The organism is Psychroserpens ponticola (genome assembly GCF_023556315.2).
In the GTDB taxonomy this organism is placed as follows: Bacteria; Bacteroidota; Bacteroidia; order Flavobacteriales; family Flavobacteriaceae; genus Psychroserpens; species Psychroserpens ponticola.
The window spans coordinates 2,622,128-2,737,470 of the sequence record NZ_CP116221.1 but is presented as its reverse complement, the minus strand read 5'-3'; the positions used below and the strand labels follow the sequence as shown (position 1 = coordinate 2,737,470).

87 protein-coding genes and 5 tRNA genes (2 of these 92 running past the window's edge) are annotated in these 115,343 nt (G+C 33.0%); 53 read left to right on the top strand and 39 right to left on the bottom strand.

Features of this window, described 5'->3' with window-relative positions:
• Positions 1-234, bottom strand: partial view of a class I SAM-dependent methyltransferase gene (locus tag MUN68_RS12175; RefSeq protein ID WP_249995813.1) — the 5' end (the start) only. Its footprint begins 465 nt before the window's first position; 234 of the gene's 699 nt are visible here — the first part of the coding sequence; its start codon is at positions 232-234; its stop codon lies off the left edge, out of view.
• A gap of 81 nt (positions 235-315) precedes the next feature.
• Here MUN68_RS12175 and MUN68_RS12170 point away from each other — a divergent pair, with 81 nt between their 5' ends.
• The 5 genes from MUN68_RS12170 (at position 316) to MUN68_RS12150 (ending at position 4,048) form a co-directional block, all read left to right on the top strand.
• The gene (locus tag MUN68_RS12170) at positions 316-810 is read left to right on the top strand and encodes a YkgJ family cysteine cluster protein (protein ID WP_249995812.1); all 495 of its coding nucleotides are present in this window, start codon (positions 316-318) and stop codon (positions 808-810) included.
• Between the two features lie 10 nt (positions 811-820).
• Positions 821-1,708 (top strand): thioredoxin domain-containing protein, encoded by an 888-nt coding sequence (locus tag MUN68_RS12165; RefSeq protein WP_249995811.1) that lies wholly within the window; start codon positions 821-823, stop codon positions 1,706-1,708.
• 5 nt (positions 1,709-1,713) lie between these two features.
• Positions 1,714-2,553 carry a sterol desaturase family protein gene (locus MUN68_RS12160; RefSeq protein ID WP_249995810.1) on the top strand — a complete coding sequence of 280 codons (840 nt, stop codon included), beginning with the start codon at positions 1,714-1,716 and terminating at the stop codon, positions 2,551-2,553.
• Between the two features lie 278 nt (positions 2,554-2,831).
• On the top strand, positions 2,832-3,509 hold the full coding sequence (locus MUN68_RS12155; RefSeq protein WP_249995809.1) for a hypothetical protein: 678 nt from the start codon (positions 2,832-2,834) through the stop codon (positions 3,507-3,509).
• Positions 3,510-3,652: 143 nt separating this feature from the next.
• Positions 3,653-4,048, top strand: a complete 396-nt coding sequence (locus MUN68_RS12150) for a hypothetical protein (protein WP_249995808.1) — start codon at positions 3,653-3,655, stop codon at positions 4,046-4,048.
• A 10-nt stretch (positions 4,049-4,058) separates the two neighbouring features.
• Here MUN68_RS12150 and MUN68_RS12145 read toward each other — a convergent pair whose 3' ends face one another.
• Positions 4,059-5,333, bottom strand: a complete 1,275-nt coding sequence (locus MUN68_RS12145; RefSeq protein ID WP_449421296.1) for an exo-beta-N-acetylmuramidase NamZ family protein — start codon at positions 5,331-5,333, stop codon at positions 4,059-4,061.
• A 9-nt stretch (positions 5,334-5,342) separates the two neighbouring features.
• On the opposite strand from MUN68_RS12145, the gene MUN68_RS12140 reads away from it, so the two are divergent.
• The 29 genes from MUN68_RS12140 to MUN68_RS12000 all read left to right on the top strand — a co-directional run bounded on the left by MUN68_RS12140 (position 5,343) and on the right by MUN68_RS12000 (position 33,406).
• Complete coding sequence (locus MUN68_RS12140; RefSeq protein WP_249995806.1) at positions 5,343-6,581, top strand: ABC transporter permease; 1,239 nt, start codon at positions 5,343-5,345, stop codon at positions 6,579-6,581.
• Between the two features lie 208 nt (positions 6,582-6,789).
• Positions 6,790-7,770: a PLP-dependent cysteine synthase family protein gene (locus MUN68_RS12135; protein WP_249995805.1), complete on the top strand. Its 981-nt coding sequence runs from the start codon at positions 6,790-6,792 to the stop codon at positions 7,768-7,770.
• 130 nt (positions 7,771-7,900) lie between these two features.
• Complete coding sequence (locus MUN68_RS12130; RefSeq protein WP_249995804.1) at positions 7,901-8,713, top strand: AraC family transcriptional regulator; 813 nt, start codon at positions 7,901-7,903, stop codon at positions 8,711-8,713.
• 76 nt (positions 8,714-8,789) lie between these two features.
• On the top strand, positions 8,790-10,097 hold the full coding sequence (locus MUN68_RS12125) for a YCF48-related protein (protein ID WP_249995803.1): 1,308 nt from the start codon (positions 8,790-8,792) through the stop codon (positions 10,095-10,097).
• 73 nt (positions 10,098-10,170) lie between these two features.
• Positions 10,171-11,439 carry a DUF2851 family protein gene (locus MUN68_RS12120; protein ID WP_249995802.1) on the top strand — a complete coding sequence of 423 codons (1,269 nt, stop codon included), beginning with the start codon at positions 10,171-10,173 and terminating at the stop codon, positions 11,437-11,439.
• 167 nt (positions 11,440-11,606) lie between these two features.
• Positions 11,607-11,834, top strand: coding sequence for a PspC domain-containing protein (locus MUN68_RS12115; RefSeq protein ID WP_249995801.1), 228 nt, complete (start codon positions 11,607-11,609; stop codon positions 11,832-11,834).
• A gap of 3 nt (positions 11,835-11,837) precedes the next feature.
• On the top strand, positions 11,838-12,857 hold the full coding sequence (locus MUN68_RS12110; protein WP_249995800.1) for a potassium channel family protein: 1,020 nt from the start codon (positions 11,838-11,840) through the stop codon (positions 12,855-12,857).
• A gap of 97 nt (positions 12,858-12,954) precedes the next feature.
• Positions 12,955-14,559 (top strand): alanine/glycine:cation symporter family protein, encoded by a 1,605-nt coding sequence (locus MUN68_RS12105; protein WP_249995799.1) that lies wholly within the window; start codon positions 12,955-12,957, stop codon positions 14,557-14,559.
• 9 nt (positions 14,560-14,568) lie between these two features.
• Positions 14,569-15,444: a ComEA family DNA-binding protein gene (locus MUN68_RS12100; protein WP_249995798.1), complete on the top strand. Its 876-nt coding sequence runs from the start codon at positions 14,569-14,571 to the stop codon at positions 15,442-15,444.
• Between the two features lie 20 nt (positions 15,445-15,464).
• Positions 15,465-16,631, top strand: coding sequence for an acyl-CoA dehydrogenase family protein (locus MUN68_RS12095; RefSeq protein WP_249995797.1), 1,167 nt, complete (start codon positions 15,465-15,467; stop codon positions 16,629-16,631).
• A gap of 16 nt (positions 16,632-16,647) precedes the next feature.
• Positions 16,648-18,075, top strand: a complete 1,428-nt coding sequence (locus MUN68_RS12090; protein WP_249995796.1) for a carboxypeptidase-like regulatory domain-containing protein — start codon at positions 16,648-16,650, stop codon at positions 18,073-18,075.
• A 110-nt stretch (positions 18,076-18,185) separates the two neighbouring features.
• Positions 18,186-18,380, top strand: coding sequence for a 30S ribosomal protein S21 (gene rpsU, locus MUN68_RS12085; protein ID WP_249995795.1), 195 nt, complete (start codon positions 18,186-18,188; stop codon positions 18,378-18,380).
• Between the two features lie 107 nt (positions 18,381-18,487).
• A complete protein-coding gene (locus MUN68_RS12080; RefSeq protein ID WP_249995794.1) occupies positions 18,488-19,378 on the top strand; it encodes a tyrosine-type recombinase/integrase in 891 nt (296 codons plus the stop codon).
• A 27-nt stretch (positions 19,379-19,405) separates the two neighbouring features.
• Positions 19,406-19,708, top strand: a complete 303-nt coding sequence (gene hpf / locus MUN68_RS12075; protein ID WP_249995793.1) for a ribosome hibernation-promoting factor, HPF/YfiA family — start codon at positions 19,406-19,408, stop codon at positions 19,706-19,708.
• Between the two features lie 101 nt (positions 19,709-19,809).
• A tRNA-Thr gene (locus tag MUN68_RS12070) sits at positions 19,810-19,883 on the top strand.
• Between the two features lie 52 nt (positions 19,884-19,935).
• Positions 19,936-20,017: transfer RNA gene (locus MUN68_RS12065), tRNA-Tyr, on the top strand.
• Between the two features lie 42 nt (positions 20,018-20,059).
• A tRNA-Gly gene (locus tag MUN68_RS12060) sits at positions 20,060-20,132 on the top strand.
• 82 nt (positions 20,133-20,214) lie between these two features.
• Positions 20,215-20,286, top strand: a tRNA-Thr gene (locus MUN68_RS12055).
• Between the two features lie 60 nt (positions 20,287-20,346).
• The gene (gene tuf / locus MUN68_RS12050) at positions 20,347-21,534 is read left to right on the top strand and encodes an elongation factor Tu (protein WP_249995792.1); all 1,188 of its coding nucleotides are present in this window, start codon (positions 20,347-20,349) and stop codon (positions 21,532-21,534) included.
• 64 nt (positions 21,535-21,598) lie between these two features.
• A tRNA-Trp gene (locus MUN68_RS12045) sits at positions 21,599-21,671 on the top strand.
• A 15-nt stretch (positions 21,672-21,686) separates the two neighbouring features.
• Complete coding sequence (secE, locus tag MUN68_RS12040; protein ID WP_033959310.1) at positions 21,687-21,878, top strand: preprotein translocase subunit SecE; 192 nt, start codon at positions 21,687-21,689, stop codon at positions 21,876-21,878.
• Positions 21,879-21,905: 27 nt separating this feature from the next.
• A complete protein-coding gene (gene nusG / locus MUN68_RS12035) occupies positions 21,906-22,463 on the top strand; it encodes a transcription termination/antitermination protein NusG (protein ID WP_249995791.1) in 558 nt (185 codons plus the stop codon).
• 72 nt (positions 22,464-22,535) lie between these two features.
• Positions 22,536-22,976 carry a 50S ribosomal protein L11 gene (gene rplK, locus MUN68_RS12030; RefSeq protein ID WP_249995790.1) on the top strand — a complete coding sequence of 147 codons (441 nt, stop codon included), beginning with the start codon at positions 22,536-22,538 and terminating at the stop codon, positions 22,974-22,976.
• 11 nt (positions 22,977-22,987) lie between these two features.
• Positions 22,988-23,677, top strand: coding sequence for a 50S ribosomal protein L1 (rplA, locus tag MUN68_RS12025; RefSeq protein WP_249995789.1), 690 nt, complete (start codon positions 22,988-22,990; stop codon positions 23,675-23,677).
• A 20-nt stretch (positions 23,678-23,697) separates the two neighbouring features.
• A complete protein-coding gene (gene rplJ / locus MUN68_RS12020; protein ID WP_249995788.1) occupies positions 23,698-24,219 on the top strand; it encodes a 50S ribosomal protein L10 in 522 nt (173 codons plus the stop codon).
• Positions 24,220-24,279: 60 nt separating this feature from the next.
• On the top strand, positions 24,280-24,654 hold the full coding sequence (gene rplL / locus MUN68_RS12015) for a 50S ribosomal protein L7/L12 (protein ID WP_249995787.1): 375 nt from the start codon (positions 24,280-24,282) through the stop codon (positions 24,652-24,654).
• Positions 24,655-24,778: 124 nt separating this feature from the next.
• On the top strand, positions 24,779-28,591 hold the full coding sequence (rpoB, locus tag MUN68_RS12010) for a DNA-directed RNA polymerase subunit beta (protein WP_249995786.1): 3,813 nt from the start codon (positions 24,779-24,781) through the stop codon (positions 28,589-28,591).
• A 65-nt stretch (positions 28,592-28,656) separates the two neighbouring features.
• The gene (gene rpoC / locus MUN68_RS12005; RefSeq protein WP_249995785.1) at positions 28,657-32,958 is read left to right on the top strand and encodes a DNA-directed RNA polymerase subunit beta'; all 4,302 of its coding nucleotides are present in this window, start codon (positions 28,657-28,659) and stop codon (positions 32,956-32,958) included.
• 133 nt (positions 32,959-33,091) lie between these two features.
• Entirely contained in the window at positions 33,092-33,406 is a 315-nt protein-coding gene (locus tag MUN68_RS12000) for a DUF3467 domain-containing protein (protein ID WP_249995784.1), read from the top strand.
• 375 nt (positions 33,407-33,781) lie between these two features.
• On the opposite strand, the gene MUN68_RS11995 is transcribed toward MUN68_RS12000, so the two are convergent.
• From MUN68_RS11995 to MUN68_RS11970, 6 genes are all read right to left on the bottom strand, one after another.
• Positions 33,782-34,012, bottom strand: a complete 231-nt coding sequence (locus tag MUN68_RS11995) for a (4Fe-4S)-binding protein (protein ID WP_249997457.1) — start codon at positions 34,010-34,012, stop codon at positions 33,782-33,784.
• Positions 34,013-34,179: 167 nt separating this feature from the next.
• Complete coding sequence (locus MUN68_RS11990) at positions 34,180-36,060, bottom strand: OmpA family protein (protein ID WP_249997454.1); 1,881 nt, start codon at positions 36,058-36,060, stop codon at positions 34,180-34,182.
• An 11-nt stretch (positions 36,061-36,071) separates the two neighbouring features.
• On the bottom strand, positions 36,072-37,007 hold the full coding sequence (locus MUN68_RS11985; protein ID WP_249997453.1) for a PorP/SprF family type IX secretion system membrane protein: 936 nt from the start codon (positions 37,005-37,007) through the stop codon (positions 36,072-36,074).
• Positions 37,008-43,970 carry a gliding motility-associated C-terminal domain-containing protein gene (locus MUN68_RS11980; RefSeq protein ID WP_272792371.1) on the bottom strand — a complete coding sequence of 2,321 codons (6,963 nt, stop codon included), beginning with the start codon at positions 43,968-43,970 and terminating at the stop codon, positions 37,008-37,010.
• Between the two features lie 177 nt (positions 43,971-44,147).
• Positions 44,148-45,830 (bottom strand): muramidase family protein, encoded by a 1,683-nt coding sequence (locus tag MUN68_RS11975; RefSeq protein ID WP_249997389.1) that lies wholly within the window; start codon positions 45,828-45,830, stop codon positions 44,148-44,150.
• A 280-nt stretch (positions 45,831-46,110) separates the two neighbouring features.
• Complete coding sequence (locus MUN68_RS11970) at positions 46,111-47,697, bottom strand: peptide chain release factor 3 (RefSeq protein ID WP_249997388.1); 1,587 nt, start codon at positions 47,695-47,697, stop codon at positions 46,111-46,113.
• A 442-nt stretch (positions 47,698-48,139) separates the two neighbouring features.
• On the opposite strand from MUN68_RS11970, the gene MUN68_RS11965 reads away from it, so the two are divergent.
• The 7 genes from MUN68_RS11965 to MUN68_RS11935 all read left to right on the top strand — a co-directional run bounded on the left by MUN68_RS11965 (position 48,140) and on the right by MUN68_RS11935 (position 62,237).
• Positions 48,140-56,935 carry a T9SS type B sorting domain-containing protein gene (locus tag MUN68_RS11965; protein WP_272792370.1) on the top strand — a complete coding sequence of 2,932 codons (8,796 nt, stop codon included), beginning with the start codon at positions 48,140-48,142 and terminating at the stop codon, positions 56,933-56,935.
• Positions 56,936-56,965: 30 nt separating this feature from the next.
• Positions 56,966-57,898, top strand: coding sequence for a PorP/SprF family type IX secretion system membrane protein (locus MUN68_RS11960; RefSeq protein ID WP_249996039.1), 933 nt, complete (start codon positions 56,966-56,968; stop codon positions 57,896-57,898).
• A 10-nt stretch (positions 57,899-57,908) separates the two neighbouring features.
• Positions 57,909-59,855 carry an OmpA family protein gene (locus MUN68_RS11955; RefSeq protein WP_272792369.1) on the top strand — a complete coding sequence of 649 codons (1,947 nt, stop codon included), beginning with the start codon at positions 57,909-57,911 and terminating at the stop codon, positions 59,853-59,855.
• 185 nt (positions 59,856-60,040) lie between these two features.
• On the top strand, positions 60,041-60,565 hold the full coding sequence (idi, locus tag MUN68_RS11950; RefSeq protein ID WP_249996040.1) for an isopentenyl-diphosphate Delta-isomerase: 525 nt from the start codon (positions 60,041-60,043) through the stop codon (positions 60,563-60,565).
• Positions 60,565-60,975, top strand: coding sequence for a 6-pyruvoyl trahydropterin synthase family protein (locus MUN68_RS11945; RefSeq protein WP_249996042.1), 411 nt, complete (start codon positions 60,565-60,567; stop codon positions 60,973-60,975). Before idi ends, MUN68_RS11945 begins: the two co-directional genes overlap by 1 nt.
• Positions 60,972-61,943, top strand: coding sequence for a type I phosphomannose isomerase catalytic subunit (locus tag MUN68_RS11940; protein ID WP_249996043.1), 972 nt, complete (start codon positions 60,972-60,974; stop codon positions 61,941-61,943). The genes MUN68_RS11945 and MUN68_RS11940 overlap by 4 nt, the downstream gene beginning before the upstream one ends.
• 27 nt (positions 61,944-61,970) lie before the next feature.
• Positions 61,971-62,237: a hypothetical protein gene (locus tag MUN68_RS11935; protein WP_249996044.1), complete on the top strand. Its 267-nt coding sequence runs from the start codon at positions 61,971-61,973 to the stop codon at positions 62,235-62,237.
• 87 nt (positions 62,238-62,324) lie between these two features.
• Here MUN68_RS11935 and MUN68_RS11930 read toward each other — a convergent pair whose 3' ends face one another.
• The 6 genes from MUN68_RS11930 to MUN68_RS11905 form a co-directional block, all read right to left on the bottom strand.
• Entirely contained in the window at positions 62,325-63,014 is a 690-nt protein-coding gene (locus MUN68_RS11930; RefSeq protein WP_249996045.1) for a DUF4369 domain-containing protein, read from the bottom strand.
• 50 nt (positions 63,015-63,064) lie between these two features.
• Positions 63,065-64,375: a DUF819 family protein gene (locus tag MUN68_RS11925; RefSeq protein WP_249996046.1), complete on the bottom strand. Its 1,311-nt coding sequence runs from the start codon at positions 64,373-64,375 to the stop codon at positions 63,065-63,067.
• Positions 64,376-64,439: 64 nt separating this feature from the next.
• Complete coding sequence (locus MUN68_RS11920; protein WP_249996047.1) at positions 64,440-64,619, bottom strand: Arc family DNA binding domain-containing protein; 180 nt, start codon at positions 64,617-64,619, stop codon at positions 64,440-64,442.
• 280 nt (positions 64,620-64,899) lie between these two features.
• A complete protein-coding gene (locus MUN68_RS11915) occupies positions 64,900-65,760 on the bottom strand; it encodes an SPFH domain-containing protein (RefSeq protein ID WP_249996049.1) in 861 nt (286 codons plus the stop codon).
• A gap of 252 nt (positions 65,761-66,012) precedes the next feature.
• On the bottom strand, positions 66,013-66,939 hold the full coding sequence (locus tag MUN68_RS11910) for an alpha/beta hydrolase (protein WP_249996050.1): 927 nt from the start codon (positions 66,937-66,939) through the stop codon (positions 66,013-66,015).
• Positions 66,940-67,322: 383 nt separating this feature from the next.
• On the bottom strand, positions 67,323-67,928 hold the full coding sequence (locus tag MUN68_RS11905) for an alpha-ketoglutarate-dependent dioxygenase AlkB family protein (protein ID WP_249996051.1): 606 nt from the start codon (positions 67,926-67,928) through the stop codon (positions 67,323-67,325).
• Positions 67,929-67,961: 33 nt separating this feature from the next.
• Here MUN68_RS11905 and MUN68_RS11900 point away from each other — a divergent pair, with 33 nt between their 5' ends.
• The gene (locus MUN68_RS11900; RefSeq protein ID WP_249996052.1) at positions 67,962-68,642 is read left to right on the top strand and encodes a M15 family metallopeptidase; all 681 of its coding nucleotides are present in this window, start codon (positions 67,962-67,964) and stop codon (positions 68,640-68,642) included.
• 27 nt (positions 68,643-68,669) lie between these two features.
• On the opposite strand, the gene MUN68_RS11895 is transcribed toward MUN68_RS11900, so the two are convergent.
• From MUN68_RS11895 to MUN68_RS11875, 5 genes are all read right to left on the bottom strand, one after another.
• Positions 68,670-69,509 carry an FKBP-type peptidyl-prolyl cis-trans isomerase gene (locus tag MUN68_RS11895; RefSeq protein ID WP_249996053.1) on the bottom strand — a complete coding sequence of 280 codons (840 nt, stop codon included), beginning with the start codon at positions 69,507-69,509 and terminating at the stop codon, positions 68,670-68,672.
• Positions 69,510-69,591: 82 nt separating this feature from the next.
• The gene (locus MUN68_RS11890; RefSeq protein ID WP_249996054.1) at positions 69,592-70,524 is read right to left on the bottom strand and encodes a hypothetical protein; all 933 of its coding nucleotides are present in this window, start codon (positions 70,522-70,524) and stop codon (positions 69,592-69,594) included.
• A 260-nt stretch (positions 70,525-70,784) separates the two neighbouring features.
• On the bottom strand, positions 70,785-71,771 hold the full coding sequence (locus MUN68_RS11885) for a peptidase associated/transthyretin-like domain-containing protein (protein ID WP_249996055.1): 987 nt from the start codon (positions 71,769-71,771) through the stop codon (positions 70,785-70,787).
• Positions 71,755-73,551, bottom strand: a complete 1,797-nt coding sequence (locus MUN68_RS11880) for a DUF885 domain-containing protein (protein WP_249996056.1) — start codon at positions 73,549-73,551, stop codon at positions 71,755-71,757. The genes MUN68_RS11885 and MUN68_RS11880 overlap by 17 nt, the downstream gene beginning before the upstream one ends.
• Positions 73,552-73,670: 119 nt before the next feature.
• Entirely contained in the window at positions 73,671-74,012 is a 342-nt protein-coding gene (locus tag MUN68_RS11875; RefSeq protein ID WP_249996057.1) for a DUF6249 domain-containing protein, read from the bottom strand.
• Between the two features lie 140 nt (positions 74,013-74,152).
• Between MUN68_RS11875 and MUN68_RS11870 the strand changes: the two genes are divergently transcribed.
• Both MUN68_RS11870 and MUN68_RS11865 read left to right on the top strand, forming a co-directional pair.
• Positions 74,153-74,743 carry an RNA polymerase sigma factor gene (locus tag MUN68_RS11870; RefSeq protein ID WP_394357644.1) on the top strand — a complete coding sequence of 197 codons (591 nt, stop codon included), beginning with the start codon at positions 74,153-74,155 and terminating at the stop codon, positions 74,741-74,743.
• On the top strand, positions 74,724-75,134 hold the full coding sequence (locus MUN68_RS11865) for a hypothetical protein (RefSeq protein ID WP_249996060.1): 411 nt from the start codon (positions 74,724-74,726) through the stop codon (positions 75,132-75,134). Before MUN68_RS11870 ends, MUN68_RS11865 begins: the two co-directional genes overlap by 20 nt.
• Before the next feature lie 2 nt (positions 75,135-75,136).
• Here MUN68_RS11865 and MUN68_RS11860 read toward each other — a convergent pair whose 3' ends face one another.
• Complete coding sequence (locus tag MUN68_RS11860) at positions 75,137-76,456, bottom strand: hypothetical protein (RefSeq protein ID WP_249996061.1); 1,320 nt, start codon at positions 76,454-76,456, stop codon at positions 75,137-75,139.
• 110 nt (positions 76,457-76,566) lie between these two features.
• Here MUN68_RS11860 and MUN68_RS11855 point away from each other — a divergent pair, with 110 nt between their 5' ends.
• Genes MUN68_RS11855 through MUN68_RS11845 form a run of 3 tightly spaced genes read left to right on the top strand, consistent with a single transcriptional unit; the run spans position 76,567 to position 78,758 of the window.
• On the top strand, positions 76,567-77,112 hold the full coding sequence (locus tag MUN68_RS11855) for an RNA polymerase sigma factor (protein WP_249996062.1): 546 nt from the start codon (positions 76,567-76,569) through the stop codon (positions 77,110-77,112).
• On the top strand, positions 77,096-77,614 hold the full coding sequence (locus tag MUN68_RS11850; protein ID WP_249996063.1) for a hypothetical protein: 519 nt from the start codon (positions 77,096-77,098) through the stop codon (positions 77,612-77,614). The genes MUN68_RS11855 and MUN68_RS11850 overlap by 17 nt, the downstream gene beginning before the upstream one ends.
• Entirely contained in the window at positions 77,598-78,758 is a 1,161-nt protein-coding gene (locus tag MUN68_RS11845; protein ID WP_249996064.1) for a hypothetical protein, read from the top strand. Before MUN68_RS11850 ends, MUN68_RS11845 begins: the two co-directional genes overlap by 17 nt.
• A 5-nt stretch (positions 78,759-78,763) precedes the next feature.
• Here the strand turns inward: MUN68_RS11845 and MUN68_RS11840 are convergent, their stop codons facing one another.
• The 16 genes from MUN68_RS11840 to MUN68_RS11765 all read right to left on the bottom strand — a co-directional run bounded on the left by MUN68_RS11840 (position 78,764) and on the right by MUN68_RS11765 (position 98,728).
• The gene (locus tag MUN68_RS11840; RefSeq protein WP_249996065.1) at positions 78,764-79,150 is read right to left on the bottom strand and encodes a DUF2306 domain-containing protein; all 387 of its coding nucleotides are present in this window, start codon (positions 79,148-79,150) and stop codon (positions 78,764-78,766) included.
• 42 nt (positions 79,151-79,192) lie between these two features.
• On the bottom strand, positions 79,193-80,431 hold the full coding sequence (locus MUN68_RS11835) for a DEAD/DEAH box helicase (RefSeq protein WP_249996066.1): 1,239 nt from the start codon (positions 80,429-80,431) through the stop codon (positions 79,193-79,195).
• Between the two features lie 57 nt (positions 80,432-80,488).
• Positions 80,489-82,615: a DUF349 domain-containing protein gene (locus MUN68_RS11830; protein ID WP_249996067.1), complete on the bottom strand. Its 2,127-nt coding sequence runs from the start codon at positions 82,613-82,615 to the stop codon at positions 80,489-80,491.
• Between the two features lie 79 nt (positions 82,616-82,694).
• Positions 82,695-83,435, bottom strand: a complete 741-nt coding sequence (locus tag MUN68_RS11825; protein ID WP_249996068.1) for a shikimate dehydrogenase family protein — start codon at positions 83,433-83,435, stop codon at positions 82,695-82,697.
• The gene (locus MUN68_RS11820) at positions 83,428-84,447 is read right to left on the bottom strand and encodes a DUF368 domain-containing protein (RefSeq protein ID WP_249996069.1); all 1,020 of its coding nucleotides are present in this window, start codon (positions 84,445-84,447) and stop codon (positions 83,428-83,430) included. The genes MUN68_RS11825 and MUN68_RS11820 overlap by 8 nt, the downstream gene beginning before the upstream one ends.
• Positions 84,447-85,415: a DUF368 domain-containing protein gene (locus MUN68_RS11815; protein WP_249996070.1), complete on the bottom strand. Its 969-nt coding sequence runs from the start codon at positions 85,413-85,415 to the stop codon at positions 84,447-84,449. Before MUN68_RS11815 ends, MUN68_RS11820 begins: the two co-directional genes overlap by 1 nt.
• A gap of 93 nt (positions 85,416-85,508) precedes the next feature.
• Positions 85,509-86,912: a tetratricopeptide repeat protein gene (locus tag MUN68_RS11810; RefSeq protein WP_249996071.1), complete on the bottom strand. Its 1,404-nt coding sequence runs from the start codon at positions 86,910-86,912 to the stop codon at positions 85,509-85,511.
• Between the two features lie 135 nt (positions 86,913-87,047).
• On the bottom strand, positions 87,048-88,262 hold the full coding sequence (locus MUN68_RS11805) for an aspartate aminotransferase family protein (protein ID WP_249996072.1): 1,215 nt from the start codon (positions 88,260-88,262) through the stop codon (positions 87,048-87,050).
• Entirely contained in the window at positions 88,262-90,064 is a 1,803-nt protein-coding gene (locus tag MUN68_RS11800) for an OstA-like protein (RefSeq protein ID WP_249996073.1), read from the bottom strand. Before MUN68_RS11800 ends, MUN68_RS11805 begins: the two co-directional genes overlap by 1 nt.
• Positions 90,065-90,149: 85 nt before the next feature.
• Positions 90,150-91,421: an adenylosuccinate synthase gene (locus tag MUN68_RS11795; RefSeq protein ID WP_249996074.1), complete on the bottom strand. Its 1,272-nt coding sequence runs from the start codon at positions 91,419-91,421 to the stop codon at positions 90,150-90,152.
• A gap of 8 nt (positions 91,422-91,429) precedes the next feature.
• A complete protein-coding gene (locus tag MUN68_RS11790; protein ID WP_249996075.1) occupies positions 91,430-91,885 on the bottom strand; it encodes a Fur family transcriptional regulator in 456 nt (151 codons plus the stop codon).
• 24 nt (positions 91,886-91,909) lie between these two features.
• A complete protein-coding gene (locus tag MUN68_RS11785) occupies positions 91,910-94,114 on the bottom strand; it encodes a RelA/SpoT family protein (RefSeq protein ID WP_249996076.1) in 2,205 nt (734 codons plus the stop codon).
• 80 nt (positions 94,115-94,194) lie between these two features.
• The gene (locus MUN68_RS11780; protein WP_249996077.1) at positions 94,195-95,805 is read right to left on the bottom strand and encodes an aryl-sulfate sulfotransferase; all 1,611 of its coding nucleotides are present in this window, start codon (positions 95,803-95,805) and stop codon (positions 94,195-94,197) included.
• Between the two features lie 43 nt (positions 95,806-95,848).
• Complete coding sequence (locus tag MUN68_RS11775) at positions 95,849-97,081, bottom strand: M48 family metallopeptidase (protein WP_249996078.1); 1,233 nt, start codon at positions 97,079-97,081, stop codon at positions 95,849-95,851.
• 5 nt (positions 97,082-97,086) lie between these two features.
• Positions 97,087-97,920 carry a DUF6503 family protein gene (locus MUN68_RS11770; protein WP_249996080.1) on the bottom strand — a complete coding sequence of 278 codons (834 nt, stop codon included), beginning with the start codon at positions 97,918-97,920 and terminating at the stop codon, positions 97,087-97,089.
• Between the two features lie 7 nt (positions 97,921-97,927).
• Entirely contained in the window at positions 97,928-98,728 is an 801-nt protein-coding gene (locus tag MUN68_RS11765; RefSeq protein ID WP_249996081.1) for a TrmH family RNA methyltransferase, read from the bottom strand.
• A gap of 190 nt (positions 98,729-98,918) precedes the next feature.
• Here MUN68_RS11765 and MUN68_RS11760 point away from each other — a divergent pair, with 190 nt between their 5' ends.
• From MUN68_RS11760 to MUN68_RS11735, 6 genes are all read left to right on the top strand, one after another.
• Positions 98,919-103,331, top strand: a complete 4,413-nt coding sequence (locus MUN68_RS11760; RefSeq protein ID WP_249996082.1) for a T9SS type A sorting domain-containing protein — start codon at positions 98,919-98,921, stop codon at positions 103,329-103,331.
• 318 nt (positions 103,332-103,649) lie between these two features.
• Positions 103,650-105,377, top strand: coding sequence for a sensor histidine kinase (locus MUN68_RS11755; protein WP_249996083.1), 1,728 nt, complete (start codon positions 103,650-103,652; stop codon positions 105,375-105,377).
• Entirely contained in the window at positions 105,370-106,056 is a 687-nt protein-coding gene (locus MUN68_RS11750; RefSeq protein ID WP_249996084.1) for a response regulator, read from the top strand. The genes MUN68_RS11755 and MUN68_RS11750 overlap by 8 nt, the downstream gene beginning before the upstream one ends.
• A gap of 191 nt (positions 106,057-106,247) precedes the next feature.
• A complete protein-coding gene (locus tag MUN68_RS11745) occupies positions 106,248-110,216 on the top strand; it encodes a T9SS type A sorting domain-containing protein (protein ID WP_249996085.1) in 3,969 nt (1,322 codons plus the stop codon).
• 27 nt (positions 110,217-110,243) lie between these two features.
• Positions 110,244-110,405, top strand: coding sequence for a hypothetical protein (locus MUN68_RS11740; RefSeq protein ID WP_249996087.1), 162 nt, complete (start codon positions 110,244-110,246; stop codon positions 110,403-110,405).
• A gap of 104 nt (positions 110,406-110,509) precedes the next feature.
• A complete protein-coding gene (locus MUN68_RS11735) occupies positions 110,510-111,313 on the top strand; it encodes a DUF6503 family protein (protein ID WP_249996088.1) in 804 nt (267 codons plus the stop codon).
• Positions 111,314-111,479: 166 nt separating this feature from the next.
• Here the strand turns inward: MUN68_RS11735 and MUN68_RS11730 are convergent, their stop codons facing one another.
• The 3 genes in view from MUN68_RS11730 to MUN68_RS11720 are tightly spaced (at most 12 nt apart) and all read right to left on the bottom strand, a layout consistent with a single transcriptional unit that may run on beyond the window.
• Complete coding sequence (locus MUN68_RS11730) at positions 111,480-112,496, bottom strand: metallophosphoesterase (protein ID WP_249996089.1); 1,017 nt, start codon at positions 112,494-112,496, stop codon at positions 111,480-111,482.
• Between the two features lie 12 nt (positions 112,497-112,508).
• Positions 112,509-113,816 (bottom strand): amidohydrolase family protein, encoded by a 1,308-nt coding sequence (locus tag MUN68_RS11725; RefSeq protein WP_249996090.1) that lies wholly within the window; start codon positions 113,814-113,816, stop codon positions 112,509-112,511.
• 10 nt (positions 113,817-113,826) lie between these two features.
• Positions 113,827-115,343 carry the 3' portion of an amidohydrolase family protein gene (locus MUN68_RS11720; RefSeq protein WP_249996091.1) on the bottom strand. Its footprint extends 1,459 nt past the window's final position, so 1,517 of the gene's 2,976 nt are visible here — the last part of the coding sequence; its start codon lies off the right edge, out of view; the stop codon is at positions 113,827-113,829.

Below are 115,343 nucleotides of genomic sequence, written 5' to 3'. Positions count from 1 at the left end.
ACCATTCTCTTGAAGGTGTAAACTATGACTACCAGAGCCACAACCAACATCTAAAATGTTTCCTTTAGCTAATCGTAAGGCTTTTTGCTCAAGTTTGGGCATCTCAGTAAAATCCCGAAACAAATAGGGAAGAGGAAGTTTATCTTCACCTGAGATATTCGTTGAAGTGATGAGGTCTTCGGTATAATTATTGTTGTGATAATCGCGTAAAGCGTTTCCGAATAAATCTTTCATTTCATTGTTATTCTGCACAAGATGCAGAATCTATTTAATTAATAGTATTGCCTTGAATGGCAAGTTCAGTATTTTTGTAGTATGCAAGACCTAATAAATAATCTTCCAAAGCTCGCCAAAGATAAACATAAGGAAAATAAAACCTTCTTTACAAAGCTTAAAAAAAAGCCACCAAAGCAATTAGATTATATTATGCAGGATTTGCATGAAGCTGAATTTGAGCGTACAGATTGTTTAGATTGTGCTAATTGTTGTAAAACTACAGGGCCTTTATTTACTCCAAAGGATGTTGAACGTGTTTCGAAACACTTCAAAATGAAGCAACAACAATTTATTAATACTTATCTAAAATTAGACGAAGAAAACGATTATGTATTGCAATCAGTTCCTTGTACTTTTTTAGGTGCAGATAATTATTGTTCTATATATGAGGTGAGACCTAAAGCATGTCGGGAATTTCCTCATACTGATCGAAAAAAGTTTCAGCAAATATCAAATTTAACATTAAAAAATGTAGCTATTTGTCCTGCAGCTTTTAACATCGTTGAAGCCATGAGGCAGCGCATTAAAATGTAATTTTTAACCTATGAAAAAGCATATACTCATTTGTTTATTTGTTTTCGGATCTCTTTTAGTATGCCAATCTCAAGAATGGATGACCTCTTTAGAAGCCGCTAAAAGCCTTGCTTATGTACAAGATAAATTGCTTTTTGTAGTCTGGGAAGATGTGACATTTCAAGAGTATCCTGTTTTAATGAAAAATGAACAAGGTGTTGCAGTAATAGATGATTTATTCAGTAACGAATCCATTAATGAAGTGATTTGGGAGCATTTCGTACCTGTAATAATAGGTGAACAACATTATGAAGAATTGTTCAATCAAATAAAAGGAAAACGCAGTCAGCTTTACATTGATAAATTTAATGATGACACCATAAAAATCATGGATGTTAATGGAAATATTATTAATGCAGAGATTGCAAATTATGGATATTTAGACATCGCAAAATTTATTACTAAATATGCAATTAATACATCATTCTTAAAAGCAGAAATAACCAATTATAGAGCGCAAAAAGAGTTTAATACAGCCTATCGTTTGGCATCAAAATATGTCGATTTTTCTGTTCTTGTTAATGGAAATGTAAGACCAGAAATAGTAAAACTTTCAAATTTTTATTTAAAAGAAGCTGAAAGTTATGTTACAAAAGATACTTCAGGATTACTAAAGCAAAAAATTGAGCTTCAAAAACTGAAGCAGCCTTTGGTTTTGGGTAAGGCAAAAAAAGTGTTGAGACAATTAAAAAGAATAGATGTTTCGGAATTAGATTCTAGTAATGAATCCTTAATTGCCTTTTTGTATTTTACATCTTATATACTGTTGAAAGATGAAAACAACGCAAGTGTATGGAGAAGTAAAGTTTCTTTAGTAAATTTGAAGAAAGCCAATTTAATTGTCAAGAATAACTTCTAAACCATTTGGAAACACTATTTAACTATTTCGAGAACATTACTTCGCAGCATAGAAGTTTAATTTTGGTTGGCGGATTAACTCTATTTTGGTTGCTAGAAGGTGCATTGCCTCTATTCAAATTTAAATATAAGAAATGGAAACATGCAGTGCCTAATATTTTTTTTACGTTAACAACTATTGTAATAAATTTTAGCTTGGCTTTTTTGTTAGTTGAAACTTCAGATTGGGTACAGGAAAACCAATTTGGAATTATTAATTGGATTCCAAACCTACCATTGTGGGCTTATATATTACTTGGTGTTTTACTTTTAGATTTTATTGGCGCATATCTAGCTCACTATGTCGAGCATAAAGTAAAACCACTTTGGATGGTGCATTTGGTACATCATACAGATCATCACGTAGATACGACAACTGCTAATAGGCATCATCCACTTGAAAGTGTCATTAGATTTGTATTTACACTAGCAGGTGTGTTTATTATTGGTACTCCAATAGCTATTGTGTTTATATATCAATCATTATCTCTCATAGCAACACAGTTTAGTCATGCTAACATTAAGTTGCCAAATAAAGTTGATAAAATATTGAGTTATATTCTTGTATCTCCAAACATGCATAAAGTACATCATCATTATATGTTACCATATACAGATAGTAATTATGGTAATATCTTTTCAATTTGGGATCGCCTATTCGGAACCTTTATGAAACTCGATCCTAAACTAATAGTTTATGGAGTTGATACGTTTCCTGATGAAAAAGCTAACGGAAAGATTGGAATGCTCCTAAAACAACCGTTTCATAAATACAGAAAACCTACTAGTCTAAATGCCTCAAAATAGTGTAAAATGGAATATTGTATTCGATTAAGTGCTCATTTTTAAGGTTTTACGAACTGTGATTTTTATTTGTTTTTTTTAAATATTGTGTAGTTCATCCCTTTTTTTTCTCTTTTTTTTTCATTCATCGACTCTTTTTAGGTATTCAACCAAATTCTTGTAGTTAGAGTTCATCTACTATTACATTTGAATATAATTACATGCTTCCCTCATTAATGTAAATTCCCTCATTAAAATATTAAATATTAGTTTTTTTAGTTAACCTTTAAATGACCCCAATCATGAACAAGATTACTACAATTGGTACGCCAATTCACGGCCTTATTGGTCTCGTATTATTTGCATTGTTTTTTAGTAGTAACCTCTCTGCACAAGAGACTTATACTACGATTAGAAAGAATGTTAACCCTTTAGCGTTTAATTTAAATCACGACTTATCTAGTACTCAAGATTCGTTGCTTTTAGAGAACAAATTTCTATTTAAGAGAGTTCGTTTTATTAGTGATAAAGCCGAAAAAGTATTTGATTTTAAACCAGCAGTTAAGAGTGCAAAAGTTCCTTTAGATGAATTACCTCTAGGAAAGTACACAGTCATGTTTTATCAAGCTGATAAAATCATTGTATTTCAAATTGAAAGAATCCTACCGTTCGATCCTTTACGTGGTATTGAATCTGAAGTTGTAGCTCTAAATGAACCTGAATTCTTAACAGATGATGTTAATGAGGTTACTCTAAATGATTCTGAATTGTTGTCAGATGAATTTGATGGCGTAGATTTAGAATATGACACAACTAATCTGAACATTGCGACTAATGGCAAAGATTTAGAATACGAAGCTGAAGAAATGTATTATAAGAAATCATATAACCTTTCTGATGCTGATAGAGATCATGTACAAACTAGAGCTGAGTATAGAAGAAATAATTTAAGACCAAATGGTAAGCCTTACGATGATTAATTGTAAGAAAATATCCATACTTCGGTTTTATTGACCGTTCATAGGTTTTTTTGTGTCTAAATGCAAAAGTGTCCTAGTTTTAATGTTCGGGGATTATAATTAAGCTATTAGTTCATTAATGTTGACGTTAACAGCGTTTGAATATGAGAACAGTTTATGTTATAATCTTTTTTGTTTTAATGACTTCTATTTTTAGCGAACTTCAAGCTCAAAATGATTTTGCCATTCTTGAAAAAAATGTCAACATTAGAGCAAAGAACTTGACTCAAAAATTAAATATCACAAAAGACACTCTCTTGCTTAAAAGCAATACTTTAATCAATAAAGTGTATGCTGTCAATATGAATTATAAAAGAGAAGTTAACCTTACTGTTAGAGAGAAATCTGTAAAAATTCCTCTAAAAAAACTAAGTAAAGGAAAACACGTTTTTGTTGCTGTTCAATCTCCTGTTAGAATTGTATTTGTAGTTAAAATACTTAGAGATAATTCGGTTTTATTAGCTTTAGAAGAAGATAAAATGCTGTCTAAAAACGAGTGATTTTATTGAATTATTTATAAATTAAATACTCACTTCTCATTGTTTTAAATTCAGCAAGCCCTTTAGCCCAAGAGGCTTTAATGTCTTTTTCTGAAACTCCACTTTCTATTTGATCTTGCAATTGTTTTGTTCCTGCTAACTTGATAAAATAGTCATTAAAAAATTCTTGTTTCCCTATTGAATTGCTATAAGCCTTAATAAGGTAGTCTAAATGTATTTTGCCTAATGGTTTGCTATCTCTAAGATCTTCGCCATAGCAAACTTCTCCTTTATGTTTTGGATATTTAGCGCCTTCGTTTGGTTGAGGAACAAATTTAAATGTGTAATCGTCTTTATCTAAAAACGGGCTGCCATACACTTGAAACTGACCAGAAGTACCGCGACCAGCACTTACATTTGTACCTTCAAAAAAACATAAACTTGGATACAAGTTTATAGCCACATCTGTAGGTAAATTAGGTGATGGTTTTATAGGTAAACTGTATGTTTTCTCATGAGTGTAATTTTTAATAGGAATAACAGTCAGTTCGCATTTAATTTCGTTTTCTAACCAACCTTCTCCATTTATCATTTGTGCATATTCTCCAATGGTCATTCCATGAACCACAGGAATTGGATGCATGCCTACAAAACTTTTATTCGACATTTCTAAAATTGGTCCATCAATATAATGACCATTTGGATTAGGCCTATCAAAGACTATAACAGGAATATTAGCTTCTGCACAAGCTTCCATCAAATAATGTAAACTTGAGATATAAGTGTAAAAACGAGCACCAACATCTTGAATATCAAACACAATTATATCAAGATCTTTTAATTGCGCTTTCGATGGTTTTTTATTTTTTCCGTAGATAGAAACAATAGGTAATTTGGTCTTTGAATCAATATCATCTTTTACAGTTTCACCAGCATCAGCTTTGCCACGAAAGCCATGTTCTGTTGCAAATACTTGCTTAATGTCCAAATTTAAGGCCACTAAAGAATCTACCAGGTGTGTGTAATTGTAATCGTTTGGAGCTTTTTGAGATGAGGCACTCTCTTTAAAAATCACACTTGTCTGATTAGCAACAATTCCAACACGTTTTCCTTTTAATATTGGAAGATATGCTTCAGTACTATTGGCGCCAACAATAATTTTGTTTTCGGTTTTTGTTGAGTTCTCATCCTGAACTTGACTCAGAATCTCACTATTCTGGGCAGAATCATCCTTGATTTTTGAACCACAAGAAATCAATACCAAAACAAATAATAAAACAGTATTTTTGAACATCTTAAAATGCATTTTTAAATTTTGAATTACGAGTTTTTTATAGCTAAACGCATTATTGGTAGTAAAGCGTATAAAAGTAGTGTTTCGGCTCCAATAATAAAAATTGGAATCACTGCAATTGCTATTGGTATTATTGTAATGCTGATTGCTATTGCTACAGGAATTGGGCTACAGAAAAAAGTGCGTGAAAAGGTGATTGCTTTTAATGGTCATTTGACCATCAATAACTACGATAGTAATACCTCAAACGAATCTGAATTTCCAGTTTCAACAACACAAAATTTTTATCCAAATTTTAATACAGTTGAAGGGGTTAAGCATATTCAAGCTGTTGCAACCAAATTTGGAGTTATTAGAACAGAAAGCGATTTTGAAGGCACTGTTTTAAAAGGTGTTGGTAAAGACTATGATTGGTCGTATCTCGAAGATTTTTTAGTTGAAGGCAGTTTGCCAGACTATTCAAAGGAGTTACATAATGACGTGCTTATTTCTAGTTATTTGGCTAATCGACTTAATTTCAAGGTTGGAGATTCGTTTCAAATGGTGTTCGGAAAAGAAAGCATGGATGAAATGCCTTTTATTAGGCAGTTTGAAATCGTTGGTGTGTTTAATTCTGGTTTTCAAGATATTGATAAAACCTACATGCTTGGAGATATTAGACATGTACAACGCTTAAACAAGTGGGAAAAGAATCAAATAGGAAACTTCGAAGTGTTTATTGAAGATTATAGTCAGCTTAAAGAAATGGATACTTCAATTAGAGCTGCAACGCCTTCAAACATGAACACACAAACTATTGAAGAGAAATATTATACCACTTTTGAATGGATAAAAATTTTCGATAATAATACCTATGGAATTATTACAATTATGATTATCGTAGCGGGAATTAACATGATTACAGCACTTTTAGTTTTAATTCTAGAGCGGACTCAAATGATTGGAATTCTAAAAGCTTTAGGGAGTTCTAATTGGAGCATCAGAAAAGTATTTTTATATAACGCTACCTATTTGATTTGCTTAGGTTTATTTTGGGGAAATGTTATTGGTTTGGCGTTATTATTCATTCAAAAACAGCTTAGTATTCTCAAATTTCCAGATCCTGAGCAGTATTATGTATCTATTATTCCAGTACATATTAGCTTAGATTATATAATCTTATTAAATATAGGAACTTTTGTAGCCTGTTTTTTAATGCTCATGATTCCGTCTATAATCATTACAAAAATTTCTCCAGTTAAAGCTATTCGATTTGAATGATTTGGGCGTTTCCCTCTTTCGCTAAAAAAGCTTCAAAGGGTCGCGCTCTCGCAAGTCGCTCTTTAAAAAAAGGAACTCCAACAATTGCTCCATCGCTAACGCAGATTCAACTAAATAACCAACATCCAAACTCTAAAGTGGATTAAAAAGCACTTTTAACTTTCAGCTTTCCACTTTTAACTTAAATTTGCATCGCAAAACAATAGTTATGGATTACGCAGAAAACATATTAGGAACGATTGGTAATACACCTTTAGTTAAATTAAATAAGCTCACAGCCGAATTGCCTTGTTTGGTATTGTCAAAATACGAAACGTTTAATCCAGGAAATTCGGTTAAAGATCGTATGGCTTTAACAATGATTGAAGATGCAGAAGCTGATGGTCGTTTAAAACCAGGAGGAACCATTATTGAAGGAACTTCAGGAAATACAGGCATGGGATTGGCACTTGCTGCTATAGTAAAAGGTTACAAATGTATTTTTGTAATGGCAGACAAACAGAGTAAAGAAAAAGTTGATATCATGAGAGCTGTTGGAGCAGAAGTAATTGTGTGTCCTACAGATGTTGAACCAGATGATCCTAGAAGTTATTATTCTGTATCTAAAAGACTAGGAGAGGAAACACCTAATGCTTGGTATGTGAATCAATATGACAATCCGAGTAATGCAAAAGCACATTATCAAAGTACAGGTCCAGAAATTTGGAAACAAACCGATGGTAAAATAACACACTTCATTGTTGGTGTTGGAACTGGTGGAACCATTTCTGGTGTTGGTAAATATTTAAAAGAGCAAAATCCAGATGTAAAGGTTTGGGGAATTGATACCTACGGAAGTGTATTTAAAAAATATCATGAAACTGGTGTTTTTGATGAAAAGGAAATCTATCCTTATGTGACTGAAGGTATTGGAGAAGATATTCTTCCCGAAAATGTAGATTTTTCTATCATTGACGGATTTACGAAAGTAACCGATAAAGATGCTGCTGTGTATACGCAAAGACTCGCAAAAGAAGAAGGTATGTTTTTAGGTAATTCTGCAGGAGCAGCAATTAAAGGAGTATTACAACTTAAAGAACACTTTAAAAAGGATGATGTTGTAGTTGTTTTATTTCATGACCATGGAAGTCGTTATGTAGGCAAGATGTTTAATGATGATTGGATGAAGAAAATGGGATATATTGATTAATTGATATCATTTAGATCTTTTATAAATACAAAAAGCCTTGAAAAGTATTCAAGGCTTTTTTGGTTTCAATAGCCTCTATTCATATAATACAATTTGATTTTCTTATTTTAGTGAAATACTTTATAGCTTCATGCAATTTAAAAAACACAAAGCATCTAAAGCTTTTGAACATCTTATAGCATATTTCTGGACCGTTAAATCTTCAGAATATGATTTAGATAATCCGTCGTATAAATTCGTTCCAGATGCTTATGTAGATTGGGTGTTTCATTTAGAGTCGCCATGGCAATGTGATTTTCCAGATGTCGAAAATCAATCTAAAACAGGACAGTTTCATGTATTTGGTCAAATAAAAAAACATATCAATTTAACTCTTCCTGATGGAGATTTAAATGTTTTTGCTATCAAGTTTCACCCATGGGTCGCTAAACAAATTTGGAATGTTGATATGCATCACCTCACTAATGGCTGTTTAAATTTAACTGATCTTGATCTTCCTGAAATGCATGTGTTACAAGAACGTATCTATTTAGCTAATACGATTGAAGAAAGGATTAAAATTATTGAAACCTATCTTTTGCCATATGCGAATTTTAGTGATACTAAAAGTTTAAAACATACATTTTCTAGCTTAACTGTTGAAGCCAATCAACTGAAAACACTTAATTTAGGTATTGGTCTTAGGCGTCTTGAACAACGTTTTAAAAATGAAATTGGAATTTCACCTAAACTGTTTTTAAGAACTTGTCGTATCAATGCTGTAATTGAAAAAATGAAAGAAAACACAAATCAATCATTAACTCAATTAGCTTTAGAATACAATTACTTCGATCAGTCTCATTTTATAAAAGATTTCAAACAATTTACTGGATGTAATCCATCACAGTTTTTAAAATCCATCAATCCAGATGGAGATATTCTAAATCTTCGTGTCAAGTTGTGAGTTAAAAGTTTCGCTTTTTTACTATTTCTAAATAGGAGTAACTATTATTTTGCGATTATATTAATAATCATAATTTATGAAATTGCTAAACGTTTCAAAATGCTTATGCATTTTATTTGTATCCTTTTTGTCTTTCCAATCTATTGCTCAAACCTGGCAAACACTTAACGCAAATACCTTTGGTTGGCGTTTTGAAGATATGCAGTTTGTTGATACCGAAATTGGTTGGGTTGTAGATGGTGGTGGACAAATTTTAAAGACTACCAATGGAGGTGTAAATTGGACACAACAATATTATAATTCGGATAGATATTTTAGAAGTGTTGAGTTTTATAACGAGCAAATAGGTTTTGCTGGTACACTTGCAAATGGAAACCCAACAGCAACACTTTTAAAAACGATTGATGGAGGAATAACTTGGACAAATATTTCGAGTAACTTACCAGTAGATGTTCCAGGTATTTGCGGTATGCACATGGTTAATGAAAACACTATTTTTATAACAGGTGTTTTTTATGGTTCAGCATATATAATGAAATCTACAGACCAAGGTGATACTTGGATTTATACTAATATGGGGAACTTGTGTAATGCCTTAGTTGATATACATTTTAAAGATGAAAATATTGGATATGCTGCTGGACAAAGTGCTCAAGGCACAGGCTTAAGAGGAATTATTGTTAGAACAGTTGATGGTGGACAAACATGGAACACTGTAACTTTAGGAGAAGATTCTAATGAACGCATATGGAAAATTCAAGAATTAAATGATTCTGTAATGTATGGCTCAGTTGAAGCTCATACAGATATTCTAGAATATTATAAATCTATTGATGGAGGACTAACTTGGCAACTTAATTCGATACCATCAGCTGGAATTATAGGAACTATTCAAGGCATTGGTTTCTTAAATGAAGATATAGGTTGGGTTGGTGGCTTTGGTGAGTTATTTTATGAAACTTTAGATGGAGGGCAAACTTGGGAATACAAACCAACAACAGGTACAAGTTTTAATCGATTCCAACGTGTAAACGATACATTAATGTATACCTCTGGAACTAATGTTTACAAATATTCGGACCCTTTGCTTTTAAGTATTGAAGACTTTGAAATTACGAAACCTAAAGGCCATTCTATTTCTATAAAAGATTCAAATATTATTAAAGATAATGCTGTTATTAAATTACAATTAATCAATAACACTTATTGTGAGCTTAGTATTTATAATACAATTGGGCAAAGATTAAAAACCTTAACTCAAGGAAAACGAAATGTTGGTGATTATGAAATTCCTTTTAATGTTAACTCCTTAGTAAAAGGACAGTACTTTGTTGTGCTTTATACGTATCATGGTTATGAATCTATCAAGATAGTTGTCGACTAATTTAAATCTAAAAATCAATATCTAAATTTTCCTTAAAACTTGTCACTCTTATCTATTTTATTACTTTTATATAATGAGAGAAAATTTTCTACATTATATATGGAAATTCCAAAAATTTGATATACTTCATCTTAAAACAATACAAGGTGAATCAATATCATTAGTTTCTGTAGGAATACATAACCATGATTCTGGTCCAGATTTTTTTAATGCTCAACTTAAAATTGGTGAGCAACTTTGGGCAGGAAATGTAGAAATTCATATAAAATCTAGTGATTGGTTTGCACATCATCATGAACAAGATAAAGCTTATGATAATGTTATTTTGCATGTTGTATATGAACATGATTCAGAGGTGTATAGAAAAGATAATTCTATCATTCCAACATTAGAGCTAAAACATTATATCCATAAAGGAGTATTGCAGAATTATAAAAAACTATTTTCAAATACATCGAAATGGATTAATTGTGAAAATGATTTTGCTAAAACTGAAGATTTTATATTAGACCATTGGCTAGAACGTTTATATATTGAACGTTTAGAGCGAAAATCAAAAACAATTGAAGCGTTGCTTGAGGCTTCTAATAATAATTGGGAAGCCGTTTTGTTTAAAATGCTGACAAAATATTTCGGATTGAAAGTTAATGGTGACGCCTTTTTTAGTTTAGCTAATTCTTTAGATTTTTCAATAGTTCGTAAAATACAATCTAATCAACTTTTATTAGAGGCTTTATTGTTTGGTCAAGCAGGATTATTAGAGAAAACGATTGAAGATACCTATTATCAAAATCTAAAAAGTGAATACTACTTTTTAAAACAAAAATTTCAGTTGTCTAACGAATATGTATTGCCTTTGCAGTTTTTTAGGCTTCGTCCATCTAATTTTCCAACCATACGTTTATCTCAATTAGCACGTTTATATCATAAACAGCAACGTTTGTTTTCTAAACTTTTGGTAAGTGAAACTTTAGAGGATTTTTATAAACTTTTTGAAGTAACTGCATCTCCATATTGGAATTCACATTATACGTTTCAAAAAGAATCTAAAACAAATCCTAAAATAGTTACTAAAGCTTTTGTGAACTTGCTATTGATTAATACGATAATTCCTCTTAAATTTAGTTATGCGAAACAAAATGGAAAAGCTGTTAATGAACAACTTATACAACTAATTAGAGCTATAGATTCTGAAAATAATTCAATCATAAAAAGCTTTAATAAGCTAAAGAAAATATCAAAATCGGCTTTAGATTCCCAAGCTTTAGTACAATTAAAAACCGAATATTGTAATAAACACCAATGTCTTAAATGTGCTATTGGAAATTCGCTTTTAGCCTGAATTTGAACTAAAATTCAATTTGTATAGCCTTAGAAAGATACTTGTAAATTGATTAAATAGGAAACAAAAATTAGCTTAAACACAGGTTTTTTAAACAAATAAATTTTTGATGTTTTAAACTAAAGACTAAATTGCAATACAAATGAGCATCAACAAAAATTAAATCAATGAAATTTTTCTACCAAATGCTTTACTACTTTCAAAAACGAGGGTATTACGTTTGTCAACGTATAGCAGATCGTTTAGGAATTAGAGCAAAAGTTGTACGTACTTCATTTATGTATTTAACTTTTGTGACTTTAGGATTTGGCTTTGCCTTATATCTGTTTTTTGCCTTTTGGATAAGAATAAAAGATATCGTTTATACAAAACGCTCTTCCGTATTTGATTTGTAATTTATGAATCCAGTAATTAAATTTTTTAGAACCAAGATTTACACAGCAGTATTTTTATTGTCGTTGCTTTTGGCTATTGGTGTTATTGGATTCAAAGTTATGTCTAATTATTCTTGGGTCGATTCCATTTATATGACGGTTATAACTATAACTACTGTAGGTTTTGGTGAAGTGCAGCCATTAGATGATAATGCTAAAATATTTACCATTTTTTTAATTTTAGCGAGTGTCATAATCTTGGGTTATGCCATTACTGTGATAACCGAGTATATATTAAGCAAAAATGATTTAGAAGAAATAAAACAAAAGGAAATGCAAAAGAAAATAGATAGCCTTAAAAACCATATTATAATATGTGGTTTTGGTAGAAACGGAAAGCAGGCAGCACGAAAGTTAACTGCTTACAATAAGCCTTTTGTAATTATTGAAAAGGATAAAGAAGTAATTGAAAAACATGAAGAAGATGAACTTCCTTTTATTTTTGGAAACGCTAATGAAGATGACACGTTAATAGAAGCAGGTGTTGATCGAGCTAGTACTTTAATTTCTGCATTACCTAACGATGCCGATAATTTGTTTGTTGTACTTTCTGCAAGACAAATTAATAAAAGTATGAATATCATTAGTAGAGCATCTCAAGAAACATCTTATAAAAAGTTAAAATTGGCAGGAGCTAACAATGTGATTTTACCAGATAGAATTGGAGGTGATCATATGGCGTCTTTAGTTGTAGTTCCAGATTTAGTTGAGTTTATAGATAATTTGGGTATCGTAGGAGAACGTAATATTAATATAGAAGAAGTTGTAGTTGAAAAACTATACAATACAGGTGAAGTTAAGACGATTAAAGATTTAGACCTCAGAAGAAAAACAGGTTGCACTGTTATTGGTTTTAAAAATGGAAAAGGCGAATACCTAGTTAATCCCGAAGCAGATACTAAGTTAATATCTGGTTCTAAAATTATTGTTTTAGGTCGTCATGAGCAGATTCAAAGACTAAATTCTTTATACGATATTAAATAGAATACAATTCATTTTAACAACGGATACTTTATAAAATCATTTTTTTTTAGCATCTTGTAAACATTATTATAACTAACTAATTTAAATAATTCTCAATATGAAGAAATTTCTTCTTTCATTTTTTACACTCGTATTACCAATTTTAACCTTTGCTCAAGAAGCTCAAGAAAAAGGGATTGATCAAAAAATTGATGAGGCTTTTGGTAATGCTACTGGATGGTTTGTTAGCTTTATTTTTTATCAAATAGATTTTGGTGGTGGTGTTAAGGTGTTTTGGGTTTTATTTCCATTAATTATTGGAGCGCTATATTTTACCTTTTATTTTAAGGGTATTAATTTTAGAGGTTTTTGGACTTCAATAAATATAGTAAGAGGGAAGTATGACGATTTAGAAGAAAGAGAAAACCATAAAGTCGAAGCGGCTAAATCTGCATTTACTGATGAAGATGATAATCCAGATACGATACGAGTCGAAGGACATGAAGGTGAGGTGACTCATTTTCAAGCATTAACAGCTGCTTTGTCTGCAACTGTTGGTCTAGGAAATATCGCTGGTGTGGCAATTGCTGTATCTATTGGTGGAGCTGGTGCGACATTTTGGATGATTGTGGCAGGATTTCTTGGAATGGCATCTAAGTTCGTCGAATGTACTCTTGGTGTAAAATATAGAGATATTGCTGAAGATGGTACCGTTTATGGTGGACCAATGTATTATTTAACTAAAGGTCTTAAGTCAAAAGGACTTGGTGGATTAGGAAAAATTCTTGCTGTATTATTTGCCATTTTTGTTATTGGTGGCTCTTTTGGAGGTGGAAACATGTTTCAAGTTAATCAAGCGTTTCAATTAGTTCAAAGTATTACTGGTGGAACTGAATCTGCATTATATGGTAACGGTTGGGTATTTGGATTAATAATGGCTGTATGTGTTGGAATTGTTATCATTGGTGGAATTAAAAAAATCGCTAAAGTTACTGATAAAATAGTGCCATTTATGGTCGTAATATATGTAGCTGCTTCTTTATTTGTAATCATTGCTAAATTTGATTTAATAGGTAGTGCATTTGCCGCAATATGGAATGGAGCATTTAGTCCAGAAGGTATTGCAGGTGGAATTATTGGTGTTTTAGTTCAAGGATTTAGAAGAGCAGCATTCTCTAATGAAGCTGGTGTTGGATCTGCATCTATTGCACATTCAGCTGTAAAAACTAAGTATGCAGCTAGTGAAGGTATGGTTGCCTTATTAGAACCATTTATTGATACTGTTGTGGTTTGTACTATGACAGCCTTAGTGTTAATTATTACAGGATTTGTTGATCCTTTAAATCCTCCAGCAAATGATGCACAAGCAATTTTATTAACCTCTAGTGCATTTGAATCTACCATTTCATGGTTCCCTTATGTGCTTACCATTGCTGTCGTTTTATTTGCATTTAGTACAATGATTTCTTGGTCCTATTATGGGTTTCAAGGTTGGGCTTATTTATTCGGAAGAACTAAAAAAATGGAATACGTTTATAAATTATTGTTTTGTGTATTTGTAATCATTGGCGCTGCCGCAAGTTTAGATTCAGTTATTGGATTTTCAGATGCTATGATTTTTGCCATGATGGTTCCAAATATGATTGGATTGGTAATCTTAGCGCCTAAAGTACGAGATGAATTAAATAAATATATGAAAGCTATAAAAGAGCGTTCTGAATAAAATTTAAATATGAAAAATATAAAATCCCACTTCACGTTTACAAAACAGCAACGTAGTGGGATTTTTGTGTTATTACTACTCATTCTTATTTTACAAAGTATATACTTTTTTGTTGATTTTTCTTCGGAAGAATTTCAAGTAAATGATAATGAATTGGCTGAGTTTCGTGCTGAGGTCGATTCACTTAAATTACTGAAACTTGAAGAGAATAAACCGAAAATATATCCTTTTAATCCAAATTTTATAACCGATTATAAAGGCTATACACTCGGAATGAGTAGTGAAGAAATTGACAAACTGCATGCCTTTAGAAAACAAAATAAATGGGTGAATTCTGTGAAAGATTTTCAAAAGGTCACTAAAGTTTCAGATTCATTATTAGCAGAAATTTCACCATATTTTAAATTTCCAGATTGGATAGCAAATCCTAAACCAAAAAACCAATATTCATATTCAAATAATAATAAGCCAAAAACATTTGAACAAAAACTGAATTTAAACACTGCAACAGCAGAACAACTTAAAAGAGTAAATGGCATTGGTGAAAAATTATCAGAACGTATTGTCACTTATAGAACGAAACTTGGTGGACAATTTATTGCAGATGTGCAACTTCAAGATGTGTATGGCTTATCTTCAGAAGTGATAGCGCGAGCCTTAAACGAATTTACAGTTAAAGAAGCAAAACCTATTACAAAGTTTAATTTGAATAAAGTTACAGTAGAAGAATTGGTCACTATTCAGCATATTGATTATGAAATTGCTCATTTTATTATTCAAGAACGTACACTTAGAGATGGCTTTAAATCTTTAGACGAACTCACAAAAGTAAAAGACTTTCCTGTCAAAAAAATTGAGATAATTAAGTTATATTTGACACTCTAATTTAGATATAAAATTACCGTATGGATAGTAGATATTTCACTGAAGAACATGAGTTGTTCAGACAGAGTTTAAAAGATTTTTTACAAAAAGAAGTGGTTCCTCACATTGAAAAATGGGAAAAAACAGGACACATAGAACGTTTTATTTGGGAGAAATTTGGCGAAATGGGATTCTTCGGAATTGCCTATCCTGAAGAATATGGTGGAATGAATTTGGATTTATTCTACACCGTAATTCTACTTGAAGAACTTCAAAAAGTAAATTCAGGAGGATTTGCTGCTGCAATTTGGGCACATACATACCTCGCAATGACACATGTGAATAAAGAAGGAGATCACGCGATTAAAGAAAAATATCTAACTGCTAGTATTACTGGAGAAAAAATAGGTTGCCTTTGTATTACTGAACCTTTTGGAGGAAGTGATGTTGCAGGTATGAGAACAACTGCTGTGAAAAAAGAGGATACGTATGTGATAAATGGATCAAAAACATTCATTACTAACGGTGTTTATAGTGATTACTTAGTTGTTGCAGCTAAAACAAATCCAGAACTTGGGAATAAAGGAATTAGTATCTTTATTATGGATAGAGATACACCTGGTATTTCTGCTACAAAATTAGATAAATTAGGCTGGAGAGCTTCAGATACTGGAGAAATTGCTTTTGATAATGTCGTGATTCCTGCGTCTAATTTAATGGGAGAGGAAGGTAAAGGCTTTCCATATATCATGCAACATTTTGCATTAGAGCGTTTAATTATGGGAATTAATGCACACGCAAGAGCTGAGTTTGCATTAGAATATACATTGAAGTATATGAGTGAACGCGAAGCCTTTGGAAGAACAATTGATAAATTTCAAGCATTGCGCCATAAAATAGCAGATCGATATACTGAAATGGAAATCTGTAAAGAGTTTAACTATTCAGTTGCTCGTCGATTAGATCAAGGTGAATATGTCGTGAAAGAAGCGACAATGTCTAAACTTCAGTGTACAAAAATGTCTGATGAAGTCATGTACGATTGCCTGCAATTTTTAGGCGGTTATGGTTATATGGAAGAATATCCTTTAGCAAGATTACTTCGCGATAGTAGACTTGGACCAATTGGAGGAGGAACATCTGAAATCTTAAGAGAGATTATCGCTAAAATGGTAATAGATAAGAAAGATTATAAACCAGCAACATAATTTAAAATCAACTTAAATGAGAATTCAACTAACAAAACAATTTGTTTTATTCAGTTTCTGTGTATTCAGTATGGTTTCATTTTCTCAAACCGAATTAAAAAATAAGATTGTTGATTTTACTACCTTAATGCCAATTGAGAGTGCTAGTATTTACATAAAAAACACAACTATTGGAACCGTAAGTAATCAAGATGGAAAATTTGTATTACAAGTCTCAAATGAATTATTGTCAGATACACTTATAATTTCGTCAATAGGTTATAAAAGTTTTAAAATACCTGTAAACGAATTTGATAATACCGAAGATGTTTATCTTGAAGAAGATATAGCAGCATTAGATGAAATTATTCTTATTGCTGAAAATCGTCCAAAAACCGGAAACGACATAGTATTAAAAGCGATTGAAAGATTATCTGAAAATCTTCCAGATTCAGCTTACATTCAAAAAGGCTTTCTAAGACATAAAGAACGTAATGCTAAAGAGTTTAAGTGGCTTATTGAAAGTGCGATTACTGTATATGATTCTGGTTATTCTGTGTCTTCAAAAGATCATTTAAAAGTTAATGTAGATCAGGTTCGTAAAAGTTATGACCTTCGTGATGTAGATAGTATTTTTTCATATTATTCCTATTTAAAACGTTATGAAAACAATAGAAAACTAAAGGCTAAAAACTTGAGAAGAGATACGATTAAAACGTCATCTTTGGTTAAAGCAATTAAATGGAATGATACGAGAGTTAACGGACTTGAAAACTTATTCAAAGGAAAGCTGAATTTAGTAAGAAACTCTAAAGCAGCCAAAGCACTTCTAGGTGAGAATATGCTAGAAAAACATCAGTTTAAATTGGATACTGTTTTAGTAGATAATGATCGAAGACTCTATAAAATACAAATATCAGAGAGTAAAGATTTTGTGGATTTAGAAACTGAAGGGATTTTTAATGGCGGTTATAATGCTAAGGGTTGGATTTATATTTATTGGGATAACTATGCCATTAAAAAAATAGAATACGAGCTTGTAGCAGCTTCAGATGCTCAAAAAATCAGAAGCAAAACCCTTTTCGGAACTCAGCTTAACCATAAATTAATTATGACATATATGGAATACAACGATAAAATGTATCCTAATTATATCTATTATGAAACGCCTAAACTAGTTAACGTTGGTTTAAAAACAAATGAAAAGTTAACTGAAGAAGAAAAGGCAAAGTATTATAACGAAGAACGTTTTTATTATACCATTCAAGAAATTTTATTTTCAGACATTATAGAAGACGATCAAATTATTGCAGAAGCTTTAAAAGGGGATTGGGATGCAGATATCTTTTCGCCAAAGCCTTATAATCAAACCTTCTGGAAAAACTATAATATTTTACTAGAGAGTGAAGAAGACGAACAGCTTATTAAAGACTTAAGTAAACGTGCATCTTTATTTAAACAGTAATCTCGTTGAAATTGCGATTTATTAAAAATTAAGATTTTTATTTTGATATCTTAAATTCCTTCCTATATTTGCAGCCTTAAAAAATCTAAAAGAGAGGAGGTTAAGACACTATGTTAAGAATACCAGTTAAAGAAGGAGAAAATATAGATAGAGCGTTAAAACGTTACAAGCGTAAGTTTGTAAAGACAACGGTTAAGAATCAGTTACAAGAACGTAAACAATTCACAAAACCTTCAGTTCAACGAAGAGAACAAATACAAAAAGCACAGTATGTTCAAGGTCTAAGAGATCAAGAAACAGTATAATTGTGTTTCCCTTATATTAAATCCCATTAGAAATAATGGGATTTTTTTGTTTATGACAAGATTGTAATTAAAACTTTGTATTTTAGATTTAATTCTAAAGATTTTAAATGGCATTGCAATCATTTTCAGATTATTTATTACTTGAAAAAAACTATTCTCAGTTAACACTCAAGGCCTATTTAAATGATATTCAAGTTTTTTCTGATTTTGTTTTATCTGAATATGATTCTAAATCAATTACAAATGCTAATTATCAACAAATAAGAAGTTGGATAATTCTATTAGTAGATGAAGGGATTTCAAACCGAAGTATTAATAGGAAGGTGTCCTCATTAAATACCTATTATAAATTCCTTTTGAAAATTGAAGAAATCGAAGTTAATCCGCTTACCAAACACAAAGCTCTAAAAACAAGTAAAAAAATTCAAGTCCCTTTTTCTGAAGAAGAAATTAAAACAGTTCTGCAAGAATTAAATTTTGAAACAGATTTTGAAGGTTTAAGAAATAGATTAATTATTGAATTATTTTATGCTACAGGTATAAGGCGAATAGAACTTGTTCAATTAAAACTAAATGATGTTGATTTAGCTAATAAAACGTTAAAAGTGTTAGGTAAAAGAAATAAGGAGCGATTTATTCCGTTACTACCATCGGTCGTAGATACTTTTAATTCTTATATGATAACGAGGAAAGAACTCGTGGTTCTAAAAGATGATTCCTTTTTGTTTTTAACTAAAAAAGGGGTTAAAATTTATGAAACACTTGTGTACAGAATTATAAATGATTACTTTAGTAAAGCATCTACAAAGGTAAAACGGAGTCCGCACATATTGAGGCACTCATTTGCAACTCATTTATTAAATCAAGGTGCAAATCTAAATGCTGTTAAAGAACTGTTAGGTCATTCAAGTTTAGCAGCAACACAAATCTATACGCATAATAGTATAGCAGAATTAAAAAATGTGTATGCAAAGACACATCCTAGAAGTAAAAAATAATAATATCTAACCAATAAAAGATAGAATATGAAGGTAAATACACAATCCGTGAATTTTAACGCAGATCAAAAACTAATTGACTTTATTCAAAAACGAATGGATAAGTTAGATATGTTTTATGATAAGGTTATTGATTCTGATGTCTATTTAAAAGTAGAAAACACAAGTGATAAAGAAAATAAAATATTTGAAGCTAGAGTAAATGTGCCAGGAGATAGCTTCGTTGTAAAGAAGCAGTGTAAATCATTTGAAGAGGGTACAGATATGGCAGTTTCGTCATTAGAAAGGCAATTAAAAAAGCGAAAAGAAAAATTAAGAGCACATATATGATAAAATTTTTCAAAAAATGTTTTGAATAAATAAATAAATCTTTACATTTGCAGTCCGTTAGAAATAGCGGGCTTTTTTTATAGCCAAAAAGTTATTTAAAAGCCGATGTAGCTCAGCTGGCTAGAGCAGCTGATTTGTAATCAGCAGGTCGTGGGTTCGAGTCCCTCCATCGGCTCTAAAAAGTCTAAAATAGCAGCGGTTAATTTTAGCAAAAGTTCTTTAAAATTGGGGAGATACTCAAGCGGCCAACGAGGGCAGACTGTAAATCTGCTGACTACGTCTTCGCAGGTTCGAATCCTGCTCTCCCCACAAATATTGAAACCTTCAACTTGTAAGATAGTTGTAAATAATGCGAGAGTAGCTCAGTTGGTAGAGCGTCAGCCTTCCAAGCTGAATGTCGCCGGTTCGAACCCGGTCTCTCGCTCTAAGTCAAACTAGATTTAGCTTGGCTTTATCTTGAGTGAGCGTTTTTGGTTTGATGTAATGTCAATCAACACAACCTTAAAGCCGGTGTAGCTCAGGGGTAGAGCGTTTCCTTGGTAAGGAAGAGGTCACGAGTTCAAATCTCGTCATTGGCTCTTTTTTTTGTATAGAATTAAATTGAACACTAATATAAATTAAGATTAAATAAATTAAACATGGCAAAGGCAACTTTCGATCGTTCAAAACCACACCTTAACATTGGTACTATTGGACACGTAGATCACGGTAAAACAACTTTAACTGCTGCTATTACTAAAGTATTAGCTGATGCAGGTTTATCAAATGCATTATCATTTGATCAAATTGATAATGCTCCAGAGGAGAAAGAAAGAGGTATTACAATTAATACATCACACGTTGAATATGCAACAGCAAATCGTCATTACGCTCACGTTGACTGTCCAGGTCACGCCGATTACGTAAAGAACATGGTTACTGGTGCTGCTCAAATGGATGGTGCAATATTAGTTGTAGCTGCTACAGATGGTCCAATGCCTCAAACTCGTGAGCATATCCTTTTAGGACGTCAAGTAGGTATTCCTCGTATCGTTGTATTCATGAATAAAGTGGATATGGTTGATGATGATGAGTTATTAGAATTAGTAGAAATGGAAATTAGAGATTTGTTATCATTCTATGAGTATGATGGTGATAATGGCCCTGTAATTGCTGGTTCAGCTTTAGGAGCACTAAACGGTGAGCAAAAATGGGTTGATACAGTAATGGAATTAATGGAAGCTGTTGATGCTTGGATAGAAGAGCCAGTGCGTGATATGGATAAGCCATTCTTAATGCCAATAGAAGATGTATTCTCTATTACTGGTCGTGGAACTGTTGCTACAGGTCGTATCGAAACAGGAGTTGCTAATACAGGTGATCCAGTTGAGATTATTGGTATGGGTGCAGAGAAATTAAACTCTACTATTACTGGTATTGAAATGTTCCGTCAAATCCTTGATAGAGGAGAGGCTGGAGATAATGCTGGTATTTTATTAAGAGGTATTGAGAAATCTCAAATATCTAGAGGTATGGTAATTACTAAACCTGGTTCAGTGACACCACACTCTAAATTTAAAGCTGAGGTTTATATTTTGAAAAAAGAAGAAGGTGGACGTCACACTCCATTTCATAATAACTATCGTCCACAGTTTTACGTGCGTACAACTGATGTAACTGGTAACATTGCACTTCCTGATGGAGTTGAAATGGTAATGCCTGGAGATAACCTTACTATTACTGTTGAGTTAATTCAACCAATTGCAATGAACGTAGGTTTACGTTTCGCAATTCGTGAGGGAGGTAGAACAGTTGGTGCAGGACAGGTTACTGAGATTTTAGACTAAAATATTTATCATAATAAATATGAGTTAAGGTGTTCGTCAAAGGCGAACGCCTTGATTTATATTTACGGGTTTAGCTCAGTTGGTAGAGCACTGGTCTCCAAAACCAGGTGTCGGGAGTTCGAGTCTCTCAACCCGTGCAAATAGAAAATCAAATGGCAGGAATAATAAATTATATTAAAGAATCTTTTGAAGAATTAAAAAACAATGTGACTTGGACACCTTGGTCTGAAGCGCAAAGTTTAACTATTTTAGTTGCTGTGTTTTCAATAATTTTTTCATTAGCTATTTGGGGAGTTGATACTGTTTTCAGTAAAGTTATCAAGGCTTATTTTGAGTTGATATAACTAAACTAACTATAAAAGCAAAGAATAATGTCTGAGACAAGTGTAAATAAAAAATGGTACGTAGTTAGAGCTGTAAGTGGTCAAGAGAATAAGATTAAGGCTTATATAGAAAATGAAATTTCTAGATTAGGTTTAGAAGATTTTGTTGATCAAGTTTTAGTGCCTACTGAAAAAGTAATTCAAATCCGTAATGGAAAAAAAATAAACAAGGAAAAAGTTTACTTTCCAGGTTATATAATGATTCAGGCAAATTTAAGTGGAGAAATTCCTCATATCATTAAATCTATAACTAACGTTATTGGGTTTTTGGGAGAAACTAAAGGAGGAGATCCTGTTCCATTAAGACAGTCCGAAGTTAATAGAATGTTAGGTAAAGTTGATGAATTAACTGTAGATGCTGACGTAAATGTTGCAATTCCTTTTACTAGAGGGGAAACTGTTAAAGTTATAGATGGTCCATTCAATGGATTTGATGGTACTATCGAAAAGATAAATGAAGAAAAGCGTAAACTTGAAGTGATGGTTAAAATTTTCGGAAGAAAAACACCATTAGAATTAAGTTATATGCAAGTTGAAAAAGTATAATAATTGTTACAATATAGATAGCATGTCTTTTAGCTTCCAAAATGAAAGAGGTGCAAAACTAAAATAAGTAAAATGGCAAAAGAATTAGGTAAAGTAGTTAAATTACAAGTTCGGGGAGGTGCAGCGAATCCGTCGCCACCGGTTGGACCCGCTTTAGGTGCTGCTGGAGTTAATATCATGGAATTTTGTAAGCAATTCAACGCTAGAACTCAGGACAAACCTGGTAAAGTTCTTCCAGTTGTTATTTCTGTTTATAAAGATAAGTCTTTTGATTTCGTGATCAAAACACCTCCTGCGGCAGTGCAATTATTAGAAGCGGCCAAAGTAAAAAAAGGATCTGGAGAACCGAACAGAAAGAAAGTAGCAAAAGTTACTTGGGATCAAGTTAAAGCAATCGCAGAAGATAAGATGGTAGATTTAAATGCCTTTAAAATCGAATCTGCTATGAAAATGGTTGCTGGTACTGCAAGATCAATGGGAATCACAGTTAAAGGTGGTGAAGCACCTAACTAAAAATTTTTGAAATGGCAAGAATAACAAAAAATAGAAAAGAATCTGAATCTAAAGTAGATAAGAATAAATTATATTCTATCGAAGAAGCTTCGGCATTATTAAAGGAAATCACTTATACAAAATTTGATGCTTCAGTTGATTTAGCAATTAGATTAGGTGTAGATCCTCGTAAAGCAAACCAAATGGTGAGAGGTGTCGTATCTCTTCCACATGGAACAGGTAAAGACATGAAAGTTTTAGCATTAGTAACTCCTGATAAAGAGGAAGAAGCTAAAGCTGCTGGAGCTGACTATGTAGGACTTGATGAATACCTGGAAAAAATTAAAGGTGGTTGGACAGATGTTGACGTTATCGTTACTATGCCAGCTATCATGGGTAAATTAGGTCCTTTAGGTAGAGTATTAGGTCCAAGAGGTTTAATGCCAAATCCAAAAACAGGAACAGTTACTATGGATGTTGCTAAAGCAGTGGCTGAAGTAAAAGCTGGTAAAATAGATTTTAAAGTTGATAAAACAGGAATTGTACACGCTCCTATAGGTAAAGCATCTTTTAGTGCTGATAAATTACAGGACAATGCAATGGAATTGTTAACCACTTTAAATAAGTTGAAACCTACCTCGTCGAAAGGTGTATACATGAAGAGTATCTTTATGTCTAGTACAATGAGTCCGAGTATTGCAATTGATGTTAAATTCGCATAAGTAGTTAAATCTTTATTATTATGACAAGAGAAGAAAAATCACAAGTAATTGAAGAGTTAACTGCTCAATTAGCAGATAATGCAAATATATATCTAGCTGATATATCAGGATTAAATGCAGGTAACACTTCAGATCTACGTCGTGCTTGTTTTAAAGCAAACGTACAATTAAGCGTAGTAAAAAACACATTATTAACTAAAGCTATGGAAGCTTCTGAAAGAGATTTTGGAGAACTTCCAACAGTTTTAAAAGGTAATACCTCAGTAATGTACTCTGAAACTGGAAACGCTCCAGCCAAAGTAATTAAAAATTTCCGTAAAAAATCTGAAAAGCCTTTGCTTAAAGGAGCTTTTATTGAAGAAGCAGTTTACCTTGGAGATGATCAATTAGACATGTTAGTAGATATCAAGTCTAAAGAAGAATTGATTGGAGAGATTGTTGGATTATTACAATCACCAGCTAAAAATGTTATTTCAGCACTTAAATCAGGTGGTGGAACAATCGCAGGTATTATTAAAACATTATCCGAAAAAGAAGGATAATCAACTAAGTACGCACTTAAACAAATTATATTTTATTAAAATTATTAAAAACGGTAGAAAATGGCAGATTTAAAAGATTTCGCAGAACAATTAGTTAATTTAACAGTAAAAGAAGTTAATGAATTAGCTACAATATTAAAAGACGAATATGGTATCGAACCAGCAGCAGCAGCAGTAGCAGTAGCAGCAGGTGGAGGAGCAGGTGCAGAAGCAGCTGAAGAAAAATCAGAATTCGACGTAATCCTTAAAGCAGCAGGTGGTTCTAAATTAGCTGTTGTGAAATTAGTTAAAGAATTAACTGGTTTAGGATTAAAAGAAGCTAAAGGTTTAGTTGATGATGCACCAAGTGCAATCAAAGAAGGTGTTGCTAAAGACGAAGCTGAAGCTCTAAAATCTCAATTAGAAGAAGCAGGAGCAGAGGTTGAGCTTAAGTAAGCTTAACAAACCTACAAATTATGGTTTAGGTCTTTCGAAATAATCGAAATGACCTAAACCCTTTTGTGTATATAAAATGTACATAAGAAAATAAATTATTTTTTAATCAAAATCTCGTTCATCGATGTTAGCAAATACAGCTGAAAGATTAAATTTCTCTTCCATAATTAACAGAACTGATTATCCAGATTTCTTGGATATTCAAATTAAATCCTTTCAGGATTTTTTCCAGTTAGAGACAAAATCAGAACAAAGAGGAAATGAAGGACTATATAATACCTTCATGGAAAACTTTCCTATTACAGATACACGTAACCAATTCGTATTAGAATTTTTGGATTATTTCATTGATCCACCAAGATATTCAATTGAAGAATGTATCGAAAGAGGACTGACATACAGTGTGCCTTTAAAAGCACGTTTAAAATTGTATTGTACAGATCCTGAGCATGAAGACTTTGAAACAATTGTTCAAGATGTATATCTTGGAACAATTCCTTATATGACACCTAGTGGAACATTCTGTATCAATGGTGCAGAACGTGTAGTTGTATCTCAATTACATAGATCTCCAGGTGTATTCTTTAGTCAGTCTTTCCATGCCAATGGTACAAAATTATATTCTGCAAGAGTAATTCCTTTTAAAGGATCTTGGATAGAATTTGCTACAGATATTAACCAGGTAATGTATGCTTACATTGATAGAAAGAAAAAATTACCTGTTACAACATTATTCAGAGCTATCGGCTTTGAACGTGATAAAGACATTTTAGAGATTTTTGATCTTGCTGAAGAAGTTAAAGTATCAAAATCTGGTCTTAAAAAAGTTGTTGGTCGTAAACTGGCTGCTCGTGTTTTAAATACATGGCATGAAGATTTCGTTGATGAAGATACTGGAGAAGTTGTTTCTATTGAACGTAACGAAATAGTCTTAGATCGTGACACAATTATTGATAAAGATAATATTGAAGAAATCCTTGAAGCTGGTGTCAAAACTATTCTTTTACATAAAGAAAGTGCACAACAAGGAGATTATGCAATTATTCATAATACATTACAGAAAGATCCAACAAACTCTGAAAAAGAAGCTGTTGAGCATATCTATCGTCAATTGCGTAATGCTGAGCCGCCAGATGAGGAAACTGCACGTGGTATTATAGATAAATTATTCTTCTCTGACCAACGTTACTCTTTAGGTGAAGTAGGTCGTTATAGAATGAACAAGAAATTACAGTTAGATATCGGAATGGATAAGCAAGTGCTTACCAAAGAAGATATCATTACAATCATCAAATATTTAATCGAATTAATCAATTCTAAGGCAGAGATTGATGATATTGATCACTTATCTAACCGTCGTGTACGTACAGTAGGTGAGCAATTATCGTCTCAATTTGGTGTTGGTTTAGCACGTATGGCTCGTACCATTCGTGAAAGAATGAATGTTCGTGACAATGAAGTGTTTACACCGATTGATTTAATTAATGCGAAGACCTTATCTTCTGTTATTAATTCATTCTTCGGAACAAATCAGCTATCTCAGTTTATGGATCAAACGAATCCACTTGCAGAGATTACACATAAACGTCGTCTATCAGCTTTAGGACCTGGAGGTTTATCTAGAGAAAGAGCAGGGTTTGAGGTTCGTGATGTTCACTATACACACTACGGAAGACTTTGTCCAATTGAAACTCCTGAGGGACCAAACATTGGATTAATTTCATCTTTATCTGTTTATGCTAAAGTTAATTCAATGGGATTCATTGAAACACCTTATAGAAAATCAGAAAATGGTGTTGTAGATATTAAGAATGTACCAACATATTTAAGTGCGGAAGAAGAAGAAGATATGTTAATCGCGCAAGCGAATATTCGTGTTGATGATAATGGAAAAATTTTAGAAGATAAAATTATTGCACGTCAGGAAGGAGATTTTCCAGTTATTGATCCAACAAATGTGAATTATACTGATGTTGCACCAAACCAAATTGCTTCTATTTCGGCGTCATTGATTCCGTTCTTAGAACATGATGATGCCAACCGTGCATTGATGGGATCTAACATGATGCGTCAAGCTGTACCTTTATTACGTCCGCAAGCACCAATCGTTGGAACTGGTCTTGAACGTCAGGTAGCTCAAGATTCTAGAGTTTTAATTAATGCTGAAGGAGATGGAACTATTGAGTACGTTGATGCAAATGAAATTACTATAAAATATGAGCGTTCTGAAGAAGCTGCCATGGTAAGTTTTGATAGTGATACCAAAACATATCCTTTAGTGAAATTCAGAAAAACCAACCAAGGAACTTCAATTAACTTAAAGCCAATCGTTGAGAAAGGAGATAAAGTTAAAAAAGGACAAGTTCTTTGTCAAGGTTATGCTACTGAAAATGGAGAATTAGCATTAGGTCGTAACATGAAAGTGGCATTTATGCCATGGAAAGGTTACAACTTTGAGGATGCCATCGTAATTTCAGAAAAAGTAGTACGTGATGATATATTTACATCAATTCATATTGATGAATATTCATTAGAAGTTAGAGATACCAAATTAGGTAACGAAGAATTAACTAATGATATTCCTAATGTTTCTGAAGAGGCTACTAAAGACCTTGATGAAAATGGTATGATTAGAATTGGTGCAGAGATTAAGCCAGGTGATATCCTTATTGGTAAGATTACACCAAAAGGGGAATCTGATCCTACACCAGAAGAAAAATTATTACGTGCCATCTTTGGTGATAAAGCAGGTGATGTAAAAGACGCGTCTTTAAAAGCATCTCCATCATTACATGGTGTTGTTATTGAGAAAAAATTATTCTCAAGAGCTATTAAAGATAAGCGTAAGAGAGCAAAAGATAAAGAAGATATTGAAGCATTAGAAAATATCTATTACAAGAAGTTTGATGATTTACAAGCTGTTTTAGTTGAAAAATTATTCGCTCTTGTTAATGGTAAAACTGCTCAAGGTATCTATAATGACTTAGGTGAAGAAATCATTCCTAAAGGAAAGAAATATACACTTAAGATGTTAAACTCAGTTGATGATTATTCACATTTAACTTCAGGAGTTTGGACTACAGACACTCATTTAAATTCATTAGTTGCAGATTTAGTTCACAACTATAAGATTAAAGAAAATGATCTTCAAGGATCATTACGTCGTGAGAAGTTTACCATTTCTGTAGGTGATGAGTTACCAGCAGGTATTATCAAATTGGCTAAGGTTTATGTTGCTAAGAAACGTAAATTAAAAGTTGGAGATAAAATGGCAGGACGTCATGGTAACAAAGGTATTGTTGCTCGTATCGTTCGTCAAGAAGATATGCCATTCTTAGAAGATGGAACTCCTGTTGATATCGTATTAAACCCGTTAGGTGTACCATCTCGTATGAACATCGGACAGATTTATGAAACTGTTCTTGGTTGGGCTGGACAAAAATTAGGTCGTACATATGCGACTCCAATTTTTGATGGTGCAACACTAGATCAGATTAACGGATTTACAGATGAAGCTGGTGTGCCAAGATTTGGTCATACATATTTATATGATGGTGGAACTGGAGATCGTTTTGATCAACCTGCAACAGTTGGTGTCATTTATATGATTAAACTAGGTCATATGATTGATGATAAGATGCACGCACGTTCAATAGGTCCTTACTCATTAATTACGCAACAACCTTTAGGTGGTAAAGCACAATTTGGTGGTCAGCGTTTTGGTGAGATGGAAGTTTGGGCACTTGAGGCTTATGGAGCTTCAAGTACATTACGTGAAATCTTAACAGTAAAATCAGATGATGTTATAGGTAGAGCTAAAACTTACGAAGCTATCGTAAAAGGTGAGCCAATGCCAGAACCAGGATTACCTGAATCTTTCAATGTACTTATGCATGAATTGAAAGGATTAGGATTAGATATTAGATTAGAAGAATAAAAATAGTTGACAGCCTTCAGTATTTTGTTTACTGAAGGTTGAAAACTCAAGACTATAAAGTAATTATGGCAAGAAGACATGATAAGAATGTAATACAGAGATTTAGTAAAATCTCTATTGGTCTAGCATCTCCAGAATCTGTTTTGGCAGCGTCTCGTGGTGAAGTTTTAAAACCAGAAACTATTAATTATCGAACACATAAACCTGAACGTGATGGTTTATTCTGTGAGCGTATTTTTGGTCCTGTGAAGGATTTTGAATGTGCTTGTGGTAAATATAAAAGAATACGCTATAAAGGAATCGTTTGTGATCGTTGTGGTGTTGAAGTAACTGAAAAGAAAGTACGTCGTGATAGAGTAGGACACATCAACCTTGTTGTGCCTGTAGCTCATATCTGGTATTTCCGTTCGTTGCCAAATAAAATTGGATACTTACTTGGGTTACCATCAAAGCGTTTAGATATGATTATCTATTATGAGCGTTATGTTGTTATTCAAGCAGGTGAAGCTATGAATGCTGAAGGAGAACCATTACAAAAAATGGATTTCTTAACTGAGGAAGAGTACCTAAATATTATGGAGACTCTACCTAAAGAAAATCAGTATTTAGATGATACAGATCCAAATAAATTTATTGCTAAAATGGGAGCGGAATGCTTAATTGACCTTTTAGCAAGAATTGATTTAGATGACTTATCATTTGAGTTACGTCATAAAGCAAATACAGAAACCTCTAAACAACGTAAAACTGAAGCCTTAAAACGTTTACAAGTTGTTGAAGCATTTAGAGATTCAAATTTAAATAGAGAGAATAGACCTGAGTGGATGATTATGAAGGCTATTCCAATCATTCCACCAGAATTAAGACCATTAGTGCCTTTAGATGGTGGACGTTTTGCAACGTCTGATTTAAATGATTTATATCGTCGTGTTATTATTCGTAACAACCGTTTAAAACGTTTAGTTGAAATTAAAGCTCCAGAAGTAATTCTTCGTAATGAAAAACGTATGTTACAAGAATCTGTAGATTCATTGTTTGATAACACACGTAAAGCTTCTGCAGTAAAAACGGATTCTAATAGACCTTTAAAATCATTATCTGACTCATTAAAAGGTAAGCAAGGACGTTTCCGTCAAAACTTACTTGGTAAACGTGTTGACTATTCTGCACGTTCTGTAATTGTTGTTGGACCAGAATTAAAATTATTTGAATGTGGATTGCCGAAAGGTATGGCAGCAGAACTTTACAAACCTTTTATCATTAGAAAATTGATTGAAAGAGGAATTGTAAAAACTGTAAAATCTGCAAAGAAAATTATAGATAGAAAAGAGCCTGTTGTTTGGGATATCTTAGAGAATGTTCTTAAAGGACATCCTGTATTACTAAACCGTGCTCCTACACTACACAGACTTGGTATTCAAGCTTTCCAACCAAAATTAATTGAAGGGAAAGCAATTCAGTTACACCCATTAGTGTGTACTGCATTTAATGCCGATTTTGATGGTGACCAGATGGCGGTTCATTTACCACTTGGACCTGAAGCTATTTTAGAGTGTCAATTATTAATGTTGGCATCTCATAATATCTTAAATCCAGCAAATGGTGCTCCAGTAACTGTTCCTTCTCAGGATATGGTACTTGGTCTTTACTATATGACCAAGCTCAGAAAATCAACTAAAGACGTAAAAGTTTTAGGTGAAGGCTTATCATTCTACTCTCCAGAAGAAGTAACAATTGCTTACAATGAGAAAAAAGTAGAATTAAATGCAGGTATTAAAGTAAGAACTCAAGATTTTAATGAAGAAGGAGAGTTAACTACTCAAATTATTGAAACTACTGTTGGTCGTGTGCTTTTTAACGAAAAAGTTCCAGCTGCTGCAGGTTACATTAATGAGGTATTGACTAAGAAATCTTTAAGAGATATTATTCATGGTATTCTAAAAAAGACAAGTGTACCAGTAACAGCTGCCTTCTTAGATGAAATTAAAACTCAAGGATATAAATTTGCCTTTCAAGGTGGTCTGTCGTTCAGTTTAGGGGATATTATTATTCCACCTGAAAAACAAGGTATGATTGACAAAGCTAATGGTTTAGTTGATGGTATTATGGGCAACTATAATATGGGATTAATAACAAATAACGAACGTTATAATCAAGTTATTGATATCTGGACATCTACAAATGCTGAATTAACAGAGTTGTCTATGAAGCGTATTCGAGAAGATCAACAAGGGTTTAACTCGGTGTTTATGATGCTTGATTCTGGAGCTCGTGGATCTAAAGAACAGATTCGTCAGTTGACAGGTATGCGTGGATTAATGGCGAAACCTAAGAAATCTACTGCAGGTGGAGGATCGATTATTGAAAACCCAATTCTTGCTAACTTTAAAGAAGGTCTTTCAATTTTAGATTACTTTATCTCTACTCACGGTGCACGTAAAGGTCTTGCCGATACAGCACTTAAAACTGCAGATGCTGGTTATTTAACGCGTCGTTTAGTTGATGTGTCTCAAGATGTTATTATCTACACTGAAGATTGTGGTACATTAAGAGGTATTGAAGTCAATCCGTTAAAGAAAAACGAAGAAATAATTGAAACGCTTGAAGCTAGAATAGTTGGTCGTACATCTTTAAATGATGTTTTTGACCCAATTACCGAAGAGCTATTAGTTGAAGCAGGTGGTCATATCCATGATGATATTGCTAAACGTATTCAAGCGTCTGCTTTAGATTCTGTTGAAGTACGTTCAGCATTAACTTGTGAAGCTAAGAAAGGTATTTGTTCAAAATGTTATGGTCGTAATTTAGCGACAGGTAAAATGGTTCAACGTGGAGAAGCTGTTGGTGTCGTTGCGGCACAATCAATTGGTGAACCAGGAACACAGCTTACTTTACGTACATTCCACGTTGGTGGTGTTGCAGGTAACATTTCCGAAGAAAACAAATTAACTGTTAAGTTTGATGGTGTTGCAGAAATTGAAGACCTAAAAACGGTTAAGACTAAGGATAATGAAGGTAAAGATGTTAACGTAGTTATCTCTCGTACTTCAGAATTAAAATTAGTTGATACTAAAACTGGTATCACACTTAGTACGAATAATATTCCTTATGGATCATTCATCTATGTTAAACCAGGTGATAAAGTGAAAGCAGGAGATATTATTTGTCAGTGGGATCCATATAATGGTGTGATTATTTCAGAATTTGCTGGTAAAGTGAGATTTGAAAACATTGAGCAAGGTATCACTTATCAAGTAGAAATTGATGAGCAAACTGGTTTCCAAGAGAAAGTAATTTCTGAATCTAGAAACAAGAAATTAATTCCTACGCTTCTTATTGAGGATGCTAAAGGAGAAACGATACGTTCATACAATTTACCTGTTGGAGCTCACCTTATGATTGATGATGGTGAAAAAGTTAAAGTTGGTAAAATTTTAGTTAAGATTCCTCGTAAATCTGCTAAAGCAGGTGATATTACAGGTGGTTTACCTCGTGTAACTGAATTATTTGAAGCACGTAACCCTTCTAATCCTGCTGTTGTTAGTGAGATTGATGGTGTTGTATCTTTCGGAAAAATCAAAAGAGGTAATCGTGAAATTATCATTGAGTCTAAATTAGGTGAGATTAAGAAATACTTAGTTAAATTATCTAATCAAATTCTTGTGCAAGAAAATGATTATGTAAAAGCTTGTATGCCATTATCTGATGGTTCAATTACTCCTAATGATATTTTGAATATCAAAGGCCCTTCAGCTGTGCAACAATACTTAGTAAACGAAGTACAAGAAGTATATCGTTTACAAGGTGTAAAGATTAATGACAAGCACTTTGAAGTTGTTGTAAGACAAATGATGCGTAAAGTTAGAATTATTGATTCTGGTGATACGATTTTCTTAGAAGATCAATTAGCTCATAAAGCAGATTTTATTGAAGAAAACGATAAGATTTTTGGAATGAAAGTTGTCGAAGAAGCTGGAGATTCTGAAACTTTAAAGGCAGGACAGATTTTAACAGCTAGAGAGTTAAGAGATGAGAATTCAATACTACGTAGAGAAGATAAAGCGTTGGCAACTGCAAGAGATGCAAAACCTGCTACAGCTACACCTATTTTACAAGGTATTACAAGAGCATCTTTACAGACGAAATCATTTATATCTGCAGCATCGTTCCAAGAAACAACTAAGGTTCTTAACGAAGCAGCTGTAAATGCTAAAGTTGACGATCTTGAAGGATTGAAAGAAAATGTAATTGTTGGTCATAGAATTCCAGCAGGAACAGGTGTTAGAAAATTTGATAACATCATTGTAGGTTCTAAAGAAGAATTCAATGAAATGATGAAAGCAAAAGAAGAGATGAACTACAACTAACAGTTGTCATTCTTGCGAAGGCAAGAATCTCTATATAATAAAAGCCTTCACGCATTCATATGTATGAAGGCTTTTTTATTAAATATATTAATAATTAGTTTTCCGATTTATCGGAAACATAAACAAGTTTATAATGGCAGACGATAAAAAACAAAAAAAACCAGGAATCAATATAGAATTAGATGAAAAAATTGCAGAAGGAACGTATTCTAATCTAGCAATTATAAATCATTCAGTTTCAGAGTTTGTAGTTGACTTTGTGAGCATAATGCCTGGAACTCCAAAGAGTAAAGTTAAATCCAGGATTATTTTAACGCCTCAACATGCAAAACGTTTATTGAAGGCATTAGGAGATAACGTAAATAGATTTGAGAAAGCTCATGGAGAAATCAAAGATTATGAGCAACCTCCAATTCCATTGAATTTTGGACCAACAGGTCAGGCATAAATTTTCTATTTGAAATCAGAATTTGAGACTGTATTTTGCAGGTGCTCAAAATATTTTTTTTGAGCAACCTCCAATTCCATTGAATTTTGGACCAACAGGTCAAGCATAAATTTTCTATTTGAAATCAGAATTTGAGACTGTATTTTGCAGGTGCTCAAAATATTTTTTTTGAGCAACCTCCAATTCCATTGAATTTTGGACCAACAGGTCAGGCATAAATTTTCTATTTGAAATCAGAATTTGAGACTGTATTTCGCAGTTGCTCAAAATATTTTTTTTGAGCAACCTCCAATTCCATTGAATTTTGGGTAAACAGGTTAGGATAAAAAAATAAATATCCCTTTGAGTTATTAATTCAAAGGGATATTTATTATTCTAAGCAACTTCTTTTTGATTACTATGAAATTTTAAAGCGCCAGAAGGACATTTCTTTACTTGTTGAATAATTTTATCTGTAGATTCTCCATCTAGGTCTATCCAAGGGATTATATGTTGACGAAATACATTTGAAAGTTCTTTTGCACAACGCTCAGCATTAATGCATTCACACGGATTGTAGGTAACAGTAATATCATTATTACTGAAAACATTAGGTATCGTTTTCATAAGTAGATCAATTTTGGGGTTTAATCTTATTTCAATGTATGCACTATAACGTTTTAGTTTAAATTTATTCGACAAATTGTATTATAATAACGTTGAAATACATGATTCTATTTTTATTATCGATGAACGGTAAGTATTTTGCTATGAAAAGTTGATAAACATGGAATTTACTTTGTGATTATAAATTCGCATCTTCTGTTAATCGAATGTTCTTCTTCTGAACACTCATTACCACAATCTACAAGCAGTTGTGTTTCGCCATATCCTACAGCTTTCATTCTAGATTGATTAATTCCTTTTGAGATGATATATTGCATAGCAGAGTTAGCACGATTATTTGAAAGTTTTAAATTATAGTCATTAGAACTTCTTGTATCAGTGTGAGCTCCTAGTTCAACTTCCATTCTAGGATATTTTTTCATAAGCTCAATCAATACATTTAACGTTGATGCAGCTTGTGGTTCAATATTCCATTTATCTAATTCAAAATAGATGTTTTCAAGTTGAATGTATACATAACCATCTTTCTCGTAAACGATCTCTTCAGCATCATCATAGGATTCTAATTCTAGTTCTATATTTAATTCTATTTTACCTGAATCATCTGTGTCAAAATCTACAGCTTTCGGAATGTACAATGGCTTAAATCCCTCTATTTTATAGGTTTTAAATGGTTTTATGTGAAACTTATACCTACCATCTTTATCTACTTTAACAGAGTCAATAGCATTATTGTTTTCATCAAATATAGTAATTGATGTATTTGGTAAAATCTCTTGACTATGCAAATCTTTCACAGTACCTTCTAATACAACACTTCTGTTTTTATCTCTTCTTAAAAACGAATATAGATTATCTCTACCACTTCTATTAGAGGATAAAAATCCTGTGTTTTCTTCTGAATTTACAACAAATGAGAAATCATCTTTGCCAGTATTTATAGTGTTTCCTAAGTTAAGAGGCGTATTCCAATTTTCATCGTTTTTATTAAATTCACACATAAAAACATCTAATCCACCAAGACCTTGTAAACCATCTGAAGCATAATAGAGTGTCGTATCTTTACTAATAAAAGGAAACTGTTCTCTATGACGTGTATTAATTTTTGAACCTAAGTTTATTGGTTCGCTATAAGTACTATCTGATGAAATATCTACATAATAGATGTCAAATGATCCTTGACCACCTTTCATATCACTAGAAAAATATAATTTGTCGTTATTAGTATTGAGAGCAGGATGCATAACAGAATATAGATTACTTGAAAATGGAAGTTCTTCTATGTTATTCCATTCTCCATCTACTTTTGTCGCTTTATAAAGTTTGACAGTTGCAATCTTGATATCATCGATTTCAGTTCGTTTATTGTTAGTTCTAGAAAAATACAATGTATTACCATCAGAGCTTAAAACGGCATTGCTTTCATGTGTATTCGTATTGATATTAGCTGGTAATTCTTCTATGTTTTCAAGATTGCCCTCTTCTGTGAAATTAGCAATATAAATATCTAAGTAAGATTCTTCATTCCATTTATATTTACGCGACGCGTTTTTTCTTAATGAAGAAAAACTCACTTTTTCATCATAATAGTTTATTGCGAAATCACCTGGTATATTTCCTGATTTGATAAGTTGCACATCATATAAAAATGGTATTGCATGTTCTAGATTTTCAATATATAAAGGTGTATCAGTTTTATGAGAAGTATAGATACTCATAATGGAGTCGGCAACTTCAATATTATCGATACCATAGAGTGCATGAGCATATTTAAAGTAATAACTATTTGATATTTCCTTATAAGGGTTTTGGAATACTTTTAAATAATTTTCAGCAGCTTTGTCCATCATGCCATTGTAGTAATAACAATCTGCTAAATTGAGTGTAATTGAATCATTAGTTTCTGTTAATTCTTCATACAATTCTGATGCTTGAATATATGCTTTTGACGCAAAAAGTTTGTGAGCTTTATTTGTTTTAGAACTTTGACAATGAGTTACTAAAGCATAAAAACAAAAAACGATACTAAAAATACTTTTAAGTGGCATAATAAATTGAATTAAAAGAATCTAGGTGATTTGTCGTAACCAGCTCCAATTTTAGATAAATCAAACAAAAGAATTACTTCATGAGTTCCAGAGTTAAATTTTCCTAAATTAGAAACTGTATAATCGTATGCATAACCTACTCTTAAGTTTGGTAATATTTTAAAATTTGCTAGTGCACTAATACCACTTTCGAATCGATAACCTACTCCAATTTCAAAATTATTATTGATTAGTACGTTTGAAGTTAAGTCTAAAGTAAGTGGAGTTCCACTTACTGATTTTGCCATAAAAGCAGGTTTTAATAATAAGTTTTCATTTATATTAAATACATATCCACCTGTGAAAAATAGGTGTAATTCTTCGACTCCTTCAGTTACAATTCCACTACTTTCTTCTAAATGTTTTGATTTTAAAAGATTTGGAGCAGATAAACCAAAGTAGTGATTGTCTGAAAAATAATAAATACCAGCACCAACATTAGGAAATGTTCTACTTATATTTTCAGCAAAAGCAGGATCTGGAAGAGGATCAGAATAAACGAATCCATTAAAGTTCGTTGAGAAAAATGATAAACCAGCTTTAATACCAAGCGATAATTTTGACGTTTCACTCAAACTTAGTACATAAGCATAATCTATAAATAAGTTGGTATCTGAAACAACGTCACCAATTTCATCGTGTACAATAGAAAGTCCTCCTTCCATATTGTCTGCTATTGTAGAATGAGCAAAAAATGATCCGGTAACTGGAGACCCAACGGCTCCAACCCATTGCGATCTGTAAATTAGACCAAGGTTAATATTCTCCTCATCAGCAGTTGCGTAAGCAGGGTTAATAACATTCATATTATACATATATTGCGTGAATTGAGCATCTTGTTGTGCATTCGCAATAGTTGTGATAATAAAAATCATCAATAAAAACCTTATGTTGTTTTTTAACTTCATTTATCTATTTAGATATAATCTTCCTTGTAAATCTTTTCGAATATTGTCATTGAATTCTAAAATAAAGAAGTAAACGCCTGTTGGAACAATATTATCTCCATATACTTTTCCACTATGCGATTCTCCATTCCATTTAGGAGTGTTTTTATTTCCTGTATAGAGAACATTGCCATATCGATTGTAAATTGTTAATTTGAAATTAGGATATAAGGTGTTTAGATTCTTTATATCAAACGTATCATTTATGCTGTCTCCATTTGGTGAAAATCCATCAGGAATAATTAGTTTCTCAATGCAAGTAGTTAAGCTAACAGTTACTGCAAGCCTAGTAATACTTTCACAACCATCAATAGAAATTACAGAAGCATAGTAAGTTGTACCATTTTCTAAAATGGTTTCTGGAGTATATGTATTGCCACCTATTTGCGAATCGTACCAATAGGTAGAAATAATGTTTGTATTGGTTATATTACTTGATAAAGAGGCGATAGTTGGATGATCTTCAATGCAAAAAGTATTTCCTTCATTAATAAGTATTGGATCTAAACTTTCAAAAACAGTAAAGTTTATTGTAGTTAAATTTGAAAGATCTCCACTACAATTGGTTATATTATCAATTAGACTGTCGACAGACAATTCATTTGAACCTTCATTTATAAATAAATCTGAATTAATTTGAAAAGCACTGTCACCATTAATAAATGTGATAGCTACCGTTTGATTAAAGGTGTTAGCACCAGTAATGTTATAAGATAAATTATAATCTCCGTCTGTTAGATTAGTTGCATTATTTAAATTAACTGTAACATTTTCTCCTTGACAAACATCAGCTACATTGATCATCAAACCACTTAGGTCTGGTGGATTATTAAAAGAAATCGTGACTTGTGAAGTGTCAGTTTGCATACATTCAGTAAGATCAACTGTATATGTGTAAACTCCTGCAGAATCAATACTTGGATCAAAAATTTCAGAACCACTACTTAAAGCAGGCGACCATGTACCACCAGTTTGAGGCGTTCCATTTAGGCTATCAAAAAGGTTATAGGTATTAGTAACGTTAGTACAAATGTTTAACAGACTATCATCACCAGCGTCAGGAATCGGAATAATTGTTACTAAAACTGTAGCAGAACCATCAACGCATACTAAATTCGCACTAGCAACAGTATATGTGTAAATACCTGGAGAATCAATACTAGGGTCAAAAATACCAGAAGCACTGTTAAGAGCAGGCGACCAAGTACCACCAGTTTGAGGCGTACCATTTAGGTTTTCAAAAAGATTATAGGTATTAGTATCGTTATTACAAATATCCAAAACGCCATCTGTACCAGCATCAGGAGGAGGAATCATTGTCACTATAACTGAAGCAGTAGCGTCATCACAAAATGGATTAGAAATTGTATAAGTATAAGTTCCTTGCAGATCAATATTAGGATCAAAAATACCAGAGCCACTACTTAAAGCAGGCGACCATGTACCACCAGTTTGAGGCGTTCCACCTAGATTATCAAAAAGATTAAAGGTATTAGTATCGTTATCACAAATATCCAAAATGCCATCTGTACCAGCATTAGGTCCTGGAATAGTAGTAATTGCAACTGAAGCAGAAGCATCCGAACATAAAGGGTTTGTACTAACAATAGTATAAGTATAAGTTCCAGGTGGATCAATACTAGGATCAAACATACCAGTACCACTACTTAAAGCAGGCGACCAAATACCTCCAGTTTGAGGTGTTCCACCTAGACTATCAAAAAGGTTGTAGATATTGATATCGTTATCACAAATACCTAATACACCATCTGTACCAGCGTCGGGAGACGAAAAGATTGTCACTGTAACTGTAGCAGAAGCGTCACCACAAAATGGATGAGAAATTGTATAGGTGTATGTTCCTTGCGAATCAATACTAGGATCAAAAATACCAGAGCCACTACTTAAAGCAGGCGACCATGTACCACCAGTTTGAGGTGTTCCACCTAGATTATTAAAAAGGTCATAAGTATTAGTGTCGTTATCACAAATATCCAAAACGCCATCTGTACCAGCATCAGGAGTTGGAATGATTGTAACAGTTACTGTAGCAGAAACATCTTCACAAGTAGGATTTGTACTAGCAACCGTGTAGGTATATGTTCCTTGCGAATCAATACTAGGATCAAAAATACCAGAGCCACTACTTAAAGCAGGCGACCATGTACCACCAGTTTGAGGTGTTCCACCTAGGCTATCAAAAAGGTTGTAGGTATTAGTATCATCTTCACAAATGTCTAAAACGCCATTCTGTCCAGCATCAGGAGGAGGAATCATTGTCACTATAACAGAAGCTGACGCATTACCACAAATAGGGTTTGTACTAATAACCGTGTAGGTATATGTTCCTTGCGAATCAATACTAGGATCAAAAATACCAGAGCCACTACTTAAAGCAGGCGACCAAGTACCAGCAGTTTGAGGTGTTCCACCTAGATTATTAAAAAGGTCATAAGTATTAGTATCGTTATCACAAATATCCAAAACGCCATCTGTACCAGCATCAGGAGTTGGAATGATTGTAACAGTTACTGTAGCAGAAACATCCTCACAAATAGGATTTGTACTAGCAACCGTGTAGGTATATGTTCCTTGCGGATCAATACTAGGATCAAAAATACCAGAGCCACTACTTAAAGCAGGCGACCATGTACCACCAGTTTGAGGTGTTCCACCTAGACTATCAAAAAGGTTGTAGGTATTAGTATCATCTTCACAAATATCTAAAACGCCATTCTGTCCAGCATCAGGAGGTGGAATCATTGTCACTATAACAGAAGCTGACGCATTACCACAAATAGGGTTTGTACTAATAACCGTGTAGGTGTATGTTCCTTGCGAATCAATACTAGGATCAAAAATACCAGAGCCACTACTTAAAGCAGGCGACCAAGTACCACCAGTTTGAGGTGTTCCACCTAGATTATCAAAAAGGTCATAAGTATTAGTGTCGTTATCACAAATATCCAAAACGCCATCTGTACCAGCATCAGGAGTTGGAATGATTGTAACAGTTACTGTAGCAGAAACATCTTCACAAGTAGGATTTGTACTAGCAACCGTGTAGGTATATGTTCCTTGCGAATCAATACTAGGATCAAAAATACCAGAGCCACTACTTAAAGCAGGCGACCATGTACCACCAGTTTGAGGTGTTCCACCTAGGCTATCAAAAAGGTTGTAGGTATTAGTATCATCTTCACAAATGTCTAAAACGCCATTCTGTCCAGCATCAGGAGGAGGAATCATTGTCACTATAACAGAAGCTGACGCATTACCACAAATAGGGTTTGTACTAATAACCGTGTAGGTATATGTTCCTTGCGAATCAATACTAGGATCAAAAATACCAGAGCCACTACTTAAAGCAGGCGACCAAGTACCAGCAGTTTGAGGTGTTCCACCTAGATTATTAAAAAGGTCATAAGTATTAGTATCGTTATCACAAATATCCAAAACGCCATCTGTACCAGCATCAGGAGTTGGAATGATTGTAACAGTTACTGTAGCAGAAACATCCTCACAAATAGGATTTGTACTAGCAACCGTGTAGGTATATGTTCCTTGCGGATCAATACTAGGATCAAAAATACCAGAGCCACTACTTAAAGCAGGCGACCATGTACCACCAGTTTGAGGTGTTCCACCTAGACTATCAAAAAGGTTGTAGGTATTAGTATCATCTTCACAAATATCTAAAACGCCATTCTGTCCAGCATCAGGAGGTGGAATCATTGTCACTATAACAGAAGCTGACGCATTACCACAAATAGGGTTTGTACTAATAACCGTGTAGGTGTATGTTCCTTGCGAATCAATACTAGGATCAAAAATACCAGAGCCACTACTTAAAGCAGGCGACCAAGTACCACCAGTTTGAGGTGTTCCACCTAGATTATCAAAAAGGTCATAAGTATTAGTGTCGTTATCACAAATATCCAAAACGCCATCTGTACCAGCATCAGGAGTTGGAATGATTGTAACAGTTACTGTAGCAGAAACATCTTCACAAGTAGGATTTGTACTAGCAACCGTGTAGGTATATGTTCCTTGCGAATCAATACTAGGATCAAAAATACCAGAGCCACTACTTAAAGCAGGCGACCATGTACCACCAGTTTGAGGTGTTCCACCTAGGCTATCAAAAAGGTTGTAGGTATTAGTATCATCTTCACAAATGTCTAAAACGCCATTCTGTCCAGCATCAGGAGGAGGAATCATTGTCACTATAACAGAAGCTGACGCATTACCACAAATAGGGTTTGTACTAATAACCGTGTAGGTATATGTTCCTTGCGAATCAATACTAGGATCAAAAATACCAGAGCCACTACTTAAAGCAGGCGACCAAGTACCACCAGTTTGAGGTGTTCCACCTAGATTATTAAAAAGGTCATAAGTATTAGTGTCGTTATCACAAATATCCAAAACGCCATCTGTACCAGCATCAGGAGGAGGTATGATTGTAACAGTTACTGTAGCAGAAACATCCTCACAAAGAGGATTCGTACTAGCAACCGTGTAGGTATATGTTCCTTGCGGATCAATACTAGGATCAAAAATACCAGAGCCACTACTTAAAGCAGGCGACCATGTACCACCAGTTTGAGGTGTTCCACCTAGACTATCAAAAAGGTTGTAGGTATTAGTATCATCTTCACAAATGTCTAAAACGCCATTCTGTCCAGCATCAGGAGGTGGAATCATTGTCACTATAACAGAAGCTGACGCATCCTCACACGTAGGATTTGTACTAATAACCGTGTAGGTATATGTTCCTTGCGAATCAATACTAGGATCAAAAATACCAGAGCCACTACTTAAAGCAGGCGACCAAGTACCACCAGTTTGAGGTGTTCCACCTAGATTATTAAAAAGGTCATAAGTATTAGTGTCGTTATCACAAATATCCAAAACGCCATCTGTACCAGCATCAGGAGGAGGTATGATTGTAACAGTTACTGTAGCAGAAACATCCTCACAAAGAGGATTCGTACTAGCAACCGTGTAGGTATATGTTCCTTGCGGATCAATACTAGGATTAAAAATACCAGAGCCACTACTTAAAGCAGGCGACCATGTACCACCAGTTTGAGGTGTTCCACCTAGGCTATCAAAAAGGTTGTAGGTATTAGTATCATCTTCACAAATGTCTAAAACGCCATTCTGTCCAGCATCAGGAGGTGGAATCATTGTCACTATAACAGAAGCTGACGCATCCTCACACGTAGGATTTGTACTAATAACCGTGTAGGTATATGTTCCTTGCGAATCAATACTAGGATCAAAAATACCAGAGCCACTACTTAAAGCAGGCGACCAAGTACCACCAGTTTGAGGTGTTCCACCTAGATTATCAAAAAGGTCATAAGTATTAGTGTCGTTATCACAAATATCCAAAACGCCATCTGTACCAGCATCAGGAGGAGGTATGATTGTAACAGTTACTGTGGCAGAAACATCCTCGCAAAGAGGATTTGTACTAGCAACCGTGTAGGTATATGTTCCTTGCGAATCAATACTAGGATCAAAAATACCAGAGCCACTACTTAAAGCAGGCGACCATGTACCACCAGTTTGAGGTGTTCCACCTAGGCTATCAAAAAGGTTGTAGGTATTAGTATCATCTTCACAAATATCTAAAACGCCATTCTGTCCAGCATCAGGAGGTGGAATCATTGTCACTATAACAGAAGCTGACGCATCCTCACACGTAGGATTTGTACTAATAACCGTATAGGTGTATGTTCCTTGCGGATCAATACTAGGATCAAAAACACCAGAGCCACTACTTAAAGCTGGAGACCAAGTACCATCAGTTTGAGGTGTTCCACCTAGATTATTAAAAAGGTCATAGGTATTAGTATCGTTATCACAAATATCCAAAACACCATCTGTTCCAGCATCTGGAGGAGGTATCATTGTAACAGTAACAGAAGCCGTAGCATCATCACAAAATGGATTAGAAATAGTATAAGTATATGTTCCTTGCGGATCAACACTAGGATCAAAAATACCAGAGCCACTACTTAAAGCAGGCGACCATGTACCACCAGTTTGAGGCGTTCCATTCAGACTATCAAAAAGATTGTAGGTATTAGTATCGTTAGTACAAATTTCTATAACACCATCAGAGCCAGCAATATCTTGAAAAATAAATTCAACTGTAACTTCTAACCTAGAGTCACTTTCACATGGAGAATCAACAGTAGTCGCATAATAACTATTCCCATCAATTAAAGTCGTATTTAGATCTAAGGGAGAAGCAGATGATTGAGATAAATACCAATTATTATTACCACTGGCTATTAAATCATTTACAGTAGGTAAATTACTATTTGAGTCTAAGCAAAAACGTTGAGTACTATTACCTTCAGGAACAGGTATTACACCAACTATAACAAGAACTGCTCTCCTAGAGGTGCGACAATTTGTTGCTGGGTTTTCTTGGTCTGCATAATAAGTTGTTTCATCAGTTAATACGGTATTACTATTAAGAGGAGAGCCTCCAATAGATGAAAGGTACCATTGAATATTATTACCTGTAAGATTTAAATCAGCGAGTGTAGCATCCTCAGGTTGATCTACACATACGCCTTGAAAATTTAGACCCATAGGTGGACCTAATATACTAACAGTAACAATTTGCCTAGAACCACAATCACCAGTAGTATTATCTGCATAATAATTTTCACCATCAACTAGTGAATCAGAAAGATCTAAAGGAGTTGTAGAAGTAAGTGTGTCAAACCAAGCTATGCCAGCACCATTATCTGTAGCATCGAGGTCAGATATTAAAAGAGAATCTAAATCACAAAATGATTGAGAGTTATTTAATACAGTAGGACATTGTGAAAAACTGTTTGTTGTAACTATCAAAAAAAATGAGAAAATAATGAATATTTTTAATTTGGGACTTTTCATTAAAATCAAGTTTTCGAGACTAAAGTTATATTATACAAATAAAATATAGATTAACTGTATTAAAAATTAGTTTAACTGCATAAAGATATAAAAATTTATTATAATATATAGAAGTAAATTATTAATAAATATTAGTGTTATTATCTTTGTTAAATACTATAGTTTCATTTTTTTTAACTATTCATTTGATATTAAAGTATGGTCAGAATTTTCATCAAAAATAAATAATGGAACAGATTTGTTTTCCAGGACATTATTATTTAATTCATAGTTAAAAGAAAAACCTAAAAAAGAAGTACTAATAGTATTGGTAAAAGCTTCTGAATTATGTTTATATAGGCGTTTGAATGTATCATAGTATATTGCAAAACTAAGTGCAACGGTATTGTCTATATCTTTGTTTAACTCAAAGTTGTATTGTTTAGGAAATAAAAGGTGTAAGATTTTAAATCGTTTTGATGTAATTTTTTCTTTTGAGGGAATGTTTTTGGAGTCTAAAACTACAAGTTGAGTATCTGAAGTTGATATTTTTTTTAATAAAATATTAGTGCTATTTAAAAAAACACCTACATCAGAACTTTCAATAATTACAAAGTTTTTCTTTGAAGTGCTTAATACGTTTGTTAAATCTTCTGATTTAAAACTACCTTTTCTATTAATTTTAATAAAATCTACATTTGGCAATGTGGTTTCTATAGTGTTTTTGTTTTTTGAATTTTCATTATCATAAAGACATATGTAGTGACCTTCTTCTTTTTTTATATAATCTAAAACACGATTTCTCATATCTTCATTTGAAGGTAGACCTTTTAGAAATATTTTTCTCAGACCATCTTGTTCGTTGTAAGCTATTGAAAATAAATCAATACTAGTCATGTTAAGTGTAGTATTTTTATTGTCAAAAGGGTGAAAATATGTCTTAGTAAGCGATGTGTTTAATGAATCGTTTGCATTGGGTTTCGTTTTTATGATACTTAATTTGTTTTGAGGATATTCTTTGTTAATTGAATCTATTGCAAGTATCAAACCTTTGTAGTATTTAGCTTTTTCATCATTTAATTCTGAACCAGAAAAGGTAAAGTTATCATCCCATAATACAGCTAAATTTGAATTGCTCTTGGGCGTTTTTTCTACTTCTCTGTCTTCATTTTTATTGTTTTCGACAACTTTTATCGCCTCATCAACATTATTGTTCGTTATAACAGTTTTTGTGTTGGTTAGAGTGTTTTTATCTAATTCTAATTCTCGAGTTTTAATTATAGCACCTGTTCGTAACATTGGGGTGATTTCAGGGTTTAATTGTTCTAATTCAGCTATTGATAAATTAAAACGTTTAGATAACCCATATTTTGTATCACCTTTAATTACAGTATAAGTTTTAGTATCTGTTACTTTTTTTTCGATTACTATGTCGTTTTTAGTTTCTTGTAATGCTAATACTTGTCCGATACTTAGAAAATTATTTAAGCTATTTTTATTTAATGCTTTCAACGTTTCTAATGTCATACCGTATTTTTGAGAAATTCCCCATAATGTCTCACCTTTTTTAACTCTATGAAATCTATCATTTACTGAAGAGTTTTCAACGAATTGATTATTAGGGTTTTTAGTAGGAATATCAATAGTTTCACCCGCAATCAGCATTCTTACAATGCTAGGATTGGCTTTTTCAAGTTGGTCAATTGAAACGTTGTATTTTTTTGATAATCCATATTTAGTTTCCCCTTTGGAAACAAAATGTGTTTTAGCTGCTGAATTTTGTTCAGTAGGCAGTGGTTTAGCATTGTCAGGAATTAATAGTGTTTCACCTACTTTTATTAATGCTCTAGATCCAGGGTTCAATTTAAAAATTGATTCCATCGTTACTTGATAACGCAATGATAATCGATAAACGTTATCACCTTTACTAACAATATGCTCAATAGGTTTTGTTTGAGCACATATAACATTAAAAAAGAAAGTAATTATTACTATTAATTGGACGTTAGTCTTTTTGGAAATCAATTCAGTGTAACAATTAAATATTATGCATAAATATATAGATTAACTCTTTGAAATTTAGAGATGAATTTCTGACTTATTAATAGTTTATCAACATTGATTGTTATTTGATTTACCCTTAATAAATTGGACGATGATTTTAAAACTCCGAAGTTAAATGAAATATAATATTTGGATACTTTTGTTGTGTCATCTGTAAAGAAAAAGATGAATCTGCTAAAAACACAAGTTGCCCTCTTTTGTCTTTTGCTAAGAAACGCTGTTTTACTCTCTTGAATTCTTTAAATTCTTCACTTTTTTTGTCTTTAGGTTCAACCCAACAAGCTTTGTGTACATTTAAATTTTCGTAAGTACATTTTGCACCATATTCATGTTCAAGACGATATTGTATCACCTCATACTGAAGTGCGCCAACAGTGCCAATTACTTTTCTTCCGTTGAGTTCTAAGGTGAATAATTGAGCTACACCTTCGTCCATAAGTTGATCAATACCTTTATTTAGTTGTTTTGATTTTAATGGATCTGCATTATTGATATATCTAAAGTGTTCTGGAGAGAAACTTGGTATGCCTTTATAGTTGAGTATTTCACCTTCAGTTAAAGTGTCTCCGATTTTAAAGTTCCCAGTATCTTGTAATCCAACAATATCTCCTGGATAAGAAATATCTACAATTTCTTTCTTTTCAGCAAAAAAGGCATTCGGACTAGAAAATTTTAATTTTTTATTATGTCTTACATGGAGGTAAGGTGCATTTCTTTTAAATTCACCAGAAACAATCTTTATGAAGGCTAATCGGTTTCTGTGGTTTGGATCCATATTTGCATGAATCTTAAATACAAAGCCAGAGAATTTATCTTCATCAGGTTTTACCAATCGTTCTTCACTATATTTTGGTCTAGGTTTAGGTGCTATTTCTACAAAACAATCTAAAAGCTCACGAACTCCAAAGTTATTAAGAGCAGAACCAAAAAATACAGGTTGTATTTCACTATTTAAATACTTGTCCTTATCGAATTGAGGATAAATGCCTGCTACGAGTTCTATTTCTTCTCTAAGAGTCTGAGCAGCATTGTCTCCAATAAGTTGATCTAATTCTGAAGATGCTAAGTCATCTATTTCGATAGTTTCTTCAATGTCTTTACGACTATCTCCACTAAATAAATTGACATTTTTCTCCCAAATATTATAAATCCCTTTAAAATCGTAACCCATACCAATAGGGAAGCTAAGCGGTACAACTTTTAATCCTAACTTTTGTTCAATTTCATCTAATAGATCAAAAGCGTCTTTACCTTCACGATCCATCTTGTTAATGAATACAATCATCGGTATGTTTCGCATTCGACAGACTTCAACAAGTTTTTCAGTTTGTTCCTCTACGCCTTTTGCAACATCAATAACAACAATTACACTGTCAACTGCAGTTAGCGTTCTAAAGGTGTCTTCTGCAAAATCTTTATGACCAGGAGTATCAAGAATGTTAATTTTAATGCCATCATATTCAAATGCTAAAACAGAAGTGGCCACAGATATACCTCTTTGACGCTCTATTTCCATAAAGTCACTAGTAGCACCTTTTTTTATTTTATTACTCTTAACAGCTCCAGCTTCTTGAATGGCACCTCCAAAAAGTAATAGTTTTTCTGTTAAAGTTGTTTTACCTGCATCTGGATGGGAAATAATACCAAAAGTCCGACGTCTATTGATTTCTTTTAAAAAACTCATATTCATTTATAGTAGGTGCAAATATAATTTTATCATAGTTATTATTGAAGTGATTTTGATATAAAAATGAGTGACGTCATTAAAACTTATGTGTCTTATAATTAATACAGGTTAAAATGTTGGGTTTTGGATGAATAAAACGGTGTTGTTTTTGTGAAGCAATTATTTCAAAAACCTTTTGATTTAAGGGAAATTACCTTAAATTTGTTTTTAATCGATTAAAATAATCACTTAATCGATTAAATAAATGTTAATCTTTGGAGTATTTTTTTGCAAAATTGTTACATTTGAAACCAGATTAATAGCACTTATGTTGAACCTACAACTAAACAGTAAGCCTGTCTTATGCATAAATATGTATGGGATGAGGTTTTTTTTGTTTTTATGTAGATCATTTAAGATGTTATATAAAATTTAAGAATAAATAATTATATAAGATTTTATGTATATTTCTACTCGATTCTCGTTTGTTAATAAGCTAATCTTTTTTAGTAGCTTATTAATATTATTTTCATTTCAAAATTCTTTTTCACAAAGCATCACAGCAAATAATGATGATTTTAGTAGTACACCGTTTAATCCAGTAACTGGAGGAACAACCATAAGTGTGTTCTTAGATAATGGATTTACGCAAGATCTTGCTGATGGTGTAGATGCTACAGACGCTAATATAGACGCTAATATTTCTATTAGTGTTGATGGTGGATTAACAGGGGTTACAATTAATTCTGATGGAACAATTAATATTCCTTCAGACAGCACCCCAGGAAATTATACTGTTCAGTATACAATCTGTTTAGATATTAATAATGCTATTTGTGATGATGCAAATGTCTTGATTGTTATAGGGAATTGTTTGGATTTTCCAACTAATGATTGTGATGGTGATGGAGTTGTAAATTCTTCAGATATATGCGAAGGCTTTGATGATTTTGCTGATGTAGATGATGATGGTGCGCCTGATGGATGTGATGATGATGACGATAATGATGGACTTTTAGATTCGGTAGAATGTAATGCTACAAATGCATTAACAAATGGTGATTTTGATTCAAACCTTGTTACAGGTTGGACAGAATCAGGAGATTCAGACTGGTTTAGATCAGGTGTTGGAGGAGGAATTGCAAGATTTACTGCTGATAATTCTGATTCTACATTTGAACAAACTGTAACTGTATATCAAAATGTAATCACTGCTTTTACATTTCAAGATGCAGCAGATGCAACTAGTGCAATTGATGCGACTTTAGAAATTTCAATTGACGGAAATGTCGTTTATAGCAAGACTGCTACTGAAATCCAAGCTGATAATGGTGGTGTAAATGTGTTTGCAACGCAGTCGTTATTCTTTGTTTCGACTACTGGAACCGCAAATATTAGTATTAGAGCGTTTTCTTCAGGTATAGGAGTCTCTGACGATTTTAGATTAGATAATGTGTTTGTGGAGCTCTGCCAAGATACAGATGGTGGAGGTACTCCAGATTTTCTAGATTATGATAGTGATAATGATGGTTGTCCAGATGCACTTGAAGGTGATGGAGGATTCACTTTAACAGATTTAGATGCTGAAAATAGCTTAGGAGATAGTGTTGATGCTAATGGTATACCGCAAGTTGGAGCTTCTAGTGGCCAACAAAATGACATTAGTGCGCTTAATCCTACTATTACTTCTGGAGAATGTGATGATGATGGAGATGGTGTGAGTAATACAAATGATCAATGCCCTGGCTTTGATGATACTCAAAATAATGATGGTGATTTATATGTTGATGGCTGTGATGATGATGATGATAATGATGGAATACTCGATGTTGTTGAACAAGGAATTACGACTAATAGCCAGCCCATTTGCGGAGGACAAACTACATTAGATTTTAGTAATCCTCCAACAGAAGAAGTTGGAGATGGTTTGCTCGGAACAGTAATTCAAAATGAGGTGTTTAGATTTTCAAATGTTGCTCCAGGAATTGATGCTATAGTTACCATAAATGAAGTTTATAATTGTTTTGTACTTGTGATTGATGAAAATTCTTCAGATCCAACATTCTTTAAACCTGAAACAATTGTTGGTAATGTGCCTGCAGGTCAACAACCTTTTGTTGAATATCAATTTGATTTTGTGCAATCAGGATCAACGATACCATTTATTATACCTGAATTGTTTATTAATTTTAATGATCTTGACGGAAATGCAGATTTAATCGAACAAAATTGGGTAGAGTATCCAACAAGTTATACATTAGATAATCCTAGTGAAATTACAATCACTGATGAAAGCCCTTGGCTAGTTGGTACTTCTAGTAATCTTAATTTTTCAGGTACATCAAATGCTAATCCTGCATCAAACTTTTCAACGAGATACTTGAATACTTCTAGTCAAACAATTAGACTAGGTGTAAGCATAATTACTCCTAATAATCCTGTAACTAGAAGACATAGTGTCGAATTTAATTGTGTTAATAATTTTAGTGATCCTATTACATATTTATTTGATATTGATAAAGATGGAATTCCTAATCACTTAGATACAGATAGTGATAATGATGGTTGTTATGACGTTGTTGAATCTGGTGGTGTAGATGATAATAATGATGGAGTGCTTGACGGAACAGGACTTGATGGTAATGGATTAGTAGTAGGAGGTGTTGGTGGCTACGATGGTGCTAATGGAACCGAAATTATTAGCGATGTCGTAACTAGTATTGTAATTACTCCTAGTCCAGATCCAGCAACTGTTTGTGAATTAGAGGATCTTGTATTTACAGCTACAACAACTGGAATTCGTGTAACTGATTTTGGTTTAATAGGAAGTACAAGCGATGATACGACTATTGCTATTCCTGCTGTAGATTTTAGTTATCAATGGTATTTAGGTGCAACAGCGCTAACTGATGGAGCTCAGTATTCTGGTTCCCAAACTGCAATATTAACAATTAATAATATTCCTGCTAATTTTGATACCAATACTTATCGATTAGAAGTAACAACAGTAAACAACAAGTGTCCACAAGAGGAAAGTATTTCTATAACTGTAAATACAGTAACATCAGCAACCGTTTCAGCTACAGATGCAAGTGTCTGTTCAGGAGAAGATGGAGAGTTTGTGATTACAGGCGATGCAGGTGATACAGTAACCTATAGTATTGATGGAGGAGCATCAGTAACAGCAACGATTCCAGCAGATGGCACCTTAGAGATTTCAGTTACAGGAATCACATCCGATACAGACATAGATGTTAGTAATGTCGCCAACACAGATTGTGATACCGATTTAACAGGTGTTAGTGCAACAATCACAGTTGGTACAGCACCAACATTAGCAACAGTCTCAGCTACAGATGCAAGTGTATGTTCAGGAGAAGATGGAGAGTTTGTGATTACAGGCGATGCAGGTGATACAGTAACCTATAGTATTGATGGAGGAGCATCAGTAACAGCAACGATTCCAGCAGATGGCACCTTAGAGATTTCAGTTATAGGAATCACATCAGATACAGACATAGATGTTAGTAATGTCGCCAACACAGATTGTGATACCGATTTAACAGGTGTTAGCGCAACGATCACAGTTGGTACAGCACCAACATCAGCAACAGTCTCAGCTACAGATGCAAGTGTCTGTTCAGGAGAAGATGGAGAGTTTGTGATTGCTGGCGATGCAGGTGATACAGTAACCTATAGTATTGATGGAGGAGCATCAGTAACAGCAACGATTCCAGCAGATGGAACCTTAGAGATAGCAGTTATAGGAATCACATCAGATACAGACATAGATGTTAGTAATGTCGCCAACACAGATTGTGATACTGATTTAACAGGTGTAAGTGCAACGATCACAGTTGGTACAGCACCAACATCAGCAACAGTCTCAGCTACAGATGCAAGTGTCTGTTCAGGAGAAGATGGAGAGTTTGTGATTACAGGCGATGCAGGTGATACAGTAACCTATAGTATTGATGGAGGAGCATCAGTAACAGCAACGATTCCAGTAGATGGCACCTTAGAGATAGCAGTCATAGGAATCACATCAGATACAGACATAGATGTTAGTAATGTTGCCAACACAGATTGTGATACTGATTTAACAGGTGTAAGTGCAACGATCACAGTTGGTACAGCACCAACATTAGCAACAGTCTCAGCTACAGATGCAAGTGTATGTTCAGGAGAAGATGGAGAGTTTGTGATTACAGGCGATGCAGGTGATACAGTAACCTATAGTATTGATGGAGGAGCATCAGTAACAGCAACGATTCCAGCAGATGGCACCTTAGAGATTTCAGTTACAGGAATCACATCAGATACAGACATAGATGTTAGTAATGTCGCCAACACAGATTGTGATACTGATTTAACAGGTGTAAGTGCAACGATCACAGTTGGTACAGCACCAACATCAGCAACAGTCTCAGCTACAGATGCAAGTGTCTGTTCAGGAGAAGATGGAGAGTTTGTGATTACAGGCGATGCAGGTGATACAGTAACCTATAGTATTGATGGAGGAGCATCAGTAACAGCAACGATTCCAGTAGATGGCACCTTAGAGATAGCAGTCATAGGAATCACATCAGATACAGACATAGATGTTAGTAATGTTGCCAACACAGATTGTGATACTGATTTAACAGGTGTAAGTGCAACGATCACAGTTGGTACAGCACCAACATCAGCAACAGTCTCAGCTACAGATGCAAGTGTATGTTCAGGAGAAGATGGAGAGTTTGTGATTACAGGCGATGCAGGTGATACAGTAACCTATAGTATTGATGGAGGAGCATCAGTAACAGCAACGATTCCAGCAGATGGCACCTTAGAGATTTCAGTCACAGGAATCACATCAGATACAGACATAGATGTTAGTAATGTTGCCAACACAGATTGTGATACCGATTTAACAGGTGTTAGTGCAACGATCACAGTTGGTACAGCACCAACATTAGCAACAGTCTCAGCTACAGATGCAAGTGTATGTTCAGGAGAAGATGGAGAGTTTGTGATTACAGGCGATGCAGGTGATACAGTAACCTATAGTATTGATGGAGGAGCATCAGTAACAGCAACGATTCCAGCAGATGGAACCTTAGAGATAGCAGTTATAGGAATCACTTCAGATACAGACATAGATGTTAGTAATGTCGCCAACACAGATTGTGATACTGATTTAACAGGTGTAAGTGCAACGATCACAGTTGGTACAGCACCAACATCAGCAACCGTTTCAGCTACAGATGCAAGTGTCTGTTCAGGAGAAGATGGAGAGTTTGTGATTACAGGCGATGCAGGTGATACAGTAACCTATAGTATTGATGGAGGAGCATCAGTAACAGCAACGATTCCAGCAGATGGCACCTTAGAGATTTCAGTTACAGGAATCACATCCGATACAGACATAGATGTTAGTAATGTCGCCAACACAGATTGTGATACCGATTTAACAGGTGTTAGTGCAACAATCACAGTTGGTACAGCACCAACATTAGCAACAGTCTCAGCTACAGATGCAAGTGTATGTTCAGGAGAAGATGGAGAGTTTGTGATTACAGGCGATGCAGGTGATACAGTAACCTATAGTATTGATGGAGGAGCATCAGTAACAGCAACGATTCCAGCAGATGGCACCTTAGAGATTTCAGTTATAGGAATCACATCAGATACAGACATAGATGTTAGTAATGTCGCCAACACAGATTGTGATACCGATTTAACAGGTGTTAGCGCAACGATCACAGTTGGTACAGCACCAACATCAGCAACAGTCTCAGCTACAGATGCAAGTGTCTGTTCAGGAGAAGATGGAGAGTTTGTGATTGCTGGCGATGCAGGTGATACAGTAACCTATAGTATTGATGGAGGAGCATCAGTAACAGCAACGATTCCAGCAGATGGAACCTTAGAGATAGCAGTTATAGGAATCACATCAGATACAGACATAGATGTTAGTAATGTCGCCAACACAGATTGTGATACTGATTTAACAGGTGTAAGTGCAACGATCACAGTTGGTACAGCACCAACATCAGCAACAGTCTCAGCTACAGATGCAAGTGTCTGTTCAGGAGAAGATGGAGAGTTTGTGATTACAGGCGATGCAGGTGATACAGTAACCTATAGTATTGATGGAGGAGCATCAGTAACAGCAACGATTCCAGCAGATGGCACCTTAGAGATTTCAGTCACAGGAATCACATCAGATACAGACATAGATGTTAGTAATGTCGCCAACACAGATTGTGATACCGATTTAACAGGTGTTAGTGCAACAATCACAGTTGGTACAGCACCAACATTAGCAACAGTCTCAGCTACAGATGCAAGTGTCTGTTCAGGAGAAGATGGAGAGTTTGTGATTACAGGCGATGCAGGTGATACAGTAACCTATAGTATTGATGGAGGAGCATCAGTAACAGCAACGATTCCAGCAGATGGCACCTTAGAGATAGCAGTCATAGGAATCACATCAGATACAGACATAGATGTTAGTAATGTTGCCAACACAGATTGTGATACTGATTTAACAGGTGTAAGTGCAACGATCACAGTTGGTACAGCACCAACATCAGCAACAGTCTCAGCTACAGATGCAAGTGTATGTTCAGGAGAAGATGGAGAGTTTGTGATTACAGGCGATGCAGGTGATACAGTAACCTATAGTATTGATGGAGGAGCATCAGTAACAGCAACGATTCCAGCAGATGGCACCTTAGAGATTTCAGTTACAGGAATCACATCAGATACAGACATAGATGTTAGTAATGTCGCCAACACAGATTGTGATACCGATTTAACAGGTGTAAGTGCAACAATCACAGTTGGTACAGCACCAACATTAGCAACAGTCACAGCTACAGATGCAAGTGTCTGTTCAGGAGAAGATGGAGAGTTTGTGATTACAGGCGATGCAGGTGATACAGTAACCTATAGTATTGATGGAGGAGCATCAGTAACAGCAACGATTCCAGCAGATGGCACCTTAGAGATTTCAGTCATAGGAATCACATCAGATACAGACATAGATGTTAGTAATGTCGCCAACACAGATTGTGATACCGATTTAACAGGTGTTAGTGCAACAATCACAGTTGGTACAGCACCAACATTAGCAACAGTCTCAGCTACAGATGCAAGTGTCTGTTCAGGAGAAGATGGAGAGTTTGTGATTGCAGGCGATGCAGGTGATACAGTAACCTATAGTATTGATGGAGGAGCATCAGTAACAGCAACGATTCCAGCAGATGGCACCTTAGAGATTTCAGTCATAGGAATCACATCAGATACAGACATAGATGTTAGTAATGTCGCCAACACAGATTGTGATACCGATTTAACAGGTGTTAGTGCAACAATCACAGTTGGTACAGCACCAACATCAGCAACAGTCTCAGCTACAGACGCAAGTGTCTGTTCAGGAGAAGATGGAGAGTTTGTGATTACAGGCGATGCAGGTGATACAGTAACCTATAGTATTGATGGAGGAGCATCAGTAACAGCAACGATTCCAGCAGATGGCACCTTAGAGATTTCAGTCATAGGAATCACATCAGATACAGACATAGATGTTAGTAATGTCGCCAACACAGATTGTGATACCGATTTAACAGGTGTTAGTGCAACGATCACAGTAAATACAGTAACCTCAGCAACCGTTTCAGCTACAGATGGAAGTGTCTGTTCAGGAGAAGATGGAGAGTTTGTGATTACAGGCGATGCAGGTGATACAGTAACCTATAGTATTGATGGAGGAGCATCAGTAACAGCAACGATTCCAGCAGATGGCACCTTAGAGATTTCAGTCATAGGAATCACATCAGATACAGACATAGATGTTAGTAATGTCGCCAACACAGATTGTGATACTGATTTAACAGGTGTTAGTGCAACGATCACAGTTGATGCTTTGCCTGATGCTGGAATGGATGGTAACATTGAAATTTGTGTTAATGACGATTTAACTGAAACAGAAATTTTAGCTGAACTAGGAGGTACGCCAGATAGTGGTGGAGTTTGGACTGATGATATGAATAATATTGTGGTTTTTCCAATTACTGTAGCAGGATTATATACTTACACAGTTACTGGAAATGGTGCATGTGCTTCGGTGTCAGAGACAGCAACAGTAACAGTTACTGAATGTCCTTTACCATTACTAGATGTAGCTAAAATAGCTGAAATTAATGATAATGGAGATAATATTATTGGAGTAGGTGATGAAATTATCTATACAATTACAGTAACTAATACTGGAAATTTGATATTAAATAATGTGATGATTGTAAGTGATGATTTAACAGATTTGTTAGGTAATCCACTTATTCTTGATTCCCAGCCAACTTTTCAAGGCCCTATTTCAAGTATGGGAAGTATAGAAGGTGTTTTATTAGTTGGAGAGTTTGCAATATATACAGCAAGTTACACCATTACACAAAGTGATGTAGATGCTGGTGGAGTTTCAAATAGTGCTGTAGCTGAAGGAGCAAGTCCAGATGGTACGATTGTAGATGATATAAGTGATGATCCAAATGATACTGAAGATGTTGATCTAGATAGTGACGGAAATCCAGATGATCCAACAGACACAATTACAGATTCTGATTTTGATTTAACAGTATTTAAAGAAGTTGATACGCTAGAGCCATTAATAGGTGATAATGTAACATTCACGATTACAGTTGCTAATGAAGGCTTAGTTACAGCAACAGGAGTTGTCGTTGAAGATGTTTTGCCAAGTGGCTATACTTTTGTAAGCGCAATTGCAACAGCGCCAACAACTTATTCTGATATGAGTGGAGCGTGGACTGTAGGTCAATTAAATCCTGGTCAATTACATATTCTTGAAATTACAGTTGAAGTACTTGGTTTTGGAGATTATTTGAACACCGCCTTAATTTCAGATTTTGTTGGTGGAACTGATATGAATATAGGTAATAATGAATCTTCTGCTTCAGTTGATCCAATATGTTTAACAATTTACAATGAATTCTCTCCAAATGGAGATGGTGTAAATGATACATTTATGATTGATTGTATAGAAACCTTCCCTAATAACACATTAGAAATTTATAACCGTTGGGGAAATATCGTGTATTCTAAAAAAGGATATAGAAACGATTGGAATGGAACTTCCAATGGTAGAATTGTTATTAACGAATCTAATCAATTGCCTGATGGTACGTATTATTATGTTATCGACTTAGGTGATGGTTCTGAACCAAGAGTTGGATGGTTATACATTAATAGATAAAAATTAGGCAAGATTAAAAACAATATTAAAATGATAAAAAAATCATCATTAGTGAAAGGGTTAATATTGTTAGTGTTTTGTGCACTAACGATTAATACTAGTTTTGCGCAGCAAGACCCTCAGTATACACAGTATATGTATAACACGATGAGTGTTAATCCTGCATATGCTGGACAACGAGAAGTGTTAAGTGTAACTGGGTTATATCGAACACAATGGGTTGGTATAGAAGGAGCACCAAAAACACAAACTTTAGGCATTCATACACCACTTAGAAATGATAAGATTGGTTTAGGATTATCCATAGTTAATGATGCTTTAGGTCCTGCAAACGAAACTTATATTGATGCTAACTTTTCGTATTCAATTCAGCTTAACGAATCGTTGACTAAGTTATCTTTTGGAGTAAAAGCTGGAGCACATTTATTAGATACAGATTGGAGTAAAGGACGCTTTCAAAATCAAAGTGATGCCGCTTTTCAAGAAAATATAAGTTTGTTTTCGCCAACAATTGGAGCTGGTTTATATCTGCATAACAGAAAATGGTATGTAGGTTTATCTGTGCCTAACTTTTTAATTACAAAGCATTATGATGATTATCAAGAATCTGTTGCCAAAGAACGAATGCATTATTATTTAATAGCAGGCTATGTTTTTGATTTAAGTGAAAACACACAATTTAAACCAGCAGCTTTATTAAAAGGAGTTTCTGGAGCACCTTTAATAGCAGATGTGTCTGCCAATTTTTTATTCAATAAGAAATTCACATTAGGTCTTGCTTGGCGTTTTGATGATTCTGTTAGTGGTCTCGCTGGTTTCCAGGTTACTGATGGTTTATATATTGGTTACGCTTATGATGCAACCACGACAAATTTGAATAACTATAATAGTGGTTCACATGAAATCATGTTGCGTTTTGAAATACAAAAATTAGGTAGAATATTATCACCTAGATTCTTCTAAAAAAATGATTATGAAAACAAAAAGAATACTATCTATATTCGCATTTAGCCTTATTGTTGCAATAGGTTATGCGCAAAAAGGAAAAGTAAGACAAGCTAAAAAAGAATACGATAATTTAGCTTACGTAAAAACTAGTGAGATTTTACTAGAGGTTGCAAATAATGGTTTCAAATCTGTTGATTTACTTCAGAAACTTGCTAATTCATTCTATTTCAATAATCAAATGAAAGAAGCTGCACAATGGTATGGCGAGTTGATGGCAATGAATGATGACATGGAAGATCCTGAATATTACTTCAGATATGCTCAAGCTCTTAAATCTGTTGAAAACTATACCGAATCAGATAAATGGATGAAAAAATTTCACGAAGCAAATCGAAGCGATCTTAGAGGAAGAGCGTTTGCTTCCACTGTAGATTATTTGTCTAAAATTGATGAAGTAAGTCGTGAATTTGAAGTTAATAATATGGATTTCAATACTGAAGTTTCAGATTTTGGAACAACGCAATATCAAAATCAATTAGTATTTGCTTCCGCTAGAGGTGGTGGAAAAAAATACAAATGGAATGAACAGCCATTCCTTGATTTATTCCATGCAGAAAAACAAGCTGATGGTACTTATTCTAATGTTGAAGCATTCAATGAAAACGTAAATAGTAAATTTCACGAATCAACGGTATCGTTTACTCCAGATGATCAAGTGATGTATTTTACTAGAAATAATTATTACAATAAAAAGTATAAGAATAGTGAAGATGGTACAAATAGATTAAAAATATTTAAAGCAACTTTAGAAGATGATGAGTGGACAAACATTCAATCTGTTCATTTCAATGGAGATGAATATAGTGTTGCGCATCCAACCGTAAATCTTAAAGGAACTAAAATGTACTTTGCTTCAGATATGACTGGAACTTTAGGTAAATCTGATATTTTTGAAGTGGATATTAATCCGGATGGTACGTTAGGCGAGCCTGTTAATTTAGGCGCTTCTATAAATACTGAAGGTCATGAAACGTTTCCGTTTGTAAATTCTGAAGGTGATTTATTCTTTTCTTCTAACGGATTTGCTGGTTTAGGTGGATTAGATGTTTTTGTAATTAGAGAATTTGAAAAACGAAGAGAATTAAGTCAACAATTAATTTTAGAAAATGTAGGTCGTCCAATTAATAGTCCGATGGATGACTTTGCTTACTATGAAAATGTAGCGACAAAAGAAGGTTTTTTCACCTCTAATAGAGAAGGAGGGAAAGGCGATGATGATATTTATAGTTTTACAATACCAGATTGCGAACAAGTGGTTGAAGGTATTGTAAGAGATCAAGAAACTGATGCGTTTATCGTAGGTGCAAAAGTAACCTTGTTAGATGCTGAAGGAGAGGAGTTAAATTCTCAAATCGTAGGCACTGATGGCGCTTATAAATTTGAAAAGCTAGAGTGCGAAAAGGAATATTTAATCAGAATTGAAGCGGATGATTATGAAACTGTTGAAGAACGATTTACAACGCCTAAGAAAAGACAAGATCTGGTTATTAACCCTAAGTTAGAGAAAGATGTTAAAAGCATTGAAGAAGGAACCGATTTAGCACAAACGCTTGGTATTCCAATTATTTATTTTGATTATAATAAGTCAAATATTCGTTACGATGCTGAAGTCGAATTGCAAAAAGTATTGGCAGTGATGAATCAGTATCCAGACATGATTGTTGATGTTAAAAGTCATACAGACTGTAGAGGTAAAGCAGATTATAACGAAAGATTATCTGAAAACAGAGCACAATCTACCCGTAATTATCTAATTTCTAAAGGAATTGATGCCTCAAGATTAACTGCTAAAGGATATGGTGAATCTCAATTAATAAACGATTGTGGTTGTGAACCAACAAACAATTCAGATTGTACCGAAGAACAACACCAATTAAATAGACGTAGTGAGTTTATTATTGTGAAGATGTAATCTCAACTATTAAATAAAAGTTAAAAGCTGTCTTTTTTAAGGCAGCTTTTTTGTTTCTAGCAGATTATTAGAAATTTAGTTGTTATTTTTGTTAGCTATGAAATGAGCTAAAACAATTAGTTATATAGACTAATCTGTTTATTAGCGAATTACATCTGACCCAATAAAAAAATAAAAATTGCCAGATGAAAGAAGAACACGTAATTCTTGTCAACGAAAAGGATGAGCAAATTGGCACAATGCCTAAAATGGAAGCGCATGAAAAGGCGGTTTTACATCGTGCCTTTTCAGTTTTTGTTTTTAATGACGCTAATGAATTAATGCTGCAACAACGTGCTAAGCATAAATATCATTCCCCTTTGCTTTGGACAAATACTTGTTGTAGTCATCAACGTGTTGGTGAAACAAATCTTGAAGCAGGTAAGCGTCGTTTACAAGAAGAAATGGGATTCATAACTGAGTTGAAAGAAACAATTTCTTTTGTTTATAAAGCGCCATTTGATAATGGTCTAACAGAACATGAATTTGATCATGTTATGATTGGTGCATTTAATGATGAACCAAAGATTAATCCAAAAGAAGTTGAAAACTGGAAATGGATGTCATTAGAAGCTATCAAGGTTGATATAGAATTGCATCCTGAATTATACACAGAATGGTTTAAAATCATTTTCGATAAATTTTATGAACACATAAACATCGCTAGCTAATGAGAGTAACTGTAAGTAGAAAAGCTCATTTTAATGCTGCACATCGTTTGTATCGTAAAGACTGGAGTTTTGAAAAAAATGATGACATCTTCGGAAAATGTAATAATCCAAACTTTCATGGTCATAACTATGAACTTATTGTTAGTGTTACAGGTGAAATCGACAAGGAAACGGGTTATGTTATCGATATAAAGGTTCTAAAGGAAATCATTAAATCTGAAGTTGAAGATGCTTTAGATCATAAAAATTTAAATATTGAAGTCTCAGAATTTAAAGACCTAAATCCTACTGCAGAAAATATTGTCGTAGTGATTTACAATAAAATTAAGCCAAAACTAAATTCAGATTTTGATTTAGAAATCACGCTTTTTGAAACACCTCGTAATTTTGTAACATACTCAGGGAAATGAAACACAAATTATATCCAATCAAATTCAGACCTATTTTAAAAGAAAAAATTTGGGGAGGCGAAAAGCTTAATAACATACTGAATAAAGATTCTAACCTAACTAACATAGGAGAGAGTTGGGAAATTAGTGATGTAGAAGGAGACACATCTATTGTTACAAATGGCCATCTAAAAGGTCAGACTCTTAAAGATCTTTTAGAAACTTATAAAGCTGAATTGCTTGGTGAAAAAAATTATCAAACTTTCGGAAATAAATTTCCGTTATTGATTAAATTCATTGATGCTAAAGAAGATTTATCCATTCAATTACATCCTAATGATGAATTGGCAGCAAAGCGTCACAATTCCTTTGGAAAAACTGAAATGTGGTATGTTATGCAGGCTGATAAAGATGCAAATCTGATCGTTGGTTTTAATCAAGAGATGACTCCGGAAAAGTACCTGAAACATTTGGAGGATAAAACGCTGACTCAAATTTTAAATTTTGATAAAGTAAAAACTGGAGATACTTATTTTATTGAAGTTGGTAGAGTTCATGCTATTGGAGCTGGAGTTTTACTTGCTGAAATTCAACAAACTAGTGATATTACCTATAGAGTTTACGATTGGGATCGTGTTGATGATGAAGGAAATGAACGCGAACTACATAATGATTTAGCAATAGAGGCTTTCAATTTTGAAATGGAAGATAATTTTAGAGTCGATTATAAAACCGATAAAAATACTTCAAATGAAATGGTGGCTTGTCCATATTTTACGACAAGTTTTCTTCAGGTTACCGATTCAATTTTAAAAATAAACACTAAAGATTCATTTTTTATTTACATATGTGTTGAAGGAGAAATGATGATTGAAACTGAACATGCTTCAGAATTTATAAAACAAGGTGAATCCATTTTAATTCCAGCAGGAATAGAAACCTATAAAATAACGTCTACGAATGCAAAACTATTAGAAGTTTATGTTTAATTTTGTAGCAAATAAATTTAATTAATTATGGCAAATGTTAGAGACCTAAAAAAAGATATCAATTTTGTTTTAGGAGATATTATAGAAGCAGTTTATGTTTGGGAATATTCAAACACAGATAAAGACACAAAAAAGAGTGAAGCTATCATTGATGAAGCGATCACAACTTTTGATGATTTAATTGCTAAGGTTAACGATAGAAGCGTTGAAAACAAAAAAACTCACTTTAAAACAATTAATGCTGAACTAGAGGAAAAAGGAAAAGCACTAATCGAAAAATTGAATAAATTATAAGCTTCTTGTTAAGTTGTTTAAACTTTTAAAAAAAAACTCCAATCAAATGATTGGAGTTTTTTTTATGCTTTATTTTAAAGTCTTACATTAGTTATGCGCTTCTGATGACCTAAGATCTATAGTTTCTTTCAGTAGTTTACCATATTTAGATGCTTTGATAGGAGGCGTTAATGTTTTGTATATGGTATCTAAATAGCGAACCGTCGTGTTTGGTATTTCATAAACAGCTAAATAAGGAGCGACTTCACTATTGCGGTTATTTAATGCAAATTGAATTGTATAGGAGTATTTTTGCTTTAATGATTTTTGTTGTTGTTCATTAAAAGTTGTACTACTGTTGGTATTAAAATTAGATTCTAATACATCTAAATTTCTATTATATAGTATTGAGATTGTAGATAAATACTCTTCAAGAACCTCTTGTTGTTTAGAGCCAATAATTACAGAATTAAAATTAAATAACTTTCTAGTAGATCTTATTTCAGTAACACCAGTATCTGCAAAAAATGACACCCAGTTTTCCTTATCATCATTTTTGTCTAATTTTAGTGTTAATATTTCAGGTTCTTCTAAATCGGTGTGTAATTCAAAATTTGAATCGCCTTTTATTTCAAGAGAATCTAATGTAATTAAAAGAGAATCTTGTTGTTTTTGTAAATAAACGGTTCCTTTTTTTAAACCTTTAACATACCCTTTGAGTTTGAAATTGTGCGGTTCTTCTTTTGCACAAGAAACCATTAAAAAGCTAAGTAATACAGCACCTAGAATATACTTCATGAATCTTTAAATTTTGTGCACAAATATATCAATCTTTTATGATTAATGTATTAGCTAGCTGCTGCTATTTGCATTAAAATTGTACAGCCAATTGCTGCAATAGTTCCAATAGCATAGCCAAATACAGCGAGTAAAACACCTACTGTTGCTAGTGAAGGATGAAAGGCTGAAGCGACAATAGGAGCAGAAGCAGCGCCACCAACATTAGCCTGACTACCTACAGCTAAAAAGAAATAAGGCGCTTTTATAAGTTTTGCGACACCTATGAGTAACAATGCGTGTATGGTCATCCAAACCACACCAATAGCAATAAGTCCTAAGTTGTCAAAAATGAGCATTAAGTCCATTTTCATTCCAATAGAGGCTACAAGAATATAAATAAATACACTCCCAAATTTACTGGCACCAGCACCTTCATAATTTTTCGCTTTTGTATTAGATAATAGGATTGCAATTATTGTAGCAATACTAATCATCCAAAAGAATTTTGATCCCAAGAATGTAAACATATTTCTCGTTGTTGGAGATTCTATTCCAGCGACTAAATTATCAAATAGTGGTGCTAAAAAATTAGAACTTAAATGTGCAATACTTACCGTTCCAAATGCTATAGCTCCAATAATCATAATGTCAGTAAGAGATGGATTTCGCTTTACTTTTTCAGAAAATGTAGACATCTTTTCTTTTAGTTCTTCAATAGAAGAAGTATCTGCTTGTAACCATTTATTGATTCGGTTGCGTTTTCCTATTCCTATTAATATAAGTGCCATCCATATATTTGCTACGACAATATCAACGAATACCATTCCGCCATAAAGTTTTTGATTATAGCCATAAATCTCAAGCATAGCTGTTTGGTTGGCACCACCACCAATCCAACTTCCTGCAAGTGTTGAAAGCCCTCTCCAAACCGCATCTGCATCAGCTCCACCAACAGTTTCAGGAGAAACCATAGCAATTAATAAAATGGCAATTGGTCCTCCAATAACAATTCCAACGGTTCCAGTAAAAAACATTACAAGTGCTTTCCAACCTAAATTAAAGACAGCTTTTAAATCGATACTTAAGGTCATTAATACCAATGCAGCTGGTAATAAATAACGACTTGAAACATAGTATAAACTTGAACTGTGCTCAGTAATGTCTCCATTTTCTGCTACAGTCTGCCATTCAGGAGAAATTAATCCTACTGTTGTCAATACCGCAGGAATCATATATGCCATAAATAAACCTGGCACTATTTTGTAAAATTTAGACCAAAAACCTGTTTTTATAGATTCGGTTAAAAATACAAATCCTAATGAAAGCATTAGGAGTCCAAAAACAATTGTGTCATCTGTAAAAAGAGGTGTCGTATCCATATTTTATATGTTTCTATATAATCTGCAAAATACCAAAATAAAAGCGCATAAAAAAAGCAACTTGTTAAGAGTCGCTTTCATTTTTATTTTTTGGTTTAGGTAGTCTGTTCTTTTCTTTAAGGTATTGCATTAGCATCCACTCAATTTGACCATTGGTACTTCTGAATTCGTCAGCAGCCCATTTCTCAATTGCCTTGATCATGTCTTCATTAATTCGTAATGCGAACGCTTTCTTTTTTGCCATATTATTTTTTTATAAACTTTGGTACAGCTTCTACTACTTTTTCTAAAACGTACCTTTGTTTATTAATTGCCAATTTCTAAAACCCAATTTAGGTATTATTACTTTATATTCTTTCATAATTTTAAAACTAAGCAAAATAAGAATGATCCTATTATAGTACCTATTAATGTATTATATATATCACATTTCAATATTGCACATAACGACACCAATTGTGGTTTGTAAACTACTTCCTATAGCTTCATCAATAGTAATACGATATGTTTGATTTTTGTTGATTTTAGTGACTTAATGTACCAGTATTAAGAACAGGTGATGCATCTTTATCTCCACATAGTACGACCATTAAATTACTAACCATAGCGGCTTTTCGTTCTTCATCTAAATTTACAACTTCCTTCTTGTTTAATTGTTCTATTGCCATTTCAACCATACTCACTGCGCCTTCAACAATTTTATGCCTTGCTGCTACTATAGCAGTAGCTTGTTGACGCTTAAGCATTGCATTTGCTATTTCTTGAGCATAAGCTAAATAACCAATACGAGCTTCAAGTACTTCAATACCTGCAATTGATAAACGCTCATCTATTTCTTTTTCAAGAGCTGTACTCACTTCATTTACACTAGAACGTAACGTGATATCTTCATCTACACCTTCATCTGCAAAATTGTCGTATGGATACATACTTGCTAACTTTCTAACTGCAGCATCTGTTTGCACACGAACGAAATTTTCGTAATTATCTACATCAAAAGCAGCTTTATATGTGTTTTTAACTCGCCAAACTAAAATGGTACTTATCATAATAGGATTACCAAGTTTGTCATTTACTTTTAAACGTTCACTGTCAAAATTACTTGCTCTTAGTGATATTTTCTTTTTAGTATAAAATGGGTTTACCCAATAGAAACCATTCTTTTTTACAGTACCAACATACTTTCCAAAAAGTAATAAAACTCTAGATCCATTGGGTTGCACCATTATAAACCCTGGCGCAATTATGATTGCAATTGGGATTATCATTATAAACTCTGGACTTTGGGTTGCAATAGCTGAAATGATTGACCCAAAAAATATGATAAGAAATACAAATAGCATTAGGTAACCATTTGCTGGAACTATTATTTTTTCTTCTTTCATTGTAATAAGTTTAAATTAAATAATTCAATATGATATTATTTTGATATCAAATATACATCAAACATATTTGATGTCCAAATTGAGTTTGGCACACCCTTTGCATTATACATATTGTAAATGATTATGATGATATTAAACGAGGAGTGATTGCCTTAAATAAAGGAGTAAACATTTACATTGGTTGGTTAGTTAGAAAAAAAGCATTTCAGTCTTGAGATGCTTTTTTTATGTTTTATAAAGAAGTTATTGATGCTAGTTTCTAATAAATGTAATAAGCTCGGTAATTAATTCACTTGATATTGTTCTAAAAGATTCGTTGTAAGATTTTGAGTTTTCTAGTTCTTTTCCATCTATAATGAATAGAACGTGATTCATATTACTAATTAGTTTAAATGTAGCATCTGGAGATGCGTTTTTTAAAAGTTCAGCTTCTGAAACGGGTACTTGTAAATCTTTAGTGCCATTGATTATAAGTGTTGGAATTTCTAGATTTTTAATTAACTCTTGAGGATTGTATTGCATCCAACTCATAATAAAAGGTTGCACATCTGAACTAAATATTCCACTTAAGGCTTGAGGGTAATCTTTTGTGAGTTGTCCTTTTTTTAGAGATTCGAAAGCAAGTTTAGTGTCTTTTATAAGCGCAGGATCCATTTGTGCAATTTGATCAATGATGACATTGTCTATAGATTTACCAGAACCTGCTAATGAGATAAATTGATCAACATTAACTTTTGAAGCTACTAAACCAACCAAACTACCTTGACCATGACCAATAATGATTATTTTGGAATAACTGTTTTGTGATTTGAAATAATCTATGACTGCTATGGCATCGTTAACAAAATCAACAAACGAGATATTTGGATCTACATTTCCTTTTCTTATTTGCTTTACAATTCGCTTATCATATCTAAACGTAGCAATATTTTGATTTGATAAACCTTCGGCTAGTTTTTTTAAAACATTATTTTTCTGAAAATTTTGATTGCCATCTCTATCTGTTGGACCAGAATCTGCAATTAAAATAGCAAGAGTAGTAGCGTTAAGCTTATTTGGCATTAATAGAGTGCCATCTATATGCTTATTAATCGATAAATTTTGAGTAGTGAAATTTATATCCTGACCAAAACTTACTATTGTAAAAAGCACTATTATATATTTAATAATTGGTTTCATCTTTTTTTTTGAATAGTATCATATCTAATATCAAAAATACGTAAAAGGTTTTTTGTTTTGATGTAACGTTTATTTTTAAAATATATTTAAAAATGAACCTTATAAACTTCATTTTTTTAAAAAGGCGGCATGCATTTCATCGGTGAAATACATGTTTTTATCTTTAAATGTTAAAATTAAGTGCATTTCATCGATTAATTATGTATTTTGACTTGTGCATTGAAATAGAATTATATATTTGAAGTGTACTAAAATTTAGTTTTTAGTTCAATGGATTAATTAATTAATATTTGCTTATGTATTGACTTAGTGACCCTAAATCTACTACATAAATAAAACGCAAATTAGAAAAACCGAGATTGAGGGATCTCGGTTTTTTATTTTTATATCGTTTCTACTTTTCTAAAAGTTAAATTAATCCGTACTCCAATAGCTTTTTTTGTTTTCGCAATTTGATGCAACCAATGATGCTGCATTGCACCTTTCATAATTAAAAGGCTTCCGTGTTCTAATATTATTTTATGACGTTCTTCTTTTAGATTTCGATGTTTAAAATGAAATGGTCTTGCTTCACCTAAGCTTAATGATGCAATTATTGGATTTTCCCCTAATTCTTTTTCATTATCAGCATGCCATCCGTTACTATCATTTCCATCTCTATATAAATTAATCAATGCCGACGTAAATTTATGTCGTGATTCTTTTTCAATATAATGTTTTATTTCTAATACTTCTGAAGTAAAAGGTTTTGGATACATTGTAATATTAGAATAGGAATACGAGGCGTTATTTTCGGCATATAGAGCTGTTAGTCTTGGTTGTTTGTAGGTCTTTCCGAAAATTGTAATATCGTCATGTTGCCAAGCTACATTTAGTTTTAAATACTCAAAAAAATAATTAGCTTTATGCTGATTTAGAAAATTCGGAATATAAATAAGTTCCGCATTAGGTAGTTTTAAAACCGTTTTTTCTTCAGAAAATAAGTCCATCACTTAATTTTTATCTAAATTAGCTAATATCATATGAAATTCAAAATTACAATTATATCATTGATCTTGCTTTGGTTTTCATTTGGTTCTCAAGAATCAAATGAGCTTCCAGAAGGATTTGTGTATGCAAAAAATGTCATTCCAGATTTAAATATAGAGCTGCGTTATTTTACTACTAATAATTTTGTTGGTGATACAATAGATGGTTACAAGGCAAACAAATTAATTATTACAGCTGAGGCCGTTCAGGCACTTCAAAAAGTGCAGCATGATTTGCAACAACAGAATTTATGCTTAAAAGTATACGATGGTTATAGGCCACAACGAGCAGTTAATCATTTTATGCGTTGGGCTAAAGATTTAAATGACACCATTAATAAACAAGAATTCTATCCAAATGTTGAAAAGCGTTATTTGTTTAGAGAAGAATATATAGCCACACGTTCTGGTCATAGTAGAGGAAGTACTTTAGATTTGACAATTATTAATGGCATTACAAATGAACCTTTAGATATGGGAAGTCCGTATGATTTCTTCGGAAAAGAATCTTGGGTAAATCATGATCAATTATCTAAAGAGCAGAAGGCTAACAGGCAATTACTGCAAGACGTTATGCTGAAACATAATTTCAGAAATTATGCTAAAGAATGGTGGCATTTCACGTTACGTTGGGAGCCTTTTCCTAAAACCTATTTTGATTTTGAAGTTGAATAATTTAACTATTACCTCTGTTTTCATATTTTAGTTAATACTATCGTTAGCAACTTTTGTTTTTAACTCGAGCATTTTATTATGCCACCATTCTTGGTTTGTAACTTGTGTTGCTAGTGGTTTAACTAAGTTTAGTGCTTCATCAAATTTTCCTTGAGATTCTAGAGCAAGAAGTTTGTAAAAAGAAAAACTTTGTTTCATATTATCTTCATCTGTTTTTTGCAAAAAGTAACTCGCTAAATCTTCAGATTCTTTATATAAAGTGGCTTTATTAAGGTTGAGTAGTAATTCTGCTAAATCTTCAACATCTGTATGGTACTTATCTTTAAGATCACTATTTAAAATAGTTTCATAAAAATCAATCGCTGCTTTTGAGTTTACAGTAGAAGCAATGTTGTAGAGTGTGTCTTCTAAAAGTTCTTTAGCTTTTGAAGCATATCGTACTTCATATGGACTATAGATTAGTGTAGAGCCTACAGGCACTCCATTTTTTACTTTGTTACCATAAGCTAATGAATCTGGAAGTATTGCAATGACTTTATCACCTTCGGCTAAGTAGCTATTTAATTCAGTAAATCCTTTAATTAGAGTTGTTTTACCATGAATAAAAGCAAACACTGAATCTTTTTCACCAGCTGTTGACCAAAAGATCTCAGGATTATCATTAATGTATAATTCTGTAAACGCTTTTACCTTTGAGCCATCTTCAATTTTTTGTCCGAAACCTTCCTTTATAAAAATGTATTTAAGTCCGCTTGGTGTTGTAATCGTATCGTTTAAAACAATATTTCTATTATGATTATGCTTTTTGTCGTTTCCGCAAGATGTTAGTAATAAGGTGATTATTACAAGTAATGCTGATTTTTTCATATTGAATTATAGAAATTATTAGTGTGTTAAATTGCTACGCAAGATATAAAAATTGACGGTAAATTATAAAATGGCTTTTGCTTTAGATAGCATTTCTATATCTCATTAATATTTTATGAGAATTGGTGGTTTTCTGATGATAATAGAGGATGTTTTTATCTACAGTTAGTGTTGGCGCTTCAATTAAATTTGAAATACTTTCTGAAAATAAAACTCTAGGAATTGAAAATTCTGATGTAGAATTAGGTCTAACAGCAACGCATATTTCGAAAACAGTATCTTGAGTAATTTCACCTTTTAAATATCTCGTATAGTATAATTCTAGATTGTCACTACTAATACAAGGTGCGTAATAAATATAATTTTGATCATTAATATTTTGTAAGATTACATCAGAATTTGGAATTATATTAAACGTAGTAGTATCAACTTTTTGTGCAACTCCTAGAGTTGTTTCACAAGGACCTAAACAGTTTGTGTCATCAAATCTGGCATTATTGAAGTATAAAAATTGTCCATCTAAACTTATTCCATGATCCATGACTAACCAGCCAGGAGTATTCATATTGAAATCTCCTTGAACTCTTTCAATACTATTCACATTTCCACTATTAAAGGATCCTCTAAAGAGATTATTCAATTCGGTTGGATAATTTCTTGTTGAAGTCCAATAAAAATTATCATTAATATCCATATCTGCAACAGCATCCAAATGTGGTGGTGTTAATTGGTTTGTTCCTGATAATTCTCCTGCAAAATTAAAGGTTGAATCATTCAATCTGGTCGCATAATATAATTTTGTATTTATACCATCATTCAAGTTGTTGAAGAATAGGTAATTTCCATCTGGAGAGATAAAAGGTTCCATGGCATCAAATTGCAACCCATTTATAATGACTTCAATTTCAGAGCCATATGAAGGTAATGTTTGTGAGGTATTGATTTTATTACTATCGTCTGATGAGCAAGATATAGTTAATAATACAATACCTATGATTCTGAAAAGTGTTTTCATAGATTATGCATTTGTTTTCTCGGCAAATTCTTTAAATTGATTCATCCATTTTTGACTTTGCTATTTTTCAGATGTACTTCATATTTCGATTGTAGTAGGCTGGAATGCTTCAAAAGAGTTTGGAAGTGTAAATTACAAATTATAAATACCACCAAGCCTAATACAGGAGTTCAAATTGTAAAGAACTACGTTGAATCAAAACTTGTTTTTGGATGTTAACAGCTTCTTTTTCTCCCGATAATAAAAAAAAATGCCAAGAATTATTCATCTTTATAGACATTATAAGTCATGCCAATGCCATAATTATTTAGATTTGTACGAAGTAAGCCCGATTCTATACCATTTCCTTTTTTAAATTGAACCCAACTATTACCATTAATAAAAACACGTTTAATATACGTGCGATAATCTTCAATCTCATCAGTAAAAGGTAATAAAGGTCTAAAATTAGTAGGTATTTTTACAGTACCATTTTTGCCTTTTATTTCTTTGTATTTTTTGTTAGGTAAGAGTTTCCCTTTTGCATCTGTATAACCAAGAACTTGAAGCGATACGAAAAAGCCGTTTTCTGGAATTATTAAATCATGTTCTGTAACATTGAGCTTAAATTCATCTCCATTTTTTTCTGTAGCTCTAAAAACAATATTTGAGTAGGTGAGTGGTTCGCCTGGAAACCCATTGTCGTTATTATAAAATGTTACTTTAAACAACGTTGAGAAGGCTCTTTTGTCTGCATTACTGCGTTTTCGTTTTTTCCAATCACGTGACTCTAATGTTATAGGAAATAAGATGGATGTAATCTTTTTTAGTTTATCGTCGTCATTAGGAAAAAATACAGCTATTTCACTTTCAATAGTTGGAAGCCAACACTTGTAATAGTCGTCATCTAAATATGGTTTTTGCGTTTGTGTTTTAAATTTACGGTTTACTGTAGTTGTAATAATAACTTCGTCTAAAGCATTCGTTTCTATATCTAAAAAAATAGTTTTAGGAAGGTTTACGGTTGCGATTACTTTTTCTTTAAATCCCAATGCCGAAATATATAGTGAATCTACATCTGGATATAATTTTTTTGTAAAAAAGAAATAGCCTTCATCATCTGCAAAAATACCCTGACCACTACCAAATGAAATGGTAGCATACGAAACAGGATAATTTGTTTCGCTACTAATCACTTTAGTTTGCGCAAAACCACTAGCAACGATACAGGCTATGAATCCTGTGAAATATTTAGTTAATTGATGCAATCCAATTGTCTATTTTAGTTTCTAATAATGCTAGAGGAATACAACCCGATTCTAGTACTTGATTGTGAAATTGAGCAATATCAAACTTATCACCTAATTCTTTTTCAGCTTTAGCACGTAATTCTAATATTTTAAGCTGACCAATTTTATACGATAAGGCTTGTCCTGGATTTGCCATATAACGTTCAATTTCGGAAATGATGCTTGCTTCACTTTCAGCTTCATTTTCAAGCGAATATTTAATGGCTTTTTCACGAGACCATCCTTTAGTATGAATTCCTGTATCAACAACTAATCGAATAGCACGATGCATTTCCATACTTAACATTCCAAAATACTGATATGGATCTGTGTATAAACCTAACTCTTTTCCTAAAGACTCACAGTATAATGCCCAACCTTCTCCATAAGAACTATACCAAAGTGTTTTTCTGAAGTCTGGCAAGTCTTTATTTTCTTGCTGTAATGAAATTTGAAAGTGATGTCCAGGAATGGCTTCATGTAAAAACAAAGCTTCATCGGCAAATACGTTGTATGTTTTGGCATCAGGAATTGGTGTATAAAATATACCTGGTCGAGAACCATCTAAAGCACCTGGATTATATTCTGCACTTGCTGATGCTTCACGAAAAGCTTCAGTACGTCGTACTTCAAAAGCTGTTCTAGGTTTTAAATCAAAAAGCTTTTCAATTTGAGGTTTCATTGTGTTATGAATTTCATTAAAATTGTCAATAACGCTTTTGGGATTGTCATAAGGCATCAACTCTTTATTGGTTCTCACAAAATCGAAAAAAGCGATGATATCACCTTCAAAACCAACTTGTTTTTTAACAGCTTCCATTTCAGATAAAATACGAGCGACTTCTTTTAAGCCTAACTGATGAATTTCATCGGCAGTCATAGAAGTTGTTGTGTATTTTTTTATTTGATGACTATAGTATTCAAGTCCATTTGGCAGGTCAGAAACTCCACTAGTTGTACGTCCATGTTTTAAGTATGTTGTACTCATAAAATCATATAATTTTTTATAAGCAGGAGCAATTTCATTTTTGATTTTTGATTCGTATAATTCGGCTAACTTTGCTTTATCTTTTTCAGGAAATCTTTCAGGAAAGTTTTTAATTGGATTATAAAACAAATGCTCGTCCATATTTGCAGTGGTTAATGCTTTTAACTGCGGAAGCACTTTTACGATCAAAGATTCTGGTAGTACATAACCACGATCAATCCCTTCTTTCATTTTTTCTTCAGCAGAATTCATCCAAAGTAAGTAACCATCAATACGTTTTAGCCAATTTTTGTAGTCTTCAATTGTGTTAAAAGGTTGTGAACTTGATCCACTTGCCAACTGTCCAATTGTTAATTGAAGCGTCCACATTTGGTTGATAGGCATTAAATCTTCATTAAAACTTAAACCTTGAAGAATAATGTCACATTCCCAATTTAAAATTTCTTTACTTAATTGTTGACTTGGAGATAACTCGTTATCACTAAACGAATTCATTTTGGTTTTGTATTTCTGGTAAAACGCTTTAATTTGTTTGGCGTAATCATCAGATAGAAAATTCGGTAAACGATCATTAAATCTAGAATCTCCAGCTGAAGTAGCATTAAGAGGATTTTGTTTTAAACTTGTTTCGTAATAATTACTTAATACTAAGTCGAAAGTATCGTTTTTTGGTGTTTTATTTACAGTTTGAGTGTTTTCTATAGTTTCTTTATCTTTTTTGCATGCTGAAAAGCAAATTGCGATGACAATAAGAGTTATTATTTTTTTCATTTTAAGGCGTTATTTTTCAAAATTAAAAGCTAAAGATACATAATAATGAGGTTAAAAAAGTATAAAAAAACTGCTATCGATTGCATAGCAGTTTTTAAAATTAATTCGTTGATTAAGCCTTATTCTTTATCTAAGTTTTTTGTCATATTGAATCCTAAAAACAATCCTAAACCTGCAAACAGAAATATGGTTCCTGGCATTGCTATTTCAGCATCTACATTTAAGTTCTCTTTTATGATGCCACCAATGATGATTCCTAGTCCTATTCCCATTAATAATAATGCAAAATTAAGAATGAGTACTTTCCATATTGGAGCAGTCTGCTGTCTTCCTCTCATAAAAATTGAAGCATCTGCACCTTTTTCAATGAGAGCCAAACGTTCTTTGTTTCTTGTTGAAAAATATAAGTAGAATACGCTAAAAATAGATCCAAAAATGATTCCGATAATTATTACTTCCATAATGTTGTTTTTTAATTGATTAAATTTATATGTTCTGAGCTTATGACGACAGACATTTCAATCTGGTTACACAATTTTAAAAAAAAAAGTTTTTTATAATATGTTGTAACCATATAATTAGTTGAGTCGTCTTATCTTTAATAATGACCACCAACGATCAAATACTCATCAATCAAATTATTGAAGGCGATACCAATTCATTTACAATATTGGTAGACCGTTATAAAGACTTAGTGTTTACTTTAGCCTTGAGAATGTTGAAGAATAGAGAAGAAGCAGAAGAAGTTGCGCAAGATACGTTTATAAAAACCTATAAGTCGTTGCATAAATTTAAAGGCGATTCGAAATTTTCAACTTGGATTTATAGAGTGGCTTATAATAGTTGCTTAGACAGAATTAAAAAGAACAAAAAGCATCTGAATAATGTTGAAATAAACGAATTTACAGCACATGAAGTTGTTACTATTGATAATGCTCTAGATAAAATGGAGATTAATGAGCGAAAAGAAGCGATACAAAGATGTATTGAAACGTTACCAAGCGAAGACAGTTTTTTATTAACCTTATATTATTTTGATGACTTATCTTTAGATGAAATTTCAAAGATTGTTGGAATTACAGCTAACTCAATAAAAGTGAAATTATTTAGATGTCGAAAAAAATTGGCAACAATTTTAAAATCACATTTAGAACCAGAAACACTCGATTATTATGAAAGAGAACGCAGATAAACATTTAGACGACTTATCACGAAAAGTGATAGGTAAATCAGCAGTTGAAAGTCCGTCGTTTGATTTTACTCAAGCGGTTATGACTCAAATAAATGCACTAGAAGTTTCTAACGCAACCACTTATGTGCCTTTAATATCAAAACGTATTTGGTTATGTATTGGTATTGTAATAGTTTCTGTGCTTGGATATTTACTTTTTGGGGCTTCTGGTACTGACATTAAAGGAATTGAATATTTAAAATTAGATCGCTATGTTAATTTTGAAGTTCCAGCTGTAATCACAGGTTTTAATGTGTCTCAAACGATGTTTTATGTTGCAATATTATTTGGAATTATGCTAGCCATACAAATTTCAATTTTAAAGCATCAATTAGATAAACGCTATAAATAAAACTACTCTTTAAAATGCCAAAATGGAATTTTGCATACTGAATGTTTAACTGTATCTCCATCTTTTATTCGTCTTCTAATCACTTTTAAAAGGTGTTTTCCTTCTTCCAAATCTTTGATGCTTACAAAGGTTTCAAAGCCTAAATCTTTGTGTTTGTTTTCAGATAATATAAACTCTCCATCATAATCTGTACTGTCAATTTTAACAGAGTAGACTTGGTTAAGAGCTTCTAAATATTTGTTTTGTTGGTTTCGTATTGAGGACCAGTTGGTGTTGTTATCTGTAAAAATGATACCACTCCGCAGTCCTCTTTTGTCATTAACAGGTTTCAAATCTGACTTGAAGTTAAATATATTGTCTTCCACATTATCAGTTAACTCGAAAAATACGTTTAAATATGGTGTTGTTATAACTTTGGAAGAAATAGCAAATTCATCTATATGTTCGCTATCACTTAACTGGTCCATATAGTTTAATCTACTCGCTGAGATCTCTGAAGATTGATTGACACCATCAAAATAGTTTGAAGGCTTGTATTTAAAGGACGTTAAAATCAAAATGGAAAGATACACAGGTAAAAGCACGAAACTTAATCGTCTTCCAAATTTATTATCTAAAAAATTATAGACTAAAGGTCTGTATAAAAAAGATAATGTGATAAAACTGAAGACCCAATAGATTGGAAAATAAATCTTAGAAATCCACTTTTTCTTTTTTAGCCAACCTTGGGTGATAAAATCTATAAAAGTAAGTACCATTCCAAATAAAAAGAAAAGAATAAGAATAATACCAATCACAGTTCTAAATGTTTCTGGTAAATTATCGTTTTCTATAATTTTTGCTATAATTAAAACGATGGTAATAATTGTAAAAGTTAAGGCTAGAACGTAGAAGATTAATAAGAATGATACAGCAAAAATAATGCTACAATAGTTTTCTAAAGTCGCTACATATTTGTCAAACGAGCCAACTCTTTTTTTTAGATATTTAGTGAATTTTTCACTGTAGTTTAAGGAGTCGTAATCAATATCTCCAGACACATAACGTAAGCCTAAGGTGCCAATCCAAAGTCCTCTTAATACAACATGTAGTAATAAATTAAAAATTAAGATAGAACAAGATACTAATGCAATACCCAGTATGATTGTTAATACTAACTGTTGTTTTGATTCGGCAATACTAACGGCTTCTTTAATTGGCCCAATAGCTGTTATAAGTCCAAAAATGGCAAAACCAGATATAATTAATTCTAACTGCCAACTTTCTTCTTGTAGTCGTTGTAATAATTTTTTAAATGCTGGATTTTTATAATCAGAACTCATTTAGATTGGATTTGCGATTAAAGATAACCACTTTTATTAAAATAATTTAAGAATTTTGAAACCCTAAGTAGTTTCTTTCGTTATTACTATTGAAAACTAACCAGAACTGAATGTCAAAAACACATCATATTTTAATTGCAAAATGCCAAAAGAACGATGAAAAGGCCATGATGCAAATTTATGATTTATACTGTGATGCCATGTTTAATGTGGCTTGTAGATATTTAAATGATGAAGAGTCGAAGGATGCTATGCAAGAAGGCTTCTTAAAAGCATTTGCAAATATTAATAACTATAAACCAGATTATGCGTTTGGTGCTTGGTTAAAGCGAATTATCATAAATACCTGTTTGGATATTATAAAGAAACGACAAATTGAGTTTTCAGATGTTGAGGTGGAACGCATAGCGATTTTAGACGTTTCAGATTGGCAATTTGATACCAGCATTTCTAAAGTAGATATTTTGAAAGCTATTGAAAAACTAAAACCTAAATATAAAATTGTTGTCAATTTATATCTCGCGGAAGGTTATGATCACGAGGAAATCTCAAACATTTTAGATATTCCGATAAAGACGTCAAGAACACATTTGAGACGAGGTAAATTACAATTACAAAAACTTTTAAAAACAATATACAATGAAGCAAGATATTAGAGACTTATTTAAAGATGAAGAAGCTTCTGAAAAACAATTGCCAGAACATCACAGGAAAGAGTTTTATGATAAGCTTAAAGCTCAAGAAAGCAAACAACCAATATCATGGCTCTGGTTAAAAATTGCTGCGATTTTTATAATTGCATTAACCTTTGGTTTCTTGGTGTTTACAAGTAATTCAGATGCTGTAAAAGTCTCTCCAATTATTGCTCAAATTGAAGCTATAGAAGATAAGTATCTCAAGGATATAGATTTAGAATGGGGAAAATTTGTGGCCATTGCAGAGGATGAGATTTTAGTAGAACGTTTCAAAAAAAAGTTAGCTGAATTGGATAAGGATTATCAAGAAATTTCAGAGCAATTTAAAACCGATTCTAATAATATCATGGTCATTGAAGATTTAGTTAATAATCTGCAAATCAGATTAAAATTACTTAAAGACATCCAATCACAAATCAAATTAATAGATCAAAAAAACGAACACTATGAAAACAGCATTTAAATTAGTGGTAATGATGGTTATTACATCATTATCTGCTTTTGCGCAAAACAGTCCTATTTTAAGTAAGCAATTAATTGCTACAGATAAAACTGAATTAAGTCTTGATATAAGAAATGCTTTTGTTCAATTAGAAACGTCTCCTGATGAACATATTTATATAGACTATGCTATTGATTTTAAAAACTACCGAACAGGTGAAATCAAATCTATTCTAAAAGGTATTACAACAGATGTGATTCAAAATGGTGATGCATATGTGCTGAAAATAGATAGTAAAACAAAAATGTCAAGTAAGGTTTATAATTTAGAAAGTGATTTCGGAATTTCTTTAGATAAAGTCATGCCGACACCAGAATTGACCTATAGGAAGTTCAAAAAATCTAAAGAAAGTTTGTTTGGTAAATTCTTATGGGATGAATCTAAGGCTGAAGTTGTTTTAGAAATGTTTAGAAAATTTAAGGTTGATGGAACAACTGAAAAAGTTGATTTAGATAAGGTGAAATTGTATAATGTTAAGTTTGTTATTAAAGTGCCTCAGCAAATGAAACTCAATTTAAAACTGAAGCAATCTGAAGTAAGATTTAATTATGCCTCTGAAAATAAAATCAATTGTGATGCAGAGAATAGTACCATTAGAAGTTTAGGTTTTACTAACCAATTATCGAGCTTTAAAATGAATAATGGTAGATTTAAAGCGCATCATACATCTGGTGGTAAATATGCCTTTAAGAATTTAAATTCTATCATAATAGGAGCTTTAGATAATGTCGTTATAGATTCTGAGTTTTCTGATTTTAGTATAGGAGAAGTAGGAGAGAATACTAAAATTAATGATTTTAATAGTCAGTTTTGGCTCTATGATTTTAATTCTGAAATGGGTGAATATATAATGAACACAGAGTATTCAAAGATAAATGTATACTATCCTGAAAATACTTCAAATTTTTTGATGATTACAAAAGGATATGCAACAGTTCATTACGTAGATAATACAATTTTTGAAACACCTCCAAGTAAACAAAATAAACCAGTAAAAATGTTGGTCTATGGAAATGATACGCCTTCAGTATTGAATAAAGTTTCTATTAATACGATAAACGGAATTATAAGACTTGGAAAAGATTTTATTGATATACTTGACTAAATTGTTTACATAAAAAATACCTCATGTAAATACCGACCAGGTGTAAATGTAAATGCTCCAGCAATAATTATCGCGCCAAAATAGAGTAATATCATTTTTCGTTTGTGTGATTTTACGTTTCCTTTTTTAATTGCTAAATAAGCTGTAGGAACAGTCCAAAGTGTTAGAACACTAAACAAATGAATCCATCCAAAATGATTCAAAATCCGACCACCAACTGCAGCTGGCATAAAGAGTGTAACAACAGCAGTAAAAAGCATAAGAATCATATAGATCCTTCCTAGCTTTTTATGAATGGGAGTTCCTTTTTTTATGATTAAAAGGAAGCCACCTATAAAAACACAAGGAACTACTGTGTATAAATGTAAAAACATTAAAGTGTTATAATCCATATTGTAATTTAATTAAGTATACAACAGCCAACAGCCAACTAACTAATACCAACGTTTCTTTTTCTTTTTTGAACCTTCACCTTTTCGTCCTTTTTTATATTTACTACCTTGTTTTTTATGAACAATTGGCTTGGCTTTTGGATCTAAAGGATATGGATGATTGTCTTCAACTGGAATTTGTACATTAATCAATTGCTGAATACTCTTCACGTAACTTTTTTCATCTGCAGAACAAAACGAATATGATTTTCCAAAATTACCAGCTCGACCTGTTCTTCCTATACGATGTACATAAGTTTCAGGCACATTAGGTAAATCAAAATTCACAACAGCATCTAATTCATTGATATCAATACCACGTGCTGCAACATCTGTAGCAATCAAAATATTAACTTCTGCATGCTTAAATTTATTAAGAGCTGTTTGTCGTTCACTTTGGGTTCGGTCACCATGAAGACGTTCTGCACTGTAACCGTTTTTAGTTAGTGTGCTTTCTAGTTTGTCAACACCAAATTTTGTGCGTCTAAAAATAAGAATGCGTTTTCCTTTGATTGTATTTCGTAATAAATGCAAACACAGTTCCATTTTATTTCGCTTAGGAACATAATATAAAATCTGACTCACATTTTTTGCTGCTGAAGATGTAGGCGTAACTTCAATGCGTACTGGTGCATTTAAAATTGAGTTTGCTAATTGTTCCACTTTAAAAGGCATGGTTGCAGAAAACAACAAATTCTGTTTCTTTTCAGGACATAAACGTTCTATTTTTTTAACGTCATCTATGAAACCCATATCTAGCATTAAATCGGCTTCATCAAGTACTAAAACCTCTATGTAGTCTAGGTTTAAAACGTCTTGTTTGTGTAAATCCAATAAGCGTCCTGGTGTAGCAACAACGATATCAACACCTTTTTTTAGAATATCGATTTGTGGTTCAATTCCAGCACCTCCAAACACAACAGTCGTTCTTAAATTGGTGTATTTAGAGTAGATTTGGAAGTTTTTTCCAATTTGTGCAGCGAGTTCACGCGTTGGACTTACAACTAAAGCTCTTATTTTTTTTCCTTTTTTTGGAGCATCTTGTTTGTTAAAAAGCAATTGCAAAATAGGCAACGCAAATGCTGCAGTTTTGCCTGTTCCAGTTTGTGCTGAAGCAATGACATCTTTTTTATCAATAACTAAAGGAATGGTTCGCTCTTGAATTAAAGTAGGTTCTGTATAGCCTGCTTCATCAATAGCTTTTACAATAGCTTTATTAAGATTGAGCTCTTTAAAGGACATCTGTTTACATTTCTAGCAAAGGTAATTGTTTTGTTGAGCTTTATACTAATTAATAGTTTAGTACATGCTTTTTACTTTTCTGAGCTTATTTTCCCAAGTTTGAAGGCTGTCTTTATGGTTATTGATGTTTTTAATTACATCTCTCACTAAAGGATTAGATTCGTCAACATTAGAAAAGAACTGCATGTTGTTTTCGAGCTGATTTATTTCGCCTTTAATTTCAGTAATTTTCTTTCTGATATAGTTTTGTTCGTTATCTAAAAGTCGCGTATCATTAGGATTAGATAATGTTTCAAGTTTATTTTCAAACTTCATCATTTCTAATTTCGCTTTATCCATATCTAATTTTCCAAAAAGACCATCAATAACTTTATTGAATTTACCATCAATAAAACGTTTGTTAGATGGAATATGTCCTATAGCTTTCCAAGCATTAATTTGTGTTTTGATTGTTTCAATATCTTTTTCTGGTTTCCCAGAAAGTTCGATGGCTTTAACCGTTTCTAATAAGGTTGATTTTTCTTCAAAAGCTGCCATTTCCTCTTTGCTAGCTGCATTTCGCTCTTCATGCATTCTATCAAAATAATGGTTGCACGCTTTTTTGAATTGCTTCCAAATTTTATCACTATCCTTTCTAGGAACATGCCCAATGCTTTTCCAATCAGACTGTATTTTTTTCATTAAAGACGTTGTCTTGTCAAAATCGTCACTGTCTTTATTTTCTTCAGCTAATTTTATAAGCTCTTGTTTTTTATGAAGATTATCAAACTGATCTTTTTTAAGTGACTTGTAAAATGTATTCTTACTTCTGTTAAAATTTCTAACAGCTGTTTTAAACTTTGTCCATGTAGCATCATTAACTTTAATAGGAACTTTTCCTGCATTAAAGAAATCTTGACGTAATGTTTCAATTGCTTTTATCTTATTTTGCCATGCTTGATGACTCTTTGGCTGATCTTGAGCAATGTCTTCAATTTTAGAAATTATGTCTTCTTTCTTTACCAAATTAACTTCGTGAGCTTTATCTAAATCGGCATAATAAGCTTGACGTTTATCATGAATCGTTTTTGTTGCATTACTAAAACGTTCCCAGACTTCTTCTCTATGTTCTCTACCTACAGGTCCTAATTCTTCTTTCCAAAGTTTATGAAGTACTTGTAATTCTCTAAATGATCTATTGATATTATCATCTGCTGCTAATTCTTCAGCACGTTCAATAATTTTAGTTTTTTTATCGAGATTATGCTTGAAATCCATATCGCGTAAATCACGATTTAAGTGTAAGAAATCGTAAAAAACTTCTACATGGTGATGGTAAGAATTCCATGCATTATTGTAACGGTCTCTAGGAATTGGACCAGCATTTCGCCATTGTTCTTGTAAATCTTTAAAATGTTTATAGGTCGTGTTAATGTTCTCTTCAACGTTAATAAGGCCTTTGATTTCTTCTATGATAGTAAGTCTATTCTCTAAGTTTTGCTTTAAATTAGATTCTAAGGCTTTGTAATATGCATTTAGAGAATTTCGGTATGATTTAAAAGCGTCGTTAAATCGCTTTTTAACTGGAGTTGTGAAATAGAAATCTATAACGTTTCCGCCTTCACTTAAAAACTCTTCTTTCTTTTCTTCAAGGAGTTCACCAAACTTGGAATGAAATTCAGATTTAATCTCATCGACTTGAGATTTTATAGTTTGTATTTTTTGATCTTTTATAAGTGCTTCAAGTTCATCAACCAATTGTTCCATTGTCATGGCATGATAGTCTTTACTTTCAACTTCATGTCGCTCTGCATTGGTTTCATCTTCTGCATCTTCTGCATTGGCTTCATCAATCTCTTCAACATGTGATTCGGCTTTGTCAGAAGTTTCTATAACTGGTTCGCTAACCTCTTCAGTAGCTATGTCTTTGGCTTCTTCAGAAACTACTTCAGTTTCAACAGTAACGTCTTCACTCGTTTCAGTAGTGTCTTCTTTTACAGCTTCGGAAACGTCTATAGTTTCTACAGTTGTACCTTCCGTTTCTATTGTAGATTCAGGTGTCGTTTCAGTTGTTTCAATTGACTCTTTTATTTCTTCGGAAGTTGATGCTTCAGCAACTTTTGATTCCTCAGGAGTTTGAGGTGTTTCTGTAGTATTTAATTCAATCTTTCCATCTGCATCTTGCAGGTTATCGTTCTCAGACATTTTTCAATGTTTTTAATATTAGAAGGCTAAGATACTAATAGGTGGCTGATTTACAAAAAAGATGCTTTATTTAGAAGGGTTATTTGGTTAAATTCCATATTCGCCATGCTTTTTCAGCTTGTAACTCTAGCATTTTAAGTCCGTTGCAAATTTGAGCACCTTGTGTTTTTCCTAGTCTGAGAAACTTTGATTCTTCAGGATTATAGATTAAATCGTACAATAAATGAGCATCGGAAATTCCATCATAGGGAATATTTGGGCAACTATTTACGTTTGGATGTGTGCCAACTGGAGAGCAATTGATTATAATTGTATAGGCCTTTATGTCTGTAATCGTTAAAGTGTCATAGGTGAATTTCACATGAGGTTTGATTGTTCTTGAAACATATTCAAACTTAATATTTTGTTTTTTTAGCGTATATGCTATAGCTTTTGATGCGCCACCAGTACCAAGAATTAAAGCTTTTTTGTGATGCGTCTTCAAAAATGGTTTTATTGAGTTTTTAAATCCATAGCAATCCGTATTATAACCTTTAAGTTTTCCTTTTTGACTTATTGTAATTGTATTTACAGCTCCAATTTTTTTCGCTTTCTTATCCAATTTATCAAGATATGGTATGATTAGTTCTTTATATGGAATGGTAACATTTAGACCCAAAATATCTGGATTGTCTTGTAAAAGTTTAGGGAGCATTGTTATATTTTCAATGTCAAAATTCTCATAAGTAAAAGGTAATTGTTCAGCTTCAAATTTTAATTTGAAATAACCTCTAGAAAATGAATACGATATGTCTTTTCCTAATAATCCTAATCTAGACATGTGTTTGTTTTGTTCGTTGACCATACCATTCAAGAGCTAGTACGATTAAAATTCCAATGATTATATAGCCGATTGCAAAATACGTTTTACTATTTAATTCTGGTATAAAACGTTCGTAGTTTGCTATTATTTTTTCACCTCTTGAATCTAATAAAAAACTGCCATTATCGTGTGTTTTAAATACGGTGTTCTTCCAAGGCCAAACGACACCTAGTGAACCTATAATAAAGCCGATTATAGAAGCAGTAGTAATGCTTTTGAAGTGTTTAAGTACATAGCTTAATACATGAGAAAACGTAACTAATCCTGTAACAGAACCTAATGTGAATACGGTTAAAACTTTTAGAAGCCTTACTCTAATTTCATTTTGAATACAACTAAAATCACCAGTAATAATTTCTGAAAATGTATCGTAGAGTGCATTTACAGAATCTACTAATAATAACACATAATTACCAAGAAGAATTAAAATAAAGGAGCCTGAAAACCCAGGAAGAGTCATGCCAGATACACTAATTATACCGCATAAAAACACAAATAATAAATTGTCGTTTTCCATAGCTGGATCTAAAAAGCTAATGCTAATTCCAAGGATAACTCCAATGCTTAATGCTGTAATACTTTTATAATTCCAGTCTTTAAAATCTTTATTAATGTAATAGATGGAGCCGATTATCATACCGAAGAATAAACTCCAAACATACAGTTCATGGTTTTGTAGAAAGTAATCTAGGATTTTAGAAATACTAAAGTAGCTGATAATCATTCCAGAAAATAGTAGGGCTAAAAAGCGACCATTTATGTAATGGTAAAAACTTTTGAATCGACCATTAAACAATAGTCTAAAGGCTGTTTTGTTGACACGCTGTAGTGAATAAATAAACTCTTCATAAAATCCTGCAACAAATGCAACGACTCCTCCAGAAACACCTGGAACCTTATTAGCAGCTCCCATTCCAAGTCCTTTAATGACCAAAAATAAACGATCTTTAAAGGTTCTTGTCGCTTCCATTAGGCTTTTGGTTTTTTGTTCCCTAAGCTTTCAAGAATTAAAATAGTTGCAAATCCGATAACAATAAAAACAATGGCTAAAAGGATTTGAGAATCTCCACTATATGAAGTTGGTAAGATACTTTCATCTAAAACAGTAACTTCTAATCCTTCAGAATTGATGCGTGTTTTTAAGACGTTTTTCCAAGGCCAAATTTTATTTAATGAACCAATCATGAATCCAGTTAGGATAGCCAAGGTGAGGTTTTTTTGATGCTTAAACATCCAATTAAGAACTTTTGAAAAGACTTTTAATCCAATGATTGCACCTAAGCCTAACATGAAAAAGTTTAGTAAAGCATCTTTCAAAACATCCCAATTACCTGTTGAAACACCTTCAATAAGATTGTTTACGGTATTAATGGCAGTTTCATAAGCGCCAAGAATAAGTAAAATAAAAGCTCCAGAAACGCCTGGTAGAATCATAGCGATTATAGCAATAAAACCACAGAATAACAGGTAAAATGGACTGTCAGGAGACGCAAATGGTTCAGCTAATGTTATGTAGTAAGATAAAATCGTAGTTAAAATAATTGCTATTATAATTTTTGGAGACCAAGTTTTGATTTGTTTACCAATGTATAAAATACTCGCGAGAACTAGTCCGAAAAAGAAAGCCCATAACAAAATTGGTTCATTATGAAGTAGCCATTTTATTAGTTTTGCTAGCGATAGAATGCTGATTGCAATTCCAGAAAATAAGGCGAGTAAAAAACTTCCGTTTATAGATTTCCAAGCGGTTTTAAGTCCTTCTTTTTTCCAAATGTTGAAAACACCTAGATTGATATTGTCTATGCTTTCAATAAGTTCTTCATAAATGCCAGAAATAAATGCAATAGTTCCTCCTGAAACTCCAGGAACTACATCTGCAGCTCCCATGGCTATTCCTTTTAATAATATAAATATGTAATCTTTAAATTGTCTAATCATTTTTACAAATAAGAGGAGTAAAGGTATGAAATAGGAATGACTATTTTGAAACTAAAAAGGAATTGATTTTAAAAAGCAAAACTTGAAAATTGATTATTTCTTAGTTTCAGAAATGAGTTGTTGAACTGATGGTTTTTTTAACACATTAGGAAACAATTCTTCAAGAATGAAATCAAATTCATGGTCAAGCAGTAGTGCATTTTTTAGATGATAATGTCCTTTACTGTTTTCGTGTAAAGTAAAATGTAATCCTGCTAAACGGAATTCGATTTCTGCGGTTTCTGGATAGAATTCTGCAGCTTGAATTAAGTTTAAAATAGAAGCTTCATATTCCCCAATTGCGATAAGGAGATCTGTTCTAGATAACCAAGTTTGAAGTTCGTAATTTCCTAAATCTAATGCTTTCTTATAACCACGTTCTGCTTCTTCTAAAAAATTAAGGCGATGATTAATTTGAGCGTATAGCTTCCAATAAATTACATTTTCTCCATCGATATTTATGGCCTTATTAATATAGAATAGGGCTTTTTGAAAGTTGCGATTTTTGTTATAGAACTTTGTAATTGCAATCCATCCTTTATCTAGTAAAGGGTCTTCATGTACCGTTCTGTAAAAATATTGAACAGCCAAATCGTCTTGACCTAATTTTTCATGACAATGTCCAATTCTAAGTAAGGCAAATGATGTTGGCTCATCTAATGCTAAAGTGATTTTGTAATTTTCTATAGCTTCAGTGTATGATTTTTTCTTTTCTAATACTTTTCCTTTTTCTAGATAAGCTCCAACAAATTTGTCATCAGAAATAATTGCAAAATCAAATGCAGCTAAAGCTTTGTCATAATCTTTTATGGTGAAATATTGACGACCTAACTGATGCCAAGCAACTTCGCAATATGGGTTTTTATCTAAATAGATGTTTAAAAATTCGATAGCTTCATTGTTTTGGTCTAGAAAGTCGTAACAATAAATAATGTTATATAAAGCCGAGTAGTCTTCTAGGTCTAAAGCAAGACATTTTGAGAAATATTCTCTAGCACTTTCAAATTGATCAAGGAATAAATATTCCATTCCTATGAGTGCAAATAAGTCTGTTATACCTTCGTCACCTTGATTGATTTTTAAAGCGATTTTTAAAGTGTCTATTGCTTTTTTGTGTTCATCTTGTTTAGAAAACACACTGGCTTTTTGGATATAGATTTCTTCGTTTGAAGGCTCTACAATATGAATCTCATTTAGTAACTCATCAGCTTCACTAAATTTATTTTCAAGAATAAATATTTCTGATAAAAATAATTTAAGATTTACTGAAGTTGGATGTTGTTCCAAACCTAATTTAATGGCTTTTTTTGCTAAAGCTATTTTGCCACTTTCGAGATAGTGATGAATTATATTTTCAAATTCATTTGAATCAAAGAATAAAACATGATTTGTTTTAAGCATAGATTCAAAGCGTGTAAGCGAAAAATTGTTGTTGTCGTCAGGCTGACTAAACTCCATAAGCAAATTTGGATTAACCGTTATTTAAAATTACTCTTATCAGTTCAAAAACATCATTTTTAGTACCAATCTTTTCAACAAAGTAATTAACAGTTGTAGTTTTGTTTTAATTGATTGACTTTTGAGTGCTGGAGGTCAGAGTGTTGAAGTGTGTTGTGAGTTTTTAATTTCAGATTGAATTTTGTCTAAAATTTGAGTTATTATGAGGCACCCTTTTATGATTTCATCATTTGAAATCGTCAAAGGAGGCGTAATTCTGATTGCTTTTGGTTCAAAAAGTAACCAAAATAAGATTAAACCTTCGTCTTTGGACTTTAAAATAACTTTAGTTGTGATGTCTTCAGAAGGAGTTATTGCAGCTAGCATTAATCCTTTTCCTCTGATTTCTGTAATAAGAGGATGAACTAAATGTTTGCGAATTATTTGTTCTTTTTCGAAGGCTTGAGACATTAAATCAGACTCAGTAATTTCTTTAACTGTTGCTAAAGCTGCTGCTGCAATTACTGGATGACCACCAAAGGTTGTGATGTGTCCTAATTTTGGTTTGTCTTGAAGTGAATCCATCATTGCTTTTGAAGCTGTAAATGCACCAATTGGCATGCCACCTCCAAGACCTTTTCCAGTGACTAAAATATCTGGAATACAATCATAATGTTCAAAACCAAATAACTTTCCTGTTCTACCAAATCCTGGTTGAATCTCGTCAAGAATCAGTAAGGCTCCAACGTTATCACATTGTTGACGCACTTTTTGTAAGTAATTATTTTGAGGTTCAATAAAACCAGCACCACCTTGAATGGTTTCTAAAATAACGGCTGCAGTTTTTGTGGTAATGTTTGATAAATCATCTTCATTATTAAAAGTAATGAATCTTACATCTGGAATAAGTGGTCTGAACGTAGATTTACGTGCTTCAAAACCCATAACACTAAGAGAGCCCATCGTATTGCCATGATAAGCCTGATGTGCTGAAATAATTTCACTTCTTCCAGTGACGCGTCTTGCCAGCTTTAAAGCACCTTCAATTGCTTCAGTTCCAGAATTTGTGAGATAAGTAGTTTCGAGAGGCTTAGGCAAATGCTTTGCGAGTAGTTTAGCTAAATCTACTGCTGGTTCTTGAATATATTCACCATAAACCATAACGTGCAAATACTTGTCTAATTGATTTTTTATGGCTTTAATAACTTTAGGGTGCTTATGTCCTAAACTACATGCAGAAACACCAGCTGCAAAATCTAAATGAGCTTTATTGTTGGTGTCGTAAATGTAAGAACCTTCAGCATGAGAAATAGTCATTGCTAATGGATGCGGTGTAGTTTGTGCTTGATATTTTAAAAAATCATCAAGCATTAGTTCTCTTTTTTTGTCTTATTAATCAAAGGTTTAGGTAGTTTTTGATCTTTTACAGCGTCTCGTTTTGCTTTGATTTGTTTTGTAGACTTCGGTAAATTTCGTTCCGCCTTATTTATATCGTCACTATCTTTTTCTCTTGCAGAGTCCATGCGTTGAAACATGGCTTCATCAAAGAATTCTTCCTCAGGAATAGAGTCATCAAGGCCTTTAATAATCGGAAGTTCAAAAGGAGTATCATCACTAAATAAGTCTTCAATACTATTTGGTCGTTCTTCTTCACGCCAGTCAAAACCTCTAAATTTTCTTGCGTTTTCAGGGAAATCAGATTCAGGATAGATTTCGCCATCAACCTGATTAAAAAGCGTGACAATTTTATAGCCTTCTTCAAATTTCATATTAATTTTTGCCGATTTCGATTTATTGATTCCAATTAAAGAATCTTCATCGTTTCTTGAGTAAAAAATAATTTCAGCATTTTTAATGATATCAATATTATTCAATTCATTATTTTCAAACAAACCTATTAGTCGCTGACCTTTAATTTGATTAAATCCATCTCCAATAGTGTCTTTACTTATAATGAATGCATTATTGAAAACTTTTAATGTATCGAGTTCCTCTTTGACAACATTTGAAATTAAATGAATAGAATCTCCAGTCATTTGATTTCCTAAATTCCAAATTACAGGTTTTCTTTCGATCGCATAATCATCTCCAGTAGAAAAACGTTTTAAATTAATAAGTTGAGTTAAACCACTTTTGTGATCTGCATGAATAGAATCTGCTTTGCCACTCATATCACTTTTGTACATTTTTGCATTATAAAATGCTCTTGTAATGCGATGTTCTGGTTTTCCAGTTATCATTAGAGTGTCAGCATGAATGTAAATGGAATCTTTTTCTTGAACCGTAATTGCTAAAGCACGTTTAGTAATAAAAACAGAATCTTTAGCTCTAAATACTTCAGCATAATGTCCTTTAATAATGCTTTTGTTTATAGTATCAGTTACAACAATATTATTGGTTGCTGATGCAAAACTTCTGCTTCTGTCAAAATAAAGACTGTCACCAATAACTTCTCTATTATTATAATTGATTTTTGAATTTTTAAGAAAATAGCCAGTATCATTATTGGTATTATAAAAACCTCGTTCGCAATATATTTTACTTGAATCTCCAACAATTGTAGAAGGGCCATACAAGTATGAATGTCCTGTGTCAGAATAAAAATCTAGTTGATTAGTGTTGAGCGTATATTCCGGATTCACTAAGACTACATCTTTAAGGAAACGGTATTTGCTATTATTCATATAATAACGACCAACCTGACTAGTGATGGTTCCTGATGAATCTCTTACAACTTTTCCAGTTGTTCTGTAGTAAGCTTCTTGTTTGGTTCTGTCGAAATAAAGCGTGTCTGTTGTTAAAACAGATTGAGGTTCGGTAAGTACAACATCACCAGCTGCAAAAGCCATTTTGGTAATCGCGCTATATTCAACATATTTTGAAGTCATGTTTATCGTGTCTCCTTGTTTCACTATGACATCACTAAACGCTTCTATAAAGTCTTCATTTTGATAATATATGGCTTTATCACACCACATATCTACACCATCATGAACGATATGAATTTGTGCTTGATCACTTCTAACAAATGTGGTTATGTTTTCGCCTTTGAGTGAATCTTTGACTGTAAACCCAGAATATTCAATTTTAATTTTTTTTGGTTTTTGCGAATAGGAATGCAGTGTTGAAAAACAACAGGCAATTAAAAGAATATATCTGAAAACTAGATTCAAGGTGTAATGTTTTGCTCCAAAAATAACTAATATCTCAACGGAATAGTATATGCCTTAACAGATTTTTAATAGAGGTTAATATAGATTATCTGTTGATAGTCTGCGTTCTATCAGGTCCAACTGAAACAATAGTAATAGGGATCTCTAATTCTTTTTCAAGAAAATCAATATAATCATTGAGTTCTTTTGGAAATTGAGATACGGCTCTCATTGTTGTTAAGTCTTCTTTCCAACCTTTAAAATCGGTGTAGATTGGCGTTACATTTTCAGATTCAATATTGAAAGGTAAATGCGAAATCGTTTCTCCTTTGTATTTGTAAGCTGTACATACTTTAAGGGTTTTAAAACCTGAAAGCACATCACCTTTCATCATACTTAATTGTGTTACTCCATTAACTTGGCAAGCATATTTAAGAGCGACTAAATCTAACCAGCCACAACGACGTGGTCGTCCCGTTACTGCACCAAATTCACGACCAATACGAGCCATTTCGGCACCTGTTTCGTCAAATAATTCAGTCGGAAATGGTCCAGAACCAACACGAGTTGTATAAGCTTTAAAGATTCCAAAGACTTCTCCGATTTTATTTGGTGCAACACCTAAACCAGTACAAGCTCCAGAAGCAGTTGTGTTTGAAGACGTTACAAATGGATACGTTCCAAAGTCGATATCTAATAACGACCCTTGAGCACCTTCAGCTAAAATAGGTTTGTCATTTTTTAAAGCTTGGTTTAAATACTCTTCACTATCTATAAATTGTAATTCTTTTAAGCGTTCTACAGCAGCAAAGAATTCTTCTTCCATTTCTTTTAAATCGTATTGAATATCTACATTATAGAATCCAATCATGGCTTCATGCTTATTAGCAAGAGCTCTATATTTTTCTTTCCAATTGTTTAATTCAAGATCACCAATCCTAATTCCATTACGTCCAGTTTTATCCATATAAGTTGGACCAATACCTTTTAGAGTAGAACCAATTTTTGCTTTTCCTTTGGAAGTTTCAGAAGCCGCATCAAGTAAGCGATGCGTTGGTAGAATGACATGAGCTTTTCTTGAGATGATCAAGTTTGATTTATAATCTAATTTGAATTGATCTAAACCATCTAATTCTTGTACAAAAACAACAGGATCAATGACCACTCCGTTTCCAATTACATTGATAGATTCTTTATGAAATATGCCTGAAGGAATTGTTCTTAATACATGTTTGATGCCATCAAATTCTAAAGTGTGACCAGCATTTGGACCACCTTGAAAACGAGCAATAATATTGTATTTTGAGGTGAGTACATCAACAATTTTTCCTTTGCCTTCGTCTCCCCATTGTAATCCTAGTAGTAAATCTACTGCCATTGTATAATCTAGTTAGTTGGTTTATTCTTTGTTCCGTAGAAGTAGAGTGAATGATTCGAAATTGATATATCAAAAACCTCTTCAATGGTCTTTTTTATAGACTGTATTCTAGGATCACAAAATTCAATAACTTCACCTGTATCAGTTAAGATGACGTGGTCATGTTGCTTGTCAAAGTATGATTTTTCATAATGTGCTTGATTTTGTCCAAACTGATGTTTACGAACCAAAGCACATTCAAGAAGAATTTCAATAGTATTATAGAGTGTAGCTCGACTTACACGATAGTTTTTATTTTTCATTTTGATGTATAAAGATTCGATATCAAAATGTTCTACACTATCATAAATTTCTTGAAGAATAGCATAGCGCTCAGGTGTTTTTCTATGACCTTTTTCTTCTAAGAATTTTGTAAAAACGTTCTTTACAATGTCTTGGTTACTCTGTTCTGTATTTGTACTCATAATTTGAGTTGCGAATTTACACAATTATACTCTTGTCACCTTATCTATTCCATTAATTTTTTTAAGGTTATCCATAAGTTTTTTCAACATTGTATTGTTAGTAACTACAACATTTATCTTTCCAGAAAAGATGCCTCCATCAGTATCAAAGTTAATACTTTTCATATTTACGTGCATGTTTGAAGAAATCTCTTTGGTAATATTATTTACCAATCCTAAATTATCGATTCCAGATAAGGTGATTTGTGCTGCAAATTCTTGATGAGACGAATCAATCCATTTGGCTTGCATGATACGATATGCATAATTAGATCGCATACTCAATGCATTTGGACAATTTTTTTTATGAACTTTAATACCTTCATTAATGGTTAAAAAACCAAACACTGGATCTCCAGGAATAGGGTTGCAGCACGTCGAAAGTTTGTAGTCGAGTTTTTCTTCTTCCTTTCCAAAAACAAGCATGTCGTATTTGGCAGTTATTTCCTCTTTGTCAAGATCTGGAGCAACCGAAGGTTTACGAATCTTACTTTTTATGTAAGTCATAAACATATTACTTCTAGAAGCAGCATACTCTTTGAGCATTTTGTTGTCAATAGTACCAATACCAACTCTATAAAATAAATCGAGACTTGTTTTTAGTTTGAAATAGTTCACCATTTCATTAATCGATTTCTCGTCTAAACTAATTTTTAGTTGTTTTAGTTTGCGTCTTAAAATCTCTTTTCCATCTTCGGCAACTTCTTTTTTCTCGTCTTTTAAAGAGGATTTGATTTTGCTTCGAGCTCTTGCTGTAGTAGCGTAATCTAGCCAGTTAGTATTTGGTTTTATGTTTTCGGAAGTTAATATTTCAACTTGGTCACCACTATTAAGCTCATGACTAAGAGGTACTAACTTTCCATTTACTTTTGCGCCACGAGTTTTCATGCCTACTTGTGTATGAACACTAAATGCAAAGTCTAAAGGTGTAGCACCTTTTGGTAGTGACTTTAAATCGCCATTAGGAGTAAATACATAAATCTCTTTTGCGTATAAATTGAGTTTGAATTGTTCTACAAAATCAACAGCATTTGTTTCGTTACTTTCTAATGCTTCTTGTAGTTTGTCAATCCAAGTATCTAATGCATCTTCTGCATTGCCTTGTTTGTATTTGTAATGTGCAGCATAACCTTTTTCAGCTATTTCATTCATACGTTCACTACGAATTTGCACTTCTACCCAGCGTCCTTTTGGACCCATTACTGTGATATGTAAAGCTTCATATCCAGTTGATTTTGGAGATGAAATCCAATCACGTAAGCGGGTTGGATTAGGGGTGAAATGGTCTGTAACGATTGAATATATTTTCCAAGAGAGAAATTTCTCGTTATTTAAATCAGATTTATATATAATTCTAACAGCAAACTTATCATAGACTTCATCAAAATCTACACCTTGTTTTACCATTTTTCGCCTGATGGAATAAATAGATTTTGGTCGACCTTTTATGTCGTAGTTTAAGCCTTCATTGTCTAGTGAATCTACTATTACTTTTGAGAATTCTTTGATGTAATTGTCTTGTTCTTCTTTACTTTCTTGAATTTTCCCAAGAATATCGTTGTAAACATCAGGCTCGGTATATTTTAGTCCTAAGTCTTCAAGTTCTGTCTTAATATTATAAAGTCCGATTCTGTGTGCTAAAGGAGCATAAATGTATAAGGTTTCGGACGCAATTTTTTCTTGCTTATCAGGTCGCATCGAATCCATAGTTTGCATATTATGGAGCCTGTCTGCAATTTTAATAATAATCACACGCACATCATCATTGAGTGTAAGCAGCATCTTTCGAAAATTTTCTGCTTGAGTCGATACGTCTTTATCTTTGTTTAGTGATGAAATTTTTGTGAGTCCGTCAACAATACGAGCAATCGTTTCGCCAAACATTCGTTCGATGTCTGTTAGTGTATAATCTGGATTATCTTCAACAACATCATGAAGTAGAGCAGCTGCAATACAAGTTGCATCTAAGCCTATTTCACTTGCCACAATTCTAGCGACAGCAATAGGATGGAAGATGTAGGCTTCACCAGACTTACGACGTTGCGTTTTATGTGCATCAACGGCTACTTCAAACGCCTGACGAATTAATTTCTTATCAGTGGTTGAGAGTGTTTGGTAGCTTACCTTAAGAAGGTTTTTGTACGCTTTTGCAATCTCTGCATTTTCTTTTTCGATGTCTACTTCTGCCATAAAACTAAAGTAGCAATAAGAAATGTAATGTGCAATGTGTTATGGTAATTTGTTATAAGATTAAATAATTAAAGTAAAAACTAATTAACTACAATTTTTTTAAACAAATTGTAGTTTGGGTTTTGTAATTTGATAAAATACATAGAAGGTGCTAAATAAATTGGTAAAAACTGGCCTTCGAAATTATTAACAGTTAGAATAGTTTTTCCGTTAATATCAATAATGGAAATTTTTTCAAATCTAATTGTTTCACTGAATTTGATAACATTGTTTTTAATTGGATTAATAATTGTGAATTTAGTGAATTCAGATTCTTCAAAAGATAGAGCGTTTACACAATTTTCAGACTCAGTATTTACATTTTCAATTATTCCTTGAGGTGTTAAATCTTTGCCATCAAATCCAATGTAATCAGCCGGATATTTTTTAGCTCTGAATAGCGAATTTAGAGAATTAACTATCACATCAAACTGAGTATAAATTGCACCATTTGTTCCAACTGGGTTTTTATAAGTCCATAATTCGTCACCAGTTTTAGAAATTTCAGAAAACTGTCCGTTTGATGATATACAAAATAAGAAGTTACCATTAGGAAGGCTATGAGTTCCAGATTTTTTGAAGTCATGAACTACTTCACCACGTATGTAACCGTCCCAAGACCAATCATAATTTTGAGGATTAAAAACATTATTAGTAAGCGTATATTTTCCATTACTAATTTCTGGAGCTATTAAATGAACCGAACTAAAAGTTTGAGAAGAGCCGTTACCACCATTATTAAAAACAGAAATTTTTCCATCATCTAAATATCCAGGCTCTACCCATTTAGCATCATGTTGCTTAGAAAGTTTTTGATCAGAAGCAGATCCTTGTTTGTAAACTCTAGGGTTTCCCCATCGCCAAAGAATGTCTCCACCAGCATCAGAATTTCCTCCTACATGTCCAGAAGCTTGAGCAGTAGTTGTGCTATGGTCAATAATATAAATCTCACTTAAATTTCTTGCAGATAAAAGTATTTGGTCTAAATCTGCATTATAATCAACACTATTCATATGAGTAAAATCGTTGATAGGGTTTATGTCTTCAACAAAATTTATATCTATAAGTTCGGGATGATTTTCCACCACACCAAAATTTGGTTTAGTATTATCAAAATCTTGTACAAGATGATCAATGGCTTTCCATTCCCAAACAATATTTCCGCCATTAAGATCTGAGGGTTCTATCTCAATAATTTTATCTAATCTAAATTCTCCATTAGTTGCAGAAGGTACTCTGCCTAAGGCTTCCATTTCTAATTCAGTATAGTTGTCTGCAAGTAACAGTAATATATTTCCATTTGGAAGCGGTTCAATATCATGATGTTGATTCTGAAGTCCATTAGACTGTTTGTTAAAAGACCACACTATATTATTATCCCAGTCCCGAATTTCAATATTTTGATTGCCAGCTCTTAGTAGATTCCCATTCTCAAGTATATAGGTAGTTAGAGCTGGACGTTCGTCAAATACCCATTCATTAATTAATTCACCACAATTATCAATAAGATAAACGTTATGGTTTCTTTCAGGAGAGAAAAGTGTATATCCATCTGATATGTTTCCATCAGAATATCTTAGACCTATTGTTGGTTCTTGAGAGAAAACTAGATAGCTAAATAATATAGCACAACTAAAAATAAATTTTTTCATATAATTTGGCATCAAGATACAAAATAAAGGTATTAAGTAAATATTATGATTTCAAATTCCTAACACGCTGTAATAAAGTTGGATGCGAATAATGCATCCAAACATATGAAGGATGAGGTGTCAAATTACTCAAACTATTTTTAGATAATTTTTTAAGCGATGTGATTAATGGTTCTGCTTCGTAAGTTGTTTTTGCATAATCATCAGCTTGGTACTCAAATTTTCGAGAGATGTAATTCATTGCTAATCCTATGATTTCTGAAATAGGAGAATACAACATTCCAAAGGCAATTAAACCAACATGAAAACTAGAGATTTCAACACCCAATGCATTTGATAATAAAGGGTTTGATATGAAAACAGATAAGATAAACAGCATAATCCCTGTCAATACTATCGACGATACAAGATTGAAAATAATATGTTTTCGTTTATAATGACCAACCTCATGTGCTAAAACGGCTACAATTTCTTCTTCCTCTAAATCATTAACCAAAGTATCATATAAGGTGATGCGTTTTTCACTTCCAAAGCCTGAAAAGTAAGCATTTGCTTTTGTACTTCGTTTAGAGCCATCAATGATGAAAATATTTTTTAAGCTAAAGCCAACTGATTGTGCATATTCTGAAATTTTTTCACGTAAACTTCCATCTTCTAAAGGTGTTTGTTTATTGAATAGAGGTACAATGAGTTTGGCATAGAATAGGTTCATGAATATTGTAAATACAGTTACAATGGCCCAAGCATATAACCAAAATTGCTCTCCTGTTTGTTGGTAAAACCAAATGATAAGTGCTAAAATCCCACCACCTAAAATGGCAGACATCAATAATCCTTTTATTTTATCTAGAATATAAGTTTTGGTTGTGGTTTTATTAAACCCAAATTTTTCTTCAATGACAAAGGTTTTATAAACTGAAAAAGGTAATGAAATAAGATCACTTCCAATCATGATAACTCCAAAGAAAATCAAAGCAATGCCAATTGGATTTTCGGTATAGCTTCGAGCAATGTTATCGACGTATTCAAACCCATCAAGAAACAAAAACCCAAGGGTTAGTAAAATAGAAAATGCAGAACTGAAAATCCCGAACTTATAATTGGTTTTTTTGTAATCTTGAGACTTTTTATACTCAGTTTCGTCATAGACATCATTCAACTCTTCAGGAATAGTATCATCATAATGTTTGGCATTTAGTGCATCAAGTACTTTATCAATAATAAAATTGACAAGAATAATACCTATAATGATGTAAAACAGAGTTTGTGCTGTCATTTTATTTATTTTTTAAAGTCAGCTTTACTTAAACCGTTATTAAATTTGATATCAGTCCATTTGACTAGTATCCAAGGATTATTTGTGACTTCAGCATCCCAATTAGAGGCTTTGTATCTGCGTTGTGTAGGAATTAATAGTCCATCAATGGTTTCATATGTCATTTCCATTAACAAAGGATCTGCTTTTCCAAAATCCATAACAGTAAATAGAAACTGATCTACAAGTTTTGTGTCTTTATTAATATAAAGTTGATAGATGTCTTTTGGCTTATTGTCTTTAGTTTCAAACGTCACTTTAACCACATCGTAAATTGTTTCACCAATCGTTTGTTCTTTAATGTATTCGTAATGTAAACCTGGATCTAATAATTTTTGCATCATTGTAAACCAATAATAATTTGTTGGTCTGTTAAAAGCAACTCTTTTTAAAGCAACAGAATCTGTTACAAGATTCCCATTATGTTTCAGCCAATACTCGCTACCATCGTAACCTTGTTCAATAGTTCCTTCTAGGTTTGCTAATGTTCTCTCATGTGTTTCATATTTACCATAGGATAACTCTCCGTTAAAGATGTACTTTTCAGTTGAAATATCGGTTTTACCATCAGGTGTTTGGTAAGTATATGTGTATACAACATCTTTTTTAGCTATAAGTTTGCTGTAATTGCCTACTTTTTGAGTCATTTGATACACCAATTCATGAGCTTTATTTTTAAACTCTAGTTTGTTTTCTTTCAGCTCTTTAGTAGGTGTTTTTTTTGTTTTTTCTTGTGTGTCATTCTTACAAGACGTAAAAGTGAACATTAAAATGATGCTAAATACTAAGGGGATTCTCATTATGTTTTTATTTAAAGTTTCGTTGTCTTTTCGCTTCAAAAATAAGGATTCCTGCTGCAACTGAAACATTCATGCTGTCAATTTCGCCTTGCATAGGAATAATAATATTTTGAGTAGACGCTTTTAACCATTCGTCTGTTAAGCCATCAGCTTCGGTACCAACAACAATTGCTGTTGGTTTGGTGTAATCTTGTGTTTGGTATTCTACTGAGGCTTGCAAAGCTGCACAATAGGTGTTAATGCTATTATCATTTAAAAAATCAATAATTTCTGAAGTCGAACCCATTACAATTTGAGTCGTAAACACACAACCTACACTCGAACGAATAATATTTGGATTGTATAAATCACTCTTCGGATTGGCAATAATTACTGCGTCTACATTAGCTGCATCTGCTGTTCTTAATAAGGCTCCAATATTTCCGGGTTTTTCTGGAGCTTCAGCAATTAAAATCAAAGGGTTTTTATGTTCAAGTTGAAGGGTGTCTATCTCATGAGATTTACTTTTTGCTACTGCAATAACACCTTCAGTAGTACTACGATGCGCTAATTTTTGAAAGACCTCTTTTGAGATTTCAATAACATTACCACCTATAAATGTGAACTCTTTTAGTTGTGCTTCAGAAACTAATTCAGGATAATATAGTAAAGTGTCAATTTCAAAATTCCCTTTAATAGCAAGAGCTAATTCACGCTGACCTTCAATCAAAAATAAACCTGTTTTTTTACGTTCGCGAGATTTTTCTTTTAACAGGAACAACTGCTTAATATAAGCATTCTGAATGCTTGAAATAGTTTTTTGAGACATCGTATAACTTCACTTTCATTATGAATACTGCAAAATTACACTTTTAAATATCAAAAAAACCATTGTATAAAATCAAAACGAAACTTAGGTAGGAATTTTATATCTTCGGCTGTTATATATGTGAAAATCACTTAATCTTTTTAATTGGTTTTTATTATTTCCTAACAACTTAATTAAAAATCAATTACTTATGAAAAGATTATTACTCCTTTTAGTGTTATTACTTTCATTTATTGGGTTTTCACAAAATGAAATTGAAATGCAAAATGGTTCCTGGACCGAATGTGATTTTGTATTAACCGATTCTGGTGGACTTACTGGTGATTATGAAAGCAATGAAAATTTTACGTTAACACTATGCCCTCAAAGTGATGGTTATGTGATGATCGATTTTTATGAGTTTTCAACACAAATTAATCTAGATATTTTAAGTGTCTATAATGGTGATTCAACCAACAGTCCTTTAATTGGAGCTTTTTCGGGTGGTAATTCACCTGGATTAATAATGGCAGATAATGACACAGGTTGCTTAACTCTAAATTTTGTTAGTAACGACTTAGGTGTCACTAATGGATGGGCTGGATATGTAAGTTGTATTTCTAGTTTTGAAATCAATCAACCTACAGATTACATCATTTGTGACGATTTTGGAAACGGATTTGGCCTTTTCGATTTAGAACTTAAAAATAATGAAATCTTAAATGGTTTAGATCCTGCCAATTATACAGTAACATATCACGAATCTGAGACTAATGCTTTAGCTGGAATAAATCCATTAATTAGTCCTTATGCTAATGTTACAAATCCGCAACTTATTTATATTCGTGTAGAAGATATAGCTACTGGGAATTTTGAGACGACATTATTCAACTTATATGTAAATGCTACACCAATTCCAACCCTTCAAGATGTATATCAAATATGTGAAGGCTCCTCAACTACAGTAGAATCTGGATTACAACAAGGAGATTTTTCTTTTGAATGGTATTACAATGGTATTATACTACCAAATGAGAATAATTCATTTTTAGAAGTTTATCAGGAAGGTAGTTATTCATTACAAGTTATATCATGGGATAATGAATGTTCATCTATTACAGATTTTAGTGTTGAGTATAATTCATTCTTAAATGTTCCCTCTCCAACACCTTATGTTATTTGTGATGATGATGGCGATGGGTTTGCAACCTTTGATTTAAATATAAAAGGAGACGAAATTCTTAGTAGTATGCAGAATCCAATAGCTACTTTTACCTATCATTTAACAGTAACTGATGCTAATAATGGAACAGATGCAATAGAACCAATATTTACAAATTTTGAACCTTATAACCAAACTATATATGTTAGAGTGTCTTCAACACAAGACGATTGTTTTGGAGTAACAACAGTAGAGTTAATTGTTGATGTTGAATGTATTTCTGCATCATCTGTAGAAGTTATTGTTTGTGGTGATGATCCAAATATTCCAGTGAGTTATGATTTAACTTCTCAAGAAATTAATATGGTTGATGGTCAAGACCCATCTAACTTTACATTTACCTATTATTATGCCATAACAAATGCTGAAACTGAAACAGATCCTATTACAAATCCAACTGTGTATTCTGTAAGTGGGAATTCTTCAACGGTATATGTACGTATTGAGAATAACCAATCAGGAAGTTTTACTATTGCTGAAATATATGTCAACTTTTATTTAAATCCGCAAATAAGTTTTGCTGGTCCTTATACCATTTGTGACGGAAATGAAGTTATACTATATCCAAATATAGGCAACGATAATGGCGCATATGAATATTTATGGAATACAGGTGAGACAAGTCCTGAAATTATAGTAAATACAAGCGGATTTTATACAGTAACTGTTACCGATTTAATTTCTGGTTGCGTGTCAACTGAAGGTGTAGACGTAATGCAAGGAGGTAATGCTCCAGTACTAGGAAATGTTGTCGATTTGTATAGCTGTGAACAAAATCCAAGTTTTGATTTGAGCGTTACTTTCCCAGAAATTTTTGGAAATCAAGATATAAGCCAGTTTATAATTGGTTTTTTTAATACATACGATGATGCACTTACAAATACTAACTCCATCGGAAGTCCATCTGCTTATCAGTCTACAAATAGTAATGAAACTATTTATGTTAGAGTACGAAATATTGGAGATGAATGTTTTTCTATAATTGATTTTAATATAGTTACAGATAATTCATGTGCTACAATTATTGATTGTACAGAAGAAGCAGAAACATTCTCATTTTGTTATGTAAATGATGATACAACAGTCTATCAATTTGAAAGTTTAGATGGTACAACACCTCTAGAAGTACGTTTTTTAAGCGGAAGAGTAGAAAATAATTTTGATGAACTAATTGTATTAGATTCAGATGGTGTTACCAATTTAAACCCTGAAGCAACGACCTATGGTTATGGAGGTGAAGTTCAAGGCTTATATTTTGTTTCAACTGGAAATAGTATTTCTATTTCTGTTGCTGGAGATGGAAGTATTTCATGCGAAACTAATAGTTATGAAGAAATAAGTTATACAGTAAGTTGTGTAGATCTTAATGTAATTCCTGAATGTAATATTACTTTAACCGAACCTTTAGATGGAGCTATTGATGTCAATGAAGATGCAGATCTAACTTGGAACGCACCTTTTGGTATCGTTACAGGCTATAAATTGTCATTGGGCTTAACTTCTGGAGGAACAGAAGTGCTAAATAATGTAGATGTTGGAAATGTCCTAGCATACGATCTTGAAACTTTAGATTATGAAGTAACATATTACCTCACCATTGTGCCTTATAATACAAATGGAGATGCTGAAGGTTGTACTGAAAAAAGTTTTACAATTAGAGCAAATCCTTATCAAATGGTTGTTTGTGGTGATGAAACTATAAATACAACTCATTGTTATGACAATTATGATACTACCGAATTTAGTTACCAAAGTTCAGATGATTTACCGTTAACAATTTACTTTAATTCTGGAAGTACAGAAGTTGATTATGATGAGGTTTATATCACAGATTCTGATGGAACTGTTTTGAATCCCGATTTGCTTTATGGTAATGATGGTGATTTTGCTGGACTGTCGTACACCTCTACAGGAAGTACAATTACTGTGCGATTTGATTCAGATAATATAATAAGTTGTGTTAGTGGAAGTACCTGTTGTACTGCTCCATTTGATTTCGATGTCTTATGTACTTCTGCAATTGGTATTATTGAAGTCAATGCCTTTATAGATGAAAATACAAATACTGTATTTGACACGAATGAATTTAGTTTCTCTAACGGTTACTTTACCTACGAAGCCAATGGAGATGGTAATATTAACGTCGTAAATTCATCAACTGGTCATTTTCAGTTTATAAGCGAAAATGATTCAGATGTATATGAAATCACCTTTAATTTATATGATGAATCTGCTGGATGTTATGATATTACAACTGCAGTGTTTAATAACATTAGTGTTGCTGAAGGGAGTACATTAACAGTTGACTTTCCTGTCGTTGAAGAACAGAGTTGCGAAGATTTAGCTGTTTATTTAATTAATTCTTGGACACCTCCAAGACCTGGTTTTACTCATGAAAATATCATTATTTTAGAAAACTTAGGCTTTACAACAATTACATCTGGAACCGTTGAGTTTACACATGATCCGTTATTAGTGTATAATGGTGTAACAAGTGTAAATCCAAATTATACAATTACAACTACAGCGACTGGTTTTACGGTCGATTTTGTAAACCTTCAACCAGGAAATGTTGAGTATATCGATGTGTCTTTAACCTGTCCAGCATCAATAGAACTTGGAGATATTTTAACGAATACTGCTAACTATGTAACAGATTCAAATGACTTAGTAGCTGGTAATAATTATTCAACCTTATCAGAATTAGTTGTTGGTTCTTGGGATCCAAATGATAAAATGGAATCTCATGGGCCGAAAGTCTTGTTTGATGACTTTTCAACTTCAGATGAATGGTTATACTATACCATCCGTTTCCAAAACTTAGGAACAGCAGCTGCCGATTTTGTAAGAATTGAAGATGTGTTAGATAATCAATTAAATAAAGCTAGTTTCCAAATGTTACGTTCTAGTCATGATTATGTGGTAACAAGAACCGATAGTAGCCTAGAATGGTATTTTGAAGATATTAACCTACCTGCAGAACAAGATGATGCAGAAGGTAGTAGTGGATTTGTTTACTTTAGAGTACAACCAAATGCTGGCTATGCTTCAGGTGATGTCATTCCAAATACAGCAGCAATATTTTTCGATTTCAATGCGCCTGTAATTACAAACAGATTTGAAACCGAATTTGTTGAAGAAGCGCTTTCAGTATCTGAATTTGATTTCAACAGTTTCAGCATGTATCCTAATCCTGCAAAAGATGTCTTAAATATTAAATTAAATAACATCACAAAAGCTACTTTGAGCATTTATGATATTCAAGGTAAATTAGTCCTAGAGCAGTCTATTTCTGAAACTCAAAATTTAGAACTAAACGTTTCAGACTTACATAGCGGATTATATTTCGTGAAACTAAATACAGCAACCAAAGAAATGGTTAAGAAGTTAATAATTGAATAAAGTAAAACGTTTTCTAAACCTTAAATTCAAATATATCCTTTAATGTCAGTTCGAGTGATGCGACGCAGAAGAATCGTATCGAGAACCAATAATAGTAAAAAGCCTATAATGTAATAATCATAGGCTTTTAATGTGATGAAATCTTTTTATCATTTTATTAAAAAGTTTAAGATTTCCGTTCATCCCAAAAAGCGTATACTTTATCACATAATCACACTTATTATAAAAGTTTTAAGCTATTTTTATTTTTTTAACCATTTCTATCAAGACATTAATAAGTTTATCACTTCTTTCAAATATATAAATGCAAAGTATGCAATGTTAATTGCATTAATGTGTGTTTTTAAATCATTCAGTCAGCTACCAAAAGTTGATTTTGAAAACGAATTACAGCGTTTAGAAAAAGCAATTCAGTCTAAAAATACAACTCTAATTCTGAAAGAAGTAGATAGTTTGAAGTCTTCAAATAGCCTTTCCGAAATTCAATTAGCCATAGTAACTACTTATAAACTCCAAGCACTTACTGAGTCATGGAAATTAGACCAAGCAATAAAATTGGCAACAGAATTATACTCACAAAATTTACTCTCAAAAAAATATAAAGTTAGAGTGTGGTTAAGTGAAGCGTTAATTCTTGAAATTTATGAAGAGTTTACTGATGGTTTAAAAAAATTGGATAGCGTAGAACAGTATTACAACACTCATCCCAAAGATCAATATTATGGAATATTCTTATATCGAAAATCATCTTTATTTAGAATGTCAGGTAATAAAAAAGCAGCACTTCCATTAGCATATGAAGCTAAAAAATTTGGAGAAACAAATGACTATGATGATGTGGTTTCCATAGCTATTTTTTTAATTGATAGATTATCTGACCCTGATGACTATAAGCAGCGATTAAAAGATTTAGAGTTAGCTATTAAAAATTATGAGGCATTAGAAAATTTTGATGATATGGCATTTGCATTAAAAAATATAGCTGTGGCATACAAAGAAAATGGTGAATATAATAAAGCAAAAAAGATGCTTCTTAAAGGGTTACATATTAAGAAATCAAGAATGAAGGATAGTATAACCATGATGCTTATTTATGATGAGTTAGATGAAATATATGAGATGCAAAACGTGTATGACTCAGCGTATTATTACTTAAAAAAAAGTAAAGAGTTAAATGTGATGAAAAATTTAACTATTCAACGACAAAGTATTTCAAAACTCGAAGAAGCAAAAGAAAATTTAAAAATTAAATTCGAAGAAAAACGTTATGGAGAACAACTAGAGTCTGTAAACTATGAAAAAAAACTATTAGTTTTTGTGCTTTCTGTTTTTGGTGTTTTATTAACATTATTAATCCTAGCATTGGGTAGGATTAAGAAAAAAAATAAGGAAAATAAAACACAAAAAGAAGAAATATTAAAGAAAAATAAACTGCTTGGTATTACACTTTCTGAACGAAATGTTTTATTAAGAGAACTCAATCATCGTGTAAAGAACAATTTGTCTCTCATTGTAAGTTTAATTAATTTTCATGCTAATGAAACAGATGATATCAATAGTCAAAAGATTCTAAATAATCTTGAAAACAGGGTGAAAACAATTGCTGAAGCTCACGAACAATTCTCTTATAAAGATATTTCAAGTATAAATGATAAAATTGAACTTAAAACCTATTTAACTCGAGTTCTCGATGGTCCGATACATATCTCTAAGAGAGAGATATCTTATACTATGGATGCAAAAGATATAGCTCTTAATATGGACACCTTGCTTCCTATTGGGATTTTAATTAATGAACTTGTAAATAATAGCATCAAACATGCTGTAAGTAATGAAACAACTTTGCAATTGCATATAAAATGCGATTTAGAAAACAATATTATCCTATTACAATATTCAGATTCTGGAACAAAGTTTATAGAAAAGAAAGAGACAAAACAGCTCGGATTATTCATCATTGAAAGTATGGTACAGCAATTAAATGGGATCTACAGTAGAGAACAAAGCCGCTATCATTTCAAACTCAATTTAAAAAAGGATGATTAAAAAAAACATTCTCATTGTAGAAGATGAAGTGCTTATTGCAAAGCAAATTGAAAATATCATTAGCAAACATGGTTATAATTGCTTAGGTATTGCAATAAGTTATGAGCAAGCACTTAAATATTTACACACAACTCTAGCTGATGCAGTATTGTTAGATATCAATATTTTTGGTCAGAAATCTGGAATAGATTTAGCGAAAGTCATCAAAGCAGAGTTTGGTATTCCTATCATATACTTAACGTCTTATTCAGATAGTAACACCATAGAAGAACTAATAAAAACTCAACCTGAAGGCTATCTTGTAAAACCGATTAATACTATTGTACTCACTACAAATCTTGATTTGATATTTGCTAATCAAAACACTAATACGTCAAACATAATAAGTTTTAACGTAGGCAAAACCAATTACAGACTAGATGTTTCAGAATTAATGTATATAAAGTCAGAATCGAACTACCTAGAGCTTCACCTTAATGAAGACCAAAAACTAATTAGGTTTTCCTTAAAAGAATTTTTAAAATTACTACCTCCTAATCTCTTGTATAAAATTAATAGAAGAGTAGCAATAAATCCAGATTTTATATCTCAATTTAATAGTTCTACGATAACGATGACCAATGGAGATACGTTTAAAATCTCTAATCTATTAAAAGAAGATTTGCCATTTAAAAACTAATTAAAGGATACTTTCTAACAAATACCTTACATCTTAATTTACAGATACTTCGTCAGTTCTTAACATAAAAAGGGTGTTTCGTAACATTTTTTAAATTTTAAGATTCTGGCGTACTATTTTGCCTACATTTTGTAGGAAAAACACGTGTTTATCTAAAGTGTCAAACTACATATAACCTTTAAAAAACAATCATGAAAAAACAAGTACTATGGGCTTTGGCCTTTATTTTATTTACAACCTACAATTTACAAGCCCAAAACTGGGACGAAATTTCTAAAGCTTTGGCTTCAGATGCTGCAGCTCAAGATGCCTACGGGTTTTCAGTAGATATTGATGGTGATTACGCCATTGTTGGAGCTCGTAGTAATGATGATTCGGGAGTAGATTCTGGTTCTGCTTACATTCTTGTACGCTCTGGAGATGAATGGACTGAGCAAGCTAAGTTAACTGCATCTGATGCAGCTGCTGGAGATCAATTTGGTTATTCTGTTGCTATTTCAGGTGATTACGCAATAGTAGGAGCACCTTTTGATGATGACGGAGCTTCACAAACAGGTTCTACCTATATATTTATACGTTCTGGTTCAACATGGTCACAGCAAACTAAACTTAATGCATCCGACCGTGGTACAGACGACCGATTCGGAACATCTGTTGCTATAGATAATGATTATGTAATAATTAGTGCGCCAAACGATGACGTTGTGGGTTCAAATTCAGGTTCTGCTTATATTTTTAATCGTTCGGGAGTAACATGGTCAGAGCAAACTAAACTTCTTGCATCCGATACGGCTCATGTAGATTTTTTCGGACAATCTGTTGCTATCTCTGGTGATTATGCCATTGTAGGAGCTCCTGGAAATGATGATAATGGTACAGACTCAGGTTCTGCTTATATTTTTAATCGTTCAGGGAATACATGGACAGAACAATCTAAGTTACTCGCTTCAGATGCTGCTGCTAGTGATCAATTTGGTTTAAGTGTTTCTATTTCTGGAGATTACATTGCTATAGGTTCTCCTTTTGATGACGATGATGGTAGTAGTTCAGGTTCAGCTTACGTATTTCTTAGATCAGGGTCTGCTTGGTCCCAACAAGAAAAATTAACTGCAGCAGATGGAGCAGCATCCGACTTATTTGGAATTTCTATCGCAATAGGAGGAGATTATATCAATATTGGTGCTCGTGGTGCTGATGCTAGTGGTACTAATTCTGGTGCTGCTTATATGTATATGCGCTCAGGTTCTAATTGGTCTCAGCAAGAAAAATTTGTGCCTGCAGATGGTGCTACTGGTGATTTGTTTGGATGGTCAGTTGGTATAGATGGGGTAAATACAAATGCAATCGTAGGTGCTCCTGTAAATAGTGATGCAGGTAGTGGCTCAGGCTCTGCTTACGTTTTTGAATTAGAAACGCCAGAGCCACCAGCAGACGTCAACTGGAACGAAATCATCAACGCCACAGCTTCTGATGGTGCAGCTAATGATGATTATGGACATAGTGTTTCAATTAATGGCGATTATGCCATTGTTGGTGTTCCTAGTGATGATGATACCACATCAAATTCTGGTTCTGCTTATATTTTTATAAAATCAGGTGGCACTTGGACAGAACAAGCTAAGCTCACAGCTTCTGACCCTATTATCAATGATTATTTTGGTTATAGTGTGTCAATAAGTGGTGATTATGCAGTGATAGGAGCTTATTTCAAAGATAGCGGTGTTGGTGCTGCTTATGTCTTTAAGCGTTCAGGTACAAACTGGACAGAACAAGCTAAACTAACAGCATCTGACGCTGTTTCAGGTGATTATGAATTTTTCGGGCATGGTGTTTCAATAGATGGTGATTATATTGTAGTGGGAGCTTATTATAAAAATAATGGTAGAGGTGCTGCATATGTATTTACACGGTCTGGTACAAACTGGACAGAGCAGGCTAAACTAACAGCATCTGATGCAGTTGATTATGATTATTTTGCAGCTACAGTTGCTATAGATGGCGATTATGCTATTATTGGAGCTAGTGCCGTTGATGATGATGGCTCAGCTTCAGGAGCTGCATATGTATTTAAGCGTTCAGGTACAAACTGGACAGAACAAGTTAAACTTACAGCTTCTGATGCAGCTGAAAGCGATCAATTTGGTACTTCCGTTGCCATAGATGGTAATTATGCCATTGTTGGTGCGTTTGGAAATGAAGATGATGGTTATAGATCAGGCTCTGCGTATATATTTACACGCTCTGGAACAAATTGGACAGAACAGGCTAAGCTAACTGCCTCTGATGCTGATGCTGATGATATATTCGGAATTGTAGTAGATATAAAAGGTAATTATGCAATAGTGGGAGCACCTGTTGATGAGGAAGCTGGCAATAGGTCAGGTTCTGCTTATATATTTAAACGCTCTGGATCAAACTGGACAGAACAAACGAAACTAATAGCTTCTGATGCTGATACTTTTGATATATTTGGAAGTGACGTAGCTATTGACGGTAATAATGCTATTGTTGGTGCACCTGGTAATAACAATGATGGTGTTGTATACTTTTTTGCTTCCAATAGTTTTGCGGAAACCTATACTTATAATAGCGCTTGGGCACCAAGCGATCCAAATGGAGTGGCAACTTTAGATGATGATATTATTATAGAAATGGGTAATGCAACCTTTAATGCTTCTACAACAGCAAATACGGTAACAGTAAATCCTGGTGCTGGGCTTTTGCTAGACACAGGTGTAACTCTAAGCGTTACTAATGGTATCAGTTTAGAGTCTAATGCCACCAGCTATTCTAGTGTTGTTGGTGATGGTGCAATATCTGGAGATATCCAATACCACAGATACGTCAACTCCAATCTACTTGGTAATGACCTAATCTCACCACCACTATCGGGACAAACATGGACAAGTTTTTTAGATCCTGTAAATGCCACAGCTTTATTAAGCAATCCAGGAGCACCAACAGCCTATGCTTTTGCACCTTTCGATAAAACAACGGGTGATTATGAAAATTACGACTTTAACACCATTGCAAATTTAACCAGTGGTATAGGGTATCGTGCTGCAACCAATACTGGTGAAACGTTAACCTTTACAGGAACAATTCCAGCAACCGTAACTCTAAATATCATCGATGCTACGACTGCCTATTCAGAATGGAACTTAGTAGGAAATCCATACCCATCTTATTTAAATGTTCAAACATTCTTAAACCATCAAGTAGAGTCAGGTGTATCAAACCTTAATCTGTTTGTAGATGAATCTGCTGCTATTTATGGCTACGATGGTAATGCCGAAAACGGTTGGACCATCTACAACTTAGCAAATACAACGGCTTCTACAGTCATGGCACCAGGACAAGGTTTCTTTGTCGCTGCCGATATTGCTAGTGTTAATGCCTACGATTTAGAGTTCACACCTGCTATGCAAACCACAGGAGATAGTGATGATTTCATTGCAGGTCGTAATGCAGAGTTAGTCTATCTTAAACTCGGTTTAAGTTCAAATACAAAATCATACAACACAGATGTCTATTTCAACACCAATGCAAGTCAAGGATTAGACAAAGGCTACGATGCAGCCCTTTGGGGAACAGAAGCACCAGAGTTTAGTATCTATTCACATTTACTACAAGATAACGTTGGTAAGCCAATAGCCTTACAAACCCTAAACGCAACAGACCTTACAGAAATCTCTATTCCTTTAGGAGTCAATGCAAATCAAGGCGAACAAATTACATTTTCTATTTCAGAAACGACATTACCAGAATCTGTAAATGTATATCTTGATGATGTTGTTGCAAACACAACAACCATACTAAATTCAGGTGACTACATCATCACTCCAGCAACTAACCTATCTGGTACAGGGCGTTTCTTTTTAAGAACTTCTGAAGATGCCTTATCAACTGTAGATAGTAGTTTTGATGCATTAAATATTTTTGCTTTACATACTTCGAAAGAATTAGTTGTAACTGGACAATTACAAAGTACAACAACACTAGAAGTATACGACATCCAAGGAAGAAACGTATTATCAAAAACATTAGATAATTCAGTGTTAGAAAACCGTATCGATGTATCAAATTTAAGTGGAGGTGTATATGTGGTAAGTGTTAAAAACAACACACAACAAAAAACACAAAAAGTAGTCTTTAAATAAAAGAGTATTCATTTAACCATAAATACAATGAAAAAACAAGCAAGCAAAGATCAAATCACACGAAAGGAAGCTTTAACCAAAATGGGTAAGTATGCAGCCTTAACAGCTATAGGGAGTTTTATAATCTTAAATCCTAAGCAGGCACAAGCATCCTCACCACCAGACCCAGGAGGAAACCCTTTTGAATAAAAATAAAACAAATCGTTTTGTCAAAGCCTCAGTATTATTCTGAGGCTTTTTTGTAAACAATTCTCTGTACCTTCGTCTAAGCACAAAACCATAAATACTATCCTATGAAACTTAAAAGTTTGCTATTAATTACATTGATTGTTTTTTCTTCGTGTAAAGACGATAAAACTGTTAAACCTGTGGAGCCTGTAGATTATTCAGAAACAGAATTAGACATCACAACAAGCACATACCCAGAATCAATTACAAAAATATTCAATGCACATGGAGGAGTAGACACTTGGAAAGAGATGCAAACACTCACGTTTACAATGGCTAAAGACTCTGGAAATGAAACAACAATAACAGATTTGCATAATAGAAGCTCACTAATTAAAATGCCTAAGCACACCATTGGTTATGATGGTCAAGACGTTTGGCTCCACAAAAAAGACACAACAAGCTATAAAGGGAAACCTAAGTTTTATTACAACTTAATGTTTTACTTCTATGCGATGCCGTTTGTTTTAGCTGATAATGGAATTGTTTATGAAGATGCAAAACCTTTAAATTTTGAAGGAAAAACATATCCAGGAATCAAGATATCTTACCAAAGTGGAGTAGGAGAATCACCTGAAGATGAATACATCTTATATTACGATTCCGAAACACATAAAATGGCTTGGTTAGGCTACACGGTAACATTCTTCTCAAAAGAAAAAGGAAAAGAGTTTCACTTTATAAAGTACAGTGAGTGGCAAAATGTAAACGGAGTTCAACTACCTAAAACATTAACTTGGTATAACTATGAAAACAATGTGCCTACTACAAAACGTAATGATGTTGAGTTTTCTGATGTAAGACTTACTAAAATGAAAATGAAAGCAAAAGTATTTGCTAAACCAGAAGGTGCTGAGGTTGTTGAATAAATATAATTTTAGTTAAAACCTTCAGTTTAAGCTGTAATATTAATCTCACACGTCATGTTGAATTCGTTTTAGCATCTTATAGTTAATTATATTAAAGATATTCACTAACTGATAAAAATATAATTGTAAAGCGTCGTAATTTTATAATTACGACGCTTATATTTTCTTATTCAAACGCTTTTCGAGTCCCATCTTTTGTGCCTCGATAATACACGCCATTTTCTATAAACAGAAGTTCTCCATAAAGACCTTTTTTAATACTCGAATCTACACCATATATTTTACCATCAAACACACGTATTACTTCATCAAACGAACAATGACCTACAACAATATGCTCAGAGTTTGTTATTGATAATACATCATCAATAACAGCATCTTCTAAGTTGTCTGTAAAATAACCTCTATACCAAATTGGACCAGTTGTGCCATAATAGTTGGTATAAAAATTAGTAGATTTTAGTTCAGCTTTACTAATGTCAATTGAAGCTCTCATACTAGCGTTAATCGATTCAATATTAAAACCAATTACAGATAAAAAGTCTTGAGAAATGCCACCATGTACAAATACATGGTTGTTCAATCTTAAAATAGTAGACTTCGATCGCAACCAGCGTCCAAGAACAGTGCTTTTATCATACATTTCATCGTATTCTAAGTTGAGTAGTGTGCCAACTTCAAGATACTTGTCATGAACATATCTTAGGTCTTTATGTAATACCATGTATTCATGATTGCCAAGTAAGAAATGTAAATGACCTCCTTTGTCTTCAGCCTGTTGTTCAAGCTTATAAATCAGCCAAAGCATTTCATTTACTTTCGGTCCTCTATCAAAAATATCACCAACAATAACAAGATGTCCTTTACCAAAACTCCAATTAAGTTCTTGATCTATAATCTTGTTGTTTATTAGAATCTCAACAGCCAAATCATACTGACCATGAATATCGCTCAAAGCAGCAATCTCTTCTACACCAGAAAAAACAGAAACCTCAGGAGTATAAATCGTATCATAAGCAGTAAGAAGAAGTGCTTCAGAAACAATTTTGCCATCAATAATAGATTTTTTAATTAACCCATTGGCTTCAATAAAAACATAAGGGCCATCATTCAAGCCTTGACCAATACTAATGTAGCCAATAAGAATAAAAATGACTCTAAAAAATTGTGTTATCTGCTTCAATATTAAAATTGTTTAGTCTTGATTTTTAAGTTTTTCAGAATAACGTTTCCATAGCGTCGTTTGATGAGATTCTAAGCTTATCAATCGTCCATCTATAAAAGCATGTGAAAGAATATTGGTACGCATATCTAAAGCATCTCCTTCACTAATAAATAAGGTCGCACTTTTACCTTCTTCTAAAGAACCGTAAATAGCATCAATGCCTAATATTTTTGCAGTATTTAAAGTAATAAGTTGTAATGCTTGTGCTTTTGTTAATCCATAACTTACAGTGGTTCCTGCATAAAAAGGTAAGTTTCTAGCATTCATACGTTCCATTTGTCCATTGCCTTCTAGAGCAACAAGTACCCCTTTGTCAACTAATAATTTTGCCATTTTAAAAGGCAAATCATAATCATCATCTGTTTGTCCAGGTCTAGAATGTACACGTTGTAGTAATACCGAAATATTATTTTGTTTTAATAAATCAGCAACTTTATAAGCTTCATTACCACTAACAATAGTCATGTTTGTTACACCATTTGCTTTAGAAAAGTTAACGGCATCAATAATTCCTTTTTCATCATCTACATTAATAAAGAGCTTTTTAGAACCATCAAACAGGCCTTTAGTTGCTTCATAAGGTAAATTCAAAGTAGAGTTACTTACATTAGCATAAGCCTTTGTAGCTGCAAAGAAATCTCCTATTTCTTTAACTTGTTTTTCATAATCCTTATTTATCTTCATTCCTGGATCTTCGCCTCGCCACCAACGTCCTCGACTAAAATTGTTGGGCCAACTCATATGAATGCCATCATCTTCTTTAACAACAGCATCTTCCCAGTTCCAAGCGTCTAATTGCACTACAGATGAAGTTCCAGAAATGCGTCCACCACGAGGTGTAACTTGTGCTAGAAGCACACCGTTTGGTCGTAAAGATTCAACAACTTTAGATTCTGTATTATAGGCAATCAAACTTCTAATATGAGGATTCCATGAGCCGAGTTCAGAGTCATCATCTGTAGCGCGAACGGCATCTATCTCTACCAAACCTAAAGTAGTATTAGGAATAATAAAACCTGGATACACATGTTTTTCACTAGCATCAATAACTTCCATGCCTGTAAGATCCATTTTGGCTACAGTAGCATCAACAACAGTAATTAATTTCCCATCTTTAAAGATGATTAAACTATTTTTAATCATATCTCCATTTCCAATATGAGCAGTAGCTCCAGTAATGGCTATAGTTTTTGTTTGCTTTTTAGCAGGTGTTTGTTGCGCATTTGTAATACCAAATGATAAAAGCAACAAAACAATATATAAGTGTGTGTTTTTCATGTGTTTCTGTTTAATTTGATTCATGATCGATGTAATCGCAATGCATTTGATCCTTCTCCTTCTTCTTGATAGGTTGTGTTTTTAACCCTTTGTTCTTAGCCAGCATCATTTCATTGATAAGTTCAGCTTTTTCTGTTTTAATTCGAGAACGCATGATCTCATCTCGCTTGATATCAAAATAAGTAACGCCTTCAATTAGAGTTTTCTCTGCTTTAGCATAAATAGATAGTGGATGATCAGACCACAAAACCAAATCTGCATCTTTTCCAACTTTTATACTTCCAACTTTATCATCAATATGAAGTAATTTTGCAGGATTTAATGTGACAAATTTCCAAGCATCTTCTTCAGAAACACCTCCATATTTAACAGATTTTGCAGCTTCCTGATTTAAACGACGAGACATTTCACCATCATCACTATTAATCGCAACAACAACACCAGCATTATGCATAATGGCTGCATTATAAGGTATAGCATCGTTTACTTCGTATTTATAAGCCCACCAGTCACTAAATGTAGAACCTCCAACACCATGTTCAACCATTTTGTCTGCTAATTTATAGCCTTCAAGAATATGAGTAAAGGTATTGATGTTAAAATCAAATTTTTCTGCAACTTTCATCAACATATTAATTTCGCTTTGCACATAAGAATGACAAGAAATAAAACGTTCCTTGTTTAATATTTCTGCAATAACATCCATTTCAATATCCTTTCGGTAAGGCTTACCACTTTTCTTTAAAGCATTATAAGCTTTCGCTCTACTAAAGTAATCAATGTATAATTGTTCAACGCCCATTCTTGTTTGAGGAAAACGTTCAAAGCTAGACCAGTTAGATTGTTTTACATTTTCTCCTAAAGCGAATTTGATAAATTTCGGACTGTCCTTATATATTAAATTGTTAGCATTCTCTCCCCATTTTAACTTAATAATTGCTGAACGTCCACCAATAGGATTTGCCGAACCATGTAAAATTTGAATAACAGTTACTCCACCTGCAAGATTTCGGTAGATGTCAATATCTTCATCATCAATAACATCTTCAATACTAACTTCTGCTGAAGAGTTTTGCCCACCTTCATTGATGGAAGCAGCTGCAATATGAGAATGCTCATCAATAATGCCTGAGGTTAAATGTTTTCCAGTAGCATCAATTACTTGTGCACTGGAGTCAGATAAGTCTTTACCGACCTTTACGATCTTACCATTTTTAACCAATACATCAGTTGTTTTTAAAATACCTTCAACTTCATTGGTCCAAACCGTTGCATTTTTGAATAATATGGTTTCTTGCTTTGGTAGTTCTTTAAAACCATAAGCCATATTCGGATAAGTAACAGGTGTGATTTCTTTAAGGGCAGAACTACCTTCTTTTTTTGAAGCTTTATCTTTAGTTTTAGAACCTACTTTTTTAGCATAGAAAGTCAACTCATCACCATTAGGAAACAACGCTTTTCCATTTAAATGATCGCCTTGAGTAACATTAGTTATTAATCTAATAAACTTTTGTTGTGTAGAATCTT

Bases quoted from the DNA above. Each gene is read 5' to 3' on its own strand.
- MUN68_RS11860 (WP_249996061.1), bottom strand. From the start codon at position 76,456: ATGAGTTCTGATTATAAAAATCCAGCATTTAAAAAATTATTACAACGA.
- secE (WP_033959310.1), top strand. From the start codon at position 21,687: ATGGCAGGAATAATAAATTATATTAAAGAATCTTTTGAAGAATTAAAA.
- MUN68_RS12105 (WP_249995799.1), top strand. From the start codon at position 12,955: ATGAAGAAATTTCTTCTTTCATTTTTTACACTCGTATTACCAATTTTA.
- MUN68_RS11910 (WP_249996050.1), bottom strand. From the start codon at position 66,939: ATGAAACCAATTATTAAATATATAATAGTGCTTTTTACAATAGTAAGT.
- MUN68_RS11790 (WP_249996075.1), bottom strand. From the start codon at position 91,885: ATGAGTACAAATACAGAACAGAGTAACCAAGACATTGTAAAGAACGTT.
- MUN68_RS11745 (WP_249996085.1), top strand. From the start codon at position 106,248: ATGAAAAAACAAGTACTATGGGCTTTGGCCTTTATTTTATTTACAACC.
- MUN68_RS11775 (WP_249996078.1), bottom strand. From the start codon at position 97,081: ATGACAGCACAAACTCTGTTTTACATCATTATAGGTATTATTCTTGTC.
- MUN68_RS11845 (WP_249996064.1), top strand. From the start codon at position 77,598: ATGAAAACAGCATTTAAATTAGTGGTAATGATGGTTATTACATCATTA.
- MUN68_RS11760 (WP_249996082.1), top strand. From the start codon at position 98,919: ATGAAAAGATTATTACTCCTTTTAGTGTTATTACTTTCATTTATTGGG.
- MUN68_RS11725 (WP_249996090.1), bottom strand. From the start codon at position 113,816: ATGAAAAACACACACTTATATATTGTTTTGTTGCTTTTATCATTTGGT.
- MUN68_RS11795 (WP_249996074.1), bottom strand. From the start codon at position 91,421: ATGGCAGTAGATTTACTACTAGGATTACAATGGGGAGACGAAGGCAAA.
- MUN68_RS11965 (WP_272792370.1), top strand. From the start codon at position 48,140: ATGTATATTTCTACTCGATTCTCGTTTGTTAATAAGCTAATCTTTTTT.
- MUN68_RS11840 (WP_249996065.1), bottom strand. From the start codon at position 79,150: ATGGATTATAACACTTTAATGTTTTTACATTTATACACAGTAGTTCCT.
- MUN68_RS11990 (WP_249997454.1), bottom strand. From the start codon at position 36,060: ATGCCACTTAAAAGTATTTTTAGTATCGTTTTTTGTTTTTATGCTTTA.
- MUN68_RS11960 (WP_249996039.1), top strand. From the start codon at position 56,966: ATGATAAAAAAATCATCATTAGTGAAAGGGTTAATATTGTTAGTGTTT.
- MUN68_RS11930 (WP_249996045.1), bottom strand. From the start codon at position 63,014: ATGAAGTATATTCTAGGTGCTGTATTACTTAGCTTTTTAATGGTTTCT.
- MUN68_RS11780 (WP_249996077.1), bottom strand. From the start codon at position 95,805: ATGAAAAAATTTATTTTTAGTTGTGCTATATTATTTAGCTATCTAGTT.
- MUN68_RS11985 (WP_249997453.1), bottom strand. From the start codon at position 37,007: ATGAAGTTAAAAAACAACATAAGGTTTTTATTGATGATTTTTATTATC.
- rplK (WP_249995790.1), top strand. From the start codon at position 22,536: ATGGCAAAAGAATTAGGTAAAGTAGTTAAATTACAAGTTCGGGGAGGT.
- MUN68_RS11750 (WP_249996084.1), top strand. From the start codon at position 105,370: ATGATTAAAAAAAACATTCTCATTGTAGAAGATGAAGTGCTTATTGCA.
- rplA (WP_249995789.1), top strand. From the start codon at position 22,988: ATGGCAAGAATAACAAAAAATAGAAAAGAATCTGAATCTAAAGTAGAT.
- MUN68_RS11755 (WP_249996083.1), top strand. From the start codon at position 103,650: ATGTTAATTGCATTAATGTGTGTTTTTAAATCATTCAGTCAGCTACCA.
- MUN68_RS11915 (WP_249996049.1), bottom strand. From the start codon at position 65,760: ATGAAAGAAGAAAAAATAATAGTTCCAGCAAATGGTTACCTAATGCTA.
- nusG (WP_249995791.1), top strand. From the start codon at position 21,906: ATGTCTGAGACAAGTGTAAATAAAAAATGGTACGTAGTTAGAGCTGTA.
- MUN68_RS11850 (WP_249996063.1), top strand. From the start codon at position 77,096: ATGAAGCAAGATATTAGAGACTTATTTAAAGATGAAGAAGCTTCTGAA.
- MUN68_RS11940 (WP_249996043.1), top strand. From the start codon at position 60,972: ATGAAACACAAATTATATCCAATCAAATTCAGACCTATTTTAAAAGAA.
- MUN68_RS11920 (WP_249996047.1), bottom strand. From the start codon at position 64,619: ATGGCAAAAAAGAAAGCGTTCGCATTACGAATTAATGAAGACATGATC.
- MUN68_RS12170 (WP_249995812.1), top strand. From the start codon at position 316: ATGCAAGACCTAATAAATAATCTTCCAAAGCTCGCCAAAGATAAACAT.
- MUN68_RS11880 (WP_249996056.1), bottom strand. From the start codon at position 73,551: ATGAAAAAAATAATAACTCTTATTGTCATCGCAATTTGCTTTTCAGCA.
- MUN68_RS11945 (WP_249996042.1), top strand. From the start codon at position 60,565: ATGAGAGTAACTGTAAGTAGAAAAGCTCATTTTAATGCTGCACATCGT.
- MUN68_RS11825 (WP_249996068.1), bottom strand. From the start codon at position 83,435: ATGTCTAGATTAGGATTATTAGGAAAAGACATATCGTATTCATTTTCT.
- MUN68_RS11820 (WP_249996069.1), bottom strand. From the start codon at position 84,447: ATGGAAGCGACAAGAACCTTTAAAGATCGTTTATTTTTGGTCATTAAA.
- rpoB (WP_249995786.1), top strand. From the start codon at position 24,779: ATGTTAGCAAATACAGCTGAAAGATTAAATTTCTCTTCCATAATTAAC.
- MUN68_RS12115 (WP_249995801.1), top strand. From the start codon at position 11,607: ATGAAATTTTTCTACCAAATGCTTTACTACTTTCAAAAACGAGGGTAT.
- MUN68_RS11895 (WP_249996053.1), bottom strand. From the start codon at position 69,509: ATGAAAAAATCAGCATTACTTGTAATAATCACCTTATTACTAACATCT.
- MUN68_RS12090 (WP_249995796.1), top strand. From the start codon at position 16,648: ATGAGAATTCAACTAACAAAACAATTTGTTTTATTCAGTTTCTGTGTA.
- rplL (WP_249995787.1), top strand. From the start codon at position 24,280: ATGGCAGATTTAAAAGATTTCGCAGAACAATTAGTTAATTTAACAGTA.
- MUN68_RS12000 (WP_249995784.1), top strand. From the start codon at position 33,092: ATGGCAGACGATAAAAAACAAAAAAAACCAGGAATCAATATAGAATTA.
- MUN68_RS11855 (WP_249996062.1), top strand. From the start codon at position 76,567: ATGTCAAAAACACATCATATTTTAATTGCAAAATGCCAAAAGAACGAT.
- MUN68_RS11835 (WP_249996066.1), bottom strand. From the start codon at position 80,431: ATGTCCTTTAAAGAGCTCAATCTTAATAAAGCTATTGTAAAAGCTATT.
- MUN68_RS11925 (WP_249996046.1), bottom strand. From the start codon at position 64,375: ATGGATACGACACCTCTTTTTACAGATGACACAATTGTTTTTGGACTC.
- MUN68_RS12130 (WP_249995804.1), top strand. From the start codon at position 7,901: ATGCAATTTAAAAAACACAAAGCATCTAAAGCTTTTGAACATCTTATA.
- tuf (WP_249995792.1), top strand. From the start codon at position 20,347: ATGGCAAAGGCAACTTTCGATCGTTCAAAACCACACCTTAACATTGGT.
- MUN68_RS11995 (WP_249997457.1), bottom strand. From the start codon at position 34,012: ATGAAAACGATACCTAATGTTTTCAGTAATAATGATATTACTGTTACC.
- MUN68_RS11875 (WP_249996057.1), bottom strand. From the start codon at position 74,012: ATGGAAGTAATAATTATCGGAATCATTTTTGGATCTATTTTTAGCGTA.
- MUN68_RS11900 (WP_249996052.1), top strand. From the start codon at position 67,962: ATGAAATTCAAAATTACAATTATATCATTGATCTTGCTTTGGTTTTCA.
- MUN68_RS11765 (WP_249996081.1), bottom strand. From the start codon at position 98,728: ATGTCTCAAAAAACTATTTCAAGCATTCAGAATGCTTATATTAAGCAG.
- MUN68_RS12095 (WP_249995797.1), top strand. From the start codon at position 15,465: ATGGATAGTAGATATTTCACTGAAGAACATGAGTTGTTCAGACAGAGT.
- rpsU (WP_249995795.1), top strand. From the start codon at position 18,186: ATGTTAAGAATACCAGTTAAAGAAGGAGAAAATATAGATAGAGCGTTA.
- MUN68_RS11890 (WP_249996054.1), bottom strand. From the start codon at position 70,524: ATGAAAACACTTTTCAGAATCATAGGTATTGTATTATTAACTATATCT.
- rpoC (WP_249995785.1), top strand. From the start codon at position 28,657: ATGGCAAGAAGACATGATAAGAATGTAATACAGAGATTTAGTAAAATC.
- MUN68_RS12150 (WP_249995808.1), top strand. From the start codon at position 3,653: ATGAGAACAGTTTATGTTATAATCTTTTTTGTTTTAATGACTTCTATT.
- idi (WP_249996040.1), top strand. From the start codon at position 60,041: ATGAAAGAAGAACACGTAATTCTTGTCAACGAAAAGGATGAGCAAATT.
- MUN68_RS11905 (WP_249996051.1), bottom strand. From the start codon at position 67,928: ATGGACTTATTTTCTGAAGAAAAAACGGTTTTAAAACTACCTAATGCG.
- MUN68_RS11970 (WP_249997388.1), bottom strand. From the start codon at position 47,697: ATGAGTTTTTTAAAAGAAATCAATAGACGTCGGACTTTTGGTATTATT.
- MUN68_RS11830 (WP_249996067.1), bottom strand. From the start codon at position 82,615: ATGTCTGAGAACGATAACCTGCAAGATGCAGATGGAAAGATTGAATTA.
- MUN68_RS12120 (WP_249995802.1), top strand. From the start codon at position 10,171: ATGAGAGAAAATTTTCTACATTATATATGGAAATTCCAAAAATTTGAT.
- MUN68_RS12155 (WP_249995809.1), top strand. From the start codon at position 2,832: ATGAACAAGATTACTACAATTGGTACGCCAATTCACGGCCTTATTGGT.
- MUN68_RS11975 (WP_249997389.1), bottom strand. From the start codon at position 45,830: ATGGAATCAATTTTTAAATTGAACCCTGGATCTAGAGCATTAATAAAA.
- MUN68_RS11865 (WP_249996060.1), top strand. From the start codon at position 74,724: ATGAAAGAGAACGCAGATAAACATTTAGACGACTTATCACGAAAAGTG.
- MUN68_RS11955 (WP_272792369.1), top strand. From the start codon at position 57,909: ATGAAAACAAAAAGAATACTATCTATATTCGCATTTAGCCTTATTGTT.
- MUN68_RS12145 (WP_449421296.1), bottom strand. From the start codon at position 5,333: ATGCATTTTAAGATGTTCAAAAATACTGTTTTATTATTTGTTTTGGTA.
- MUN68_RS12100 (WP_249995798.1), top strand. From the start codon at position 14,569: ATGAAAAATATAAAATCCCACTTCACGTTTACAAAACAGCAACGTAGT.
- MUN68_RS11935 (WP_249996044.1), top strand. From the start codon at position 61,971: ATGGCAAATGTTAGAGACCTAAAAAAAGATATCAATTTTGTTTTAGGA.
- MUN68_RS11735 (WP_249996088.1), top strand. From the start codon at position 110,510: ATGAAACTTAAAAGTTTGCTATTAATTACATTGATTGTTTTTTCTTCG.
- MUN68_RS11980 (WP_272792371.1), bottom strand. From the start codon at position 43,970: ATGAAAAGTCCCAAATTAAAAATATTCATTATTTTCTCATTTTTTTTG.
- hpf (WP_249995793.1), top strand. From the start codon at position 19,406: ATGAAGGTAAATACACAATCCGTGAATTTTAACGCAGATCAAAAACTA.
- rplJ (WP_249995788.1), top strand. From the start codon at position 23,698: ATGACAAGAGAAGAAAAATCACAAGTAATTGAAGAGTTAACTGCTCAA.
- MUN68_RS11805 (WP_249996072.1), bottom strand. From the start codon at position 88,262: ATGCTTGATGATTTTTTAAAATATCAAGCACAAACTACACCGCATCCA.
- MUN68_RS12125 (WP_249995803.1), top strand. From the start codon at position 8,790: ATGAAATTGCTAAACGTTTCAAAATGCTTATGCATTTTATTTGTATCC.
- MUN68_RS12080 (WP_249995794.1), top strand. From the start codon at position 18,488: ATGGCATTGCAATCATTTTCAGATTATTTATTACTTGAAAAAAACTAT.
- MUN68_RS12165 (WP_249995811.1), top strand. From the start codon at position 821: ATGAAAAAGCATATACTCATTTGTTTATTTGTTTTCGGATCTCTTTTA.
- MUN68_RS12110 (WP_249995800.1), top strand. From the start codon at position 11,838: ATGAATCCAGTAATTAAATTTTTTAGAACCAAGATTTACACAGCAGTA.
- MUN68_RS11815 (WP_249996070.1), bottom strand. From the start codon at position 85,415: ATGATTAGACAATTTAAAGATTACATATTTATATTATTAAAAGGAATA.
- MUN68_RS12135 (WP_249995805.1), top strand. From the start codon at position 6,790: ATGGATTACGCAGAAAACATATTAGGAACGATTGGTAATACACCTTTA.
- MUN68_RS11770 (WP_249996080.1), bottom strand. From the start codon at position 97,920: ATGAGAATCCCCTTAGTATTTAGCATCATTTTAATGTTCACTTTTACG.
- MUN68_RS11810 (WP_249996071.1), bottom strand. From the start codon at position 86,912: ATGGAGTTTAGTCAGCCTGACGACAACAACAATTTTTCGCTTACACGC.
- MUN68_RS11740 (WP_249996087.1), top strand. From the start codon at position 110,244: ATGAAAAAACAAGCAAGCAAAGATCAAATCACACGAAAGGAAGCTTTA.
- MUN68_RS11785 (WP_249996076.1), bottom strand. From the start codon at position 94,114: ATGGCAGAAGTAGACATCGAAAAAGAAAATGCAGAGATTGCAAAAGCG.